The sequence below is a fragment of the Allobrachymonas chironomi DSM 19884 genome (assembly GCF_000374625.1).
Lineage (GTDB): Bacteria > Pseudomonadota > Gammaproteobacteria > Burkholderiales > Burkholderiaceae_C > Brachymonas > Brachymonas chironomi.
Genome location: NZ_KB894769.1, coordinates 57672 through 158164 on the forward strand (window position 1 = coordinate 57672; position 100493 = coordinate 158164).

Here is a 100493-nt window from a genome sequence, read left to right on the forward strand (position 1 = left end):
CAGCGTGCTCTTGCCACTGCCACTCGGGCCGGTAATGGCCACGTGGGCTCCGGCAGGAATCTGCAGATCCAGTCCGGGACGATCCTCGCTGGCGGCGGCATCCATGCGGCCGGCCGCCGGTACCGCCTGTCGCAGCTGCACCGACGGTGCCTGTGCCGCGACAGGCGCAACAGGCACGACAGCAGGTGCTGCCGCCTGCTGCGGCTGCATCACCAGCGGTGCCAGCCCGTCCAGCATCCCGTGCAGACCCTGCTGCGCGGCCTTGCCGTTGGCGCGGTCATGCCAGACGGCCGACAGCTCGCGCAGCGGATCAAAAAAGGTCGGAGCCAGCATCAGCACATACAGCGCCGCATGCAGGCCCAGCGGCTCGCCCCAGGTACCAAAGCGGATTTCGCCCAGCAGATGAAAGCCGATATACACCGCCACCAGCGCCACGCCCAGCGCCGAAAACAGTTCCAGCACCGCCGACGACAGCATCGCCACATGCAGCACGCGCATGGTCTTGCGCGCCACGCGGCTGCCCTGCTCGCTCAGGCGACGTGCCGCAGCATCCACGGCATGCAGGGCGCGCAGCGTCGGCAGGCCGCGCAGCCGCTCCAGCAGCTGGCCATGCAGGCTGCCAAGTGATTGCAGCTGCTCCTCGCTGATGGCCTGGGCGCGCCAGCCGATGATGGCCATGAACAACGGAATCAGGGGCGCGGCACACAACAGGATCAGCGCCGCCAGCCAGGAGTGCCAGGCCACCACGCTGGCGATCACCGGAGGCACCAGCAGCACACGCCATTGCGCGGCCTGGTAGCGCGCCAGCCAGGGCACGATCGCCTCGGCCTGCTCCATCCAGACCCGGGTGACCTGCCCGCTAGGGGCGCGCCGGGCATCCATCGGGGAACTGGCACGGAGGCGCTGCGCCAGCTCCAGACGCAAGCGCGTCAACGCGGCACGGGCATGCAGCCAGGTGATACGGCTACCGGCGTATTCGCACACGGCGCGCAGCACACCGGCAGCCGCCACGACCAGCGCGGTCTGCCACAGCAGCGCCGGCAGATCCGGCTGCGGCGAACTGCTGCCTGTGACATGCGCCATCAGCGCTGCCACTACGCGCGCCAACCACCACGCCTGCACCAGCCACAACAAGGCCCCCACCCCTTGCAACAGGTAGGGCCAGCGTTGCAGGTGCCCTGAGGCCGGCCATGTTTTTAGCATATGCCAATTATATGCAGTGGATTCACATTTTATGCAAAATCGTAAATTGTTGTGCAGCCAGCGCGTCCGATCTGGCTGGTGCATGCCGGCCTACCCTAACAGATGATGATGACCCCTGCAAAAACCACGCTACTGCCCGGCCTACCATGCCCCTGCTGCCGCACTGCTGACCGCACCATCAGAAACAGCTTGTATCCAGGCGCAACACTGTTATACTGAATACCTATACAGTAATCCACTTGCTACACTAGTCTACAGGTTGCTGCCATGGGTAGACCCTACAAATGCCGTCACGTCTCGTGTGATGTCTCTGCCAACTACTTCAAGCCACTCGGTATCCCGCTGGCCCACCTGGAAGAAACAGAGCTGCACATGGACGAACTGGAGGCCCTGCGCCTGGCCGACATGGAAGGCCTGTACCACGCCGATGCCGCCCTGCGCATGGGCATTTCGCGCCAGACCTTCGGCAACATCGTGGCGCGCGCACGCAAGAAGGTGGCCACCGCCATCCTGCAGGGCCAGGCCCTGAAAATCGGTGAAGATGCAACCAGCAACCAGCGTGTGCTGCGTCTGCGGCAAGAACCCCACCCCGACACCCGCAAGCCCTGAACGCAAAAAAAGCCTGCCGGTTTTCGCCAGCAGGCTTTCTGGGGGGTGACCAGGCCATCAGGCGGCCACAGTCACCACGGCATCACCGTCGGATTCAGCCAAACACGCGGAAGCGCTCGGCATCATCCATGAAGGTCTTCTCGCCAAAACCGCCTTCGTTGGAACCGAAAGGCATCATGGCGCGCAGCTTCCAGCTGGCCGGCACGTTCCACTCGGCTGCGGCAGCAGCGTCGGGCAGCGGGTTGTAGTGCTGCAGGCTGGCACCGATATTGGCTTCGGACAGGGCCACCCACACGGCAAACTGGGCGATACCGCTGGCCTGCTCGGACCAGACCGGGAAGTTTTCGGCGTAGGCGGCAAACTGCTGCTGCAGACCGGCAATCACGTCCTGGTCTTCGTAGAACAGCACGGTACCGGCACCGGCGGCAAAGCTGTTGATCTTGGCTTCGGTCGGGGCAAAGCTGTCAGCCGGCACGATCTTGCGCAGCGCTTCCATCACGAAGCCCCAGAACTTGTCGCTCTCGGCGCCAAACAGGATCACGGCGCGCGAGCTCTGGGAGTTAAAGGACGAGGGGGACAGCTTGATCGCTTCCTGGATCAGCTGGGACACTTCCTGCTGCGGCAGCGGCAGGTTCTTGCCCAGGGCGTACTGGGTGCGGCGCTTGGAAATGCTGTTGATGAAGGCGTTGCTCATGGTTGTTGCTCCTGTAGGAAAAAGGGGGCCGGCGAAACCGATTTCGTCCGGCGGGAGAAGAAGGCCTGCCATGCAGGCCGTTGGTTGAAATAATAAACAAGACTCATGCTTTCCAGAACCACTGAAATGGAAATTCATTCTTTCCATTTCTGGGGTCTGGCAGCCCGATGTCCCGACATCAGTCGATCGCCGGCGCATCCACCAGCACCAGCTCGGCATCCTCGCTGGCCGTGACGCGGATCACGGTCTCGCCCTGAATGGCAGCACCATCACGCGCCTGCAGCTCCACGCCGTTGACCTCGACCCGACCCTTGGCCGGTACCAGATAGCCATGGCGGCTGGCATCGGCAAAATGGTATTCGGCGCTCTCGCCGGCCTTGAGCGTGGCACCCACCACGCGGGCCGGTGCCCGGATCGGCAGTGCCTCGTCGTCACCGGGCAGGCCACTGGCCAGGGTCACGAACTTGCCGGAGCGGTCTTCCTTGGGGAAGGGACGCGTGCCCCAGGACGGCTGACCACCGCGCTGGTCCGGGAAAATCCAGATCTGGAAAATGCGCGTGGCTTCCGGCTCCAGGTTGTATTCGGAATGGCGGATGCCGCTGCCGGCACTCATCACCTGCACATCACCGGCCACGGTGCGGCCCTGGTTGCCCAGGTTGTCCTGGTGCGTGATGGCGCCTTCGCGCACATAGGTGATGATCTCCATGTCGGCGTGCGGATGCGGCGGAAAGCCGGTCTGCGGCGCAATCGTGTCATCGTTCCAGACCCGCAGCGCACCCCAGTGGACACGCTTGGGATCATGGTATTCGGCAAACGAGAAATGGTGCTTGGCATCCAGCCAACCGTGGTGGGCACCGCCCAGGCTGTCAAAGGATCGACGTTCAATCATGCTGTACTCCTGTGTGTTCAAGATCACTATGACGTCAGTTTAGGGAGTATCATTCAACTTTAGAATACGAAAGATGGAATTTTATTCTTTCCATTTTCGTCATAATGATCCGCCACATACCACAGCCGCATGTCCACACTGCCCGATCTCGAAGCCTGGGCCATTTTTGCCAAGGTGGCAGAAACCGGCTCCTTTGCCCGTACTGCCGGCGAGTTCTCGCTGTCGCAGGCCACCGTGTCCAAGGCCATCTCGCGGCTGGAGGCGCGCCTCAAGACCGTGCTGTTCCACCGCAGTTCGCGCCGCGTCACGCTGACGGAAAGCGGCCATGTGGCACTGGAACGCGCCACCCGCATCCTCGAAGACGGCCAGGCGGTCGAGGCTGAAATCGCCGAGCAATCCACCAGCCTGCGCGGCCTGATCCGCATCTCGGCTCCCATGTCCTTCGGCCTGACCCAGCTGGCACCACTGCTGCCCGATTTCATGCAGGCCCATCCGGATGTCTCGCTGGATGTCCAGTTCAATGACCAGCAGGTGGATCTGGTGGCCGACCGTTTCGATCTGGCACTGCGCATTGCCAACCTGCCCGATTCCAGCCTGCTGGCCCGCCAGCTCTGCCAGGTGCGCATTCTGCTGGTGGGCTCGCCAGACTATTTTGCCCGCCATGGCACGCCGCGCCATCCCAGCGATCTGGCCTGGGGCCACATGGCCCTGCAGTATTCACACAGCCGCCAACCCGTCAGCTGGCGCTTCCGCCACGCCCAGCAGGGCGAATTCACGCAGACCCTGCCCAACCAGCTGTCCACCAACAATGCCGATGGCCTGGCCCCGGCGCTGCGGGCCGGTCTGGGCCTGGCCCTGCAGCCCGAATTCATGGTCTGGGAAGACCTGCAGGCCGGCCTGCTGCAGACCGTCATGGACGACTGGCGCGCAGACCCAATCGGTCTGCACCTGGTCACCCCGCCCGGCCGCAGCCGGCCAGCCCGGGTCCAGGCTTTCATGGACTACCTGATCGAACGCCTGACTCGCGATCCGCGCTGGCTGCCGGCCAGAGCCTCCTGAAGCAAGCCGCCAGGCCATGCCTGGGCAATGTGTCGATCCCAACAGCAAGCCCGCCCAAAAAATGGGCGGGCTTGTCAAAAGCGGCAACACTGGCAGCCACGGCCACCAGTACCGTCAGATTCAGGTGCGCGGCTCGCTGGTCTCTGCCGGAGCAGCAGTTTCGGGCTGGCCGACATCAGGAGCATCCTGCGCCTGATCCGTCAGGCCAGGCATCGGCGCGCCCAGGGCAGCATCGGCGGAGGACGGCTGACCCGATACGGAACTGCCGCTGGCCGCAGCCGATGCGGTGGGTGCTACTGCGTCGGCAGCAGTGTCGGAAGTGGCGGCCATGACCGAGGTGCCGGCAAGCAGCAACAGGGAAGCGAGCAGAGAAGGGATACGTGTGTTTTTCAAAACAACTCCTTGGAGTGGAACAACACTGACCGTTGGCACCTGCGCTGCGTTTTGTCGGACAGCGCGTGCTGGTGCGTGCACGGCCAGCCCCTCGAACCTTAGTCATGACCAATAGGCTGCTTGTGCTGGAATGTGTCACCGGTAAGCTGATGCACGGCCGCCACGGAGCCGCCGGCAGCGCCTGTGCGAGCAGGCTGCTGGCCCATGTTTCCTCTGGCTGTGCGCCCATTTTCCGGGCTTGCAGGGCGTTCAAGCTGACACTTTTCTGTCAAATGTAATGACACAGGGACTTACCAAAACACGACCGATATGTGGAGCATCCATGGCCTGCTCCCCGCCCGATAACGCTACACGGCGCTCCCGCCCCATGCCACGTAAGGGAGACATCCAGTCGATCCATCCCCCTGTCGGCGAAAAATCCCGATGTCCCGGTCTGTAAACTACAAGGTATCCACCCCTTGAACCTGCCTGCAACGGCCGCATGCGCCCCTGCGCAAGCCAGAAGGAGCCTGACATGAGCACCGAACAAAAAACCGCACACCGCTACAGCCCCCACCCCATCGGGCACTACATCAGGAATATCAAAGGCGAGACTTCAGGCTATTTCAAGTACCCCGAGGCTTGGAATCTGGCCTGGCTGTCACATGACTGGGAAAAGGGCTACCCGGAGGATGCTGCTGGGTTGCACCAGAGGGTGATGGACACTGTGAATTTTGGACACGCCAAACTGGAGCCTTACGAACCCAACGGCGGAGAGAAGGAAAAGATTCCTCTGCCGGAGGATGTGGGGATGGAACGCAAAATGGGGGCACTCTTTTGGTGTCCCACCGTTGAAGGGTGTATGGCGTTCATGAGGCTCGTCATCAAGCAGTACCAGAAGTACCCCCTCCCCATCTACTCCGAAGAATGGGTGAAGACCATTGAACACCGCGCAAAGCACCACTGCCTGCAGGACGCCACCGCCCAGTCCCTGATGGACAGCGCCGACCAGCCCATCACCGGACAGGCCGAGAAACTGGCGCAGATGGCGCTGGACAAGATCATGGGCAAGCCGGCATGAGGGTTCCGCCCTGCAGCACAGGGCCTGGGAACCACGGCCGCCCGGGCTGAAAACCAGCAGTACTGGCAACAGGACACCTCTCCAGCACCCAGGCAAGAAAAAAGCACCTAGGGCAAACGCCGCCAAGTGCATGTTTCTCTTGTATATCGGGTGGTGGGTCGTGCGTGACTCGAACACGCGACCAACGGATTAAAAGTCCGCTGCTCTACCAACTGAGCTAACGACCCACTCGATTCTGTTCTCTTGTTGATCACAGAAGCTGAAATTATAGACTGGTTTTTTCTGTCTTGGCAAGACTTGTGGAAATTTTTTTCAACATCCAGCCCGCAGCCGCCATGCCAAAGCTCGCCGTAACAGCCACGGCAGAGCCGTAACCACTGCAGTTGAGACTGCCGTCAAGGCTGTCGGCTCCGGCTTCGCAGGCTTCGGGCATGCGCACCGGCTCGCGGCTGAACACGCAGGCCACGTCCATGCGTTTGCCGTCACGTGGCGCGTCATGCTGCTTGCGCAGGCGATAGCGCAGCTGCGCCAGCAACGGGTCGTGGGTCACGCGCGACAGGTCATCGATCTGCATCAGCTCGGCCTGCTGCTTGCCGCCGGCCGCCCCCACCGTGATGAAGGGCAGCTTGTGACGGCGCGCCCAGGCCGCCATGACAGTCTTGGCCGCCATCTGGTCACAGCAGTCGATCACGCCATCGACATCGGCCGGCACCAACCCCAGCCAGTTGTCGGGATCGACAAAATCATCGATCAGGCAAACCTGACAATCCGGGTGGTAGCCGGCAATGCGCTGCTGCATGGCCTCGATCTTGGCCTGGCCCAGCGTGCCATCGGCAGCGTGGATCTGGCGGTTGATATTGGATTCGGCCACATGGTCCATGTCCACCAGCGTCAGCCTGCCGATGCCGGTGCGCGCCAGCGCCTCGGCGGCCCAGGAACCGACGCCGCCAATACCGACGACCAGCACATGCGCCGCCGCGATGCGGGCCGCGCCCTCCTGGCCATACAGTCGCGCCACGCCGCCAAAACGGCGTTCGGCATGCACCTGCACGGGAAGCGCCATGGTGTCCATCACTTCAGGCGGGCCAGACGCTCGCGCCCCACGCCAGCCGCCTCGGAGGACGGATAGCGTGCAATCAGCTGCTGCAGCGTGCTGCGCGCACCTGCCGTGTTCTTCAGGCCGACCTGGCAGTTGGCGATGGACAACATGGCTTCGGGAGCACGCTCGTGGTTCGGTGCCTGACGCACCACCGCCTGGAAGTGCCCCATGGCCGACTGGTAATTGCGCAAGGCGTAATCGGAATTGCCCAGCCAGTAGCGCGCCGACAGCGCCTGCTCGCCACGCGGATAACGGCTCAGGTAGGCGTTGAAACCGGTCTGGGCACGTGCATAGTCGGCCTTGCGGAAATGTGCCAACGCGGCATCGAAGACGTCCTGGCCATCGTCCGCCTCGGCGGCGCTGGCAGCAGGCTTCTCTGCGGCAGGTCGCGTTGCGGCCGGCGTGGCGGTCTTCGGCGCGGCTGCCGGCTGCTCGCTCATGGCACGCGCCAGATCGGTGTGGCGCTCCTTCAGCTCACCCAGCTCGCGTGCCAGTTGCTCCTCGCGCCCGCGTGAGCGCGCCAGGTCCGTCTGCAGGGCATCGATCTGGCCCTGCATCTGCTGCACACTGCTGCGCATGCCGCCCATTTCCTGCTGCATGGACTGGTAGCGTTCACGCAGGTCCAGGATGGCGCGGCGCGCCTCGTTGTCGCCAAACAGCTGTGCCTGCACGGGTTGCAGCGCCGCCAGGGACAGCGCCGCCACCAGCACGGCGCGCGGTTTCATGTAAGTCGGGATCATTCCTTGTCCATTCCTCGATGGGGCCGGGTTCAGCGATAGCGGAACTCCACACGGCGGTTGCGCTCGTCATTGCCGGCACCCGGTACCGCCGGACGCTCCTTGCCGAAGCTCACCGCCTCGATCTGGCTGTCCTGCACGCCCTGCAGCACCAGGGCACGGCGTACCGCTTCGGCACGACGCTGGCCCAGCGCCAGATTGTATTCGCTGCCCCCGATCTCGTCGGTGTGGCCTTCCAGCACCACGCCGGTGCCGCGGTTGGCATTCAGCCAGCGCGCCTGGCCTTCCACCACCGGACGCGCGTCGGGGCGCACGCTGTAGCTGTCAAAGTCGAAAAACACGGTGCGCGCCACATCCTGCGGGCCACCACGGACGCCGTCGGTCGCGCCCACGCCTACCGGCGTGACGGTGCTCTGACCGGCACCGCTGCCAGCCTGGCTGCCATCGGCGTTGGCACCGGTCTTGGGTGCGGAAGAACAGGCTGCCAGTGCGGCCGTGAGAGCCAGGGTCAAGAGGGCACGTTGCATGGGTCGATCTCCTATCGATGAAGAGGTGGCACAAGGCCGGTCAAGGCAGCCTGCTGCCAGGCTGCCCGTGGTGATTACTGCAGCGGGGCCCAGGCGGGCTCCCGCAATTCTCCCTGACGACCGGCCAGACGGGTCTTGATGCTGCCGTCCACCGTGGTCGTCATCAGGGTCTTCTGGCCGCCAATGCGCGTGGCATACACCAGCATGCGGCCATTCGGGGCAAAGCTCGGGCGTTCATCGTGCACGGTATCGGTCACCAGTTGCACGCTGCCATCGCGCAAATCCATCACCGCCAGCTTGAAGCCGCCGCTGCGCGTGATGTAGGCCAGCATCTGGCCATCGGCGCTCAGCGTCGGCGAGATGTTGTAGCCGCCCTGCCAGGTCACGCGCTGGGGCTCGCCACCGCCTGCCGACATGCGGTAGATCTGGGGCGCACCGCCACGGTCGCTGACAAAATAGATGCTGCGGCCATCGGGACTGAAGCGGGCTTCCGTATTGATGCTGCTGCCGCTGGTCAGCTGGCGCGGCTGACCGCCAGTCGCCGGGATCAGGTACAGGTGCGAACCGCCATCACGCGTCAGCGTCACCAGCAGCTGGTTGCCGTCGGGCGACCAGGCCGGGGCGCTGTTCGACCCCTTGAAGTTGGCCACCTGCTGGCGCTGGCCGGTACGCACGTTGTGCACGAACACCACCGGCTTGCCCAGCTCGAAGGAGACATAGGCCAGGCGGCTGCCATCGGGCGACCAGCTCGGCGAGATGATCGGATGGTTGCTGGCCAGCGCCGGCTGCGCCCCTTCGCCATCGGCATCGGACACCCACAGCGTATGGCGGCCCCCTGCCCTGGTCACATAGGAGAGCCGGCTGGAAAACACGCCCTGCCTGCCGGTGATCTGCTGGTAAATCCAGTCGGCAGCCCGGTGCGCGGCCAGGCGCAGGTCCGCCGGCGCCACGGTATAGCTTTGCGATCCCATGTCGCGCTGTTCCACCACATCCCACAGGCGCACCTGCAGCTGCCAGCCAGCCCCCTGGCGCTGCAGATTGCCGGCCACCAGGTAATCCGATCCCGCTGCGCGGAACGGGGCCAGCGCCGGGCGGCTGGCAGCATCGAGCTGTTCGCTGTTCACCGGAACCGACTTGAACACGCCGCTGCGCAGCAAGTCCGCCAGGATGATGGCCGACGGCTGCTGCGGCGCAGCGGTTTCGCCGCGGAACGGTGACAGCGTGATCGGGTACTGGCTGATGCCGGCACCGGTGATTTCGACACGGAACTGGGCCTGCGCCGTCAGGGACAGCAGCAGGCCGGCCAGCAGCAGCCAGAACGAACGCCACAGCGGGCGCGACAAGGGAAAGCGCAACATCGTCATATGCAATCGGTCAGACACTGCCGACAACCGGCAGCGGATCAGGCCATGACCGGCTGGCAGCAGGCAGCCGCCAGCGGTCGGGATCGGAACATGGTAGGCCATGCCCATGACAGTCGGGCCGCTGCAGGGGTTACAAAGGGTAAGCAATCGCGACACCCTGCTGGCCGGCTCCGCTGGCAGCTGCGCACTACAATGCAGGCATCCCCTGTCACCGGACTGCCATGAACGACTCTCCCCAGGGTGCTGCCAGCGCCACCACGCATCGGGGCAGCACTGCCTCCGATTTTGTTCCCAGCCAGCATTCCCTGCTGGTGCGGCTGCGCCGTGTCGCCGCCTATTTCGGGGCCGATCCCAAGTGGTGGGTGATTGCCGTGCTGGCCACCGTGCTCAGCGCCCTGACCGAACCCGCCGTGCCGGCGCTGCTCAAGCCGCTGCTGGATCAGGGCTTCACCGACGGTTCGCTCAACATCTGGCTGGTGCCGGCGGCCGTGCTGTTCCTGTTCGTGGTGCGCGGGGTCGGCGGCTTTATCGCCCAGTACGCGCTGTCCCGCATCGCCAACGATGGCATGGTCAAGCTGCGCGGCGAGATGTTCGGCCGCCTGCTCGATGCCGATCTCGGCCTGTTTGCCCGCCAGTCGGCCAGCAGCCTGTCCAACACCGTGGTCTACGAGGTGCAGAACGGCGCCACCCAGCTGGTCCAGGCCCTGATGGGCATGACGCGCGACTTCTGCACGCTGGTGGCGCTGGTCGGCTATCTGCTGTACCTGAACTGGCAGCTCACCATGGTGATCGTGGTGCTGGTCCCCGGCATGTCCTGGGTCATGCGCAAGCTGTCACGCCGCCTCTACGGCCTGGCCAAGCAGAGTCAGAAGGCCACCGACGAGCTCGCCTACGTGGTCGAGGAAAACGTGCTGGCGCATCGCATGGTGCGGCTGCATGGCGCGCAGGAGCAACAGGCCGGCCGTTTCGGTGTGCTGAGTCGCAAGCTGCGCCAGCTGGCGCTCAAGTCCACCGTGGCCAGCGCCGCCATGACACCGCTCACCCAGTCGGTCGCCGCCATCGCCCTGTCCGGCGTGCTGACGATTGCGCTGTGGCAATCGCAAAGCCTGCAGGGCAGCGAGCGCGAAGTGACGGTAGGCGGCTTTGTCGCCTTCGTCACCGCCATGCTGCTGCTGGTCGCCCCGATCCGCCGTCTGGCCGATGTCGCCAGCCCGATCACGCGTGGCGTAGCGGCGCTGGAGCGTGGCCTGGCCATGGTCGAAACCGTGCAGCCCGAGCAACAAGCCGAAACCCCCGCCGGCCAGCCGCTGCCGGCCCAGGTGCGCGGCGAGATCCGCTTTGACCAGGTCACCGTGCGCTACCCCGCGCAGGCACCCGGCGTGGCGCCGCAGGATCTGCCCAATACCATCCCGGTGGAAACCGCCGAGCCCGACGACAGCCTGCAGGCACGCGAACAGCAAGCTGCCAGCGCCGGCATTCCGCCCGAACTGGCCGCCGACGCCGATCAGGGCGCGGCGCTGCAGCAAGTCAGCCTGGACATCCACCCCGGCGAAGTCGTGGCGCTGGTCGGCCCGTCAGGATCGGGCAAGACCACGCTGGTCAACCTGCTGCCGCGCTTTGTGCTGCCCACCGGCGGCCAGGTCCGGCTCGACGGCATCGCGCTGGAACAGTGGCCGCTGGAGCGGCTGCGCGAGCAAATCGCCATGGTCAGCCAGGATGTGGTGATGCTGAACCAGACGATTGCCGCCAACGTCGCGCTGGGCCAGGAGATCGACCGCAGCCGTGTCGAACAGGCCCTCGAAGCCGCCAATCTGGCAACGCATGTGGCCCGCCTGCCGCAGGGTATCGATACCGAAGTCGGCCACAATGCAACCCAGCTGTCGGGCGGCCAGCGCCAGCGCCTGGCGATTGCACGCGCCGTCTACAAGAACGCGCCCATCCTGATCCTCGACGAGGCCACCTCGGCGCTCGACAACGAATCGGAACGCCTGGTTCAGGAAGCGCTGCAGCGCCTGATGCAGGGCCGCACCACGCTGATCGTGGCGCACCGCCTCAGCACCATCGAGCACGCCGACCGCGTGGTGGTGATGGAGCAGGGCCGCATCGTGGAACAGGGTACGCACGCCGAACTGCTGGCGCTGGGCGGTGCCTACGCCCGCCTGCAACACCACGGCCTGCAGCACTGAGGATTCCTACATCAGCACCACGTCGTACTGTTCCTGCGAAAACAGGCCTTCGGCCTGCAGCGAAATCGGCTTGCCGATGAACTCGCTGAGCGAGGCCAGATGCTGGCTTTCCTCGTCCAGGAACAGATCAATCACCTGCGGCGCCGCCAGAATGCGGAACTCGGCCGGGTGGAACTGGCGCGCCTCGCGCAGCACCTCGCGCAGGATCTCGTAGGCCACGCTGCGCGGTGTCTTGACCGTGCCACGCCCCTGACAGGCCGGGCAGGGCTCGCACAGCATGCGCTCCAGCGATTCGCGCGTGCGCTTGCGCGTCATCTCCAGCAAGCCGAGCTGCGAAAAATCCCCCACCGTGGTCTTGATGCGGTCACGCTGCAGCTGCTTGCGCAGTTCGGCCAGCACGCCCTCGCGGTGCTCGGCGCGCTGCATGTCGATGAAGTCGGCGATGATGATGCCACCCAGGTTGCGCAGCCGCAGCTGGCGCGCAATCGCCTGCGCCGCTTCCAGATTGGTCTTGAAGATGGTTTCGTCGAAATTGCGCGTCCCGACAAAGCCGCCGGTGTTCACGTCGATCGTGGTCAGCGCCTCGGTCTGGTCCATCACCAGATAGCCGCCGGACTTCAGGTCCACCCGGCGTCCCATGGCCTGCGCCACTTCCTCGTCGATGTTGTACAGGTCAAAAATCGGCCGCTCGCCGCTGTACAGTGCCAGCTTCTGCACCGCATTCGGCATGAAGGCCTGGCCAAACGCCAGCAGCGCCGCATGCTGGGTACGCGAATCGATGCGCACGCTGGCGGTATGCTCGTCCACCATGTCGCGCAGCACGCGCTGCATCAGGTTCAGGTCCTGGTGCAGCAGCGTCGGGGCCGGCTGCGTGCGTGCCGCCTGGCGCACGCGTGCCGCCGCCTTGCGCAGGTACAGCATGTCCTCCTGCAGATCGGCATCGGGAGCATCTTCGGCATTGGTACGCACGATATAGCCGCCGGGACGGTCCAGCCCCGGCTCTGGCGGCAGCGTTTCCATCAGCTGCTGCACGCGCTGGCGCAAGGCATCGCGCTGCTCCAGCGGAATCTTCTGCGATACGCCAATGCTGCCGTCATCCCGCGGCAAGTGCACCATCAGGCGGCCGGCAATGCTGATATGGGTGGACAGTCGCGCACCCTTGCTGCCCAGCGGGTCCTTGATCACCTGTACCATCAGCGTCTGGCCCTCGAACACCAGCTTCTCGATCGGCTTGGGAGTCAGCTGGGCACGTTCGCCCTCCTCCTCGCGCCGCTCGCGGCCCTGGTCACGCTGCCAGACATCGGCCACGTGCAGAAACGCAGCGCGTTCCAGTCCGATATCGATGAACGCCGACTGCATGCCCGGCAGCACGCGCGCCACCTTGCCCAGGTAGATATTGCCCACCAGGCCACGCTGCAGCTCGCGCTCCACGTGCAGCTCCTGCACCACACCGTTCTCGACGATGGCAGCCCGGGTCTCCTGCGGAGACCAGTTGATCAGAATGTCTTGTTGCATGAATGAGAATCCAGTGCCTGCGACTGCCGCAGGCCGATCCTCATATTGTCCACCCGAAAGCACGCAGCAGCCGCGAGGTTTCCAGCAGGGGCAATCCCATGATGCCGGAGAAGCTGCCCTCGATGCGCGCAATCAGCGTCGCGGCATGGCCCTGCACGCCGTAGCCGCCGGCCTTGCCAAAAGGTTCACCGGTCTGCACATAGGCCGCCATGCGCGCCTCATCCAGCGTATCGAACACGACAGCGGATTCGGACAGCGCCTGCTCCGTGCGCACGCCATCGGCCTGCGGCAAGGCGATGGCAACTGCGGTCAGCACCTGATGCCGGCGGCCGGACAGGCAGCGCAGCATCTCCAGGGCCTGCCCGGCATCGGCCGGCTTGCCCAGGATGCGTTCATCGAGCGTGACCGTGGTATCGGCACACAGAATGGGCGCTGGCGGCAGGCCGCGCGCGCGCCAGCGCTGTACCGCCGCCGCCAGCTTGAGCCGCGTCACGCGCTGCACATAGGCATGCGCCAGCTCGCCCGGCAGCTCGGCTTCCAGGCTTTCGGCATCTTCTTCGGAGCCGGGCAGCAGCAGCTCATGCGCCACGCCGATCTGGTCCAGCAGCTGGCGGCGGCGCGGGCTTTGCGAGGCCAGATAGACAAATTCCTGTGCCATGCTCATTCGCGATGATAAGGGTGGCCGGCATTCACCGACCAGGCACGATACAGCTGCTCGACCAGCAGCACGCGCGCCATGGCATGCGGCAAGGTCAGATCGGACAGGCGGATGCGTTCATGCGCCTGCTGGCGCAGATCGGGGTGCAGGCCGTCCGGCCCGCCAATCAGCAGGGCCACGTCATCGCCCTCCTGCTGCCAGCCATGCAGGCGTTCCGCCAGCGCCCGGGTGGTGAGCGCCGTACCGCGTTCGTCCAGCACCACCACGCGGCGACCCTTGTGCGTGCCGCCGTCGATGGCGGCCTCGATGCGCTGCATCTCGGCCTGCATCATCTGCGCTGCCGTCTTGCCGCCAGTACGCGGCTCGGTCTTGACGGTGCGGCATTCCAGCCGCAGCTCGGGCGGAAAGCGCTTGGCGTAATCGTCAAACGCCGTTTGCGCCCAATCCGGCATTTTCTGGCCCACGGCCACGATGACCAGCTTCATGTCCGGCCTGTACGGTCGGGCCTGTCGCTCAGGCCTTGTTGACAGGCTTGCTGCCCACGGTCTTGCCGACAATCAGCCTGACTTCGGGCGCAGCGGCAGCGCTGGTCTTGCGGCGCGTGGCGGGTTTGGCCTCGGCGCTGTCGGCAGCGTCAGCAGCCGGCTTGGCCGCCGCGCGTGTCCTGGGTGCAGCGGGTTTGGCCGCTGCCGGCTTGCGGCGCGTGGCCGGCTTGGCCGCCGATTTGCCCAGGCGCATGCGCACCGGTTTCTCGCCCCAGATGTCTTCCAGCATGTAGTACTGGCGAATCGCCGGCTGCATCACGTGCACCACGGCGCTGCCGCAGTCCACGATGATCCACTCGCCGTTTTCCTCGCCTTCGCTGCGCGGCTTGGGAAAGCCGGCTTCACGCACGGCATCGCGCACGCTGGCCGCCAGCGCCTTGGTCTGGCGGTTGGAGGTGCCGGAGGCGATGATCACGCGCTCGAACAGCGGCGACAGGTGCGCCGTGTTGTAGACCAGGATGTTTTGTGCCTTGACATCTTCCAGGCCATCGACAATGGCGCGCTGCAGCTTCTGGATCATCTTGGCAGCCGCCGGGCTGTCTTCGGTGAAGTCCTCGTCGCGCACGGGCAGATCGGTTTCAGGAGTTGCCTCGCGGACGGGCGGCTTGGGGGGGGTCTTCTTGACTGCGGAACGTTCAGTGGCCATCAGGGTGTCTGGTGAAAGATAAAGTTTATGGTGTGCAATATACTGTGCTACGGCGGGAGGCACAAGCGTTTGCAGCCAGGCCTCCAGTTGTTCCGGGCTTTCGTGCTGGTGTTGCTGCACGCCGGCCCGGATCCGGGTGGAGCTGAAATCGCTCGACGGCAGCTGCAGCACGTCGGTACGCAAGGCCGGTAGTTGCTGGCGCAAGCGCTGCAGGTCCTGCTCCAGCCGGCCGCCCTGCCGCTGCTCGTCGGGGCGCGCCAGGACCGCTACCGTGACCTGGCCCAGCAGGTCTTCGGCGCGCTGCCATTGCGGCAACGTCAGCAGCAGGTCCTGCCCCATCAACAGAAACCACTCGACCTCCTGCTCGTGCCGCGCCGCATGGCGCTCCTGCAGCTCGCTCAGGGTATCGATGGTGTAGGTGGTGCCGCCACGCTGCACTTCGCAATCGTCCACCTGGACCTGCGGCAGGCTGGCAAAGGCCAGCTGTGCCATCACCATGCGATGGCGTGAGCTGCTCAGGCGGCGCTGCTTCATCCAGGGCTGACCGGTGGGAATCACATACAGCAGATCCAGCTGCAGCTGCGCCACGGCGGCTGCCGCCAGCCCCACATGGGCCAGGTGCGGCGGATCAAAGGCGCCGCCATAAATGCCGATACGCTTGGCCGGCATGTCAGGCTGCCAGCCAGTCCTGACGCGGCAGGAAATCGGTGTAGAGACGCGCCTCGGCGCTGCCCGGCTGCTCGCCACGGCGATAGGCCCAGCTGGCCTGCGGCGGCATCGACAGCAGGATCGATTCGGTACGGCCGCCGGATTGCAGGCCGAAGTGCGTGCCGCGATCCCAGACCAGGTTGAACTCGACGTAGCGGCCACGACGGTAGAGCTGGAAGCTGCGCTCGCGCTCACCCCAGGCCTGGTCCTTGCGACGCTGCACGATCGGGAGATAGGCCGGCAGGAAACCGTCACCCACCGCCTGCAGCATGGCAAAGTTGCGCGCGTGATCGAACTCGGAGAAATCGTCAAAGAAGATGCCACCGATGCCGCGCTGCTCGTGGCGGTGCTTCAGGTAGAAATAGTCGTCACACCACTGCTTGAAGCGCGGGTACTTGTCATCGCCAAAGGGCTGCAGCACATCGTGGCAGGTCTGGTGGAAATGCACGCAGTCCTCGCGCACGCCATAGTACGGCGTCAGGTCCATGCCGCCACCAAACCAGCACACCGCGCTATCGCCGGCCGGCAGTGCCGCCAGCATGCGCACATTCATGTGCACGGTCGGCACGTACGGGTTGCGCGGGTGGAACACCAGCGACACCCCCATGGCCTCGAACGGGGCACCGGCCAGCTCCGGGCGGTGCTGCGTGGCCGAAGGCGGCAGCTGCGGGCCACGCACGTGCGACAGGCCGACACCGGCACGCTCGAACACTGCACCACCTTCGAGGATCATGGTGCGGCCACGCCCCTGCAGCAGCTCGCCTGGCGGCTTCTGCCACTCGTCCACGACAAAGCGCGCCTCGGGTTCATGGGCCGCCACGGCATCGGTGATGCGCTGTTGCAGGCCGGTCAGATAGCTCAGCACGGCCTGGGTCTCGGCCGGTGCAGTCAGGGAATCAGTCATGCAGGTATCCGGAAAATGCAGAAGGCTCAGGGCTTGTTCCCGTCGCGCGGGGCCTGGCGCTCAAACGGGCGCACCGGGGCAGCGTTATCGTGGCGGTAACCGGTACGGTCGGCATAATAGTGTGCCAGTCCGGCAAAGTCGGCCTCCATGTCACCGCTGCAGCGCGCAAAATGCTGCACGCCGACTTCCTTCTTGCCGAAATCGATATAGGCCAGACCGAGCGGGCAATCCGAGGCGCGCCAGAGATGGTAGAAGCCGGTACGCCAGCCATTGGTCTTGCTGCGCGTGCCCTCGGGGGCCACCACCAGCCAGAAGAAATCGGCCTGGCGCATTTGCGCCACGGTTTCTTCCACCACGCCGTGCGCAGCGCGGCGGTTGATGGCCACGCCACCCACGGCCCGGATCCAGTTGCCCAGCACCGGCACCTTGACCACGCTGTCCTTGATCCAGAAGCGGAACGGCACCCCGGCCGCCCACTTGTAGAGCAGCCCGACCGGGAAATCCCAGTTGGAAGTGTGCGGATAGACCACCAGCAGGCCACGCATCTCGGGCAAGCCGTTGAAAAAAGGCTTCCAGCCGAGCCAGCGCAGGATGCTGCGGGCCAGCCTGCTGCCCTTGCCGGGATAGATCGGCTGGGCCGGCATCGGATAGACCTGCAGCCCCTGCATGCGTGCGTCTGCCGTTGCGGACGGCTCCAGCGCCTGCCCGGTCATGCCTGGGACGATGCCGGAGTCACGGCACGGAAACCGATGTCGGTACGGAACTGCATCTGCGGCAGCTGCACTTCCTGCATGGCGGCATAGGCCTTGGCCTGCGCCTGGCGCACACTGTCGGCCAGCGCCGTCACGCACAGCACGCGGCCACCGCTGCTGACCAGCGTTCCGTCTTCCTGCAGGCGGGTGCCGGCATGGAAGACCTTGAGCTCTTCCTCGATGTCCTTGGGCAACTGGGTGATGGCTTCACCGGTACGCGGGCTCATCGGGTAGCCGGGAGCGGCCACCACCACGCCCAGCGCGACACGACGGTCCCACTGCGGCTCGACATCCATCAGGCGCTTGCCCGTGCCACTGGCCGGCTCGGTCGCCGCCATCAGCAGTTCGACCAGATCCGACTTGAGGCGCATCAGGATCGGCTGGGTTTCCGGATCGCCCATGCGGCAGTTGAACTCCAGCGTCTTGAGCTTGCCCTCGGAATCGACCATCAGGCCGGCGTAGAGGAAGCCGGTGTAGGGAATGCCGTCCTTGGCCATGCCGCGCAGCGTCGGCAGGATCACCTCGCGCATGGCGCGTGCGTGCACGTCGGCGGTGACGATCGGGGCCGGGGAATAGGCCCCCATGCCGCCGGTATTGGGGCCCTGGTCGTTGTCCTGCAGGCGCTTGTGGTCCTGGCTGGTGGCCAGTGCCACCACTTCCAGGCCGTCACACACCACCATGAAGCTGGCTTCCTCGCCCTGCAGGAATTCCTCGATCACGACGCGGGCGCCGCCCTCGTTGTGCTGCACGCCCAGGGTGTTGTCCACCAGCATGAAATCGATGGCATCGTGCGCTTCCTGCAGCGTCATCGCCACGACCACGCCCTTGCCGGCGGCCAGGCCATCGGCCTTGATCACGATGGGCGCGCCCAGCTTGTCCACATAGGCGTGCGCTGCGGCGGCATCGGTGAAGGTGTCGAAAGCGGCCGTGGGAATGCCGTGGCGCTGCATGAAGCTCTTGCTGAAGGCCTTGGAGCTTTCCAGCTGCGCAGCAGCCTGCGTGGGGCCGAAGATGCGCAGGCCGGCGGCACGGAACTTGTCCACCACACCACCTGCCAGCGGCGCCTCGGGGCCCACCACGGTCAGATCGATCCGGTTGTCCAGCGCCCACTGGCACAGCGTGTCCAGATCCATGGGCGGCAGGTTTTCCAGCTTGTTTTCATGGGCCGTGCCACCGTTGCCGGGAGCCACGTAGACCTTGCTGACACGCTCGGACTGGGCCAGTTTCCAGGCCAGCGCATGTTCGCGGCCACCGCCGCCAATCACCAGTACTTGCATCGTTTACTCTCCCAGATCCAGTTCTGCGTTGTGGTAGACGTTCTGCACGTCATCCTGATCCTCGAGCATGTCGAGCAATTTTTGCATCTTGACGGCTTCTTCGCCACTGAGCGCGATGCTGTTTTCGGCGCGCATGGTGACTTCCGCCACCTCGGGAACCAGACCGGCAGCCTCGAGCGCGTTCCTGACCGCCTCGAAATCGGCGGGCGATGTCAGCACCTCGATGGCACCGTCGTCATCGGTGATGACGTCTTCGGCGCCGGCATCGAGCGCCACTTCCATGACCTGGTCTTCGTTGGTACCGGGCGCAAAGAACAGCTGGCCGCAGTGCTTGAACTGGAACACCACCGAACCTTCGGTGCCCAGATTGCCACCGTTCTTGCTCAGGATGTGGCGCACTTCGGCCACGGTGCGCACGCGGTTGTCGGTCATGGTGTCCACCATGATGGCGGCCCCGCCGATGCCGTAGCCCTCGTAGCGGATTTCCTCGTACTGCACGCCTTCGAGGTTGCCGGTGGCCTTGTCGATATTGCGCTTGATGTTGTCGGCCGGCATGTTGGCGGCCTTGGCCTTGTCCACCGCCAGACGCAGGCGCGGGTTGGCGTTCAGGTCGCCGCCGCCCTGACGCGCCGCGACAATGATTTCACGGATCAGTCGCGTCCAGATGCGGCCGCGCTTTTCGTCCTGACGACCTTTGCGATGCTGGATGTTGGCCCATTTGCTATGACCTGCCATGGTGGATAATCCTCGTATTCTTTCTGGGGGTTAGCCCTTGCTACAACACCCAGCATTCTACTTTTGATCCCGTTGTACGGAGTACCCATCATGGCCGAACCCCTGCTGATCGCCCAGAATTCGCACACCAGTTGCCAGTTGCTGCCCGGTCTGGCCAACCGCCACGGCCTGATTACCGGCGCCACCGGCACCGGCAAGACCGTCACGCTGCAAAAATTGGCCGAGTCCTTCTCGGACATCGGCGTGCCGGTTTTCATGACCGATATCAAGGGCGACCTGACCGGCATCAGCCAGCAGGGCAACATCGGCGCCAGTATGGCCAGCGTGCTGCAGGAGCGCGGCGTTGCGCTGCCCACGCCCGTGGCCTGCCCGACCACGCTGTGGGACGTGTTCGGAGAACAGGGCCATCCGGTGCGCACCACCATCAGCGACATGGGTCCGCTGCTGCTGTCGCGCATGCTGGACCTGAACGACACGCAAAGCGGCGTGCTGAACCTGGTGTTCAAGATCGCCGATGACAACGGCCTGCTGCTGCTGGACCTGAAGGACCTGCGCGCCATGCTGCAGCATGTGGGCGAAAACGCCAAGCAGTTCACCACCGAATACGGCAATATCAGCAGCGCCAGCGTGGGCGCCATCCAGCGCGGCCTGCTGCAGCTGGAAACCCAGGGCGCCGACCAGTTCTTTGGCGAACCCATGCTGAACATCGCCGACCTGATGCAGACCGTGGGCGGCAAGGGCGTCATCAACATCCTGGCCTCCGACCGGCTGCTGCACGCGCCGCGTCTGTATGGCAGCTTCCTGCTCTGGCTGCTGTCCGAGCTGTTCGAGCAGCTGCCCGAAATCGGCGACCCGGAAAAACCGAAGCTGGTCTTCTTCTTCGACGAGGCACACCTGCTGTTTGACGATGCCCCCAAGGTGTTGCTGGAACGCATCGAACTGGTGGTGCGCCTGGTGCGCTCCAAGGGCGTGGGCGTCTATTTCGTCACGCAGAACCCGATCGATGTGCCCGATACCGTGCTGGCCCAGCTGGGCAATCGCGTGCAACATGCGCTGCGCGCCTTCACCCCGCGTGACCAGAAGGCCGTCAAGGCCACGGCAGAGACCATGCGCAGCAACCCGGACATCAACATCGTCGAAGCGATTACCGAACTCGGCACCGGCGAGGCGCTGGTCAGTTTCCTGGACGAAAAAGGCCGGCCCGGTATCACGCAACGCGTGTTCGTCGTGCCGCCGGGCAGCCAGATCGGTCCGATCACGCCGCAGCAGCGCCAGGCGCTGATGGCCCACTCGCTGGTCGCCGGCAACTACGACAAAACCATCGATCGCGAATCGGCCTACGAGATGCTGCAGCAGCGTGCCAGCCCGGTCGCGGGCGGCAAGCCCGCTGCTGCTGGCAAGGACGCTGCCGCCGCCGACGGCATGCTGGGTGGCATGGGCACCATGGTCAAGGAAGCGCTGTTCGGCCGTACCGGCCCGCGTGGCGGCCAGTACGATGGCCTGGTGCAGTCGATGGCCAAGTCGGCGGTGCGCAGCGCCGGCCGTGAAATCATCCGTGGCGTGCTCGGAGGCATCCTTGGCCGCCGCCGTTAATCCGCAGGAACACCACCATGTCCGAAGTTCACCACATCATTCACCCGCTGATTCAGCACAAGCTCACGCTGATGCGCAACAGGCAGGCCAGCACCAGCTCCTTCCGCCGCCTGCTGAACGAGCTGAGCGCGCTGATGGCCTACGAAATCACGCGCGACATGCCGATGCAGGAAGTCGAGGTCGAAACGCCGCTGGAAACCACCACCGGCCAGATCATTGACGGCAAGAAGCTGGCGCTGGTCAGCATCCTGCGCGCCGGCAACGGCCTGCTGGACGGCATGCTGAGCATCGTGCCGGGCGCACGCGTCGGCCATATCGGCCTGTACCGCGACCCGAAGACGCTGCAGGCCGTGGAATACTATTTCAAGATGCCCAGCCACATGGAAGAGCGCGACGTCATCGTGGTCGATCCGATGCTGGCCACCGGCAACTCGGCGGTTGCCGCCCTCGACAAGATCCGTGCCCTGAACCCGCGCAGCATCAAGTTCATGTGCCTGCTGACCTGCCCGGAAGGCATTGCCACACTGCACAAGGCGCACCCGGACGTGCCGATCTTTACCGCGGCCATTGACCGTGGCCTGAACGAGAAGGGCTATATCGTGCCGGGATTGGGAGATGCGGGAGACCGCATCTTCGGCACGCTCTGACGCCTGCCGGCAACAGCCAGCAAAAAGGCCAGCCCCTTGCGGGACTGGCCTTGTCACAGGTGAAGGGTCAGGAGACTCAGTTCGCCTCGGCCGGCTCTGCCTTGCCCGCCTTGGGTTCCTTCTTCAGCAGCGGCTGGATGTCCAGCACGATGCCGTTGTTCTCTTCCTGCTTCTCGTCGTAGTCCACCGTCAGGCGACCGCCTTCGGTCAGGCGTCCGAACAGCAGCTCGTCGGCCAGCGCCTTGCGGATGGTGTCCTGAATCAGGCGCTGCATCGGGCGGGCACCCATCAGCGGATCAAAGCCCTTCTTGGCGAGGTGCTTGCGCAGCACATCGGTGAAGGTGGCCTCGACCTTCTTCTCCATCAGCTGCTGTTCCAGTTGCAACAGGAACTTGTCCACCACGCGCAGGATGACCTGCTCGTCCAGCGGCTTGAAGCTGACGATGCCGTCCAGGCGGTTGCGGAACTCGGGCGTGAACAGGCGCTTGATATCGGCCATTTCATCCCCGCTTTCGCGCTTGGTGGTAAAGCCGATGGTGCTCTTGTTCATGGTCTCGGCTCCGGCGTTGGTGGTCATGACGATCACCACGTTGCGGAAGTCGGCCTTGCGTCCGTTGTTGTCGGTCAGCGTGCCGTGGTCCATCACCTGCAGCAACACGTTGAAGATGTCCGGGTGCGCCTTCTCGATCTCGTCCAGCAGCAGCACGCAGTGCGGCTTCTTGCTGATCTGCTCGGTCAGCAGGCCCCCCTGGTCAAAGCCGACATAGCCCGGCGGCGCACCGATCAGGCGGCTCACCGCATGGCGCTCCATGTATTCGGACATGTCGAAACGCACCAGGTCCACGCCCATGATGTAGGCCAGCTGCCTGGCGGCTTCGGTCTTGCCGACACCGGTGGGGCCGCTGAACAGGAAGGCGCCAATCGGCTTGTCCTGCTTGCCCAGGCCGGAGCGCGCCATCTTGACGCTGGAAGCCAGCACCTCCAGTGCCTTGTCCTGGCCGAACACCACGCTCTTCAGGTCACGCTCCAGCGTGGCCAGCTTGCTGCGGTCGTCGCTGCTGACACTGGCCGGCGGAATGCGTGCGATCTTGGCCACAATGTCCTCGATCTCGTTCTTGCCGATGGTTTTCTTGCGCTTGCTGGCAACCAGCACGCGCTGGGCGGCACCGGCTTCATCGATCACGTCGATCGCCTTGTCAGGCAGCTGGCGGTCGTTGATGTACTTGGCCGACAGCTCGGCCGCAGCCTGCAGCGCCGCCTGCGCGTACTTGACGTTGTGGTGCTCCTCGAACCGGGACTTCAGGCCCTTGAGGATATCCACCGTCTGTTCCACCGTCGGCTCCACCACTTCCACTTTCTGGAAGCGGCGTGACAGGGCGGCATCCTTCTCGAAGATGCCACGGTACTCGGTAAAGGTCGTCGCGCCAATGCACTTGAGTTGGCCGCTGGACAACGCCGGCTTGAGCAGGTTGGACGCATCCATGGTGCCACCGGAAGCGGCACCGGCACCGATCAGGGTGTGGATCTCGTCGATGAACAGGATCGCGTCCGGCTTGTCCTTGAGCGCCTTGAGCACGCCCTTGAGGCGCTGCTCGAAATCACCGCGGTACTTGGTACCGGCCAGCAGCGCGCCCATGTCGAGTGCGTAGACTTCGCCCGTGGCCAGCACCTCGGGCACCGTGCCCTGGGTAATGCGCCAGGCCAGGCCTTCGGCGATGGCCGTCTTGCCGACACCGGCCTCGCCGACCAGCAGCGGGTTGTTCTTGCGGCGGCGGCACAAAATCTGGATCACGCGCTCGACTTCAAAGTCGCGGCCGATCAGCGGATCGATCTTGCCTTCCCTGGCCGCCTGGTTCAGGTTGTTGGTGAACTGGTCCAGCGGCGAGCCTTTCTCGCCACGCTCGCTGGAAACCTGTTCCTCGCCAGCGCCTTCGCCCTGGCCGCCCTCCTCGGGCTTGTGCGGCTCTTCGGACTCACCGCTCTTGCGGATGCCGTGGGCAATGTAGTTGACCACATCCAGGCGCGTCACGCCCTGCTGGTGCAGGTAGTACACGGCATGGGAATCCTTTTCACCAAAGATGGCGACCAGCACATTGGCCCCGGTGACTTCCTTCTTGCCATTGCCGGTGCTCTGCACATGCATGATGGCGCGCTGGATGACACGCTGGAAGCCCAGCGTCGGCTGGGTATCGACCTCATCGGTGCCCGGCAGTTGCGGGCTGTGGTCCTGGATAAAGTTGGCGAGCGACGTGCGCAGGTCGTCCACGTTGGCGGCGCAGGCGTGCAGCACTTCGGAGGCACTGGGGTTGTCCAGCAGCGCCAGCAGCAGATGTTCCACGGTGAGAAATTCATGCCGCTGTTGCCGGGCCTCGACAAACGCCATGTGCAGTGTCACTTCAAGTTCTTGAGCGATCATTTCGGGTTCCTTTCACACAGCATTCGGAAGCCCCATGTTAACCGGAATCTCCCATGCTGCCTTGGGCAGAACATGGGGCTTACCAGCAGTTATTCAACCGGTTCGCTCACACATTGCAACGGGTGTCCGGAGGAGCGCGCTGCCTCCATCACCTGCTCGACCTTGGTCTGGGCAATATCCCGCGTATAGACACCGCAGATGCCACGCCCTTCCATGTGCACCTTCAGCATGATGCTGGTAGCCGTCTCGCGATCCTTGTTGAAGAACTCCTGCAGCACCAGCACGACGAACTCCATCGGCGTGAAGTCGTCATTGAGCAGCACCACCTGGTGCATGGCAGGCGGTTTGGTCGGCTGCAGGCGTGGACGCGTGGCCACGACGGCATCGCCCTGGCGCTGCGGGTTGACGGGAGGCTGATGGGGTTGCTTGGGAGTCTTGCTGGCCATAATAGGAGGATTGTCGCCGAATCGCCGCCGACTTGCAGCAGCACGCACGCAGATGCCCTCACGCGCATGGCGTTGCCGGCCCGGCACACGGCCGCAGTTGCGCAGAGCGCACATTGGCAAAACAACCCATTGACACGCCTGGTTTTCCATTCGTAACATGCCGTTGCAAATATGGTATTCACTGCAACACAAGCAGCAATACAAGAACAGGATCCCGCACACGGAGACGACGTTATGGCAACAGGCACAGTCAAATGGTTCAGTGATGCCAAGGGCTACGGTTTTATCGAACCGGATGGTGAAGCCGGCAAGGATATTTTTGCCCACTTCTCCGCCATCCAGATGGATGGCTTCCGCACCCTGCGCATGGGGTCGCGCGTCAGCTACGAGCTACATGATGGGCCCAAGGGACTGCATGCACAGCAGATTGCCCCCCTGAACGGCACAGACAATCCCTGGGCCGCGTCCGAGCCGACAGCCTCCGCGCCGTCCACGGTACTGGATCCTGTGGACAGTCCTGCGCCGATCCGCGAATCCGGAGACCAAGCACCGGATACGCTGCAGTTCTGAAGCCCGGACGGTCATCCAGGCGAAGCCCGCATGAAAAAACCCTGGCACCGCAAGAGTGCCAGGGTCTGTACCATGCATGATCCGGCCAGGCCGGATCAGGAACCCGGTTGGGCTTACATGTTGTCGATCATCACCTGACCGAAACCGGAGCAGCTGACCTGGGTCGCACCTTCCATCAGGCGGGCGAAGTCATAGGTCACCTTCTTGCTCTTGATGGACTTGCCCATGCTGCTGATGATCAGGTCAGCGGCCTCGGTCCAGCCCATGTGGCGCAGCATCATTTCGGCAGACAGGATTTCGGAACCGGGGTTCACGTAGTCCTTGCCGGCGTACTTGGGAGCGGTACCGTGGGTAGCTTCGAACATGGCCACGCTGTCGGACAGGTTAGCACCCGGAGCGATACCGATACCGCCGACCTGGGCTGCCAGGGCGTCGGACACATAGTCACCGTTCAGGTTCAGGGTGGCGATCACGCTGTACTCGGCCGGGCGCAGCAGGATCTGCTGCAGGAAAGCGTCAGCGATGCTATCCTTGATGACGATCTCGTTGCCGGTCTTGGGGTTCTTGATCTTCATCCACGGACCGCCGTCGATCAGCTCGCCGCCAAATTCGGTCTGGGCCAGCTCGTAGGACCAGTCACGGAAGCCACCTTCGGTGAACTTCATGATGTTGCCCTTGTGCACGATGGTCACGCTCGGCTTGTCGTTGTCGATGGCGTACTGGATGGCCTTGCGCACCAGACGCTGCGTGCCTTCCTTGGACACCGGCTTGACGCCGATACCGGAAGTTTCGGGGAAGCGGATCTTGGTGACGCCGAACTCTTCCTGCAGAATCTTGATCAGCTTCTTGGCCTTGTCGGACTGGGCCTCGAACTCGATGCCGGCGTAGATGTCTTCGCTGTTTTCACGGAAGATCACCATGTTGGTCTTCTGCGGCTCCTTGACCGGAGACGGCACGCCTTCGAAGTACTGGATCGGGCGCAGGCAGACGTACAGGTCCAGCTCTTGGCGCAGGGCCACGTTCAGAGAACGGATGCCACCGCCCACGGGGGTGGTCAGCGGGCCCTTGATGGACACCACGTAGTCCTTGATGGCGTGCAGGGTTTCTTCCGGCAGCCAGACGTCGGGGCCGTACACCTTGGTGGACTTTTCACCGGCGTAGACTTCCATCCAGTGGATCTTGCGCTTGCCGCCGTAGGCCTTGGCCACGGCCGCATCGACCACCTTCAGCATCACGGGCGTGATGTCGAAACCAGTACCGTCGCCCTCGATGTAGGGAATGATGGGCTGATCCGGCACGTTCAGGGACATGTCGGCGTTGACGGTGATTTTCTCGCCCTCGGTGGGCACCTTGATATGCTGGTAAGACATAGTCGCTCCGTATTGGTTATTCGCACTGTGAGACACATGCCGGTTGGGCGGGGCATGCGTCATGCCACGCCTCTTCGGTGTGTGGGTCCATTTTAAGGCCAAATATCACACATTGCGCCCTGCGGGGTTTCCATGGGAACTTCGGCGCTGCCTACAATTCCAAACTGGGTCATACCGAGAAATTTCCCCATGAAACTGTCTTCCCTGCTGTTGTCCTGCGCCCTGTTGCTGCCCCTGTCCCTGCCGGTGGCACAGGCCCAGAGCCCCTTTCTGGCCCAGCCCCAGCTGGACCTGCCGCGTGCCACCCTGCAGGCCGGTCGCCAGCAGATCAGCGTCCAGCTGGCGGAAACGCCGCTGCAGCGCCAGATCGGCCTGATGCACCGTCGCCAGATGCCTGGCAACGAGGGCATGCTGTTCGTGTTCGAGCAGCCCGGCGTGCAGTGCTTCTGGATGAAGAACACGCTGCTGCCGCTGACTGCCGCCTTTCTCGATGATGCCGGCCGCATCGTGAACCTGGCCGACATGCAGCCGCAGTCCGAGCAGCAGCACTGTTCGGCCAAACCGGTGCGCTATGTGCTGGAGATGAACCAGGGCTGGTTCCGCCAGCATGGCCTGCGCGCCGGCATGCGGCTGAAGCATCCGGTGTTTGATGCCGCACTGGCACCCGCCGGGCGCTGAGTACCAGCTGTCCTGACGCCACAAAAAACGGCCTGCCGGAGTATCCGGTCAGGCCGTTGTGCCGTGCCCAGCCCGCCTTGCGGCAGGCTGTAGCGCGCATCAGGCGAAGTTGGCTTCGGCGAACTTCCAGTTGGCCAGCTTGTTCAGGAAGGCTTCCACGAACTTGGGGCGGGCATTGCGGTAGTCGATGTAGTAGGCGTGCTCCCAGACGTCAACCGTCAGCAGGGCCTTGTCTTCGGTCGTCAGCGGCGTGCCGGCGGGGCCGGTGTTGACGATGTCCACGCTGCCGTCGGCCTTCTTCACCAGCCAGGTCCAGCCGGAACCGAAGTTGCCCACGGCGGACTTGGTGAAGGCTTCCTTGAAGGCATCGAAGCTGCCCCACTTGGCGTTGATGGCATCGGCCAGGGCACCGGACGGCTGGCCGCCGCCGTTGGGCGTCAGGCAGTTCCAGAAGAAGGTGTGGTTCCAGATCTGGGCCGCGTTGTTGTAAATGCCGCCGGAAGATTTCTTCACGATCTCTTCCAGATCCATGTTCTCGAACTCGGTGCCCTTCTGCAGGTTGTTCAGGTTGTCCACATAGGCCTTGTGGTGCTTGCCGTGGTGGTATTCCAGCGTTTCCTTGGAGTAGTCGGGCTCCAGGGCGTCAATGGCAAACGGCAGGGCGGGCAGTTGGTGTTCCATGCTAGTGTCCTTGTCAAATGTGGTGTGGGTATTCGCTGTCTCCTGCCGCGCAGACGGGGCAGGAGCCGGCCAGCCGGACTGGCGGCCGGGTACCGCTGTCAGCCGCAGCGCGGCTTCCTAGTGGTCCGGATCATTGTCGCACAAAGGCCGGATTCCATTCCCGGCACAAGGGATATGCGGAAATGGCCTAGTCGGCAGCGGCCGGGCGCAGTGCGACCTGGCCGTCGTGCACGGTGGCACGGATGCGATCGGCCTGCTGCAGCTGCTGCACGCTGGACAGCACCTGGCCCGCCTCATCCTGCAACAGGGCGTAGCCGCGCTGCAGCACCAGCGCCGGGTCCAGCAGGCGCAAGGCCTGATCGGCACGGGCCAGCCGCATGGCAGATTGCTGCAGGGCCTGCTGCGCCTCCTGCTGCAGCCCTTGCTGCAAGCCCTGCAGCTGCCGGGCCGCATCGCGCAGATCCTGCTCCACCTGCAGCTGCAGGCGCTGTTGCAGGGCTTGCAGCCGGGCCGACTGCTCACCCACGGTGCCCTGGCGGTGAACCGCCAGGTGCAGGCGCTGCTGCAATTGCTGCAGCCGGCTCTGGCGCTGTTCCTGACCGCGCTGGCGCTGCTGCTGCAGGCGCAGGCCGAGGGCCTGCAGGTGCAGTTGCTGCGCATGCACGCGCTGGCCGCTGCGCGCCAGCCCCCAGCCGAGGCGATCCAGCCGCTGCGCTGCGCCATCGAGCTGGCGCTGGAGCAGTTGCTGCAGGCGCTGCTGGCGTGCCAGCGCGAGCTGCCAGGCATCCTCGGCCGGCAGCGCCGCCAGTTCGGCGGCAGCCGTCGGCGTGGGCGCGCGCAGGTCGGCGCAGAAATCGGCAATCGTGACATCGGTTTCATGGCCGATGCCGCTGATCAGCGGCACCGGGCTCTGCACGATGGTGTGCGCCAGCCGCTCGTCATTGAAGGCCCAGAGGTCTTCCAGCGAGCCGCCACCGCGCACCAGCAGAATGGTGTCGATCGGCGGTGCCTGCGTGGCCTCGCCGGCCTGCTGACGGCGCACGATGGCGTAGAGCGATTCCAGCGCGTCGACCAGTGTGGCCGGGGCGGCAGCGCCCTGCACCAGCGCCGGCACCAGTACCACCGGCACCTGCGGCGCACGCCGTTGCAGCGCCGTGGCCACGTCCCGCAGCGCGGCGGCACCCGACGACGTCACCAGACCGATACCGCGCGGAAACGCCGTGGGCGTGCGCTTGCGCGCCGGGTCGAACAGGCCCTGCGCCTCCAGCGCGGCCTTGCGCCGCAGGAAGTCCTCGTAGAGCGCGCCCTGGCCGGCACGCTGCATGCGTTCGACGATCAGTTGCAGATCACCACGGCCCTCGTAGACCGAGAGGCGCGCCTGCACCTCGACCAGCTCGCCGTCACGCGGCATCCAGCCCAGCTGGCTGGCAGCGCGCCGGAACAGCGCACAGCGCAGCTGGCCGGTGCTGTCCTTGAGGCTGAAATAGCAGTGGCCGCTGGCGGCACGGCTGAAGCCGCTGAGTTCGCCGCGCACCGTCACGTAGCCAAAGCGCGCCTCCAGCGTATCGGCCACGGCACGGCACAGCGCACCGACCTGCCAGACACGCTGGCGCGAGGCTTCAGCGCGCTCCATGACGCCCCCGCTGCCAGAGGTAGTCCACAGTGTTGCCTGCTGTCACAGCGCCTGAACATCCGCCCGCAAGTGCCAATGAGTTCGTCATAACTTGTTGATTTTCATGAAAATTAAACCTGCTGAAAATGTAGTCAACCTGTCACAAACACGATGGATCGCGGGTTTGGAGCATTTGTTGATGCACTATCCACAAAGTTATCCACAGCTTGCGTGGACAATTCCACAACCCCCGCAGCCTGGCTGCAAATGAAGCGTTTAGCCGGCAATGCTTCAGTGCTACACCCGTCCGCCATGCACAGATCGCTACAACCACGGATCATACCGATGCGCTTGCCGGCAGCCTGGCAGGTGATAATAGGCGTTGACCTGATTTCTGCTGTTGTACGCCTGCCCTCTCCCTGACCATGTGGCCTGATTCCGCCTTTCTGCACCGCACCCTGCCCCGCATCTGGCAGCAACGCGGTCTGGCCTCCACGCTGCTGCGCCCGCTGTCGGCGCTGTACGGCCTGGTCTGGCGCTGGCAGCGCGGGCGCGCCGTGCGCCGCAACCGCACGCGGCTGCCGGTACCGGTGCTGGTGATTGGCAACGTGGTGGCCGGCGGGGCCGGCAAGACCCCCACCACCATCGCCACGGTGCAGCATTTCCAGTCGCTCGGCATTCCGCTGGGGGTGATTTCACGCGGCTATGGCCGCAGTGCCTCGGCGCCGGACTGCGTCTGCATCACGCCCGATATCGATGCCGCCATTGGCGGTGACGAACCGGTGCTGATCCATCTGCGCACCGGCGTACCAGTCGTCGTCAGCGCCGATCGCACGCACGCGGCGCAACAGCTGCTCAAGCTCTACCCGCAGACCCGGCTGATCCTGTGCGATGACGGCCTGCAGCACCATGCGCTGCTGCGTGACGGCGAGATTTGCGTGCTGGACGAGCGCGGTATCGGCAACGGCCTGCTGCTGCCGGCCGGCCCGCTGCGCGAGCCCTGGCCGCGCCCGGTCGATATCGTGCTGCTGACCGGCCAGCCGGAACCGCCGCTGGTCATGCCGCCGGGGCAGGCGGCCTACCATGCCAGCCGCACGCTGCATGACCATGCCATGCGTGCCGACGGCCGCCAGCATGCGCTGGCCGAGTGGGTGCGCCTGCAGCAGCCGGTGATTGCGCTGGCCGGTATCGCCCAGCCGGAACGTTTTTTCAACATGCTGGAAAAGCTGGGCCTGACCCTGGCCGAACGCCATGCCCTGCCCGACCACGCCAACCACGACACACTGGCCGGTCTGGCACGCGAGCTGCTGTCGCGCCGCCTGCCGGTGCTGTGCACCGAAAAAGACGCCGTCAAGCTGTGGGACATGCTGCCGCAGGCCTGGGCGGTACCGCTGGTGCTGACGCCCGAACGCGCCTACTTTGCCGCGCTGTCGGCCTGGTGGCTGCATCAGGCACGCTTCAACGGCCATCCGGCCGCCATGCACCCGGCGCAATCCGCCGATGGCAACGCGCCGCCAGCTGCCTGAGACGGCAGCCGTACAATGGCTGCATTCCCACCCAGAAGAGAAACCCATGGATCCCAAAATGCTGGAACTGCTGGTCTGTCCCGTGACCAAAGGCCCCCTCACCTACCAGGCCGACACGCAAGAGCTGGTATCGCTCAGCGCGCGCCTGGCCTACCCGGTGCGTGACGGCATTCCGGTGCTGCTCGAAAACGAGGCGCGCCCCCTGACCGACGACGAGATCGACGCCGGCCGCAAGCCGCAGCCCGGCACGGCGGCATGAGCGTGCTGCCCTTCACCATCCTGATTCCGGCGCGCATGCAGAGCACGCGCCTGCCGGGCAAGCCGCTGGCCGATATTGCCGGCCTGCCGATGGTGGTGCGCGTGGCCCGGCGCGTGCAGGGCATCAGCGATCAGGTGCAAGTGGTGGTGGCTGCCGACGACCCGCGTGTGCTGCAGGCCTGCGAGGCGCATGGCGTGCAGGCCTTGCTGACGCGCGATGACCACCCGTCCGGCAGCGACCGTCTGGCCGAGGCCGTGACGCTGCTGGCGCTGCCCGACGACGCCATCGTCGTCAACGTGCAGGGCGATGAACCGCTGATCGATCCGGCCCTGCCCGCCGCGATTGCCGCACTGCTGGCGGCCTCGCCGCAGGCCAGCATGTCCACCGCCGCGCACCCGATCACGGACTGGGCCGACATGCGCAATCCGAATGTGGTGAAGGTGGTATGCGATGCCCGGCAGCTGGCGCTGTATTTCAGCCGCGCACCGATTCCCTGGTGGCGCGACGGCTATGCCGATGCCGATCCCGACACGCCGGCAGCCCTGTCCGCCGAGCCGCAGCCGCTGCGCCATATCGGCATCTACGCCTATCGCGCCGGTTTTCTGCGCCAGTTCCCGGCGCTGCCGCAGGCCCCGATCGAGACCTGCGAATCGCTGGAACAGCTGCGCGCCCTGTGGCATGGCCACCGCATTGCCGTGCACATCACGCCCGATGCGCCCGGTACCGGCGTGGACACACCGGAAGACCTGGAGCGCGTGCGCGCCCTGCTGGCAGGCTGACAGCGCGGCCCGCGGCAGCTCAGCGCTCGTCGCGCGCGCCCATGGCCATGCCCATTCCCATGCCGCCCCCGCCGGCAGCCCCTGCGCCACCTCCACCACCGCCGCCTCCGCCCGGACCAGCAGCTCCGCCACGGGCTGCCGCGCCGGCACGACCAGCACCGCCCGGGCCGCTGCCCGGACGCACCGGCCCTTGATCCGGCACCTGCACATCTGCCGGAATATCTTCCAGATAGAGCGCCGAACGGATGAAGGTGCGCAGCGAATGCACCAGCGGAGCCAGCAGCACCGGTCGGCCGGCCACCATGTCCTGTGCCGCGCTGGCGGCCAGCCGCACCTGTTCTTCCGTGCCCAGCAGGATGATGTCGGACAGCGCCGCTTCGACCGCATCGCGCGTGCGGCGACGGCGTTCGGCAATCGCGTCCGGTAGCGGCCCCCAGGCGTAGGCGTCCGGCTCCTCGTCCGGCACCAGGGCGCCGACATCCTCCGCCTGTCGCCGGGCCAGATCGCGCTTGTGACGTGGATCGACGGTCAGATCGCCGGTGAAGGAGCCTCCCAGCGTCTTGTAGGCGGTAATCAGGGTGCGCAGCCGTTCGTTGATCTGGCGGTTCTCGCGCTCGCGCTTGCGCTGGATGGTCTGCATGAACACCAGGCGGATGCCCACCATCAGCAACGTCATCACCAGCAAGCCGATGATGGTGCCCAGAAAGCCCTGCCAGGAGCTGAAGTCGAGGATGCTGCGCATGCCGGATTCCCGTAACCAGAACAGAAAAAGGCGACCGGAAACCGGTCGCCCCCGTGTGCAGGCATCATGCCATGCACGCGACTGTCAGGCTGTCAGACCAGGCCGCAGCCTGCGCCTGACACGGCCGCTCAGGTGCGTTCGCCGACCCAGCCCGCCACGCTCTCCAGCGCGGCCTGCAGGCCGGCCGGGTTGGTGCCACCGGCCATGGCCATGTCGGGCTTGCCGCCGCCCTTGCCGCCCACCTGGCTGGCGACAAAGTTGACCAGCTCGCCGGCCTTGACCTTGCCGATGCTGTCCTTGGTCACGCCGGCTGCCAGCTGCACCTTGTCGCCATCGACCGTGGCCAGCACGATGGCGGCCGTCTTCAGCTTGTCCTTCAGCTTGTCCATGGTCTCGCGCAGGGTCTTGGCATCGGCACCGTCCAGGCGTGCAGCCAGCACACGCATGCCGTTGACCTCGACTGCAGCGTTGACCAGCTCGTCGCCCTGGCTGGATGCCAGCTTGCCCTTGAGCGCCGCGATTTCCTTTTCGAGCGTCTTGACCTGCTCCTGCACCTGGCTGATGCGGCCGAGCAGCTCGGCTGGCGGCGTCTTGAGCGCGCCAGCGGCCTGATCGACGGTCTTTTCCAGATCCTGCAGATAGGCCAGCGCGTTCTGGCCGGTCACCGCCTCGACCCGGCGCACGCCGGAAGCAACGCCGCCCTCGGCGACGATCTTGAACAGGCCGATATCACCGGTGCGGTGCACATGCGTGCCGCCGCACAGCTCGGTGGAGCTGCCGATATCGAGCACGCGCACCACATCGCCGTACTTCTCGCCAAACAGCATCATGGCCCCGGTTTCGCGGGCAGCGTCCATGTCCATCAGGCGGGCCTGGGTATCGGTATTGGTCAGGATCTCGCTGTTGACCATGGCCTCGATGGCGGCGATCTGCTGCTCGGTCAGCGGCGCGTTGTGGGCAAAGTCGAAACGGGTGCGCTCGGCATTGACCAGCGAGCCCTTTTGCTGCACATGGCTGCCCAGTACTTCACGCAGCGCCTTGTGCATGATGTGGGTCACGCTGTGGTTGCGCATGGTGGCCTCGCGCAGTGCCGGGTTGACCGCGGCCAGCACCTGGTCGCCCACCTGCAGCACACCCTCACCCACCACGCCGTGGTGGCCGTGCACATCGGCCTTGATCCTGAGCGTATCCTCGACGCGGAAGCCGCCACGGAAATCCGGCTGGCCATCGGCACCCATGGTGACAATGCCGCCCTGGTCGCCCACCTGGCCACCGCTTTCGGCATAGAACGGGGTCACATCCAGCACCACCACGCCGGCCTGGCCTTCGGTCAGTTGCTGCACCGGTTCGCCATCGGCGTACAGCGCCAGAATCCGGGCCTGGCCCTTCAACGTGTCATAGCCGGTAAAGGTGTTGGCCGGGCCCTGGTAGTCCAGCAGCTTGTCCATCTTGAACTTGCCGGCGGCACGGGCCGTGTTCTTCTGCGCTTCCATCGCCTCGTTGAAGCCGGCCTCGTCCACCGTCACGCCGCGCTCACGGCAGACGTCCTGCGTCAGGTCCAGCGGGAAGCCGTAGGTATCGTGCAGCTTGAAGGCGACATGGCCGGGCAGTTCGCGGCGGCCGGCAATCAGGGCGTCGTCCAGAATCTCCATGCCCTTGTCCAGCGTCTCGAAGAAGCGCTCTTCCTCGGTGCGCAGGGCATCGGTGATGAGTTGCTGCTGTTCGCGCAGGCGCGGGTAGGCATCGCCCATCAGCTCCACCAGTACCGGCACCAGCTTGTGGAAGAACGGGGCCTTCTGGCCCAGCTTGTAGCCGTGGCGGATGGCGCGGCGGATGATGCGGCGCTGCACGTAGCTGCGGCCTTCATTGCCGGGCAGCACGCCATCGCTGACCAGAAAGGCCGTGGCGCGGATGTGGTCGGCAATCACCTTGAGCGAGGGATTGGCCAGATCGGCGCAGCCGGTTTCGCGGGCTGCGGCGCGGATCAGGGCCTCGAACAGATCGATCTCGTAGTTGCTGTGCACATGCTGCATGATGGCGGCAATGCGCTCCAGACCCATGCCGGTATCCACACAGGGCGCCGGCAGCGGCGTCAGGCTGCCGTCTTCGTGCATCTCGAACTGCATGAACACGTGGTTCCAGATTTCGATGAAACGGTCGCCATCTTCATCGGGACTGCCCGGAGGGCCGCCGGGGATGTGGTCGCCGTGGTCGTAGAAGATTTCGGAGCAGGGACCGCAGGGGCCGGTGTCGGCCATCATCCAGAAGTTGTCGGACTTGTACTTGCCACCCTTGTTGTCGCCGATACGGATGATGCGCTCGGCCGGCAGACCGATGATGTTCTTCCAGATATCGTAGGCCTCGTCGTCCTCGTGGTAGACGGTGGCCAGCAGGCGCTCGGCCGGCAGGCCGTAGACTTGGGTCAGCAGTTCCCAGCCCCACTGGATGCTTTCCTTCTTGAAATAGTCGCCAAACGACCAGTTGCCCAGCATCTCGAAGAAGGTGTGGTGGCGCGCGGTATAGCCGACGTTTTCCAGGTCATTGTGCTTGCCGCCGGCGCGCAGGCAGGCCTGCACGCTGGTCGCGCGCACGTAGGAGCGCTTGTCGGTCCCCAGGAACACGTCCTTGAACTGCACCATGCCGGAGTTGGTGAACATCAGCGTCGGGTCATTGGCCGGCACCAGCGGGCTGGACGGCACCACGGTGTGGCCCTTGCTGGCAAAAAAATCGAGAAAGCTCTTGCGGATCTCCGCAACCGTCATTTTCTGGGGGGAAGTCATGCTTGCGTGCCGCCCGGCAGGGGCAGCTGGTAAAGGTGAAAAAATCGCTGTCCAGATTATAGGTGTCGATGCATTCTGTTGCATCCCGCGCGGGCAGGCCTATAATGCAGCCACGCACAGGTGTCCTGCGGCTGCAATGCCCCAGGATGAAACGGGAAACTGGTACGGCCAAGGCCAAATCCAGTGCTGCCCCCGCAACGGTATGTCAGCCAAACCTGCCGCAACACGCCACTGGTCCTTGAACCGGGAAGGTGCTGCAGGCCGTCACACGACACTGACAAGCCCGGAGACCGGCCTGCGCAATCCAGGTTTGTCAGCGTTGCGGTGGGCGATGCGGGCGGCAGTGCACACGCGCGTCCCCGCGTCCATCGTGCCTACTCCCCCTCCTCCCCTCCCGACTGCGACAGACAGTCTGCCAGCCCGCTGGCAACTCTCGTCAAGGCGATGCATCAGGAGGAAACCATGCACATCGAACCCGGCATTCTTGCCGCCACCAAGCTCTCTTTTGCCACCATTGCCGCCAGCGGCATGCTGCTGGCCTACGCCCCGCGCCTGCTGAAGCAGCCCGCGCTGCTGCTGCGCACCCTGCTGGCAGCCACCTTCTTCTCGCTGTTCATGCAGTTGTTCCACATGCCGGTGGGAGCATCCGAGCTGCACTTTGTCGGGGCCATGCCAATCTACCTGCTGCTGGGCTTTGTACCGACGCTGTTCGGCTTTGCCCTGGGCCTGCTGCTGCAGGGCCTGCTGTTCGATCCGCAGGATCTGGTGCATCTGGCCGTGAACGCGCTGTCGCTGATGGTGCCGCTGGCCGTGGTGCATTACGGCATCGGCAAGCGCATCGGCCGCCAGTTCAGCGTGGCCAATATCGTCAAGCTGGATGCGCTGTTCTATTCCGGCGTGACGCTGATGGTGGGCTTCTGGCTGGCACTGGGCCAGGAAGCCACGCCGCTGGCGCAGTGGGTGCAGTTTGCCGCCTCCTACATGGCGCTGGTGCTGCTGGAGCCGCTGGTCACACTGGCCGTGCTGCGTCTGGCCAGCCTGTTGGGTGACCGCCGCTGGGCACGGCTGTGCCTGGACGAACGCGTGACCGCCGCCCCGGCCGCCGCCTGACTCCCTGATGACCCCATCCTGCCGGCCTGCTGACCCAGGCCGGGCCGCGGCATGCCCTGTTCACGGATATTTCCCATGCATACCCCCTCTTCCCCGGGCCAGGTCTGGTTTGTCGGTGCCGGCCCCGGCGACCCGGAACTGCTCACGCTCAAGGGCCGCGACCTGATCGCCCGCGCCGGAGCCATCCTCTACGCCGGCTCGCTGGTCAGCGAAGCCGCCATGCGCTGGGCCCCGCCCGGTTGCACCATTGCCGACAGCAAGCACATGACGCTGGAACAGATCTGCGCCTGGCTGATCGCCCAGGCGCAGCAGCACGCCACCGTGGTGCGGCTGCAGACCGGCGACCCGTCACTCTACGGCACGCTGATCGAGATGGTGCAGCCGCTGGATGCCGCCGGCATCCCGGTGGCGGTGGTACCGGGCGTGACCTCGGCCATGGCCAGCGCGGCGGCGGCGGTGGAAAGCTTCACCCTGCCCGAAGTCACGCAAACCGTGATCCTGACCCGCATTGCCGGCCGCACGCCGATGCCCGAGGGCGAAAGCCTGCGCGAGCTGGCAGCCCACCGCTGCACGCTGTGCATCTACCTGTCGATCACGCTGCTGCACCAGCTGCAGTCCGAGTTGCGCGCCGCCGGCTGGCCGGAAGACGCGCCGATGCTGGTGGTGCACAAGGCCAGCTGGCCGGGCGAGGAAAAAATCCTGCGCGGCACGCTGGCCACCATCAAGGAGATCTGCCGCGAGGCCGGTGTCGTCAGCCAGAGCATGATCATCGCCAGCCCGACACTGGGCGCGCGCCACTGGCCGGAACTGGCCAGATCCAGGCTGTACGACGCCGGCTTTACCCACCGTTTTCGCCGCGCCAGTGCGCCGGCTCCTGCTTCTCCGGAGACCCCGACATGACAACCACCCTGCTGCTGGTCGGCCACGGCTCGCGCGATGCCGATGGCAATGCCGAGATCGAACAATTCGTGCAACTGTGGCAGGCACGCCAGCCCGGCTGGCAGATCGAGCTGTGCTTTATCGAATTTGCCGAGGTGCTGCTGGACAGCGGGCTGGACTGTGCGGCCCGGCTAGCCCAGGCCGGCAACGGCAAGCTGCTGGTACTGCCGCTGATTCTCAACGCCGCCGGCCATGTCAAGGGCGATATTCCCTGGGCGGTTGAACAGGCACGCTTGCGTCATCCGCAGGTGCAGTTCGATATCGCGCCCCACCTGGGTGCCGGCGAGCCGGCGCTGGCGATGCTGCAACGCCAGCTGCGCCAGTGCCTGCAACGGCTGGATGTGCCGGATCCGCGCAGCACCGGCGTGATCCTGCTCGGCCGCGGCTCCAGCGACCGCCAGGCGAACGGCGAAGTGGCCAAGCTGGCGCGCTGGCTGTGGGAGGAGGCCCAGCACGAACTGGTGGATATCGCCTTTACCGGCATCACCCACCCGCGCCTGGAGCGCGTGGTGCAGCGCCAGGTGCTGCTGGGCATGACACAAATCGTGATCCTGCCCTACTACCTGTACACCGGCACGCTGGTCAAGCGCATCCAGCGCCAGCTGCAGCACCTGCGCCAGCAGTACCCGCAGATCCGCTTTGCGCTCGGGCACTACCTGGGCTTTGAACCGGAGGTGTTTGCGCTGCTGGAACAGCGCGTGGAACGCTGGCAGCGCGGTGCGCCCCATGCCACGGTGCGCCATGACGTCAGCGGCCATGTGCCGCACCACCATCACGCGCACGACCATGACCATGCGCACGAGCACCACGACCACGACCATCACCACCACACGCATGCGCCCGCCCATGCCGAAGCCGCGCACTGAACCATGAGTACCGTCAACACCATCACCGAACAGCTGACGCGCGCCGGCCAGGCGATCGAGCACGACAGCTTTGCCATCATCGACCAGGAAGTCGGCCCGCATGCCTATGCGCCGGAACAGTGGCCGGTCGTGCGGCGCATGATCCACGCCAACGCCGACTTCGATTTCAACGGCCTGACACGGTTTCATGCCGATGCGGTACACGCCGGCCTGCAGGCCATGCTGCGCGGCGGCACGCCGATCGTGGCCGATGTGGAAATGATCTGCGTCGGCCTGTCCAAACCGCGGCTGGCGCATTTCGGCATGACGACGCACCATTTCATCAGCGATGCCGACGTGATCGCCCAGGCGCGCGCCGAGGACACGACGCGCGCGGTGCAGGCGATGCGCAAGGCGCAGCAGCGCGGCCTGCTGGACGGCGCGATTGTCGCCATCGGCAATGCGCCGACGGCGCTGATCGAGCTGGTGCGGCTGATCCGCGAGGACGGCGTGCGTCCGGCGCTGGTGATCGGCATGCCGGTCGGCTTTGTCAGCGCCGCCGAAAGCAAGGCGCTGATGGCCGAAGTGGACTGTGTACCCTGGATCGTGATCGATGGCCGCAAGGGCGGATCGACGCTGGTGGTGGCCGCGTTGCATGCCCTGCTGGCATTGGCCGAAGCGCAACAGAAGCAGGGCTGAACCATGGCCATGGCCGACAAACCCGCCAGGGGCACCCGCACCGGCTTTACCACCGGGGCCTGCTCGGCTGCCGCGGCACGCGCCTGCGCCATGGGCCTGCTCGACGGCCAGGTGCCGGGCCAGGTCACCAGCCTGCTGCCGAATGGCGATCGCGTGCGCTTTGCCGTGGGTGACGGCCGGGTGACGGGACAGGGACTGGAGCGATCGGCACACGCCTGGGTCGAGAAGTTTGCCGGTGACGATCCGGACTGCACCGACCAGGCGCACCTGACGGTAGACCTGCGCATCCTGCCCGGCTGTGCCGGCGAAGTGCGTTTTCATGCCGGCGAGGGGGTCGGCACCGTCACCATGCCCGGCCTGGGCCTGGACGTGGGCGGCCCGGCGATCAATCCGGTGCCGCGCCAGAACATCGCCGACAACCTGCGCGAAGTGGCCGCGCCGCTGCTGGCGGAGCACGGGCTGGACGTGACGATCAGCGTGCCGGATGGCGAGCAGATGGCGAAAAAGACCACCAATGCGCGACTCGGCATCCTCGGCGGCATCAGCATTCTGGGCACGACCGGCATCGTGAAGCCCTACTCCACCAGCGCCTGGCGTGCCAGCGTGGTGCAGGGCATCCAGGTGGCAGCCACGCTGGACCACGGCGTGGTGGCACTGACCACCGGCGGCCGCACCGAGAGCTTTGCCATGCAGACCTTGCGTCAGGATCAGCCGGATCTGCCGGCGGCCTGTTTTGTGCAGATGGGCGACTTCCTGCGCTATGCACTCGATGAAGTGGTGGCGCAAGGCATTCCGCTGGTGGTACTGGGCGTGATGGTCGGCAAGCTGACCAAGATCGCGCAGGGCGAAACCATCACCCACGCCAATCGCAATGTGGTCGATACCGATCTGGTGGCCGAGATTGGCCGCCGCATCGGTGCCAGCGCCGCCGATTGTGCCGCGATGGCGGCATCGCCCACAGCGCGCTTTGGGGCCGAACTGATGGTGGAACGTGGCCTGGGCGATGCCTTCCACACCGCACTGGCCCAGGCCGCGATTGACACGCTGACCGCGCCGGAACGCTACGGCAATGCCTTCCAGCTGCGTGTACTGGTCTGCGACTTTGCCGGCCAGCAGGTCGCCGACGTGCTGTCGCCGCCCGGCCAGCCGCGCCCGACGGCACGCGGCCGCACCGGCATCGGCCATACCCATTCGGCAGATTTCGATACGGAGTGAGCATGAACAGCCAAGACCCCAACCCCTGCCGCATCATCGGCGTGCTGGATGATGGCGCAGCCAGCCTGAGCGCGACCGCGCTGGCCTATATCCGCAACGCCGATGTACTGATCGGCGGCACACGCACGCTGGCCCTGCTGGCGCATCACGCCAGGGACACGGCCGTGCAGCATGACCTGACTGGCGCACTGGCACAAGTGCCTGGCTGGATCGCGCAGGCACGCGAGGCCGACCAGAGCTGCGTGGTACTGGCCACCGGCGACCCGCTCTGCCACGGCATTGCGCCCTGGCTGGCGCAGCAGCTGTGCATCGAGTCGCTGGAGATCCTGCCCAACCTGAGCACGCTGCAACTGGCCTGCGCCCGCATCGGCCTGGCCTGGCAGGAGGCGAAAATCGTCTCGGTGCATGGCAAGGATGCCGGCGAATGGCAAGCCGGCAGTCTGCCGGGCCACGGCCTGTACGCACTGGCGCAAGCCGTGCGCACGCATGACCGCCTGCTGCTGCTGACCAGCCCGGCCAACACGCCGGCACGCATCGCCCGGCTGCTGCTGGCCGAAGGCCTGGGCGGGGATTTCCAGCTCGCCGTGGCAGAAAACCTGCTGCAACCCGGCGAGCGCGTGCATGCCCAGCTGACGCCGGTCGAGGCCGCAACAATGGTCTTTGCGCCGCTCAACGTGGTGCTGTTGTGGCGCAGCCGGCTGCGCCCGCAGCCGGTGCTGTTCGGCCTGTCCGATAGCGCCTACCGGCAGCGCCAGCCGGAAAAAGGCCTGATCACCAAACAGGAAGTGCGCGCCGTGTCGCTGGCGCGGCTGCAACTGCGTGCCGACAGCGTGGTCTGGGATATCGGTGCCGGCAGTGGCTCGGTCGGTCTGGAAGCGGCCCGGCTCTGTCCGCAGGGCCATGTCTGCGCCATCGAGAAAAACGAGGCCGATGTCGCCATCGCGCAGGCCAACCATGCCGCTGCCGGCATCAGCAACTACAGCCTGTTCCATGGCAAGGCCCCGGAGCAGCTGGCGCACTGGCCCGATCCCGATGCCGTGTTCATCGGCGGCAGCGGCGGCGAGTTGCAGGAGCTGATCCGCCTCGTGCTGCAACGGCTGCGCCCGGCTGGCCGGCTGGTGATGAATTTCGTCACGCTGGAAAACCTGGCCAGCGCCACCGCCACCCTGGACGAGCTGCAGGCCGACTGGGATGTGCTGCAACTGCAGGCGGCGCGCAGCAAGCCGATTCTGCACATGCACCGCATGGCAGCGGAAAACCCGGTCTGGCTGGTCTGCGCCCGCCAGCACGACAAGGAGATGACATGACGACCCGTACCGGACGCCTGATCGGCGTTTCCCTCGGCCCCGGCGATCCGGACCTGATCACGCGCGCCGCCTGGGACGCGCTGCAGCGCCGCGATGCGGTCTGGACCTATCCGGCACGCAGCGGCAAGACGCCCAGCTACGCGCTCGATATCGTCAGCCGCGCCGGCCTGACGCTGCCGGAGCAGCACGCGCTGCTGCTGTTCCCGATGACGCATGACGGCGACAAGCTGGCGCGCGCCTGGCTGAAGGCCGCAGACACCGTGCTGCCCTGGCTGCAGGCCGGCCAGGACGTACTGTTCCTGGTGGAAGGCGATGCCAGCACCTACGCCACCTTCGGCCACCTGGCGCGCACCGTGCGTCACCTGGATGCGCGCATCGCCACACCGGTGATTGCCGGCGTCAACTCCTTCAGCGCCGCCTGTGCCGATGTCGGCGTGCCGCTGTCCGAACAGGACGACACCATCGCCATCGTGCCCGCGGCCTATGGCGTCCATGCCCTGGAACGCCTGCTGCCCGATTTCGACACGCTGGTGCTGATGAAGATCAAGCCGATCCTCGACGATCTGCTGGACTGGCTGCAGCAGCGCGATCTGCTGTCCGACAGCCATTTCATCGAGCGCAGCGGTGCCGTGGATGAGCGCACGCTCAGCGGCAGCGCGCTGCTGCAGTTGCGCGGCAGCACGGTGAGCTACCTGTCGCTGCTGGTGGTGAAAAACCCGCTCCGCATCCGTGGTGAACGCATCCGCGGTTGCCTGAAAAAATCCCCCCAGGTCACGGAGGCGCATCATGTCTGAGGTCCAGCTCTCTGCCGCCGCCGTGCCCGACGAAGCGGTACGCGTCTGCCTGGTGGCCATCACCAAACACGGTGCCGCCCAGGCACGTGCGCTGGCCGCATGCTGGCCCGGCCACTTGCCGCCGCCGCAGATCTGCACCAGCCACAAGTTCGCCGCCGTGTTCGACGGCCTGCCGACGACCGTGCGCGTCTACCACGGCGCGCTCAAGGACGAGATCGGCCCGCTGTTCGCCGCTTTCGACCAGCTGGTCTGCCTGATCTCGCTCGGCGCCGTGGTGCGCCTGATCGCGCCACACCTCAAGGGCAAGGACGAAGACCCGGGCATCATCGTGGTGGACGATGCCGGCCAGTACGTGATTCCGGTGCTGTCCGGCCATGTCGGCGGTGCCAATGCCTGGAGCGAGCGCGTGGCGGATCTGCTCGGGGCCACGCCGGTGCTCACCACCGCCTCCGATGTGGGCCGCACGATTCCGGTCGATATCCTGGGCCGCCATCTCGGCTGGCGCGTGGAAGCGCCCAAGATCAACATCACCCGCGTCTCGGCCGATGTGGTGAATGGCGAACCGGTCGCGCTGGTGCAGGAAGCCGGTAGCCGCCACTGGTGGACGCGCAGCACGCCGCTGCCGGCGAATGTGGAGCTGCTGGAACGTTTCGATCAGGTGCAGCCGCAACGCCACCGCTCGGTGCTCTGGATCACGCACGCCGAGCTGGACGCCGACTTCTGGCAACAGTGGGCCGAGCGGCTGGTGGTCTACCGCCCGCCGGCAGGCCAGCTGCCGGACGAACGGGGCCAGCATGCCTGAGTGCCGCATCGCCCTCGGTCTGGGCTGCGACCGCCACACGCCGCTGGACACGCTGCAACAAGCCATCGCCCAGGCGCTGGCGCAATCCGGCCACACGCTGGCACAGGTCGCCACCGTGGCCAGCATCACGCTCAAGGCCGATGAACCCGCCATGCTGCAGCTGGCCGCGCTGCAGGCCTGGCCGATCCGCTTTTTCACGCCGCAGCAGCTGGCCGTGATCGAGGTGCCGAATCCGAGCAACACCGTGCGCAAGTACACGGGCACGCCCTCCGTCAGCGAGGCCGCGGCGCTGCTGGCTGGCGGCCAGCTACTGGGTCTGGACCAGCCCCTGCCCATGCACGCCCTGTGCGTGGAAAAACACAGGTATCGCGGCGCCGATGGCAAGAACGCCACGGTGTCGATCGCGCTGCTGCCTGGCAGCGATTAAGCCTTTTTCTGGAGATTTTTCATGGACATGCAGACTTCCCACACGGCCGGCAACGGCAAGATCATGCTGGTCGGCATCGGCCCTGGCGATGCCGGCAACATGACGGCACGTGCACGCGAGGCGATTCGGGAGGCCGACACCATCATCGGCTACGTCACCTACATCAAGCTGGTAGCCGACCTGATCGAGGGCAAGGAGATCGTGCGCAAGAGCATGACCGAGGAGCTGGACCGCGCCATCGAGGCACTGGAGCGCGCACGCCAGGGCAAGAAGGTGGCGCTGGTGTCGTCGGGCGATGCCGGCGTCTACGGCATGGCCGGTCCGACCTTTGAAGTGCTGCTGCAAGCCGGCTGGGTACCGCCGGCGCAGCGCGAAGACGGCAGCTACGAGGACGGCATCCAGGTCGAGATCATTCCCGGTGCTTCCGCCATCAACGCCTGCGCGGCGCTGGTCGGCGCGCCGTTGACACATGATTTCTGCGCGATCTCGCTGTCGGATCTGCTCACGCCCTGGCCGACGATTGCACGCCGGCTTGATGCCGCTGCTGCCGCCGATTTCGTCGTCGCGCTCTACAACCCCAAGAGCGGCCGCCGCACCCAGCAGATCCTGGAAGCGCAGCGCCTGTTCCTGCGCCACCGCGCACCGGAGACGCCGGTCGCCATCGTCAAGTCCGGCTACCGCCGCCGCCAGCAGATCACCCACACCACGCTGGCCGAGATGACCGATTGCGAGATCGGCATGCTCAGCACCGTGCTGATCGGCAACAGCAACACCTTTGTGCAACACGGCCTGATGGTGACGCCGCGCGGCTACGCCAACAAGTACGCGGTCGAAGGCAGCAAGCAGGCGCTGGCCGGCGAAAAAGCCGGCCGCTCGCTGAGCAGTGGCCTGAACGGCTGGCTGGACACGCTGCAACAGGCGCATGCCGCCGGCAGCAGCATCGAACAACTGACACAGGACTGGCGCCTGCCTGCCGACTACATCCGCCAGACGCTGGAGCAGCCGCTGCAGGCACCCGCCAGCACCACCCCCGAGGAGAGCGAAGCATGAGCGACATCATCCAGCCGAAAATCGGCAACTACCATCGCCACCTGCTGATCTGCACCGGTTCACGCTGCACCGCCGATGGCCAGTCACAGGCGCTGTACGACAGCCTGGGCGAGCGCTTCAAGGCCGCCGGCATCCAGGACGGCGCGCTGCGCGTCAAGCGCAGCCGCGTCAGCTGCTTTGCCGCCTGCAAGGGCGGTCCGATTGTCTGCGTGCAACCCGATGGCACCTGGTATTACAACGTCACCTCCGACAATATGGACCGCATCATCCAGCAGCATCTGGTCGGTGGCCAGGTAGTGCAGGATCTGGTCTTCCACCAGGGTCCGGGCACTGGCTGCGAGCTGGGTGAGGACGATCCGGCATGAGCCGCTGCGTCGCCCTGCTGGTCGCCGCGCCGGCATCGCGCCAGGGCAAGACCACGCTCACCGCCGCGCTGGCGCGGCTGCACCGGCGCCAGGGCCGGCACGTGCAGGTGTTCAAGTGCGGACCGGATTTTCTCGATCCGCACTGGCACCAGCTTGCCAGCGGCCAGCCGGTCTACCAGCTGGACCTGTGGATCAATGGCGAGCCCGATGTGCGCGCGCGCCTGCATCACGCCGCACAGCACAACGACATCCTGCTGATCGAAGGCGTGATGGGCCTGTACGACGGCCAGCCAAGTGCCGCCGATATCGCCCGCCTGCTCGGCATTCCGGTGCTGTGCATCGTCAGCGCCGCCGCCATGGCTGGCACCTTTGGCGCGCTGGCCCATGGCCTGCAGCACTATCCTGCTTCCGACGGCAGTGTGCTGCCCTGGGCCGGCGTCATCGCCAACCATGTCGGCAGCACACGCCACGCGCAAATGCTGGCCGATAGCGTGCCGGACGGCAGTTTCTGGGGCCACCTGCCGCGCGATGCCTGCTTTACCCTGCCGGAACGCCACCTGGGCCTGGTACCGGCGCAGGAACTGGCCGATGCCGACCAGCGCCTCGATGCCGTCGCCGATGCCCTGGCGCGCACGCGGCTCGGCCAGCTGCCCTGGTCAGCCGATGCCGGCTCGCCCAGCTGGCAGGATTGGGCCGTCGACTTTGCCGATCCGCAACTGCCTGCAGCGCCGCCCCTGCTGCAAGGCCAGACCATCGCCATCGCGCGCGATGCCGCGCTGTGCTTTGTCTACCAGGCCAATCTGGACACGCTGCAAGCGATGGGCGCAGAGCTGCGCTTCTTCAGCCCGCTGGCCGATGAGCCGCTGCCGGCATGCGATGCGCTCTGGCTGCCCGGCGGCTACCCGGAGCTGCATGCCGACACGCTGGCCCGCGCCACGCGCACGCGCGACAGCGTGGCCGCGCATATCGCCGCCGGCAAGCCGGTCTGGGCCGAATGCGGCGGCATGCTGCTGCTGATGGAATCGGTCACGCTGAAGGATGGCAGCCGGCACCCGCTCTGGGGCCTGCTGCCGGGATCGGTCGCCTTGCAGCCACGGCTGGTGGCACTGGGCAGCCAGCAGCTGGACTGGGGCCATGGGATATTGCGCGGCCACACCTTTCACTATTCGCGCTGCGACACGCCGCTGCCGGTGCTGGCGTACAGCACCCGGCCCGACAGCACCGAACCGGTCGAGGCGCTGTATGGCCAGGGCAGCGTACTGGCAAGTTACTACCACGCCTGGTTCGCGTCCTGCCCGCAAGCCACAGCAACCCTGTTCCAGGGTAAGGCATAGGACGGATTGGCGGCAAATTATCTTCATTTGCAACAAGTCATGCTAAAAAGCAGACTCCAGCCGGAACTATCGGCTTCATGCCTTGTCCAGCCCCACTTTTATCCGATACACCATGACTGCATCTCCCCTGGACCTGCTGAAAGACTCCTCCCTGCTCAAGACCCAAGGCCACATTGGCGGCCAATGGATAGAGACCAGCCACCACTTCGACGTGACCGATCCCGCTACCGGCGCCACCCTGGCGCGCGTGAGTGATCTTGGCACGGAGCACGCGCAGCAGGCGATTGCCGCCGCCGAAGCCGCCCTGCCCGGCTGGCGCAGCACCTCCGAGAAAAAACGTGCTCAATTGCTGCGCACCTGGTTCGAGCTGATCCTGGCCAACCAGGAAGATCTGGCCCGCATCATGACCGCCGAACAGGGCAAGCCGCTGGCCGAAGCGCGCGGCGAGGTCGCCTACGGGGCCAGCTTCATCGAATGGTATGCCGAAGAAGCCAAGCGCATCAACGGCGAACTGCTGGCCTCTTTCGACGCCAACAAGCGCATGGTCGTGATGCGCCAGCCAATCGGCGTCTGCGCGGCGATCACGCCCTGGAACTTCCCCAACGCCATGATCACGCGCAAGCTGGCTCCGGCGCTGGCCGCCGGCTGCACCGTGGTGCTCAAGCCGGCCGAGCTGACACCGCTGAGCGCGCTGGCCCTGGTCGAACTGGCGCAGCGTGCTGGCATCCCCGCCGGCGTGATCAACATCCTGCCCAGCTCCGACAGCAGCGCCATCGGCAAGGTGCTGTGCGAAAGCCCGGTGGTGCGCCATCTGAGCTTTACCGGTTCCACCGAGGTCGGCCGCATCCTGATGGAGCAGTGCGCCCCCACCATCAAGAAGCTGGCGCTGGAACTGGGTGGCAACGCCCCCTTCATCGTGTTTGACGATGCCGATCTGGGCAGTGCCGTCGATGGCGCCATGGCCAGCAAGTACCGCAACGCCGGCCAGACCTGCGTCTGCGCCAACCGCATCTACGTACAGTCCGGCATCTACGACAGCTTTGTCGAGCGTCTGGCAGAACGCGTCAAGGCGCTGCAGGTCGGCAACGGCTTCGACGAAGGCGTGCAACAGGGCCCGCTGATCGAGCCGGCTGCACTGGACAAGGTGCGCGAGCATATCGCCGATGCCGTCAGCAAGGGCGGCCGCATTGTGGTGGGCGGCGAAGCGCTGCAGGGCCAGTTCTTCCAGCCGACGCTGATCGCCGACGCCACGCACGACATGCTGTGCGCCCGCGAGGAAACCTTTGGCCCGCTGGCACCAGTGTTCCGCTTCGAGACTGAAGATGAAGTCATCCAGCTGGCCAACGCCACGGAGTTTGGCCTGGCCAGCTATTTCTACAGCCGTGACATCGGCCGCGTGTTCCGCGTCAGCGAGGCTCTGGAATACGGCATTGTCGGCGTCAACACCGGCATCATCAGCACTGAACAGGCACCGTTTGGCGGCGTCAAGCAATCCGGCCTCGGCCGCGAAGGCTCGCGCCATGGCCTGGACGAGTATCTGGAGCTGAAGTATGTCTGTCTGGGAGATGCGGATCGCTGAGGCAGGCGTACAATCCGCTTCCAGTGCGGGCGTCGTTCAATGGCAGGACCTGAGCTTCCCAAGCTCAAGACGTGGGTTCGATCCCCATCGCCCGCTCCAGCCTGCAAGCCGTTGATCAACAACGGCTTTTTCTTTTCCCAAGACCGCCTCAGCGCGCCCCCTGCCCCGCCAGAAAGGTCCAGCGCTGCCCCGGCACCGCTTCCACCAGCGTGCCCTCCTGCAGCCACTGCAAGGCCACCGGCCAGAGCGAATCGGCATAACGCGCATGGAAATAGGCAAAGTGGCCAATGCCCTGCCCGTCCAGCTGCGCCGGGTCCAGCCGCAGGTGCTGGCGATTGCTGCCGCGGTAATAGTCCAGCAGCCGGTGCGTGGCCACCTCGGTGCCAAAGGGATCATCGGTCACGGTGAACGCCAGCCAGTCGGCAGCAACACGCCCATACTGCGCCACCAGCGCCTGCTGCTGCTCCGGCGTGCGCAGGCGTGCATCGTTCTTCCAGGTCTGCTCCAGCCGCTCGGTGGCTGCATTCCAGTCCTGCACGATGCCCGTCGGCGTGTCTTCCAGCCAGCCGAGGCGTTTGCCCGGAAAATAGCCAAACAGCGCAGTGATGATCGGCATCACGATATGCCAGCGCAGGTACATCGGTACGCGCCGGTTGGCGGCATAGTCCGGCCAGTAGGCAAACTGCGAGCCCATGGCAAACACGCGCTCGATGCGGTGGCTGGACGGTGCCAGGCCCACCAGCAGGCCACCCACGCTGTGCGCCACCAGCTGGATCGGGCTGTCCGGAAACGCCCCGATCACGTAGCGCAGCACGCCTTCAAAATCCTGCCCGCCCCAATCCAGCCAGTTAGCCTGAAAGTGGCGCAACTGCTGCGGGCGCGAATCGCCAATGCCACGGTAGTCATAACAGACGACATGAAAGCCGTGGCCATGCAGATAGCTGGCAAAGCGGCTGTAATAGCGGCTCAGCACCGAGGTCGCCGGGTTGATGATCACCACCGGTGCTGCTGCCTCCGGCTGCCGCCAGATACGCGCATGCAGCGGATAGCCGTCCACCGCCGGGATCGTCAGGGTCTGGGAATCGGGGCGCTTGTCCTGGGTCATGCTGAAAAGCTCCTGTCTCAACGTGGCAACGCCCATGCGGACCAGCGGTGCCTGCATGGGCGTCTGGGTCCGGTGCAGGACCTGCCTGCACCGCAACCGGTTTCGTCTGCCGATTACATCACGGCATCATGGCGGCAGAGCGGCTCTTGTTGGTGAGCGCCAGGGCAATCGCACCAATCAGGCCGGCAGCGCCAATCACCAGGAAGTTCTGCTGCAGCGGCAGGTTCATGGACACGATCAGGCCGATCAGCAGCGGCGCGGCAATGGCACCCAGACGGCCGATACCGCCGGACATGCCGATACCGGTGGAGCGGATCGCCGCCGGGTAGTACTGGCCGCAGTAGGCGTAGGCCACGATCTGTGCACCCGTAGTACAGGCACCGACACCAGCCACCACCAGGTACAGCAGGTTGGTCGACAGCTTGAAGGTCATGGCGTACAGGAAGGCGGCACCCAGTGCATACATGATCACCAGCACCCACTTGATGTCGAACTTGTCCGCCAGGCGGCCACCACCCACGGCACCCACGATGGCACCCAGGTTCAGCGCCATGAAGAAGGTCAGCGCGGAACCCAGCGAATAACCGGACATGGCCATCAGCTTGGTCAGCCAGGTGCTCAGGGCATAGACCATGAACAGGCCGGTAAAGAAGGCGATCCAGAACATCACGGTGGTCAGGCCACGGCCGTCCTGGAACAGCTGGCCAACAGAGGCACCGGCCTGCTTCGCATGCTGCGGCACTACCAGCTCATCCTGATCCGTCAGCTTCAGGCTCGGATCCATCGCGCCAACCACCTTGCGCAGTTCCTTGTCCTTGTTCTGGTTGTGCAGCACGGCCATGGATTCCGGCATGAACTTCAGGATAAAGGGAATCAGCAACACCGGCACGCCAGCGGCAAAGAACACGATCTGCCAGCCAAAGTCGGCAATGAACTGCTTGCCGATCAGCGCCGCCAGAATGCCGCCAATGGCGTAGCCGGAGAACATGGCGGTGGTCATGAAGCTGCGGATGCGCTTGGGTGCAAACTCGGTCATCTGCGCCACGATGTTGGGCATCACGCCGCCAATGCCGAGGCCGGCAATGAAGCGCATCACGCTGAAGGAATACGGATCGTTGGTCAGGCCGGCAGCGGCAGTGAACACGCTGAACAGGAAAACGCACAGCGCAATCGTCCAGCGACGGCCAATGCGGTCAGCCAGCGCGCCCAGGAAAATGGCACCGAACATCATGCCGAACAAGGCCGAACTGGCCATGAAGCCAGCGGTGGTGGCATCCACGCCCATCTCGCTCATGATGGACGGCAGCGCGGCACCGGAAATAGCGATGTCATAGCCATCGATCACGATGACCAGAAAACACCAGAACAGCACGTTGGCATGGAAGCCGTTGAAGCGGGCGCTGTCCGCCACCTGGTTGATATGAATTTGTCGCACGGGAAGAGTCTCCTGATCAAGTTGTCTGTGACGGTTTGTCTTGCGGTCAACCCCCACAGGCCGATGCGGCAAGGGCAGCCTCCAGGCAGTTCCGGTCTGCTACTGGTGCCGTGATTTTTGATTACGTTAACGTCAACGTCAATGATTTGACGTGGGTCAAAATGCATTTCTAGGGATCACCCTGATATGTTGCATGGCTTATCAACCACACACCAGCCCTCAGCGCAGCTCACTTTATCTTCAGGCAAATCAATGACATGGCTGATTTATGCTGCGCCGCACACAAAAAAGCCCTGTCATTGCTGACAGGGCTGGCTGCTCCGGAAATGGATCAGGAATGCATCAGTTGGCGCTGCTGCCGGCCGGCGCCGCTACCGGCACCGAGCCACCGGTGGCCGTGGTCGACGGCACGCCGGTCTGCTCCAGCAGGCCGCCACCCAGCACCTTGTACAGGTCGATGCGGTTGTTCATCACCTGCTGCTGCACGTTGACTAGCTGCTGCTGCTGGGCATAGCTCTGGCGCTGCGCGTCCAGCAGGTCCAGCGAGCTGGAAATGCCGTTCTCGTAGCGCATCGTCACCAGGCGCAGGCGCTCGGATTCGGCACGGTAGCTGCGCTGTTGCGAGGCCAGCTGGTCGGCCAGCGTGCTGCGTGCCACCAGGCCATCGGCCACTTCGCGGAAGGCGTTCTGGATCGACTTTTCGTACTGTGACACGGAGATATGCTTGCGTGCCTCGGCCAGATCCAGGTTCGACTGGTTGCGGCCCCAGTCGAAGATCGGCAGGTAGATCTGCGGCAGGAAGCTCCAGGCGCGGTTCGGGCCATCAAACAGGTTGTCCACCTCGCGGCTGACGCCACCGATATTGCCAGTCAGCGTGATGCGCGGGAAGAACGCGGCACGCGCCGCACCGATGTTGGCGTTGGCGGCCAGTAGCTGGTACTCGCTCTGGCGGATATCCGGACGGCGCAGCAGCACCTCGGACGACAGGCCAACCGGCAGCGCATTGCGCGCCACCTGCTGGCCCAGCGGCAGCGCCTTGGGCAGGGTATCCGGAATCGGCTGGCCAATCAGCAGCGCCAGTGCATTGCCGGCCTGCTCGCGCAGGCGCGTCTGCAGCGCGTAATCGGCCTTGGCCGCCTCGATCAGGGTCTCGTTCTGGCGCAGGTCAATCGCCGAGGTAACGCCAGCACGGAAACGCAGTTGGGCCAGCTCGTAGGTCTTTTCGCGTGACTTCAGCGCCAGGCTGGAAATGCGCATTTGCTCGCTCGCCGCCTGCTGCGCCACATAGGCACGCGCCACTTCGGCCACCAGCGCGATATGCGCGGAATCGCGTGCTTCACGCGTGCCCAGGTAGTTGCTCAGCGCCGACGAGGTCAGGTTACGCACGCGACCGAAGAAGTCCAGCTCGTAGCTCGGGATGGTGAGCATGCCGCCGTAAACGCTGCCAGTCACCGCCGCGCCGGTCGGCGATACATCCGCCGAGGTGCGCGAGCGGTTCATTTCCGCACCGGCACCCACGCCAGGCAGCAGATCGGCCCGCTGCAGGCCATACTGCGCGCGCGCTGCCTCGATATTCATCGCCGCCACGCGCAGGTCGCGGTTGTTTTCCAGCGCGATGCCGATCAGTGCCTTCAGGCGCGGGTCGGCGTAGTAGTTCTGCCAGCCGACATCGGCAGCCGGGGTCTGGTCAATCGCCGCGGCGTTAGCGCTGGCCGCGCCCTGGATCGTCTGCGGCACCGGTGCCGCCGGACGCTCGTAGGTCGGCGCCAGGCTGCAGCCAGCCAGGGCCAGGGCGGCCGCGCCGGCCAGGGCGCTGCTGCGCAGCGCGGGGAAAGTCAGCTTAGTCATGCGAATCACCCTTCTTGTTCGGATTGTCCCTGGAGACGGAATGGGAGGCCGTCCAGGCTTCCTCCTGGGCATGCACGCGCTGGATTTCAGCTTCACCCACGGTGTGCAGCTTCTTCGCCGTCAGCGTTTCGCTACGCGAGGTGTCCTTGAACAGCTTGCGCACCACGATGAAGAAGATCGGCACCAGGAAGATCGACAGGAAGGTACCGATCAGCATGCCCCAGACCACGCCCGTGCCAATGGCACGCTGGCTGGCGGAGCTGGCGCCGGAAGCAAAGTACAGCGGCACCACGCCCAGGATAAAGGCCAGCGAGGTCATCAGGATCGGGCGGAAGCGCAGGCGCGCCGCCACCAGGGCCGATTGCACCACGTTCTTGCCAGACGCCTCCAGATCCTTGGCGAATTCCACGATCAGAATCGCGTTCTTCGCTGACAGGCCAATCACCGTGATCAGGCCGACCTGGAAGTAGATGTCGTTCGGCATGCCACGCATCCAGACACCGAACAGCGTACCCAGCACGCCCAGCGGCACCACCAGAATCACCGACAGCGGGATCGTCCAGCTCTCGTACAGCGCTGCCAGGCACAGGAACACCGCCAGGATCGAGAAGGCATACAGGATCATCGAGGAGGAACCGGCCTTCTGCTCGTCCAGCGACTGGCCGGTCCATTCAAAGCCGATACCCTGCTGCAGCTGGCCGGCCATCTTTTCCATTTCGGCCATGGCATCGCCCGAGCTGTAGCCCGGTGCCGCCATGCCGGTGATCTTCATCGCCGGATAGCCGTTGTAGCGCGTCACCTGCATCGGACCGGTAATCCACTCGGCATTCACCAGGTTGGACAGCGGCACCAGTTCACCCCGGTTGTTCGGCACCGTCAGGCGCAGCACGTCGTCGGTGGACATGCGCATGGCAGCATCGGCCTGGATCGTGATGCGCGACAGGAAACCCTTGTTCGGGAAGTCATTCACGTAGCTGGAACCCAGCGACGAGGACAACGTGCTGGCAATCGAGGCCACGCTCACGCCCTGGGCGTAGGCAGCGTCGCGGTCAATCGTCAGCTGCCACTGCGGTGCGTCTTCCACGCCTTCAGGGCGCACACCGGCCAGCATCGGGTTTTGTGCGGCCATGCCGAGCAGCTGGTTGCGCGCCTGCAGCAGGGCATCATGGCCCAGCGCGGCACGGTCCTGCAGACGGAACACGAAACCGTTCGACGAGCCCAGTTCGGGAATCGCCGGCGGCGTCACGGCAATCATGAAGCCATCGCGCACCGCGCTCAGCGCGCCTGTAATGCGACCCGACAGCGACATCGCATCTTCACCCTTGCCGGAGCGCTCGCCCCAGTCCTTCAGCGTGGCAAACGCCAGCGCCATGTTCTGGCCCTGTCCGGAGAAGCTGAAGCCCTGGATCGACACCAGGTCGCTCACTTCCGGCTGCTGCATCACGAACTCGCCCGCCTGGGCCATCACGGCCTGCGTGCGCTCCTGGGTCGCGCCCGGCGGCAGCTGCGTGTTCAGGATCACCACGCCCTGGTCTTCCACCGGCAGGAAGGAGGTCGGCAGGCGCATGAACAGCAGTGCCACGCAGGCAATCACCGCCACATAGACGCCGACCGAGGCACCGATCTTGCGCACCACGCGCAGCAGGCCCGATTCATAAACCTTGGTGGTCTTGCGGAAGTTGCGGTTGAACCAGTTGAAGAAGGGACCGAACAGGCCAGTCTTGGGCGTATGGCCATGGCCCTTGGGAATCGGCTTGAGCATGGTGCCGCACAAGGCCGGCGTCAGCGTCAGCGCAAAGAAGCCCGAGAACGCGATCGATACCGCCATCACGATGGAGAACTGGCGGTAGATGTTGCCAGTCGCACCACTGAAGAATGCCAGCGGGATGAACACCGACACCAGCACCACGGTAATGCCGACCACGGCACCGGAAATCTGGCTCATCGCCTTGATCGTGGCCTGCATCGGTGGCAAGCCCTCTTCAGCCATGATGCGCTCCACGTTCTCCACCACCACGATCGCGTCGTCCACCACGATACCGATCACCAGCACCATGGCAAACATGCTCAGGATGTTGATCGAGAAGCCGGCAGCCAGCATCACGGCAAAGGTGCCGAGCAGCGCCACCGGCACCACGATGGTCGGGATCAGCGTGTAGCGGAAGTTCTGCAGGAAGATGAACATCACCAGGAACACCAGGCCAATCGCCTCCAGCAGCGTCATCACCACCTTCTGGATGGAGATCTTGACGAAAGTCGAGGTGTCATACGGAATTTTCCACTCCACGCCTTGCGGGAAGAACGGCTGCATCTCGGCCATGCGTTCGCGCACCGCTGTCGCCGTCGCCAGCGCGTTGCCCGACGAGGTCAGCTGCACGCCGATCGCCACCGACGGCTTGCCGTTCATGTTGGAAGAGAAGCTGTAGGTCTCGATACCCACTTCGACGCGGCCGACATCCTTCATGCGCACGGTCGAGCCATCCGGATTGGCGCGCAGCACCATGTTCGCCAGTTCGTCGGCGTTCGTGATCTGGCCCGGCACCACGATGGTGGCGGTCATGGTCTGGCCCGGCGTCGCCGGCAGACCAGCCAGGTCACCACCGGAAATCTGGATGTTCTGGCTCTGGATCGCGTTGCTCACGTCCTGCATCGACAGGCCGTAGCCCTGCAGCTTGCCCGGATCGGTCCAGACGCGCAGCGCCCGGCCGGAGGCAAACAGCTGGGCGCTACCCACGCCCTCGATACGCTGCACTTCCGGCAGCACGTTGCGGTTCACGTAGTCGGCCACGTCGTCACGCGTCACGCTCTCCGAGGTCGACTGGAACGCCAGGATCATCAGGAAGTTGGAGCTTGCCTTGTCGACGCGTACGCCAATCTGCTTGACCACCGCCGGCAGCTTGGGCTCGACGCGCGCCAGGCGGTTCTGTACGTCCACCTGGGCCAGGTTCGGGTCAGTGCCCGGCTCGAAGGTGACGTTCAGCTCGCCAGGGCCGTTGGACTGGGCCGTGTACTCAGTGTACATCAGGCCTTCGGCACCGTTCATTTCGCGCTCGATCACGGCGAGCACGTTCTCGTCCAGCGTCTGCGCCGTGGCACCCGGATAGGTCGCGCTCACACGGATGGTGGGCGGTGCCACCGAGGGGTACTGCGAGATCGGCAGTTGCGTGATCGACACGATTCCCGCCAGCATCACGAAAATCGCGATCACCCACGCGAAAATCGGACGCTCGATAAAAAACTTGGGCATGGAGAGCGCTCCTTAGTTGGCCGATGCGGCAGAGGCGGGCTGGCTGGCTGCAGTGGCGGCCGGCGCTGCAGAAGCGCCAGAGGCGGCCGGCGCAGCGCCGGATGCGGCAGCAGCCGGAGCCGCACCCGGCCCGCTCTTCTCGGTATACGGCACGGCATTCACCTTGGTCACGCCCGGGCGCAGCTTCATCACGCCATCGACGATCACCTGGTCACCGGCATTCAGGCCGCCGGTAATGATCCAGTTGCTGCCCTGGCTCGGGCCAACCTGTACCGGACGCGGGGCAAAGCTGCCGTCAGCAGCCACCACCAGCACGGTATCGCCCTGGCTGTTGCGCGTCACCGCCTGTTGCGGCACCAGCAGCGCATGCTCGAAGCGCGCCTGTTCCAGCTGCACGCGCACGTACAGGCCCGGGAACAGCAGGCGCTCGGGGTTGGGCACTTCGGCGCGCAGCGTCACCTGGCCGGTACTCTCATCGACGCTGACATCGGCAAACATCAGGCGGCCGTTGTGCGCGTAGACGCTGCCATCTTCCAGGATCACCTTCACTTCCGGATTGGTCACGCCACCGGCGGTGCCTTCGCTGAAGGAGCGGCGCAGCTTCATGATCTCGGTCGCCGACTGGGTGAAGTTGACCTTCAGCGTATCCAGCTGCTGGATGGTGGCCAGCAGCGTGCCTTCGGCGGCACGCACCAGCGCACCTTCGGTCGGGTAGCTGCGGCCGATACGGCCGGAGATCGGCGCCGTCACGCGCGCATAACCGACATTGATCTGGGCGCTGCGCACCGCCGCCTGGCCGGCCAGCACCTCGGCACGGGCCGCCTGCTCCGCGGCCACGGCGTTATCGAATTCCTGCTTGCTGATGGCATTGGCCGCCACCAGCGGACGATAGCGCTTCACCGTGGAGCTGGTCTGGCTCAGGTTGGCCTGGGCACGTGCCAGGCTGGCCCTGGCGCTTTGCAACGCGGCCGCATACGGTGCGTTGTCGATCTGGAACAGCGGCTGGCCGGCACGCACGTCACTGCCTTCGGCAAAGTAGACCCGCTGCACCACGCCATCCACACGCGCACGCACTTCAGCCACGCGCATCGATTCCAGGCGACCCGGCAATTCCACCGTCTGCAGCACGGTGCTCGGCTGCACCGTGATCACGCCCACGGTGGGCGGCTGGTTCTGTGCCGCGCCCGCAGGACCACCTGCGCCCTCCTGCTTGTCGCCACAGGCGGTCAGGCTGAGCGCAGCTGCCACGGCAGCGGCCAGCGCCATGCCGCGCACGCGCTGGTTGGGATGGAAAGACATCATGCGGTTCTCCCTTTGGATCTTGGAATCGGGTTGTATGGGCGCCACGCGGCGCAAGGCTCTGAAAGACAACGGCAAAGCGGCTGCATGCAGCAGCCACTGGTCAAGAACAGGCCCGTGCCGGGCCGTGCGGACATTTTATGTTCCGTCGGCCAACCGATAAGGGCGTGGCGCAACAGGACATTCCGCTGGCAGATCCAACATACATTCAAGAATGTATGTATATTGGCGACATCGGGACAAGCGCAAAGTATCGCAAAAAACTGAAGCCCCGCCATTTTATATGTCTTTCCCAGCCTGAGGAATCGCCGTGAGAAGAACCAAGGAAGAAGCTGAACACACGCGGCAAAACCTGCTGAATGCCGCCATCACGGTATTCAACCAGCGCGGCGTGGCGCGTACCTCGCTGGACCAGATCGCGCGCGCCGCCGGCGTCACGCGCGGCGCCGTCTACTGGCACTTCCGCAACAAGGAACACCTGTTCGAGGCCTTGTGCGAGCGTCACCTGGACCGCATGCACGACGAGATGAACCAGGTGCTGCAGCATGACAGCCCACAGGCCTGGGACGAGCTGCTGGAAACCTATATCCGCTTCCTCGAACAGCTGGCGGTGGATGGGCCGGAGCGCCAGTTCCTGTCCATTCTGCACCTCAAGTGCGAAGACGCCAGCGACATGGAAGGCATCACGCTGATCCTGAAGCGCTACCAGTACCTCTGGCACCGGCAGACGCTCCAGGCGCTGCACCTGGGCCAGCGCCATGGCCAACTGCCGGCCACGCTGCAGGTGGAACAGGCCTGCATCCTGCAGATGGCGACGTTTCTCGGCCTGCTCACCAACTGGCTCGGCGCACCTGACAGCCACGACCTGCCCGGCATGGCGCGTGCCATGGTGCACGCCACCATCGACATGATGCGCAGTCCTGCCTTGCAATCGGCCTGATGCCCTCCATCTGGGGCAAATCTGCGCCATTCTGGTGCAGGCATCCTACAATGCGCGCACGTCCGAGAATGTTCGCAGCACCAGCCAAGGAGGCCCTGCATGAAAAAAACCATTTCCGTCCTGCAGAAAATGAAGCAGGAAGGCCAGAAGATGGCCATGCTCACCTGTTATGACGCCAGCTTCGCCAGCGCCATGTCCAGCGCCGGCGTGGACATCCTGCTGGTCGGCGATTCGCTCGGCATGGTCTGCCAGGGCCGCAACTCCACCCTGCCGGTCACGCTGGACGACATTGTCTACCACACGCGCTGCGTGGCGCGCGGCGCCGGCGATGCGCTGGTGCTGTCCGACCTGTCCTTTGGCAGCTACCAGCAGAGCAAGGAGCAGGCGTTTGACAGCGCTGTCGCCCTGATGCAGGCCGGCGCTGAAATGGTCAAGCTCGAAGGCGGCGCCTTCATGGCACCCACAGTCGAATTCCTGGTGGCGCGCGGCATCCCGGTCTGCGCCCACATCGGCCTGACGCCGCAATCGGTGCACACGCTGGGCGGCTACAAGGTTCAGGGCCGTGGCGACCAGGCCGAACGCCTGCTTCAGGACGCACGCGCCCTGTCCGATGCCGGCGCGCAAATGGTGCTGATGGAAATGGTGCCGGCCGAACTCGGCGCCAAGGTCACGCGCAGCATCCCGGCCATCACCATCGGCATTGGTGCCGGCAAGGACACCGACGGCCAGGTGCTGGTGATGCACGACATGCTCGACGTCTTCCCGGGCCGCAAGGCGCGTTTCGTACGCAACTTCATGCAGGACGCCAGTTCCATCCACGAGGCCTTTGCCAACTACGTGCAGGCCGTGCGTGATGGCAGCTACCCGGCACCCGAACACAGCTACTGATTCCCCGAGTTTCCTGATTCCATGCAGATCCTGACCACTGTCGAAGCCCTGCGCGCCTGGCGCAAGCAGGCTGGCACCCTTGCCTTCGTGCCCACCATGGGCAACCTGCACGCCGGCCATATCCAGCTCTGTCACACCGCCATAGAGCGCATGCGCGCCGTGGGCGGCAAGGTGATCGTCTCCATCTTCGTCAACCCGATCCAGTTCGGCCCCGGCGAGGACCTGGACAACTACCCGCGCACCTTCGAGGCCGATTGCGAAAAACTGCAGGCAGCCGGCGTGGACGCGGTGTTCCACCCGTCCGTGCCGGAGCTCTACCCGCAAGGCGAGCAGCAGTATTTCGTCGAACCGCCAGCGATCCAGAACCTGCTCTGCGGCGAGTTCCGTCCCGGCCATTTCCGTGGCGTCGCCACCGTCGTGACCAAGCTGTTCAACCTGGTGCAGCCCGATCTGGCCGTGTTCGGCAAGAAGGACTACCAGCAGCTCAAGGTCATCGAAGGCATGGTGCGCGAACTCAACATGCCGATCGAGATCCTCGGCGTGGACACGCAGCGTGCCGAGGATGGCCTGGCGCTGTCCTCGCGCAACGGCTACCTGAGCGATGCCGAACGCGCCGAAGCGATCCGCCTGCGCCGCACGCTGGAACAGCTGGCCGATGCGATCCGGCAAGGCCGCCGCGACTACCCTGCCCTGTCAGCCGAAGCCCAACAGCTGCTCGACCAGCATGGCTGGCAGACCGACTACATCGCCATCAGCCGCCAGCACGACCTGCAGCCGGCCACGGCCGATGACCGCTCGCTGGTGATCCTGGCCGCCTCGCGCCTGGGCAAGACGCGCCTGATCGACAACCTCGAACTCGACCTGGCCTGATGCCGGCCGCCCACAACGACAAAAGGCTACCTTGCGGTAGCCTTTGCCGGTGGGTGCGCGCGACCGGATAGGCCGACGCCACCATCAACCCTGGTGCGGACGCTTGCCGGGGCGCTTCTTGTTGCGGATGTGGGAGCCGCGCTCCTGGCTGCGACGCTGGCCGTCGCCCTGCTTGATGCGGGGGGCGCCCGGCAGGGGCGGAGTAGCCTTGCGATCGGCTTCGGTAACGATCTTGTTGCCCATTTCTGACTCCTGGTGCAATTGTGGAAAACCGTTGATATTACCGCATGCTGACCGTTCTTGCAGCAGATTCCGCATAAACCGGGGTTTATACGCCACGCTGCAGCACGACATCGGCCTTGTTGCAGCGCGCCGGCAGGTATTCCGATACCGGCTGCACGCCATGGCCAGCTTCCAGCCAGCCATCCAGCCCGCCCAGTAGCGGCCAGACCTGGCGGAAACCCAGGCCACGCAGCCGGCGTGCCGCCTGCGCCGCCGACACATCGCCCGGGCAGTTGCAATACACCACGATCGGGCGCTCGCGCTCCTCGTCGCTCATTTGTGTACGCAGCTGCGCCATGTCCACGCGCTGCGCACCCGGCAGGCCGTCCGGCTCCAGCGCCGTCATCTCCCGTGAGCGCACGTCCAGCACCAGCGGCTGCCAGCCCTGCTGCATGCGCTGCATCAGCTCCTCCGGCGCCATGCGCACGATGGACTGCACCTGCTTCAGGCGGTGCCGCTGCCAGATGCGATAGCCGCCAAACAGCACGACCAGCACGCCCACCAGGCCGAGTGCCAGCCAGGTGGCCTGTTCCATCGCTGCCAGCACCTGCTCGATCTGGTGGCGGAACACCAGCCCCAGCACCAGATAGGCCAGCGTCCAGACCAGCGCCGCCACGGCGTCGTACAGCACGAACTGCCAGAACGGCATGCGCATCGCACCCGTCATCGGCGGCGCCACCAGCGACACGCCCGGAATGAACTTGGCCAGCACCAGCGAGCCGCCGCCCCAGCGCGTCAGCATGCCTTCACTTTCCAGCACGCAGCTGTCCGGCGACTGCGACACCCGGCACACCAGACGCATGATGCGGCTGCCATAGTGGCGCCCCGCCGCATACCAGACCCAGTCGGCGATCACGTTGGCCAGTACCGATACCAGCAGCAAATCAATCAGCGCCATGCGTCCGGCCGCCACCAGGCCGCCGGCCACCACGATCAGTGGCGCCGCAGGCACCGGCAGGCCCACGCGTGAGGCCAGCGTGACCAGGAAAACCAGCAGCACGCCGTGCTGGTGCAGCAGATCGATCAGTTCTTGCATTCGGGGCAGTCTTGCAGGGAATTGCAGGGAGAAACAGTGGAATCAACAAAACCAGCCCCGCCTGCCGGAGCAGACGGGGCTGGTGCAGACGGAGGTGGTCTCCGTCAAGCTGATCTTACGGCATCAGGCCGGCAGTGCCACCAGCGGGTTGCCAAACATCGGGTCATCCTTCTTGGAGTCCAGGGCCTTCTGCAGGTCCAGACCCAGCGCCTTGGCGACACCAGCGCCGTAGGCCGGATCGGCCGCGTTGCAGTTGCGGATGTGGCGGAACTTGACGAATTCCGGCGCATCGCCCATGGCACGGGCGGTGTTGCCAAACAGCACTTCCTGCTGCTCGGGCGTCATCAGCTGGAACAGCTTGCGCGGCTGCTCGAAGTAGTTGCTGTCGTCCTCGTGGAAGCTCCAGTGCTTGGCGTCACCAGTGATCTTCAGCGGCGGCTCCTCGAACTCGGGCTGTGCCTGCCACTGGCCGAAGCTGTTCGGCTCGTAGTGCGGCAGGCCGCCGTAGTTGCCATCCACACGGCCGATACCGTCGCGGTGGTTGCTGTGCACCGGGCAGCGCGCGGCGTTGACCGGAATCTGCTGGTAGTTGGTGCCCAGGCGGTAGCGCTGTGCATCGGCGTAGTTGAACAGGCGAGACTGCAGCATGCGGTCCGGGCTGGCACCAATGCCGGGCACCAGGTTGCCCGGGGCAAACGCGCTCTGCTCGACGTCGGCAAAGAAGTTTTCCGGGTTGCGGTTGAGCTCGAACTCGCCCACTTCGATCAGCGGATAGTCGCCCTTGTACCAGACCTTGGTCAGGTCGAACGGGTGCAGCGGGTACTTCTCGGCATCGGCCTCGGGCATGATTTGCACGTACATGGTCCACTTCGGGAACTCGCCACGCTCGATCGCCTCGTACAGGTCCTTCTGATGGCTTTCACGGTCCTGGCCCACCAGTTCGGCGGCTTCGGCATCGGTCAGGTTCTTGATGCCCTGCTGGGTGCGGAAGTGCATCTTGACCCAGAAGCGCTCGCCGTCCTTGTTCCAGAAGCTGTAGGTGTGCGAGCTGAAGCCGTGCATGTGGCGGTAGCTGGCCGGAATGCCGCGGTCGCTCATCACGATAGTGACCTGGTGCAGCGCTTCCGGGTTGAGCGTCCACCAGTCCCAGTTGTTGGTGGCAGAGCGCATATTGGTGCGCGGGTCGCGCTTGACCGCCTTGTTCAGGTCGGGGAACTGGCGCGGGTCACGGATGAAGAACACCGGCGTGTTGTTGCCGACCATGTCCCAGTTGCCTTCTTCGGTGTAGAACTTCAGGGCAAAGCCACGGATATCGCGCTCGGCATCGGCCGCACCGCGCTCGCCGGCGACGGTGGTGAAGCGGGCAAACATCTCGGTCTTCTTGCCGACTTCGCTGAAGATGGCGGCGCGGGTGTACTTGGTGATGTCCTTGGTCACGGTAAAGGTACCGAAAGCACCCGAGCCCTTGGCGTGCATGCGGCGCTCCGGAATCACCTCACGCACGAAATTGGCCAGCTTTTCCTGCAGCCAGACATCCTGCGCCAGCAGCGGGCCGCGCGGACCGGCAGTCAGGCTGTCACGGTTGGTGGGAACGGGCGCACCGAAATCGGTGGTGAGATGGGTGACCGGACATTGGGGCTTGTTGTCTTTCATCGTGGTTCCTTGTGCTGTGGTGGGGGAAGAGGCTGTCGGGATATTGTGCGCCAGACAGTGGATTCCATGATGCCGCAAGGGATCGAAATGTCAAAGACAATTCAGATTAATAACACGATAGCCAAAAACTAAAGCTGGGCGCAAAAAAACCGCATGCGGGGCAGTCCTCGCATGCGGTTCGGTGCGGTGGCGTCTGCCCTTTACTGGATCAGCGGCACGCCCGTCTTGGACTGCACTTCCTCGAAGCTGACCTCAGGGGCCAGCTCCAGCACTTTCAGGCCTTCCGGCGTCACGTCAAACACGCCCAGGTCGGTGATGATCATGTCCACCACGCCCACCCCGGTCAGCGGCAGGGTGCATTCGGGCAGGATCTTCAGATCGGTGGTGCCATCCTTCTTGCGCGCCACGTGCTCCATCAGCACGATCACGCGCTTCACGCCGGCCACCAGGTCCATGGCGCCGCCCATGCCCTTGACCATCTTGCCCGGAATCATCCAGTTGGCCAGGTCACCCTTGGCGGTCACCTGCATGGCGCCCAGGATGGACAGATTGATCTTGCCGCCACGAATCATGGCAAAGGACTGGTCGCTGCCGAAGATGGACGAGCCCTTGATGGTCGTCACGGTCTGCTTGCCGGCGTTGATCAGGTCGGCATCCACTTCGTCTTCGGACGGGAACGGGCCGATGCCCAGCATGCCGTTCTCGCTCTGCAGCCAGACTTCCTTGTCGTTCGGCACGTGGTTGGCCACCAGCGTGGGAATGCCGATGCCGAGGTTGACGTAAAAGCCGTCCTGCAGCTCCTGGGCTGCGCGCGCAGCCATTTGGTCTTGGGTCCAAGCCATGGTGATGTCTCCTGATTCTGATTACTTGTGGTCGCGGATGGTGCGCTTCTCGATGCGCTTCTCGGGCATGGGGTTGTGCACGATGCGGTGCACGTAGATGCCGGGCAGGTGCACGTCATCCGGGGCGATTTCGCCGTTGGCCACGATGCGTTCCACTTCCACGATGCAGATCTTGCCGGCAGTGGCGGCTGCGGGGTTGAAGTTGCGCGCCGTCAGGTTGAAGCGCAGGTTGCCGCTGCGATCCGCCACATCGGCCTTGATCAGCGACACCTCGGGGAACAGGCCGTGCTCCATCACGTAGGTTTCGCCGTTGAATTCACGCAGTTCCTTGCCTTCGGCCACCAGCGTGCCCACGCCGGTCTTGGTGAAGAAGGCCGGAATGCCGGCGCCGCCGGCGCGCAGCTTCTCGGCCAGCGTGCCCTGGGGCGTGAATTCCAGCTCCAGCTCGCCTGCCAGGTACTGACGTTCGAACTCCTTGTTCTCGCCCACGTAGGAGGAGATCATCTTCTTGATCTGGCGCGTTTCCAGCAGCTTGCCCAGACCAAAACCGTCCACGCCGGCGTTGTTGGAAATGACCGTCAGGTCCTTCACGCCACTTTCGCACAGGGCGTCAATCAGCGCCTCGGGAATGCCGCACAGGCCAAAGCCACCCACGGCCAGCAGCTGACCATCCTTCACCACGCCCTTGAGCGCTTCAGTTGCGCTCGGATAAATCTTGTTCACGCTTGTCTCCTGATAATGTCAAAACAGTTCTACGATACTACGTATTCGTCTACGTAGTATTGCGTAATGGACAACACGCATATGCCATCCACCCCCATGGAATCGCCCTTTCCTGCCAGCGCCGACTACCGCTGGGCCTTTGACCTGGCGCCCATCGGCCTGATTCTGTCACGCCAGCGCATCATCGTCGATTGCAACCAGAAAGTCTGTGAGCTCTTTGCGGTCGAGCGCGAAGACCTGCTGCAGCAGAGCTTTGCCATCCTGTACCCGAGCCAGGACGAATTCCAGCGCACCGGCGAACGCATTGCCCAGCCGCTGATGCACCACGGCAGCTACCGTGACGAGCGCATCATGCGGCGTGTCGGAGGCCGTTTTGCCGGCGAGCTGTTCTGGTGCCGCGTCTCGGGCCGGGCGCTGGATCGCAGCGATCCGCACGCCGCCGGCATCTGGAGCTTCGAGGACATCGACAGCCGCCAGCCCCTCACGCCCGATCGCGCCACGCTCACCCCGCGTGAGCGCGAGGTGGCCAGCCAGCTGCTGACCGGCATGACCTCCAAGGAAATCGCCCGGGCGCTGGGCCTGAGCCACCGCACGGTGGAAGTTCACCGCGCCAGCCTGATGCGCAAGTACGGTACCGGCACGACCGCCACGCTGGTGCAAAAGCTGATGGCCGGGTCCCCCTGAAGCGCCAGCCAGATACCGTGAAAGACCCGATAGGCAGCCTGCCCGCTTCCGGCCTAGCATGAAAAGCTGTACCGACTTTTGACCCTTCACGCCATGACCGACACCCAGCAGCGCTACCCCTTTCCCGCCCTGGAGCATCTGCCTGACGATATCCGCGACACCATTCTGGCGGTGCAGGAAAAGAGCGGCTTCGTGCCCAACGTGTTCCTGCAACTGGCGCGCCGCCCGGCCGAATGGCGTGCCTTCTTTGCCTACCACGATGCGCTGATGCTGCGCGAGGACAGCTCGCTGAGCAAGGCCGAGCGCGAGATGATCATCACCGTCATCAGTGCACAAAACCAGTGTCTCTACTGCGTGATGGCGCATGGCGCCCTGCTGCGCATCTTCAAGCGCGATCCGCTGATCGCCGACCAGGTTGCCATCAACTACCGCAGCGCCGCGCTGAGCCCGCGCGAGCGCGCCATGCTGGATTTCGCCACCCGGGTAAATGAGGCCTCACACACCATCAGCGATACCGACTTCGAACACCTGCGTGCCCACGGCTTTGACGACGAGGACATCTGGGACATCGCCAGCATCACCGGCCTGTTCGGCCTGAGCAACCGCATCGTCGCCTTTACCGGCATGGAGCCGAACCCGGAGTTCTATCTGATGGGACGCCAGCCGCGCAAGAAGCCCGCCGAGGCCTGAGACCTACGGCTGCGGCGGCAGCACCGCCAGCACGCTGTCGCGCACCCAGTCGGGCAGCGCCACCGCCTTGCCGGCGGCGTAGTCCACCCACACCATGGTGCAGCCGCCATCGGCCACCACGATGTCAGGCTGGCCATCGTGCTCGATGGTCATCCACATGTCACAGGAGCTGCGCCCCACACCGTTGACGAACAGGCGCACGCGCAGCTGTGCCGGATACTCCAGCTGGCGGTAGAAGTTGGTGAACACATTCGCCACCACCGGGCCGGTACCGCCCTCCTGCATGCTGTTGCGCATCTCCACCAGCCAGCGCACGCGCGCCTCCTCGAAGTAGCGCACGTACAGGGTGTTGTTCAGGTGGGCAAAGGCGTCCATGTCGCCCCAGCGCATGGACAGCACGGTATCGTAGATCTGGTACTTGGTATCGGGCAGGGGCAGTTTCATGGGTCAGGACGCTGGAATCGGGATATAAACAGGCAATGCCTGCAGCACAAGCGGTCAATTTTGTCAGACTCTGGCCGGAGCAGCCGTCAATTGTCCCTACAATGAGGACAAACTGTCACAAAGTCGTCGCCCTGCGCAGCAGGCGGCCCCATTGCCACGGTCACATAGCCCAGAGGGAGACACCATGACCCCAGAACAAATCCTCGAACAATTCGGTCCGCGCGAGTCCATGGAATACGATGTGGTCATCGTTGGTGGCGGCCCCGCCGGCCTGTCCACCGCCATCCGCCTGAAGCAGCTGGCCGCCGAGAAGGACACCGAAATCAACGTCGTGGTACTGGAAAAAGGCTCCGAGCCCGGCTCCCACATCCTGTCCGGTGCCACGTTCGATCCGCGCGCGCTGACCGAGCTGATCCCCGACTGGAAGGAAAAAGGCGCACCGCTGAACCAACCGGTCAAGGAAGATGCCTTCCTGATGCTGAAGGAAAACTCCGCCAGGCGCATGCCCAACTTCCTGCTGCCCAAATGCTTCCACAACGAGGGCAACTACATCATCAGCCTGGCTGATCTCACCCGCTGGCTGGGCCAGCAGGCCGAAGAGCTGGGCGTGGAAATCTTCCCCGGTTTTGCTGCCGCCGAAGTGCTCTACAACGACGATGGCTCGGTCAAGGGGGTGGCGACCGGCAACATGGGTATCGGCAAGGACGGCGAGCCTACCGACGCTTTCCAGCTGGGCATGGAACTGCATGCCAAATACACCATCTTTGCCGAAGGCTGCCGCGGCCACCTGGGCCGCCAGCTGATTGCACGCTACAAGCTCGACGAGGGCAAGGATCCGCAAGCCTATGGCATCGGCATCAAGGAGCTGTGGGAAATCGATCCGTCCCGCCACGAACCCGGTCTGGTGTTGCACACCGCCGGCTGGCCGATGGACAACGACACCTACGGCGGCTCCTTCATGTACCACTACGACGACAACAAGGTGGTGGTCGGTTTCGTGATCGGCCTGGACTACCAGAACCCCTGGCTGAGCCCGTTCGAGGAGTTCCAGCGTTTCAAGACGCACCCCAACATCAAGTGGTATTTCACCGACAGCGAAGGCAACGTCAACGCCAAGCGCCTCAGCTACGGTGCCCGCGCCCTCACCGCTGGCGGCCTGCTGGCCCTGCCCAAGACCGTGTTCCCGGGTGGCGCACTGGTGGGCGACGATGCCGGCTACCTGAATGCCAGCCGCATCAAGGGCAGCCACGCCGCCATCAAGACCGGCATGCTGGCTGCCGAAGCCGCCTTCGAGGCCATTGCTGCCGGCCGCCAGTTCGACGAGCTCAGCGCCTACCCGGCGGCCTTCGAGACCAGCTGGCTGTACGACGAGCTGAACAAGGCACGCAACTACAAGTACTGGTTCGGCAAGGGTACCGAAACCGCCACGCTGATGACCGGTATCGAGCAGAAGCTGTTTGGCGGCAACATGCCCTGGACCAAGCACCGCACCAAGCCCGACCACGTCAAGCTCAAGCCGGCAGCCGAATGCCAGAAGATCGACTATCCCAAGCCCGACGGCAAGCTGACCTTTGACCGTCTGAGCAGCGTGTTCATTGCCAACGTGCACCACGAGGAAAACCAGCCGGCGCACCTGACGCTGAAGGATGCCAGCGTGCCGGTCAACGTCAACCTGGCCAAGTATGCCGGCCCCGAAGCCCGCTACTGTCCGGCCGCCGTGTACGAATTTGTCGCCAATGACGATGGCAGCCAGCGCCTGCAGATCAATGCCGCCAACTGCGTGCACTGCAAGACCTGCGACATCAAGGACCCGACCCAGAACATCGTCTGGGTGACGCCGGAAGGCGGCGGCGGGCCGAACTACGGCAGCATGTAAGCAGCCCGGCCCCTGAGGCCCATGCAGGCAGGCACCCTCCGGTTCCTGCCTGTTTTTTTGCTTTTGCCCCACGCCATGGGCCGCCGCTTGCAGCCGGCCTTGCCCCGCGGGAATGGCTTGCCCTTTATAATCGGAATTTCCCACCATGCGGGCACGCCCCGCTTCTGGCCATGACTACCAAATTTGTATTCGTCACCGGCGGTGTCGTCTCTTCCCTGGGCAAGGGCATTGCGGCAGCTTCGCTGGCTGCCATCCTGGAATCGCGCGGCCTCAAGGTCACCCTGGTCAAGCTGGATCCGTACATCAACGTCGATCCCGGCACCATGAGCCCCTTCCAGCACGGCGAGGTTTTTGTCACCGATGATGGTGCCGAAACCGACCTCGACCTGGGTCACTACGAGCGTTTCATCGAAACGCGCATGAAGAAGACCAACAACTTCACCACCGGCCGCATCTACCAGTCCGTGCTCGAGAAGGAGCGCCGTGGCGATTACCTCGGCAAGACGGTGCAGGTGATTCCCCACATCACCAACGAGATCCAGGAGTACATCCGGCGCGGGGCCGGTATCGGCACTCCGGATGCGGTCGATGTCGCCATCTGCGAAGTCGGCGGTACCGTGGGCGACATCGAATCCCTGCCCTTCCTGGAGGCAGTGCGCCAGCTCAGCCTGAAGCTGGGCCCCAACCACAGCGCCTTTGTCCACCTGACCTACCTGCCCTGGATTGCCGCCGCCGGCGAACTCAAGACCAAGCCGACCCAGCACACGGTGCAGAAGCTGCGCGAAATCGGCATCCAGCCCGATGCCCTGCTGTGCCGCGCCGATCGCGCCATTCCCAACGAGGAACGCGAGAAGATCAGCCTGTTCACCAACGTGCCCGAGTGGGGCGTGATCAGCATGTGGGACGTGGACACCATCTACAAGGTGCCGCGCATGCTGCACGAACAGGGCCTGGACGGCCTGATCTGCGACAAGCTGCGCCTGAACACGCCACCGGCCACGCTCAAGCGCTGGGACGATCTGGTCTATGCGCTGGAGCACCCGCAGCACACGCTGCGTGTCGCCATGGTCGGCAAGTACGTGGAGCTGTCCGACAGCTACAAGTCGATCAACGAGGCGCTGCGCCATGCCGGCATGAAGAACCAGAGCCGCGTGGACATCAGCTACATCGATTCCGAAACACTGACGCCCGACAACGTGGGGCAGGAACTGGCCGCCTACGACGCGATTCTGGTGCCTGGCGGTTTCGGCAAGCGCGGTGTGGAGGGCAAGATCGCTGCTGCCCGCCATGCACGTGAAAATGGCACGCCCTACCTGGGCATCTGCCTGGGCATGCAAGTTGCCACGATCGAATACGCGCGCAACATGGCTGGCTTGGCCAAGGCCAACAGCACCGAATTCGATCCCGAGACGCCCTACCCGGTGATCGCCCTGATCGACGAGTGGAAGGACGCCGATGGCAGCATCCAGACGCGCAGCGCCGATTCCGACCTGGGCGGCACCATGCGTCTGGGCGCACAAAGCTCCGACGTCAAGCCGGGCACGCTGGCCCACCAGATCTACGGCGATGTGGTGACCGAGCGCCACCGCCATCGCTACGAGGCCAACACCCAGTACCTGGATCGCCTGAGCGAAGCCGGCCTGGTGATCTCGGCCCGCACCCAGCGGGAGCACCTGACCGAAATCGTCGAGCTGCCGCAGGATGTGCACCCCTGGTACGTGGGCGTGCAATTCCACCCCGAGTTCAAGTCCACCCCGTGGGACGGCCATCCGCTGTTCAATTCCTATATCAAGGCAGCGCTGCAACGTCAGCAACAAGGCAAGGAGCAGGCATGAAACTGTGCGGATTCGATGTGGGTCTGGAGCACCCCTTTTTCCTGATTTCCGGCCCCTGTGTGGTCGAGAGCGAACAGCTGCAGCTGGATGTGGCCGGCCAACTCAAGGAAATCACCGGCAAGCTTGGCATTCCCTTCATCTTCAAGAGCAGCTACGACAAGGCCAACCGCTCCAGCGGCAGCAGTTTCCGTGGCCCCGGCATGCAAGCCGGCCTGGAGATCCTGGCCAAGGTCAAGCGTGAACTCAACGTGCCGATCCTGACCGATGTGCATACCGAAGCCGAAGTGCCGATGGTCGCCAGCGTGGTGGATGTGCTGCAGACCCCGGCCTTCCTGTGCCGTCAGACCGATTTCATCCGCACCGTGGCGCAATCCGGCAAGCCGGTGAACATCAAGAAGGGCCAGTTCCTGGCGCCGCACGACATGAAGAACGTGATCGACAAGGCGCGTGCCGCAGCGGTCGAGAAAGGGCTGGACCCGGACAGCTTCATGGCCTGCGAGCGTGGTGCCAGCTTTGGCTACAACAACCTGGTGAGCGACATGCGCTCGCTGGCCATCATGCGTGAAAGCGGTGCCCCGGTGGTGTATGACGCCACCCACAGCGTGCAACTGCCAGGCGGCCAGGGCACCAGCAGCGGCGGCATGCGCGAGATGGTGCCGGTGCTGTCCCGCGCGGCGGTGGCCGTGGGCGTGGCCGGCCTGTTCATGGAAACCCACCCCAATCCTGCCTGCGCCCTGAGCGACGGCCCCAATGCCGTGCCGCTGGAGCACATGCCCGAACTGCTGGAAACCCTGCTGGAGCTGGATCGCGTGACCAAGAAGACCATCGCCAGCCGTGGCCTGCTGGAAGAGCGCATCCAGCAGTTTGGCCAGTAAGTCCCGATTTTTGAAAACCCGAGAGAGAAAAGGAACCCCCATGAGTGCAATCGTTGATATCGTCGGCCGCGAAGTCCTGGACAGCCGTGGCAACCCCACGGTCGAATGCGACGTGCTGCTGGAAAGCGGCGTGATGGGCCGTGCCGCTGTTCCCAGCGGCGCTTCCACCGGCAGCCGCGAGGCGATCGAGCTGCGTGACGGCGACAAGAGCCGCTACCTGGGCAAGGGCGTGCTGAAGGCCGTCGAGCACATCAACACCGAAATCCTCGAAGCCGTGCTGGGCCTGGACGCCTCCGAACAGGCTTTCCTGGATCGCACCCTGATCGAGCTGGACGGTACCGAGAACAAGAGCCGCCTGGGCGCCAACGCCATGCTGGCCGTGTCCATGGCCGTGGCCCGTGCCGCCGCCGAGGAATCCGGCCTGCCGCTGTACCGCTACTTTGGCGGCATGGGTGGCTACCAGCTGCCGGTGCCGATGATGAACGTGATCAACGGCGGCGCCCACGCCAACAACAACCTGGACCTGCAGGAATTCATGATCATCCCGGTGGGTGCGCCCAGCTTCCGTGAAGCGCTGCGCTACGGCACCGAGGTGTTCCACGCGCTGAAGAAAATCATCCACGACAAGGGCATGAGCATTGCCGTGGGTGACGAAGGCGGTTTTGCCCCCAACGTGGACAGCCACGAGGCAGCCATCCAGCTGATCCTGCAGGCCATTACCGACGCCGGCTATACCCCGGGCCAGGAAGTGGTGCTGGGTCTGGACTGCGCCAGTTCCGAGTTCTACAAGGACGGCAAGTACGTGCTGGAAGGCGAAGGCGGCCTGCAGCTGAGCGCCGAGGAATGGGCCAACATGCTGGCGACCTGGTGCGACAAGTACCCGATCATCAGCATCGAGGACGGCATGGCCGAAGGCGACTGGGACGGCTGGAAGCTGCTGACCGAGAAGCTGGGCCAGAAGGTGCAGCTGGTGGGTGACGACCTGTTCGTGACCAACACCAAGATCCTGGCCGAAGGCATCGAGAAGGACATCGCCAACTCGATCCTGATCAAGATCAATCAGATCGGCACCCTGACCGAGACCTTCGAAGCGATCGAGATGGCCAAGCGCGCCGGCTATACCGCCGTGATCAGCCACCGTTCCGGCGAGACCGAGGACAGCACCATTGCCGATATCGCCGTGGGTACCAACGCCGGCCAGATCAAGACCGGTTCCCTGAGCCGCTCCGACCGCATGGCCAAGTACAACCAGCTGCTGCGCATCGAGGAAGATCTGGGCGACATCGCCGTGTACCCGGGCCGCAAAGCGTTCTACAATCTGCGCTGATCCTGCATCTCCTGATACCCGCCTGCCATGAACCTGTCCATCAACCGCATCGTCACAGCCGTGCTGATTGCCGTGCTGCTGCTGTTGCAATTCCAGATCTGGACTGGTCGTGGCAGCGTTCAGGAAGTCAGCCTGATGAAGCAGCAGCTGGAAAGCCAGCGCAATACCAACGCGCAGCTGGAACAGCAAATCGGTCGTATCGAATCGGAGATTGCCGACCTCAAGGAAGGTCTCTCCACGGTTGAAGAGAAGGCCCGCTACGAGATGGGCATGCTCAAGCCGAACGAAATCTTCGTGCAGATTGCACGCTGATCCGCCGAAGCGGTTGCTGCAGCCACAAACAATCCCGCCTCGGCGGGATTTTTTGCGTGTGCCAGAGACCGGCTTACTGCAGCTTGTCGCTGGCCGGCGGCTGCTGCGCGGCCGGCTTGAACAGTTGCGCTACCTCGACCTTGTCGAAGTGGTATTGCTGGCCGCAGAACTCGCAGCCGACCTCGATCTGGCCGTGGTCCTCCAGAATGCTCTCGGCCTCTTCCTGACCCAGCGTGCGCACCATGTTGGCGACGCGCTCGTGGCTGCAGGTGCAGGCAAAGTGCGGCACCGGATCGGTATCGGCCGGCACGAAACGCAGCAGTTTCTCGTTCCAGAACAGGCGATGCAGGATGGTGTCGATGTCCAGCTCCAGCAGTTCCTCTTCCTTCAGGCTTTGCGCCAGCGTGGCGATGTGCTGGTAGCTCTCGTCGGCTTCGGCGCGCGCCTCGTCGGTGGGAGCCGCCGTGCTGCCGGCGAGGTTGGCTTCGCCCTCCAGTGGCAGGCGCTGGATCAGCAGGCCGGCCGCGATCTGCTCGTTGGCGGCCAGCACCAGCGTGGTGTCGAGCTGTTCGCTCTGGCGCATGTAGTGGCGCAGCATGTCCGCGACACGCGCAAACGGCTGGCCGGCGCTGTCCTTGAGCGGCACCACACCCTGATAGGGCTGCTGACCCGGCAGGCGGTCACGCGGATCCAGCGTGATCGCGCACTGACCCTGGCCGTGCTGGTTGACCAGCTCGGTCATGTCTGCCGTGTCGGACACCTCGCCAACGATGCTGGCGGTGGCACGCAAGCCCAGGCTGGGCTGCACTTCGGCGACCGCCACCTTGACCGGGCCATCTCCCTGCACCTGCAGGATCAGCGCCCCGTTGAACTTGATATTGGACTGCATCAGCATGGCTGCTGCCGTCATTTCGCCGAGCAGGTGGTTGACGGAAGCCGGGTACGGGCCACTCTGGGTGTTGGCGGCACGGCGTTGCACCACCTCTTGCCAGGCATCGGTCAGACGCACGGCAACACCGCGCACCGGAATGCCGTCAAACAGGAATTTCTGGATCTGGGACATGAGTTGTTCTCGTGAAACGGCCCGGCGCAGCTGGCCGGACCCAGACAGTCCAGATGGGGTTCAAGCGATCTTCTTCAAGCCTTTGCGGTAGCGGTTGGCATTGTCGATGTAGTGCTGGGCGCTGTAGCGCAGGCCTTCGATCTGTTCGGGCGTGAGCTGGCGCACCACCTTGGCCGGGCTGCCCAGAATCATGCTGCCATCGGGAAATTCCTTGCCCTCGGTCACCAGCGCACCGGCGCCGACCAGGCAGTTCTTGCCGATTTTGGCGCCGTTGAGCACCACGGCACCAATGCCGATCAGGCTCTCGTCGCCAATCGTGCAGCCATGCAGCATCACCATGTGGCCCACGGTGACGCGCTTGCCGATGGTCAGCGGTATACCCTCGTCGGTGTGCAGCACGCTGCCGTCCTGGATGTTGCTGCCTTCGCCGATGGTGATCGGGTCGTTGTCGCCACGCAGCGTGCAGTTGAACCAGATGCTGACGTTCTCGTCCAGCTGCACATCACCCATGACCTGGGCGGAATCGGCTACCCAGGCGCTGTCGGCTACCTGCGGGGTCTTGTCGTCGAGTTGGTAAAGGGCCATGCTTGTCTGTCTCCGGTCAAAATCGTGGCGGCGGTGCGCGCCTACAATGGCTCCCATGAGTGTACGACAAGCTGCCCGCGCCGCCCTGAGCCTGACCGATCCTGCCGCCAAGGTCGCCGCCACCCACGTCCTGTGGCAGCAGGCCGGTGCGGCTGATCTGGCCAGTGAAGCCGCTGTCTCGGCCGCGGAGCTGATCGCGCGGGAGCCAGCCCCGATTCCCGGCCGGCCGGACCAGCCGGAGCTGGTGCATCCGAAAGAGGTGGCCCGGCGCAGCGTACACACGCCAGCCGGCCGCGCCGCCCTGCTGCATGCGGTGGTGCATATCGAATTCAATGCCATCAACCTGGCGCTGGATGCGGTCTGGCGCTTCAGCGACATGCCCGAAGGCTTTTACCTGGACTGGCTGCGCGTGGCACGCGAAGAAGCCGAACACTTCACCATGCTGCACGAGCACCTGCAGCAGATGGGCTGGCAATACGGCGATTTTGTTGCGCACGACGGCCTGTGGACCATGTGCGAGAAAACCGCCGATGACATCGTGGCCCGCATGGCGCTGGTGCCGCGCACGCTGGAGGCGCGCGGCCTGGATGCCACGCCGCTGATCCAGCAGCGCCTGCGTGCCATCCAGGCCGACGATGCGCAAGTCACCGCAAACCTGCTCGATACCATTCTGCGCGACGAGATCGGCCATGTGGCAATTGGCAACCACTGGTATCGCTGGCTGTGCGGACGTTACGGACTGGAGCCTGTGGCGCATTACGGCGCACTGGTGCAGCACTACGCCGCCCCCAGGCTCAAGCCGCCCTTCAACGAGGCGGCACGCAAGCAGGCCGGCTTCAGCCAGCAAGAGATCGACTACCTGCTGGGCATGGGTGTGTAGCCACCGCGCCAGCAGGCACAATGAACACAAATACGAACCCTGGAGGAGACACCCCATGAACAACGCCCTGCTCTACGACCAGGACGGTGCCATCGTCACGCTGACCATGAACCGCCCTGACCTGCGCAACCCGATTTCCGAACCGGACATGATCGATGCCTTCGAGGAGGCGGTGTTGCGCATCAACCGCGATGCCAGCGTACGCGTGGTGATCCTGACCGGGGCCGGCAGCGCATTTTCCTCGGGCGGCAATGTCAAGCACATGCGCGACCGTGAAGGCATGTTTGGCGGCAGCCCGGTGCAGATCCGCAACGGTTATCGCCACGGCATCCAGCGCATTCCGCGCGCCATGTGGGAGCTGGAAGTGCCGGCGATTGCCGCCGTCAACGGGCCGGCCATTGGGGCCGGCTGCGACCTGACCTGCATGTGCGATATCCGCATCGCCTCTACCAGGGCCCAGTTTGCCGAGAGCTTTGCCAAGATCGGCATCATTCCCGGCGACGGCGGTGCCTGGCTGCTGCCGCGCGTGGTCGGCATGTCGCGTGCCAGCGAGATGGCCTTTACCGGCGAGCCGATCGATGCGCAGACGGCGCTGGCCTGGGGACTGGTGTCGCGCGTGGTGGAACCGGAAGATCTGCTTGACAGCGCCCGTGCGCTGGCACAGCGCATCGCGGTCAACCCGCCGCAGGCCGTGCGCATGAGCAAGCGTCTGCTGCGCGAAGGCCAGCACATGCGGCTGGACAGCCTGCTGGAGCTGTCAGCCGCCATGCAGGCGCTGGCGCACCATACGCAGGACCATGCCGAAGCCGTCAACGCGCTGCTGGAAAAGCGCCCGGGCCACTATAGCGGCGCATAAGCCGGCCAGCCCTCCTCAGCCGCGCGGATGGTGCTGTGCCATCATCTGCTTCAGGCGTTCGCGTGCCACGTGGGTGTAGATCGTGGTGGTGCTGATATCGGCATGGCCCAGCAGCAGCTGTACCGAACGCAAGTCTGCGCCGTGGTTCAGCAAATGGGTGGCAAAGGCATGGCGCAGGGTATGCGGTGACAGCGGCGTGGCAATGCCGGCCTGCAGCGCATATTTCCGCACCAGATGCCAGAACATGGCACGCGTCATCGCTTCGCCGGGATGCGCGCCGCGAATCGTCACGAACACGGCATCGGTCTGGTGCCCCTTGAGCAGCGCCGGACGCGCCTGCTCCAGATAGCGCTGCAACCAATCGTGCGCCACATCGCCAAACGGCACCAGGCGCTCCTTGTCTCCCTTGCCGGTGATGCGCAGCACGCGCTCGCTCGGGCTGATGTGGAACAGGCGCAGGTCCACCAGCTCGCTTACGCGCAGGCCGCTGGCGTACATCAGTTCCAGCATGGCGCGATCGCGCAGGCCGAGTTCGGTATCCACATCGGGTGCGGCCAGCAGGGCCTCGACCTGGGCTTCGCCGAGTGTTCCGGGGACACGCGCCGGCTGGCGTGCCGCCTGCAGGCGCAGCGTCGGGTCTTCGGCCAGGCGCTGCTCACGCACCGCCCAGCGGTAGAAACGCTTGAGCACGGTCAGCTTGCGGTTGGCGCTGGTCGCCTTGCCGCCCTGGCCCTGCACGCCGCCACTGCTGAACAGATGGCCCTGGTAGAGCTGGATATCCGTTTCCTGTGCCTGCAGCAGCGCGCGCGCTGGCACCTGCTGCGCCAGCCAGCGCACGAACAGGTTCAGGTCGCTGCGGTAGGCGGCCAGGGTGTTGCGGCTCAGGCCGTCTTCGAGCCAGAGGGCATCGAGAAAGGCATCGACGGCATCAGGAGCGCTTGCAGCAGGCGTATCGGTCAGGGACATGCCGCCATTATCCGGGCAGCCGGCCTGCGCCGGTGCCGATTGCTGCCTTCGCCAGATACGTGCGCTGTCGTGGCCCGGCTGCCGTAAGCTGGCAGCTTCATCTTTCAGGATTCAGGAGCACGGCAACCATGCAGCAGACACCCGGCGATCACGACGATCTTGTGCAACAGCAGTACCAGCCGCGCGCGCAGGCCTATGCCAGCAGCGCCGTGCATGCCGCGGGGCCGGATCTGGCATGCGCCAGCGCGCTGGTGGCGGCGCTGGCCCCGGCCGATGCCGGCTGGCGCGCCCTGGATGCCGGATGCGGCGGCGGTCACCTCGGCTTTGCGCTGGCCGCCCTGCCCCAGGTTGCACAGCTCTGTGCGCTGGACCCGACGCCGGCCATGCTCGAGGTGGTGCAACAGGGCGCCCTGGACCGCGGTCTGGCAGCGCGCCTGCACACGGTACAGGGACAGGCCGGCAGCCTGCCGTTTGCCGATGCCAGCTTCGATCTGGTCGCCAGCCGCTACAGCGCGCACCACTGGCGTCATCTGGAAGCCGGCCTGGCCGATCTGGTGCGCGTGCTGCGCCCGGGCGGCTATCTGCTGCTGATCGACACGCTGGGACACGACGATGTGCTGTGCCAGACGCACATGCAGACCGTGGAACTGCTGCCCGATGCCTCGCATGTCTGCAACCGTCCGGTGCCGGAATGGCGTGCCCTGCTGCAAGCCACCGGGGTAGACATCCTGCATGAGCAAGCCTGGCCGCTGCGGCTGGAATTTGCCTCCTGGATTGCGCGCATGCAAACCCCGCCTCATCGCGCCCAGGCCGTACGCGCCGTGCTGCAGCAGGCCCCGGCCGAAGTGCACGAAGCCCTGCAGACCGAGGCCGATGGCAGTTTCACGCTGCAGACCGGCCTCTGGCTGGCGCGCAAGCCGGTCTAGCCCTGCGCCAGCGCCCACGCCACATGCTCGCGCACCAGCTCCTGCGGATGCCCGGCCTGCTGCTGCAGGGCAGCGCGGATGGCCTCGGCCTGCGCCGCATCAGCCACGCGCAGCGCATTGCCCAGCGCCACCGCCAGATTGCGCAGCCAGCGCAAATGACCGATACGGCGAATCGGGCTGCCTTCGGTGCAGCGCAAGAAAGTGGCTTCGTCCCACTGCCAGAGCTGCAACAGCTGTGCGCTGCCCAGACCATGGCGTTCATCAAAATCCGGTAGCGCCTGACGTCGGGCAAACTTGTTCCACGGGCAGACCAGCTGGCAGTCGTCGCAGCCGTAGATGCGGTTGCCCAGCAAGGGACGCAACTCGGGCGGAATCGGGCCATCGTGCTCGATCGTCAGATAGGAAATGCAGCGCCGCGCGTCGAGCCGGTACGGCGCGATGATGGCCCCGGTCGGGCAGATGTCCAGACAGGCCCGGCACTGGCCGCAGTGGCCGCTTTCGGCATCGGTCAGCGGCAGGGCCAGATCGATGTAGATCTCGCCCAGGAAGAACATGGAGCCGGCCTCGCGGCTCAGCGTCAGCGTGTGCTTGCCACGCCAGCCCTGGCCGCTGCGGCTGGCCAGTTCCACCTCCAGCACCGGTGCCGAATCGGTAAACACGCGATGGCCGAACGGGCCGAGGACGCGCGCCATGGCATCGGCCAGTTTCTGCAGGCGCTGGCGCAGCACCTTGTGGTAATCGCGGCCCCGCGCATAGAGCGATACCACGGCTTCGCCAGGCTGCTGCAGCCGCGCCAACTCGCGTTCGCGCCAGTTTTCCGGCGTGGCCGCGGGCAGGTAATCCATGCGCGCCGTGATCACGCGTACCGTGCCCGGCACCAGCTCTGCCGGACGCGCCCGCTTCAGGCCATGATGTGCCATGTACTGCATGCTGCCGTGAAAACCCTGTTCCAGCCAGGCCAGCAGCCCCGGCTCGGCGCTGGACAGATCGACATCGGCCACGCCCAGTCGGGAAAAGCCGAGTGCGGCCGCCTCCTGCTGCAGGATCGACCATAATGTTTCCGGGCTGGGAGGCGTCTGCTGTTCCACGATTCCTGTTTCCAACGTGCTGCCGGCGGCCTGTGACCAGACCGATGCAGCTGTGATGACACCGATGATTGTAAAAAACCTGAACTGGCCTGACGAATCGGCCACCCGGGAGTTTGCCAGCCGGCTGGCAGACTATTGGCAACAGCACCCGGACAGCGCCAACCTGCTGGTGCTGCTGCACGGCGACCTGGGAGCCGGCAAGACCACGCTGGTGCGGCATCTGCTGCGCGGTCTGGGCGTACAGGGCCGCATCAAGAGTCCGACCTATGCCCTGGTAGAACCTTATGTAACCCCATGTGTGCAAGTGTGGCATTTTGATTTTTACCGCTTTGCCGACCCGCAGGAATGGGAAGATGCAGGGTTACGCGATATCTTTGCCACGCCGGGTCTGAAACTGGTCGAATGGCCGGACAAGGCCGGAGACCTGCTGCCGCAGCCCGACTGGATCATCCGGCTCAGCTCCGATGTGGACGAGGTACGCCATATCACCCTGGAAGCCCTGACGCCACGTGGCGTCACCCTGATGCAGGAAGCGACATGATCCAACGCAGGCAGATCATCCAGACCGCCGGACTGGTGCTGGCAGGCATCTCCGGCAGCGTACGCGCCGCCAATATCGTGGCCGTACGTGCCTGGCCCGCCCCCGACTACAGCCGAATCACGCTGGAATCCGACCAGCCCCTGCGCTACACCCAGACCCTGATCCAGAATCCGCACCGGCTGGCCGTGGACATCTCCGGCGTGCCGCTGACACAGGAGCTGCGCAATCTGGTCAGCAAGGTGCCACCGGATGACCCGAATATCGCCGGCATCCGCGTCGGCCAGTACGATGCCCATACCGTGCGCATCGTCGTCGACCTGAAACAGCAGGTGAAGGCGCAGGTGTTCACGCTGGAGCCGGTCGCGGCCTACCAGAACCGTCTGGTGTTCGACCTCTATCCGGGCCAGGCCCGGGCGGTGGACCCGCTGGAGCAGCTGATTGCCGAATACACGCGCGATCCCGGTGCGCCCACGCCCGCCGTGCCCGCGCCCGCCGCACCGGCTGCGCCGCCACCGTTCCAGAGTGCCACCGCGGCCGCCAATGATCCGCTGGCCGACCTGATTGCGCGCCGCAGCAGCATGGTCGCCATGTCGCCGGCGCCGGAACAGACACCGCCACGCATTGTCATCACGCCCGAGCGCACGGTACCGGCACGCCCGATCCCGCGTGCAGCACCACCGACAGCCCCGGCCGTGCGCACGGCACGCCGCACCGACCGGCTGATCATCGTGGCGCTGGATCCCGGCCATGGTGGCGAGGATCCGGGCGCCATCGGTCCGGGCGGCACCTACGAGAAGACCATCGTGCTGGCCATTGCGCGCAAGCTGCGCGACCGCATCAACCGCAGCAGCGTCAACGGCAACCCGATGCGCGCCTTCCTGACACGTGATGGCGATTACTTCGTGCCGCTGAACACGCGCGTGCAAAAGGCACGCCAGGTACAGGCCGACCTGTTCATCAGCATCCATGCCGATGCCTTCATCACGCCGCAGGCGAATGGCTCCAGCGTCTACGCGCTGAGCACCACCGGCGCCAGCAGCACGGCCGCACGCTGGCTGGCAAACAAGGAAAACAATGCCGACCTGGTGGGCGGCCTGAATGTACGCAGCCACGATGCCACCGTACAACGCGCGCTGCTGGACATGAGTACCACGGCGCAGATCCGCGACAGCCTGTCGCTGGGCGGTGCGCTGCTGGGCGAAATCGGCAAGATCAACCGCCTGCACAAGCCCAGGGTGCAGCAAGCCGGTTTTGCCGTGCTCAAGGCACCCGATATCCCCAGCGTACTGGTGGAAACCGCCTTTATCAGCAACCCGGGCGAGGAGCGCAAGCTGGCCAACGGTGCGCATCAGAACATGCTGGCCGACTCGCTGATGCAAGGCATTCAGCGCTATTTCCAGCGCAACCCGCCGCTGGCCCGCAGCCGCTCGGTCTGAGCAGCCTGCAAACCGGCTTCAGTCGAGTATCAGCGCCAGTACCCAGAGCACGGTAAAGGCCAGCTGCAGGTGCGCCGTGCGCGCCAGCAGCCAGTTGTAGCGCTTGCTTGGCGGCCAGGTCGCCATGCGATACACCAGCAGCACGGCCAGCGGCAGCGTCAGGTGCGGCAGCACATGCGCCCAGTGGCGTGCCTGCGACAGCGCCAGCAGATAGGGAACAGCCAGCATGCCGGCATACAGCAGGCGGCAGGCCGGCAGACCGATGCGCACCGCCAGCGTGTACTTGCCGGCCAGCACATCGGATGCCGCATCACGCGTGTTGTTGACCAGCATCACGGCCGAGGCAAACGCGCCCATCATGTGGCCCAGAATCCAGATCTGGCGGCTCAGGGTGCCGGTCTGCAGATAGTAGGTGCCCAAGACCGCCGCCAGTCCGAAAAACACCCAGACAAAGATCTCGCCCAGCGGCCCGTGCGAAATCGGTGCCGGGCCCAGGGTATAGGCCCAGCCGCAGAACAGGGCCACCAGCCCCAGCAGCACAATCGGCCAGCCTCCCACCACCACCAGATACACGCCGAGTACAAAGGCCAGCGCCAGGCAACCCAGCCCGGCCTGCTTGACCTGGCGCGTACCCAGCCAGCCCTTGGCCACGGCCCGGTCCGGCCCCAGGCGTTCGCCCCGGTCGATGCCGCTTTCGTAGTCACCGGCATCGTTGAACAGGTTGGTGGCGATCTGGATCAGGATCGCGGCCAGAAAGGTCACGATGGCCACCGGCCAGTCCAGCCCCCCCTTCTGGTGCCAGGCCAGGGTACAGGCAGCCAGCACGCCGGAGAGCGTGACGCCCAGCGTATGCGGGCGTGCTGCCAGCAGCCAGGCCATGGACGGTGAGGATGAGGGTGGGGCGGCAACAGGCTTGCCCGCGTCGGTGCTGTCTGCGTTTTGCGTCATGCCCCGGATTGTAGGCAATCCCGTTCAGCGCATCGCGAACAGTTCCTGGTGGAATTGGTCAGCGGTCAATCCGTGCGCCATCAGATCCTGGCGCAGGGCCTCGGCAAAGCCCGTCGGGCCGCAGAACCAGACACTGGCGGTCTGCCAGTCCGGCACCTGCTGGCGCAGGCGTTCGCCGGTCAGATAACCATCGCGCCGGTCGACCAGCACCTGCAGGCGCACGCCGGCGGCTGCAGCCTGATCGTTCAGCAGTTGCAGCACGTCGGCATCTTCCTGCGCCGTGGTGTAGAACAGGTCAACTGCCTCATGGTGCACACCAGGCTCCTGCTGCATCTGCTGCATGCGCGCCAGGAACGGCGTGATGCCAATGCCGCCACCGATCCAGATCTGGCGACCACGCCCCTGGTTGAAAGTAAAGCGGCCATACGGGCCTTCCACCACCACCGGCAAATCCGGCTTGAGCACCTCGTGCAGCGTGCTGGTGTGATCGCCCAGCGCCTTGGTCACGAACAGGATGTCGCGCTTTTGCGGGTCCCAGCTGGATGCCATGGTGTACGGGTGGGGTCGCTCAGGGCTGCCCACCACATGGACAAAGGCAAACTGCCCGGCCTGGTGGCCCGGCCAGCCCGGTTCCAGGTGCACCGTCGTGGCCAGCACCTGCAGGCCGGGGAAATAGCGCATGCCGCCAATCACGCCTCCGGTCTTGCGGCCGGCCCCGACACGGCCCAGCAGCACCAGCACTGCCGCCACGACACCGCCCACCACCAGCACCGCCATGACCCAGCCCACCGGCTGCGTCCAGTAGGCGAACTTCGTCAACACCAGCGTATGCCAGGCCAGCACCAGATAGGTGATCGCCAGAATCTTGTGCGTCTGGATGAACAGACGATACGGAAAGCGCTTGACCAGCGCCAGCACCATCAGGATCAGCGCCGCATAAAAGGCCCACTCGCCCAGCGTTTCAGCCAGGCCACGCTGCGTGCGCAGCCAGGCTTCCAGCCCTTCGATCTGCTGGCCCTGCCCTGCTCCCCCGCTGCGTGCCGGCCGTTCCAGCCAGCCCCAGCCAACCATCCACTTGGTACCCTTGGCCCACCACCAGTGCAGCGCGCTGCTTACCAGCGCGGCAATTCCCAGCCACTTGTGCAGGCGGTACATCTTGTCCAGCCCGCCCAGCGCCGATTCCAGCCAGACCGGTCGCAGCGCCAGCAGCATGCAGGCCGCCATGCTGCCCATGGCGATCACGCCGCTGTACTGCACGAACACGCCACGAAACGGAAAATAGCCAAACGGCTGCGGCCAGAGGGTATCGGCCAGCAGCCACAAGCCGGTCAGACCGAGCAACAGGCCCCACAGGGCGATCCGGATTCTGCGCATGAAAACCTCACTTTCTACATGGATACCCCCATCCTAGCGCGCGAACCTGAAGGCTGGCTGATGAGCCGGCTGCGGCGACTCGGGAATGGAGCGCTGGACGGGCTCTTGTCAGAATGGTAAATTGCTTGCAAATCAGGAGCTTGCCATGCACATCACAGAACCCGCTGCAGATAGCGACGCCATGCTGCCGGCACGCCAGCGCCGGCAAGTGCTGGCCGCCCTGCCCCTGCTGGGATCTACCCTGCTGCTGGCCGGCTGCGGCTCCACTCTCCGCAGCAGCAAGCAGGCACAACGCCGACCGGCCCCGGCCGATGGCCAGTTGCGCACACGCTACCCGCAGCTGGCCGCACGCCAGCCGGTGCTGCTGGACAACCAACTGCGCGAAGCCGCCGTGGCCCGCGCCATGCTGGTCGTCAATACCCCCTACCGCTACGGCGGCAACACGCCCGAAGGCGGCTTTGACTGCAGCGGCCTGGTGCAGTACGTGTTCAGCGGCATTGCCGATCGCGGCCTGCCACGCAGCACGCGCCAGTGGGCCGAAGGCAGCACGCCGCTGGACCTGTCACGGCTGCAGCGTGGCGACCTGCTGTTCTTCAATACCAGCGGCACCCCGTTCTCGCACATGGGCATCCATATCGGCAACCACCAGTTCGTGCATGCGCCTTCCACCGGCGGCACGGTGCGCACCGACAGCCTGTACAACCGCTACTTTGCCCCGCGTTTCGACGGCGCACGCAGCGTGTTCCGGCGCGCCTGAGCACGGGTATCCCTGCAGCGCAGCAGAATTTTCCGGCCTGGCCCTTGAAATCCGGCCGGACACCCTTATCATTAGCACTCGCCAGGGTAGAGTGCTAACAACACCCTGCGTCAGCCCACTGCGGCTGGCCTGCCCCAGGCACCAGCCGGCGCATTCCGCATGCGCCGGCGCCACTTTTTCAATCTGAACGGACTAGCTCTCCAAGGAGATCCTCATGAAACTGCGTCCCATCGCCGATCGCGTGATCGTCAAGCGTCTGGAAAACGAAACCAAGACTGCCTCCGGCATCGTCATCCCCGACAACGCCGCCGAAAAGCCCGACCAGGGTGAAGTACTGGCCGTGGGCCCGGGCAAGAGCAACGACCAGGGCGAAGTCAAGGCCCTGACCGTGAAGGTCGGCGACCGCGTCCTGTTCGGCAAGTACAGCGGCCAGACCGTGAAGCTGAACGGCGAAGAACTGCTGGTCATGAAGGAAGACGACCTGTTCGCCGTGGTCGAACAGTAATCCGCGCCTTCCGCATCGCAAACATCCCCCAAGAATAGATAGCACACTGGAGAAATTCACATGGCAGCTAAAGACGTAGTATTTGGCAATGACGCCCGCGCCCGCATGGTTGAAGGCGTGAACATCCTGGCCAACGCGGTCAAGACCACCCTGGGCCCCAAGGGCCGCAACGTGGTGCTGGAGCGCTCCTTCGGCGCCCCCACCGTGACCAAGGACGGCGTGTCCGTGGCCAAGGAAATCGAGCTGAAGGACAAGCTGCAGAACATGGGCGCGCAGATGGTCAAGGAAGTGGCTTCCAAGACCTCCGACAACGCCGGTGACGGCACCACCACCGCTACCGTGCTGGCCCAGGCCATCGTGCGCGAAGGCATGAAGTACGTGGCCGCCGGCATGAACCCGATGGACCTGAAGCGCGGCATCGACAAGGCCGTGACGGCCCTGGTCGAGCAGCTGAAGGGCGCTTCCAAGCCCACCACCACGTCCAAGGAAATCGCCCAGGTGGGTTCCATTTCCGCCAACTCCGACGAATCCATCGGCCAGATCATCGCTGAAGCCATGGACAAGGTCGGCAAGGAAGGCGTGATCACCGTGGAAGACGGCAAGTCCCTGCAGAACGAGCTGGACGTGGTGGAAGGCATGCAGTTCGACCGCGGCTACCTGTCCCCCTACTTCATCAACAACCCGGAAAAGCAGATCGCGCTGCTGGAAAACCCCTTCGTGCTGCTGTTCGACAAGAAGATCAGCAACATCCGCGACCTGCTGCCCGTGCTGGAAGCCGTGGCCAAGGCCGGCCGTCCGCTGCTGATCATCGCTGAAGACGTTGATGGCGAAGCGCTGGCGACGCTGGTGGTCAACACCATCCGCGGCATCCTGAAGGTCGTGGCCGTCAAGGCTCCGGGCTTCGGCGACCGTCGCAAGGCCATGCTGGAAGACATCGCCATCCTGACCGGCGGCAAGGTGATCGCCGAGGAAGTGGGCCTGTCCCTGGAGAAAGTCACGCTGGCCGACCTGGGCCAGGCCAAGACGATCGAAGTGGGCAAGGAAAACACCACCATCATCGATGGCGCTGGCGCTGCTGCCGACATCGAGGCACGCGTCAAGCAGATCCGCATCCAGATCGAGGAAGCCACGTCTGACTACGACCGCGAGAAGCTGCAGGAACGCGTGGCCAAGCTGGCCGGCGGTGTGGCCGTGATCAAGGTCGGCGCAGCCACCGAGGTCGAAATGAAGGAAAAGAAGGCCCGCGTGGAAGACGCCCTGCACGCTACCCGCGCTGCCGTGGAAGAAGGCATCGTGGCCGGCGGTGGCGTGGCCCTGCTGCGCGCCCGTGGCGGTGTTGGCGAGATCAAGACCGACAACCTGGACCAGGAAGCCGGTGTCAAGCTGGTGTTCAAGGCCATCGAAGCCCCGCTGCGCGAAATCGTGGCCAACGCTGGTGACGAGCCGAGCGTGGTGGTGAACAAGGTGCTGGAAGGCTCCGGCAACTTCGGCTTCAACGCGGCCAACCACACCTATGGCGACATGATCGAAATGGGTATCCTGGACCCGACCAAGGTGACCCGCACCGCGCTGCAGAACGCCGCTTCCGTGGCCAGCCTGATGCTGACCACCGAGTGCATGGTGGCCGAGCTGCCGAAGGAAGATGCTCCGGCCATGCCGGACATGGGCGGCATGGGTGGCATGGGCGGCATGATGTAATCAGCCCCTTGCCTCCGGCGGCAGGCTCCGGCCTGCTGCCAGCAAGACCCGCAACCCGCAGTGGCACACGCCCTGCGGGTTTTTTCATGGGCGCTTCAGCTGCCGCCAAACACCTCGATCACCTGGCGCAGGTCGGACTGCGTGACCACGCTGGCCTGGCGCGTGGCAGGATCGACACAGCTCTGATGCAGCAGCTCGGGCGGCAGGCTGCCCAGGCCGCGGTAGCCGTGACGCATGCGCAATACCAGGCCCTGCTGCTCGCGATGTTGCTGCAGTTCACGTGCATGCGCGGGCGTATAGGCGTGGTGAAAGCTGATCTCGCCGCTATCGGCATCGAGCATTTCCAGCGACGCCATGGGCGCACGCACCATCCACACGCGCCCCTGCGTGAGCAGATCCGGCTGCCAGCGCCACAGGTAGAGCAGCAGCAAGGCACCAATGTGGATGCCATCGGCGTCGGGATCGAGCAGCAGCAGCAGGCGTTCGTAGCGCGCTGCTTCGCCCTGCTGCACGGCATCGGGCAGGCCTAGCGCATCGGCCAGTTGCTGGTAGAGCGGACTCGCCCGCACCCTCGCCTCGGAAGCCTGCCAGGCATTCAGCGGCTTGCCTTGCAAGGGCAGCACGCCCTGCGTCGGCACGTGGCGCACCGCCGCAACCGAACGGGCGGCCGATTCGCCCTCGACGATCAGCAGTTCGGTGCCGCTGCCGCGCTGTGTGCTGTCCTGCAGCCTGGCGCTGCTCTGGCCCTTGTAGTACATGGCAATCGTCCGCTGTAGGGATCTGTAGCAATATCCATACGATTCCTTACTTGCCTGCTGCATCCGGAACCGCATCTGTACAGCAAGGGCGCTGCAGGCGCAGCGCCATCCCCATTGTGACGCAGACAAGGAGCATCGCATGACTTCCCCCCTGACCCGTGGCAGCCTGCTGGACGAATTCTTCAAGGAAGTCGCCCCGGGCTTTTTCATCAAACCGCTGCATGGCGATCCGGTACCCGGCGCATCGCAAATCCGGATCGACGTGTCGGAAAACGACCAGGCCTTTACCGTGCGCGCCGAGATTCCCGGTGTCAACAAGCAGGACATCCATGTCTCGGTCGAGGGCAGCATTGTCACGCTGAGTGCAGAAATCCGCCAGCACGATGCCGAGCGCGAAGGCGAGAAGCTGCTGCGCAGCGAGCGCTATTACGGCTCGGTCTCGCGCAGCTTCCAGTTGCCGGCCGAGGTCGACGAGGCGCAATCGAAAGCCCGCTATGAAAATGGCATCCTGCTGCTGGACCTGCCGAAAAAGGTCAGCAACAGCCCGCAACGGCTGACGGTCGAGTAAGCGGCCACGGCAAGCGCTGCCGACCAGCCCCATCGCCCTGCGTGATGGGGCTTTGTCGTGCTCAGCGCAGGCGGCGCAACAGGTCGGCGGTGGACGGATCCAGCCGGTCCAGATCGCCACTGGCAAAGCGCGGCACGATGTCACGCGCCAACCGCTTGCCCAGTTCCACGCCAAACTGGTCGAAACTGTTGATGCCCCAGACGGCCCCGCAGACAAACACACGGTGCTCGTGCAGCGCCAGCAGCGCGCCCAGCGTACGCGGATCGAGTCGGTCCAGCAGATAGAAGCTGCTGGGACGGTTGCCCGGACAGTCGCGCTGCACATCGTTGCTGCTGCTGCCCTGCATCAGTGCCTGCGCCTGCGCCAGCGCATTCGCCAGCAGCAGCGTGTGGTGACCGTCCAGCGCATGCGCCGGCTCGCGCACCGCCAGAAATTCCACCGGCAACATGTGCGGCCCCTGGTGCAGCAGCTGGAAAAAGGCATGCTGTCCGTTCGATCCCGGCTCGCCCCAGACGGTGGGGGCCGTGAAATACTCCAGCCGTTCGCCATTGCGCGTCACGCCCTTGCCATTGCTCTCCATCTCCAGCTGCTGGATATAGGCCGGCAGGCGCTGCAATCCGCTGTGGTACGGCGCCATGCAGCGCGCCGAGTGCCCCAGAAAGCTGCAGTTCCAGACCACCAGCAAGCCCATCTTGAGCGGCAGGTTGTCGCGCGGGGCGGCATGCAGGAAATGCTGGTCCACCTCGTGTGCGCCATCGAGAAAGGCCCGGAAACCCGCGGCCCCGATGGCAATCGCCAGCGGCAGGCCAATCGCCGACCAGACCGAATAGCGGCCGCCCACCCAGTCCCAGAAACCGAACGTGGTCTCGATGCCGAGCGCCGCCGCTGCCTCCAGGTTGGTGGTAATGCCGACAAAGTGATCGCGTACCGCCAGCTGCCCGCCCGACTGCTGGCGGAACCAGTCCAGCGCGGTGCGCGCATTGGCCATGGTTTCCAGCGTGGTAAAGGTCTTGCTGGCGATGATGAACAAGGTGTTCTGCGGCCGCAGCTGGCGCAGCACGCGGTCCAGCTCATGGCCATCGACATTGCTGACAAAATGAAAGCGCCGTCCCGGCTGGCAACAGGGCTCCAGTGCCTCCACCGCCATGCGCGGGCCCAGATCCGAGCCGCCAATGCCGATATGCACCACATCGGTGATGTGCGCCTTGGCGCGTACCACCTCAGCGTAGTCCAGAAAGGCAGTACGCACGGCATCGACCTGCTGCCAGCTGGCCTGCAGATGGGCTGGCACGCTGGCCGCATCCGGGCTGCGCAGCAGCCAGTGCATCACGGCACGCTGCTCGGTGCTGTTGATCGGCTCGCCGTTGAACATGGCGTCCCGCAGCGCCAGCACCTGGCGCTGTTCGGCCAGCTGCATCAGCAGCCGCACCACGCGGCGATCGGCATGCACTTTGGAGGCATCGACATGCAGCAGCCGGCTGCCGTCACGCGCATGCAGCGTCTGGCTGAAGGTCTGCAACCGTTCCGGATCCCGGGCAAAGGCCTGACGCAGGTCGAACGCCCCCAGCGCCACGGCGGCCTCCCAGCCGTGCAGGCGGTTAACCGGGAAACGCTGCGATTCGGCCAGCAAGTCCTGCCAGGCCGGCGCCAGATTGGCCAGGCCGCAGGCGCTGCCCCAGCCGGCCGGGGAACCGGATACGCTCATGCAGCCAGCATCAGCTGTTCCAGCTTGACCGCATCGGCGGCAAAGGCGCGTATGCCCTCGGCCAGCTTTTCGGTCGCCATGGCATCTTCGTTGAGCGCGTAGCGGAAGCCGGCTTCATCGTAATGCACGGCCACCATCGGGTGCTGCTGCGCCATGTGCACGGACAACTCGGGCGTCATGCCGGCGGGCGCTTCGGCCGCGGCCAGCTGCGCCAGCAGATCCGGGCTGATGGTCAGCAGGTCACAGCCGGACAGGGCCATGATCTGGCCGGTGTTGCGGAAGCTGGCACCCATGATTTCGGTACTGATGCCATGCAGCTTGAAGTACTGGTAGATGCGGCGTACCGACTCCACGCCGGGATCGTTGACGCCGGCCATGGCCTGCTCGTCCCAGCTGGCACCGGCCTGCTTCTTGTACCAGTCATAAATGCGGCCGACAAACGGGGAAATCAGCTGCACGCCGGCATTGCCGCAGGCCACCGCCTGGCAGAAGGCGAACAGCAGCGTCAGGTTGGTGCGGATGCCTTGCGCCTCGAGCTGGCGTGCGGCCTCGATACCCTCCCAGGTGGCGGCAATCTTGATCAGCACGCGCTCGGGCACGACGCCCTGCTGGCGGTACAGGCCCATGATGCGTTCGGCACGCGCCACGGTGGCCGCCGTGTCAAACGACAGACGCGCATCGACCTCGGTGGAAACGCGGCCCGGAATGTGCCTGAGGATTTCGCAGCCAAAGCGCACCAGCAGCTGGTCCATGGTGAAACCCAGGTCGTCCTTGCCATAGTCGGCCACGGCAGCCGCCAGCAGCGGGGCATAGTCGGGCTTTTGCACGGCCTTCAGGATCAGCGAGGGGTTGGTGGTGGCATCCTGCGGCTGGAATTGCGCCAGTTGCATGAAGTCGCCGGTGTCGGCAACCACGGTAGTGGATTGTTTGAGTGCTTCGAGCTGATTCATGAAGCCGATTATGATGGATTTCAGTGCATTTACAATGACATGACAACCCTGCCCACGCCATGCGCCGCTACCTGATTTGCTCCCTGCTGCTGACCGCCCTGCCCGTATTGGCAGCCCCTGCCCTGCCCGCTGCCACGGCAGCCAGCGCTGCCGCCTCCGCTCCGGCCGAGGTCGCGGTCTGCGTGCATCCCGGCCCCTATGGCCAGCAGCACATGCTGGGCGAATGGTTCATCACGCTCCACCCGGCTGCCGCAGAGCTGTCGCCAGCACTGCCGCTGCAACTGGCCGCCCATCCCGAATATGCCGGCAGTCTGCGCGGCACGCTGCTGCGCAACAGACAGCAGGTACTGGTGGCCGGCGAAATGCGCGATGGCCGCATCGGCATGGAAGAATCGGTAGATGGCACGCGCACCAGCGGCCTCTGGCGCGGTGATGTGGTGCCGGGCAGCTGCGGCGAACTGATCGAGGGCGACTGGCTGGACCTGACGCAACCGACCGAAAGCTGGGTGCCGTTCCTGATGCAGCGCGCCAACCGGTGAGCGCAGCAGCTCAGATCGCGTCCGGGTTCTCGGCCACGCTTGGGCGCAGCTCATCCAGCAGTTGCTGGAAAGCCGCACGCACCTGCGCCTCGCTGCAGCCCAGCAGCAGCGCATCGTCCATGGCGTCCTGCAGCAGTTCGCGCAGTTCGCTGTAGTTTTCGTTCAGCACCTTGACCTTTTCAAAGCAGGACACGACGCTGCCATCCGGCTTGCGCCAGGTGATGGAAGGGGGGGAATCGGAAGCATGCATCGCGCGATTCTAGCGCCGCTGCATTTTCCGGTGGAAGCGTGCCTATTTTGTCGCATTGCACCATTTTTTCGCCCTCACTTTCAACGTACTGTAACTTCAGACTGTTAGGATAGGTCATACCCCATTTGACATCATGATTTCATACTTTTGAAACACACCATGCGCGATCCCAACACTCCACTCCCGCCCCAGGCCGGCCCGCTGGGCATCACCGAAGATGCCGCCAACCAGCTGGACCAGAAAGCCATTGCCGCCATCGCCCAGATGACCGGTGGCCAGTCCCCCACGCTCAACACCATGGCCCTGATGGACTGGGTCGCCCATCTCTCGGCCTCTCCCGGCAAGCAGTTGCTGCTGCTGCAGAAGGCCGTCGAAAACCTGCAGCAGCTGCAGCGCCTGGCCGCCGAAAGCACGGTCAACCAGGTGCAGAACAGCGTGCAGCAGGCAGCCCAGGGCACGCGCCTGACGGCCATGACGCCGCCGGCCGCCCTGCCCACCCCGATCACCGATCGCCGCTTCTCCGACCCGGCCTGGCAACAGTGGCCGTTCAACGTGATGCAACAGTCCTTCCTGATGCAGGAAGCCTGGTGGGACGACGCCACCTCCGGCGTGCGCGGCGTGGATCCGCACCATGCCGACTGGGTGTCGTTCACGGCACGCCAGTGGCTGGGCATGATGGCCCCGTCCAACTTCGCCCTGACCAACCCGGTGGTCCTCAAGCGCACCATCGAGGAAAACGGCGCCAACCTGACGCGTGGCGTGCGCTATGCGCTGGAAGACATGCAGCGCAAGATGCGCCACGAGCAGCCGCCGATCAGCGACGAGTTCGTGGTCGGCCGCGACGTGGCCACGGCCAAGGGCAAGGTGGTGCTGCGCACCCACCTGATGGAGCTGATCCAGTACAGCCCCACCACCAAGGAAGTGCACCCCGAGCCGGTGCTGATCGTGCCGGCCTGGATCATGAAGTACTACATCCTGGATCTCTCCCCCGAGAACTCCATGATCCAGTACCTGGTCAACCAGGGCCACACCGTGTTTGCCATTTCCTGGAAGAACCCGGGCAAGGCCGAGCACAACATGGGCATGGAAGACTACCTGAATGAAGGCTTCTTCGCCGCCATGGACGCCATCAGCGCCATCGTGCCGGACCAGAAGGTGCACGCCACCGGCTACTGCCTGGGCGGCACGCTGCTGTCCATCGGTGCCGCCACCATGGCGCGTGACAAGGACGAGCGCCTGGCCTCGATGACGCTGTTCGCGGCCCAGACCGACTTCTCCGAGCCGGGCGAACTGGCCCTGTTCATCGACGAAAGCCAGCTCAACCTGCTGCAGGCGCAGATGGCCGAACGCGGCTTCCTGGATGCCAGCCAGATGGCCGGGGCCTTCACCTGGCTGCGCTCCTACGATCTGCTGTGGCAGCGCATGGTGCAGGAATACCTGCTGGGCGAGCGTTCGCGCGCCATGGACCTGATGGCCTGGAACGCCGACTCCACCCGCATGCCGGCGCGCATGCACACCGAGTACCTGAGCCAGATGTTCCTGCACAACGACCTGGCCCGTGGCCGCTATCTGGTCAACGGCCGCCCGGTCGTGCTGAACGATATCCGGGTACCGGTCTACTGTGTCGGCACCGAATCCGACCACGTCGCTCCCTGGAAATCGGTCTACAAGATCCATCTGCTGACCGATGCCGAAGTCACCTTCGTGCTGACCAAGGGTGGCCATAACGCCGGCATCGTGAGCGAGCCCGGCCGCGCCCGCCGTCACTACCGTGTAGCCACGCGTCCGGCTTTCGGCAGCTTCCAGACCACCGAGGAATGGATGCAGAACGCCGAGCTGCACCAGGGCTCCTGGTGGGAAGACTGGCACGCCTGGCTGGGCAAGAACTCCGGTGCCCAGCAAACTCCCCCGTCCATGGGCGCCAAGGACTACCCCGCCCAGGAAGACGCCCCCGGCCTTTATGTATTGGAACGCTGATCATGACTGACAACCTGAATACCTCCACCTCCTCCCCTGCTGCCGACAGCAGCCGCGCCCCGATCCAGCTGGTCGCCGAACCGAACCCGCAGGGCAAGGTACGCAACTACACCTTCGCGGAACTGCAGATTGGCGACAACGCCACGCTGACGCACACCGTGACGCGCCAGGACGTGGAGCTGTTTGCCGTCGCCTCCGGCGACTACAACCCGCAGCACCTGGACGACGAATTCGCCTCGCGCAGCCTGTTCAAGAGCGTGATCGCGCACGGCATGTACGGCGGTTCGCTGATCTCCGCCCTGCTGGGCACGCGCTTCCCCGGTTCCGGCACCATCTACCTGAGCCAGTCGCTGCGCTTTACCGCGCCGGTGCGCATCGGTGACACCATCACCGTCAAGCTGACCGTCAGCGCACGCAACGAAGAGAAGAAGTGGATCACGCTGGAATCGGTCTGTACCAACCAGAAGGGCAAGACCGTGATCGCCGGCGAAGCCACGGTGATGCCGCCGGCCGAATCGGCCGAGATGCTGCCGCATCCGCTGCCCGAAGTGCGCATGTTCAAGGCGCAGAACGGCCCCGAGCGCCTGCTGGCCGAAGCGCAGCAGCGTGGCCGCATCAAGATGGCCGTGGTGCACCCCTGCGACCCGATCAGCCTGGAAGCGGCCCTCAAGGCGCGTGACCTGGGCCTGATCGAGCCGTTGCTGATCGCTCCGCGCGCCAAGCTCGAAGCCGTGGCTGCCGAAGCCGGCCTGAGCCTGGAAGGCGTGCATATCGAGGATGTGCCGCACAGCCACGCCGCAGCCATCACGGCCACCCAGCTGGCACGCGCCGGCATGGTCGAGGCGCTGATGAAGGGCAGCCTGCACACCGACGAACTGATGTCTGCCGTGGTCGACCGCGAGCACGGCCTGCGCACCAAGCGCCGCATCAGCCACTGCTTCCTGCTGGAAGCCCCGGCCTACCCGCGTCCGTTCATCATTACCGATGCCGCTGTCAACATCCAGCCGACGCTGGCCATCAAGGCCGACATCGTGCAAAACGCGATCAACCTGGCCCACGTGATTGGCGTAACCCAGCCCAAGGTCGCCCTGCTGGCCGCCGTGGAAACCGTCAACGCCGACATGGAAGCCACGCTGCATGCCGCCGCCCTGTGCAAGATGGCCGATCGCGGCCAGATCACCGGCGGCGTGCTGGACGGCCCGCTGGCCTTCGACAATGCCGTGTCTGCCGAAGCCGCGCGCATCAAGGGCATCACGTCCCCGGTGGCCGGCGAAGCCGACATCCTGGTGGTACCGGATCTGGAAAGCGGCAACATGCTGGCCAAGCAGCTCGAGTACCTGGCCGGTGCCCACATGGCCGGCATCGTGCTGGGTGCCAAGCTGCCGATCGTGCTGACCAGCCGTGCCGACAACGAGGCCGCTCGCATCTCTTCCTGCGCCCTGTCCGTGCTGCTGGCCCACCAGTATCGCCTGACGCCCCCCTGAAAGGCCTGGCATGAACCATCTGGTCCTGGTCCTCAACTGCGGCTCTTCCAGCATCAAGTTCGCGCTCTATGACAGCACATCCACGGGTGTGCCACGCCAGAAGATCTGGGGCGGCAAGGTCAACGGCATCACCAGTGGCCAGGCCACTTTTGATGCCAGCGACAGCCCGCGCATGCCGCTGCCCCTGAGCGCCGCCAAGCCCTACAACGATGCCCTGGAGTACATCCACCAGCAGGTGCTGCTGAAGCAGGGAGATCGCCGTATTTCCGCTGTGGCGCACCGCGTGGTGCACGGCGGCAGCAAGTACTTCGAGCCGGTCGTGCTGACACCCGAGGTGGTGGCCGACCTGCACAGCTACATCCCGCTGGCGCCGCTGCACCAGCCGTTTGCGCTGGAGGCCATCGCGGCCCTGCTCGAAATGTACCCGCGCATGCCGCAGGTCGCCTGTTTCGATACCGGCTTTCACCACACGCTGCCCGTGGTCGAAAAAATCCTGCCGCTCAACTGGGCGGCCTGGGAGCGCGGCCTGTGCCGTTATGGCTTCCATGGCCTGTCCTACGACTACCTGAGCCGCGCCCTGCCCGAGCGTCATGGCGAACTCGCCAGCGGCAAGGTGGTGGCCGCCCATATCGGCAGCGGTGCCAGCCTGTGCGCCATGCAGAACCTGCAAAGCGTGGCCACCACGCTGGGCTTCTCGGCACTCGACGGCCTGATGATGGGTTCGCGCTGCGGCGCACTCGACCCGGGTGCCGTGCTCTACCTGATGGAGATCGAGAAGCTGTCGCTGGAACAGGTGGGCCACATGCTGTACCACGAGTCCGGCCTGCGCGGCATTTCCGGAGTGTCCGATGACACCCAGGTGCTGCTGCCGCTGGAAGACAGCAACGAACAGGTGCGCATTGCGCTGCAGCTGTACGTGCGCCGCATGTCCAAGGAAATCGCGGCCATGGCCACCGCCATGAACGGCATCGACATGCTGGTGTTTACCGCCGGCGTGGGCGAAAACAACCCGGTAATCCGCCAGCGTGTCTGCGAGGAACTGGCCTGGCTGGGTGCGCGCCTGGACCCGGCGGCCAACCAGCAGAACGCCACCATCATCTCGGCTCCGGACAGTGCCTTCACCATGGCGATCGAACCGACCAATGAGGAATGGGTGGCGGCACAGCACGCCTGGGAACTGATCGGTCTGGGCTGGCGCTAAACCGCTTTCCTGTTGCCCGATAGCAGAATGGCCATCAGCTTGCGCTGATGGCCATTTTTTCTGGCGTGATGCGCGTCAGGCAGCGCTGATCTTCTTGCGCGGCTTGAACCAGCCGACCACGGTATAGACCAGAATGGCTGCGCCGATAAAGCCCAGACCGAACACCAGCGCGATCAGGAACCAGTCGGCCGGGCCACCGGCATCGGTAAAGCCCGAAGACGACACCATCACCATCAGCACCAGCGCCAGGATGCCGCCCAGAATGCCGGCGGCCTGCGAGCTGATCATGCGCCTGGCGACAATGCCGCCCTCCTTTGCCAGCAGGGCAAAGAAGGCGATGGTGCCGCCGACGATGATGGCCAGCAGGATCCACAGCAGCGGACCCATCATTTCCTGGAACACGGCCAGCAGGATCAGGGGATCAAGTTCTTTCATGTTGTGTACTCCTTAGGCGCGACCGCGCAGCATGCTGATATAGGTGGGCTTGAGGGCCATGGTCTTCATGACCCAGCTGATCCACAGCTCTTCCAGCGGCGCGATCATGCCGGGGAAGGAGGGCACCAGGTTGTTTTCGTAATCGAACTCGACCAGCATCGCCTGACCCAACCGCGTGATCAACGGGCAGGAGGTGTAGCCGGTGTACAGCGCATCGGACTCCTTGCCGGCAATCTCGGCCACCAGATGGTCCACCGCCACCGGCACCTGCCACTTGACGCTGGCCGCCGTCTTGCCCTTGGGCACGCCGGCGATATCGCCCACGCCAAACACGTTGCGGTAGCGCATGTGACGCAGCGTGCCCCTGTCCACTTCCATCCAGCCCTCGGACACCCAGGGGCCTTCCTTCCAGGACAGCGGACTGTTACGCACGGCATCGGGGGCGCGCATTGGCGGGATCACGTGCAGGAAATCGTAGTTCTCTTCGGCCGTGCCGCCATCCGGCGTGCTGAAGGTGGCGATGCGGCGACCCGGATCGATGCTCTTGAGCACGCGCTCGTAGTTGACCTTGATGCCGCGGTCCTTGAACAGCATGCGCACCTTTTCGGACACGATCGGCACGCTGAACAAGACCTTGTTGTTGGAGTTGTAGACAATTTCGGACTTGCTGCGCGTGCCCTTGCGCGTCAGGTGGTCTTCGCTCAGAAAGGTGTACTTCAGCGGAGCGCCGGCACACTTCATCTCGGTGGCGGGGCGCAGGAATACGCCACGGCCGCCCTTTTCGGCAAACGCCGACAGCGCCTGCCAGGTGGCGGCAGCGGCATCCGGGCCGTTGTAGATGCTGCCTATGCCTTCCTTGCCGATCAGGGCCGGATCCATGCCTTCGATCTCGGAGTAGTTCAGGCGCATGCCGGTGGCCACGATCAGGTAGTCGTAGGGGATGGCCTGGCCAGCATCGGTGACGACCTTGTTGCCGTCGGGATCGATCTCGGCCACGCTGGCCTGCACCCATTCCACGCCGGATGGCACGTATTCACCGGTGGTGCTGACCACGTAGTCACGCGGCTTGATGCCGGCTCCGACCAGGGTAAAGCCCGGCTGGTAATAGTGCTCCTTGCGGGCATCGATCATGATGATCCTGGCACCGTCCAGACTCTCCACCAGGCGGTTGGCCGCCGTCAGGCCTGCGGCACCACCGCCGGCTATGACGATACGCGCCTGGGTCTTGACCCTGCTCCTGGCCTGCGCCACCGCAGGCGCCAGACCGGCAGCCGCCGTGGCGGCAGCACCCAGCATCAACGCACGACGGCGGCTGATCTGCATCTCGGAAGCAGCGTCACCGCCGAGCGGCGACTTCTTGGAATCATGTGACTGCATGGAGGTCCCTTGAAAGCGTGTTCTGCATGGCCACGGCATGTCGCGCACCTTGCTGCAAGTTGGCGACAGTTGGCTACACTTATGAACACAAAACATAAAGATATAATTTTTTATTATATTCTATTGCGTATCGATATGTTTCCCGGTAAACCCTGATCTGCATGCCATGCCGCATCGCGCAGCAGGCTGGGGCTATCATGGTGAATCGTCCTCCAGCCCCGTATTGCCATGCCCCACCCTCTCTCCCTGGGCCAGGTCCGCAGTGTGTTGACCGGCAGCATCCGCCCGCTGGGAGCACGCCAGGTGCCCAGCGCCATCGACAAGCAGCCGGCCAAGGGCCCGCAGGCCGTCCACGAACTGGGCCTGGCGGGGGACCAGCAGGCCGACCGGCGCGTGCACGGCGGCATCGACAAGGCGGTGCACTGCTACGCCTGGAGCCATTACGCCTGGTGGCAGGCGTACTACCCGCAGCAGCCGCTGTTCGGCCAGCCCGGTGCCTTTGGGGAAAACCTCAGTCTGGACGGCATGACCGAGAACGATGTCTGCATCGGGGATGTGCTGCAGATCGGCTCAGCCCGCTTTGCCGTGAGCCAGGGCCGGCAGCCCTGCTTCAAGCTGAACCTGCGCTTTGAGCTGCCCGACATGGCCGCCCAGGTGCAGGACAGCCTGCGCGCCGGCTGGTATCTGCGCGTGCTGCAGGAAGGCACGCTGCAGGCGGGTGATAGCGTGACCCTGCTGGAGCGTCCGCATCCCGATTACTCCGTGGCGACACTGCTGGCGCTGATCCGCGACCGCGAAACCCGGCCTGCGCTGCTGGATCCGGTGCTGCAACTGCCACTGCCCGACAGCTGGCGCAAGCTGTTTGCACACCGCCGCGCGGCGGGAGAGGTAGAAGATTGGGCGCGGCGGATGCAGGGGACGGATTAAGCACAGAAAGTCGATGCAACCGCGTCTATTGGCCTATCCGTCAGGCAATACTTTCGACAATGCCGCCTTCCACGCGCAATGCGGCACCGGTAGTGGCACTGGCTTGCGGCGAAGCGGCATACACACAGAGATTCGCCACCTCTTCCGGGCTGGCAAAACGGTGCAGCAAGGTGGAGGGACGGTTTTCCTTGAGAAACAGGCCTTCCATTTCCTCTGCACTGACCCCACGCTCGACAGCCAAATCCGCCATCATCTGGATGGCGCCCTCGGTACGGGTCGGTCCGGGCAGAATGGTATTGACCGTCACGCCGGTACCTGCCAAGACCTTGGCCAAACCACGGGACAGTCCTTGCAAGGCACTCTTGCTCACGCCGTAATGCACCATCTCGGTGGGAATATTCAGCGCCGATTCGCTGGAAATGAACTGGATTCGGCCCCAGCCACGGGCACGCATGCCCTGGGCATAATGGCGGGACAGTCGCACGCCACTCATGATATTGACCTGGAAATAGGTTTCCCACAGGGCATCTTCAATATCAAAAAACTCCCGTGCGCCGTAAATGCCCAGGCCATTCACCAGAATATCGGTTTCGGGCTGCGCCGCAATCAGCGTGGCAATGCCTTCCGGGGTTCCGGGATCACAGGTGACACCACCGGCACTGTCCTGACCCGTCACGGCATGCACTTTGGCCACCGCAGCATTTACCCGCTCCTGATCACGGCCCACCATGGTGACCTGCGCACCGGCTGTGGCCAGACCCGTGGCAATGGCCAATCCGATACCACCGGTAGAACCGGTCACAATGGCTGTTTTTCCTGAAAGATCAATAATCATGATTTGACTCCTGTTGGTATGCGCCGGCTGGCGCCAAAGCAATTGACGGACATCGCGGGCTGCATGCCCGGTGTGTATCCATGGGGTGATCTGGTGCTGCATGAACAGCAGAAACCGGTACAACGCCCCTGCCCATGCAGTATCGGCGCTAACCCCTTGTATGAGAACCTGCTAATATCGTCCAACACTTCGTACTCATAGAAGGAAGTAGAGATGGACCGGATCACCAGCATGCGGGTGTATGTCCAGGCAGCGGCTACTGGCAGCCTGTCTGCCGCCGCCCGCCATCTGGGCATGTCCCCGGCCATGGCCACCAAGCACGTGAATGCCCTGGAGGCGCGGCTGGGCGTCAAGCTGTTTCACCGCACCACCCGGCGCTTGAGCCTGACCGAAGCCGGAGCCAATTACCTGGAGGCCTGCCAGCGTATCCTGCCGGAGATTGATGAAGCCGAAGCGGCCGCCACGTCGCAGCGCATCAAGGCGACCGGCCTGCTGCGCATGAATGTGCCGCTCTCCTTTGGCACCCGCTATGTGGCACCGCTGATGGCCGAGTTCAGTCGCCAGCATCCGGAAGTCGTGGTGGAGCTGGGCTTGAGCGATGCCCAGCTGGATCTGATTGCCGGCAGCTGGGATCTGGCCATTCGCATCGGGCGGCTGGCCAATAGCCCGCTGCAAACGCGGCAACTGGGCAATAGCGGCATGTGTATTTGTGCCGCGCCCGGGTATGTGGCACGCCATGGCGCGCCCCGCACTGTCAGCGAGTTGGCGCAGCACAACTGCCTGAGCTACACCCTGTCTGCCACGCAGCACAAACAGTGGGTTTTCGGCACCCAGGGGGAGATACGGGTGCCCGTGAGCGGCAACCTGCTGGCCAACAATGGCGACGCGCTACTCGCCGCCGCCATCGCCGGCCAGGGCCTGATCTACCAGCCGCACTTCATTGTCTGCGAGGCGGTCAAGCGGGGAGATTTGCTGGTGCTGGAGCTGGACCAGCCCATGGTGGATCTGGCTGGCATTCACGTCCTCTATCCCCCGGACCGCCGTCCGCCCGCCAAGGTGCGGGTCATGATCGATTATCTGGCCAAGACGTTTGAGCGGGTGCCGGCGTGAGGGATATGGTATTTGGGGTTGTGCCAGCTTATAGGCAGAATAACGTAGCCTCCGGCTCCTGTATGCCAAGTGCGACCAGCACTTACTTTGCCAGTTCCCGATACAGATCGTCGAATTCGTCAAGGCTTGCAGCAAAAGCCGTGAGCCTGTCATAAATTTTGTGTGTAAGGCATACCATGTGCAACAGGAGCATGTATGTCAAGCAAAACGAAGTTGAAGAACGCGGCGATTGCCGAGAAGTCTGCCTCGCTGCCAAGCATCCCCGAGGAGTTGCTGGACCAGCTGGTACAGCAAGGCCCAATGACGGCCGCATCGATCCAGGACATGACGATGGCGCTGAAGAAGGCGCTGATCGAACGTGCCTTGGGTGGAGAGCTCAGCCATCATCTGGGATATCCACCGGGGGGTGAGCGGCCAG

General features: G+C 64.8%; 96 protein-coding genes, 2 tRNA genes, 1 pseudogene and 1 riboswitch (1 of these 100 only partly in view). Of the genes and pseudogenes, 51 read left to right on the forward strand and 48 right to left on the reverse strand.

Going from position 1 to position 100493, the window contains the following annotated elements; all coding sequences use genetic code 11:
• Window positions 1-1203: the 5' portion of a thiol reductant ABC exporter subunit CydD gene (gene cydD, locus C513_RS12920; RefSeq protein ID WP_083927375.1), read on the reverse strand. 534 nt of this gene lie to the left of the window's left edge; the window shows 1203 of its 1737 coding nt (coding positions 1-1203); it begins with the start codon at window positions 1201-1203; the stop codon falls past the left edge of the window.
• 267 nt (window positions 1204-1470) lie between these two features.
• Here cydD and C513_RS12925 point away from each other — a divergent pair, with 267 nt between their 5' ends.
• Window positions 1471-1812 (forward strand): DUF134 domain-containing protein, encoded by a 342-nt coding sequence (locus C513_RS12925; RefSeq protein ID WP_076342716.1) that lies wholly within the window; start codon window positions 1471-1473, stop codon window positions 1810-1812.
• 94 nt (window positions 1813-1906) lie between these two features.
• Here C513_RS12925 and C513_RS0107065 read toward each other — a convergent pair whose 3' ends face one another.
• Both C513_RS0107065 and C513_RS0107070 read right to left on the reverse strand, forming a co-directional pair.
• Window positions 1907-2506 carry a nitroreductase family protein gene (locus C513_RS0107065; RefSeq protein ID WP_018715344.1) on the reverse strand — a complete coding sequence of 200 codons (600 nt, stop codon included), beginning with the start codon at window positions 2504-2506 and terminating at the stop codon, window positions 1907-1909.
• A 178-nt stretch (window positions 2507-2684) separates the two neighbouring features.
• Window positions 2685-3395 (reverse strand): pirin family protein, encoded by a 711-nt coding sequence (locus tag C513_RS0107070; RefSeq protein ID WP_018715345.1) that lies wholly within the window; start codon window positions 3393-3395, stop codon window positions 2685-2687.
• Window positions 3396-3524: 129 nt separating this feature from the next.
• Here C513_RS0107070 and C513_RS0107075 point away from each other — a divergent pair, with 129 nt between their 5' ends.
• The gene (locus C513_RS0107075) at window positions 3525-4454 is read left to right on the forward strand and encodes a LysR family transcriptional regulator (RefSeq protein ID WP_018715346.1); all 930 of its coding nucleotides are present in this window, start codon (window positions 3525-3527) and stop codon (window positions 4452-4454) included.
• A gap of 120 nt (window positions 4455-4574) precedes the next feature.
• On the opposite strand, the gene C513_RS0107080 is transcribed toward C513_RS0107075, so the two are convergent.
• Window positions 4575-4847 carry a hypothetical protein gene (locus C513_RS0107080; protein ID WP_018715347.1) on the reverse strand — a complete coding sequence of 91 codons (273 nt, stop codon included), beginning with the start codon at window positions 4845-4847 and terminating at the stop codon, window positions 4575-4577.
• A 514-nt stretch (window positions 4848-5361) separates the two neighbouring features.
• Here C513_RS0107080 and C513_RS0107085 point away from each other — a divergent pair.
• Window positions 5362-5907 carry a hypothetical protein gene (locus C513_RS0107085; protein ID WP_156816062.1) on the forward strand — a complete coding sequence of 182 codons (546 nt, stop codon included), beginning with the start codon at window positions 5362-5364 and terminating at the stop codon, window positions 5905-5907.
• A 151-nt stretch (window positions 5908-6058) separates the two neighbouring features.
• Here the strand turns inward: C513_RS0107085 and C513_RS0107090 are convergent.
• From C513_RS0107090 to tolB, 5 genes are all read right to left on the reverse strand, one after another.
• Window positions 6059-6134 (reverse strand) — tRNA-Lys (locus C513_RS0107090).
• Between the two features lie 38 nt (window positions 6135-6172).
• On the reverse strand, window positions 6173-6979 hold the full coding sequence (locus C513_RS12930) for a tRNA threonylcarbamoyladenosine dehydratase (protein WP_018715349.1): 807 nt from the start codon (window positions 6977-6979) through the stop codon (window positions 6173-6175).
• Window positions 6979-7746 carry a tol-pal system protein YbgF gene (gene ybgF, locus C513_RS0107100; protein ID WP_026320646.1) on the reverse strand — a complete coding sequence of 256 codons (768 nt, stop codon included), beginning with the start codon at window positions 7744-7746 and terminating at the stop codon, window positions 6979-6981. The genes C513_RS12930 and ybgF overlap by 1 nt, the downstream gene beginning before the upstream one ends.
• Window positions 7747-7775: 29 nt before the next feature.
• Window positions 7776-8270: an OmpA family protein gene (locus C513_RS0107105; protein WP_018715351.1), complete on the reverse strand. Its 495-nt coding sequence runs from the start codon at window positions 8268-8270 to the stop codon at window positions 7776-7778.
• Window positions 8271-8344: 74 nt separating this feature from the next.
• Complete coding sequence (gene tolB, locus C513_RS0107110) at window positions 8345-9634, reverse strand: Tol-Pal system beta propeller repeat protein TolB (protein ID WP_425386763.1); 1290 nt, start codon at window positions 9632-9634, stop codon at window positions 8345-8347.
• Window positions 9635-9855: 221 nt separating this feature from the next.
• Here tolB and C513_RS14130 point away from each other — a divergent pair, with 221 nt between their 5' ends.
• Entirely contained in the window at window positions 9856-11820 is a 1965-nt protein-coding gene (locus tag C513_RS14130; protein WP_018715353.1) for an ATP-binding cassette domain-containing protein, read from the forward strand.
• A 6-nt stretch (window positions 11821-11826) separates the two neighbouring features.
• Here the strand turns inward: C513_RS14130 and rng are convergent, their stop codons facing one another.
• The 8 genes from rng to C513_RS0107155 are packed head-to-tail and all read right to left on the reverse strand — an operon-like array spanning window position 11827 to window position 19560.
• The gene (gene rng / locus C513_RS0107120) at window positions 11827-13335 is read right to left on the reverse strand and encodes a ribonuclease G (RefSeq protein ID WP_018715354.1); all 1509 of its coding nucleotides are present in this window, start codon (window positions 13333-13335) and stop codon (window positions 11827-11829) included.
• A 40-nt stretch (window positions 13336-13375) separates the two neighbouring features.
• Entirely contained in the window at window positions 13376-13999 is a 624-nt protein-coding gene (locus C513_RS0107125) for a Maf family protein (protein ID WP_018715355.1), read from the reverse strand.
• On the reverse strand, window positions 13996-14478 hold the full coding sequence (gene rlmH, locus C513_RS0107130) for a 23S rRNA (pseudouridine(1915)-N(3))-methyltransferase RlmH (RefSeq protein WP_018715356.1): 483 nt from the start codon (window positions 14476-14478) through the stop codon (window positions 13996-13998). Before rlmH ends, C513_RS0107125 begins: the two co-directional genes overlap by 4 nt.
• Before the next feature lie 28 nt (window positions 14479-14506).
• Complete coding sequence (nadD, locus tag C513_RS14735) at window positions 14507-15853, reverse strand: nicotinate (nicotinamide) nucleotide adenylyltransferase (protein WP_018715357.1); 1347 nt, start codon at window positions 15851-15853, stop codon at window positions 14507-14509.
• Window position 15854: 1 nt separating this feature from the next.
• The gene (gene hemF / locus C513_RS0107140) at window positions 15855-16796 is read right to left on the reverse strand and encodes an oxygen-dependent coproporphyrinogen oxidase (protein ID WP_018715358.1); all 942 of its coding nucleotides are present in this window, start codon (window positions 16794-16796) and stop codon (window positions 15855-15857) included.
• Window positions 16797-16822: 26 nt separating this feature from the next.
• Window positions 16823-17509 (reverse strand): 1-acyl-sn-glycerol-3-phosphate acyltransferase, encoded by a 687-nt coding sequence (locus C513_RS0107145; protein ID WP_083927376.1) that lies wholly within the window; start codon window positions 17507-17509, stop codon window positions 16823-16825.
• Complete coding sequence (gene purD / locus C513_RS0107150; RefSeq protein ID WP_018715360.1) at window positions 17506-18825, reverse strand: phosphoribosylamine--glycine ligase; 1320 nt, start codon at window positions 18823-18825, stop codon at window positions 17506-17508. The genes C513_RS0107145 and purD overlap by 4 nt, the downstream gene beginning before the upstream one ends.
• Window positions 18826-18828: 3 nt before the next feature.
• Window positions 18829-19560 carry a YebC/PmpR family DNA-binding transcriptional regulator gene (locus C513_RS0107155; RefSeq protein WP_018715361.1) on the reverse strand — a complete coding sequence of 244 codons (732 nt, stop codon included), beginning with the start codon at window positions 19558-19560 and terminating at the stop codon, window positions 18829-18831.
• Between the two features lie 90 nt (window positions 19561-19650).
• Here C513_RS0107155 and C513_RS0107160 point away from each other — a divergent pair, with 90 nt between their 5' ends.
• Both C513_RS0107160 and upp read left to right on the forward strand, forming a co-directional pair.
• Window positions 19651-21153, forward strand: coding sequence for a helicase HerA-like domain-containing protein (locus C513_RS0107160; RefSeq protein WP_018715362.1), 1503 nt, complete (start codon window positions 19651-19653; stop codon window positions 21151-21153).
• 17 nt (window positions 21154-21170) lie between these two features.
• Window positions 21171-21800: a uracil phosphoribosyltransferase gene (gene upp / locus C513_RS0107165; RefSeq protein ID WP_018715363.1), complete on the forward strand. Its 630-nt coding sequence runs from the start codon at window positions 21171-21173 to the stop codon at window positions 21798-21800.
• Between the two features lie 76 nt (window positions 21801-21876).
• Here upp and clpA read toward each other — a convergent pair whose 3' ends face one another.
• The gene (gene clpA, locus C513_RS0107170; RefSeq protein ID WP_018715364.1) at window positions 21877-24216 is read right to left on the reverse strand and encodes an ATP-dependent Clp protease ATP-binding subunit ClpA; all 2340 of its coding nucleotides are present in this window, start codon (window positions 24214-24216) and stop codon (window positions 21877-21879) included.
• Window positions 24217-24305: 89 nt separating this feature from the next.
• Window positions 24306-24662, reverse strand: coding sequence for an ATP-dependent Clp protease adapter ClpS (gene clpS, locus C513_RS0107175; protein WP_018715365.1), 357 nt, complete (start codon window positions 24660-24662; stop codon window positions 24306-24308).
• A 171-nt stretch (window positions 24663-24833) separates the two neighbouring features.
• Here clpS and C513_RS14680 point away from each other — a divergent pair, with 171 nt between their 5' ends.
• Window positions 24834-25232: a cold-shock protein gene (locus tag C513_RS14680; protein ID WP_281167664.1), complete on the forward strand. Its 399-nt coding sequence runs from the start codon at window positions 24834-24836 to the stop codon at window positions 25230-25232.
• A 113-nt stretch (window positions 25233-25345) separates the two neighbouring features.
• Here the strand turns inward: C513_RS14680 and icd are convergent, their stop codons facing one another.
• Entirely contained in the window at window positions 25346-26602 is a 1257-nt protein-coding gene (gene icd, locus C513_RS0107185) for an NADP-dependent isocitrate dehydrogenase (RefSeq protein ID WP_018715367.1), read from the reverse strand.
• A gap of 189 nt (window positions 26603-26791) precedes the next feature.
• On the opposite strand from icd, the gene C513_RS12950 reads away from it, so the two are divergent.
• Window positions 26792-27280 (forward strand): DUF192 domain-containing protein, encoded by a 489-nt coding sequence (locus C513_RS12950; RefSeq protein ID WP_018715368.1) that lies wholly within the window; start codon window positions 26792-26794, stop codon window positions 27278-27280.
• Between the two features lie 99 nt (window positions 27281-27379).
• Here the strand turns inward: C513_RS12950 and C513_RS0107195 are convergent, their stop codons facing one another.
• The gene (locus C513_RS0107195; RefSeq protein WP_018715369.1) at window positions 27380-27961 is read right to left on the reverse strand and encodes a superoxide dismutase; all 582 of its coding nucleotides are present in this window, start codon (window positions 27959-27961) and stop codon (window positions 27380-27382) included.
• 187 nt (window positions 27962-28148) lie between these two features.
• Complete coding sequence (gene xseA, locus C513_RS0107200) at window positions 28149-29594, reverse strand: exodeoxyribonuclease VII large subunit (RefSeq protein WP_018715370.1); 1446 nt, start codon at window positions 29592-29594, stop codon at window positions 28149-28151.
• Window positions 29595-29998: 404 nt separating this feature from the next.
• Here xseA and lpxK point away from each other — a divergent pair, with 404 nt between their 5' ends.
• From lpxK to kdsB, 3 genes are read left to right on the forward strand one after another with little or no spacing between them, the layout of a single operon-like run.
• Complete coding sequence (gene lpxK / locus C513_RS12955; protein ID WP_018715371.1) at window positions 29999-31099, forward strand: tetraacyldisaccharide 4'-kinase; 1101 nt, start codon at window positions 29999-30001, stop codon at window positions 31097-31099.
• Window positions 31100-31145: 46 nt separating this feature from the next.
• Window positions 31146-31358: a Trm112 family protein gene (locus C513_RS0107210; protein WP_018715372.1), complete on the forward strand. Its 213-nt coding sequence runs from the start codon at window positions 31146-31148 to the stop codon at window positions 31356-31358.
• Window positions 31355-32137 carry a 3-deoxy-manno-octulosonate cytidylyltransferase gene (gene kdsB, locus C513_RS0107215; RefSeq protein WP_018715373.1) on the forward strand — a complete coding sequence of 261 codons (783 nt, stop codon included), beginning with the start codon at window positions 31355-31357 and terminating at the stop codon, window positions 32135-32137. Before C513_RS0107210 ends, kdsB begins: the two co-directional genes overlap by 4 nt.
• Window positions 32138-32156: 19 nt before the next feature.
• On the opposite strand, the gene C513_RS0107220 is transcribed toward kdsB, so the two are convergent.
• Window positions 32157-32879, reverse strand: a complete 723-nt coding sequence (locus C513_RS0107220; protein ID WP_018715374.1) for a hypothetical protein — start codon at window positions 32877-32879, stop codon at window positions 32157-32159.
• Between the two features lie 128 nt (window positions 32880-33007).
• Entirely contained in the window at window positions 33008-35659 is a 2652-nt protein-coding gene (gene alaS / locus C513_RS0107225; RefSeq protein WP_026320651.1) for an alanine--tRNA ligase, read from the reverse strand.
• Window positions 35660-35760: 101 nt separating this feature from the next.
• Window positions 35761-35972: riboswitch (cobalamin riboswitch) on the forward strand.
• Between the two features lie 149 nt (window positions 35973-36121).
• Here alaS and C513_RS0107230 point away from each other — a divergent pair.
• From C513_RS0107230 to C513_RS0107295, 14 genes are all read left to right on the forward strand, one after another.
• Window positions 36122-36769: an energy-coupling factor ABC transporter permease gene (locus C513_RS0107230; protein ID WP_026320652.1), complete on the forward strand. Its 648-nt coding sequence runs from the start codon at window positions 36122-36124 to the stop codon at window positions 36767-36769.
• A 75-nt stretch (window positions 36770-36844) separates the two neighbouring features.
• Complete coding sequence (cobM, locus tag C513_RS0107235) at window positions 36845-37669, forward strand: precorrin-4 C(11)-methyltransferase (protein WP_018715377.1); 825 nt, start codon at window positions 36845-36847, stop codon at window positions 37667-37669.
• A complete protein-coding gene (locus C513_RS0107240; RefSeq protein WP_018715378.1) occupies window positions 37666-38574 on the forward strand; it encodes a sirohydrochlorin chelatase in 909 nt (302 codons plus the stop codon). The genes cobM and C513_RS0107240 overlap by 4 nt, the downstream gene beginning before the upstream one ends.
• Window positions 38575-38577: 3 nt before the next feature.
• On the forward strand, window positions 38578-39252 hold the full coding sequence (locus C513_RS0107245; protein ID WP_018715379.1) for a precorrin-8X methylmutase: 675 nt from the start codon (window positions 38578-38580) through the stop codon (window positions 39250-39252).
• Window positions 39253-39255: 3 nt separating this feature from the next.
• The gene (locus C513_RS0107250) at window positions 39256-40467 is read left to right on the forward strand and encodes a cobalt-precorrin-5B (C(1))-methyltransferase (protein WP_018715380.1); all 1212 of its coding nucleotides are present in this window, start codon (window positions 39256-39258) and stop codon (window positions 40465-40467) included.
• A 2-nt stretch (window positions 40468-40469) separates the two neighbouring features.
• The gene (gene cbiE, locus C513_RS0107255) at window positions 40470-41774 is read left to right on the forward strand and encodes a precorrin-6y C5,15-methyltransferase (decarboxylating) subunit CbiE (protein WP_018715381.1); all 1305 of its coding nucleotides are present in this window, start codon (window positions 40470-40472) and stop codon (window positions 41772-41774) included.
• Window positions 41771-42568 carry a precorrin-2 C(20)-methyltransferase gene (cobI, locus tag C513_RS0107260; RefSeq protein ID WP_018715382.1) on the forward strand — a complete coding sequence of 266 codons (798 nt, stop codon included), beginning with the start codon at window positions 41771-41773 and terminating at the stop codon, window positions 42566-42568. Before cbiE ends, cobI begins: the two co-directional genes overlap by 4 nt.
• Entirely contained in the window at window positions 42561-43370 is an 810-nt protein-coding gene (locus C513_RS0107265) for a cobalamin biosynthesis central domain-containing protein (RefSeq protein ID WP_018715383.1), read from the forward strand. The genes cobI and C513_RS0107265 overlap by 8 nt, the downstream gene beginning before the upstream one ends.
• Window positions 43363-43797 carry a cobalamin biosynthesis protein gene (locus C513_RS0107270; protein ID WP_018715384.1) on the forward strand — a complete coding sequence of 145 codons (435 nt, stop codon included), beginning with the start codon at window positions 43363-43365 and terminating at the stop codon, window positions 43795-43797. Before C513_RS0107265 ends, C513_RS0107270 begins: the two co-directional genes overlap by 8 nt.
• A gap of 21 nt (window positions 43798-43818) precedes the next feature.
• On the forward strand, window positions 43819-44847 hold the full coding sequence (gene cobJ, locus C513_RS12960) for a precorrin-3B C(17)-methyltransferase (RefSeq protein ID WP_018715385.1): 1029 nt from the start codon (window positions 43819-43821) through the stop codon (window positions 44845-44847).
• A complete protein-coding gene (locus C513_RS0107280) occupies window positions 44844-45212 on the forward strand; it encodes a (2Fe-2S) ferredoxin domain-containing protein (protein ID WP_018715386.1) in 369 nt (122 codons plus the stop codon). The genes cobJ and C513_RS0107280 overlap by 4 nt, the downstream gene beginning before the upstream one ends.
• Entirely contained in the window at window positions 45209-46546 is a 1338-nt protein-coding gene (locus C513_RS0107285) for a cobyrinic acid a,c-diamide synthase CobB (protein WP_018715387.1), read from the forward strand. The genes C513_RS0107280 and C513_RS0107285 overlap by 4 nt, the downstream gene beginning before the upstream one ends.
• Before the next feature lie 112 nt (window positions 46547-46658).
• Window positions 46659-48125: an NAD-dependent succinate-semialdehyde dehydrogenase gene (locus tag C513_RS0107290; protein ID WP_018715388.1), complete on the forward strand. Its 1467-nt coding sequence runs from the start codon at window positions 46659-46661 to the stop codon at window positions 48123-48125.
• A gap of 25 nt (window positions 48126-48150) precedes the next feature.
• A tRNA-Gly gene (locus C513_RS0107295) sits at window positions 48151-48224 on the forward strand.
• A gap of 49 nt (window positions 48225-48273) precedes the next feature.
• Here the strand turns inward: C513_RS0107295 and C513_RS0107300 are convergent.
• The 5 genes from C513_RS0107300 to C513_RS0107320 form a co-directional block, all read right to left on the reverse strand.
• Window positions 48274-49230 carry an alpha/beta hydrolase family protein gene (locus C513_RS0107300; protein WP_051084415.1) on the reverse strand — a complete coding sequence of 319 codons (957 nt, stop codon included), beginning with the start codon at window positions 49228-49230 and terminating at the stop codon, window positions 48274-48276.
• Window positions 49231-49348: 118 nt separating this feature from the next.
• On the reverse strand, window positions 49349-50665 hold the full coding sequence (locus C513_RS0107305; RefSeq protein ID WP_018715390.1) for an MFS transporter: 1317 nt from the start codon (window positions 50663-50665) through the stop codon (window positions 49349-49351).
• Window positions 50666-51007: 342 nt separating this feature from the next.
• Complete coding sequence (locus C513_RS0107310; protein WP_018715391.1) at window positions 51008-52513, reverse strand: efflux transporter outer membrane subunit; 1506 nt, start codon at window positions 52511-52513, stop codon at window positions 51008-51010.
• The gene (locus tag C513_RS0107315) at window positions 52506-55760 is read right to left on the reverse strand and encodes an efflux RND transporter permease subunit (protein WP_018715392.1); all 3255 of its coding nucleotides are present in this window, start codon (window positions 55758-55760) and stop codon (window positions 52506-52508) included. The genes C513_RS0107310 and C513_RS0107315 overlap by 8 nt, the downstream gene beginning before the upstream one ends.
• Window positions 55761-55772: 12 nt before the next feature.
• Window positions 55773-57062, reverse strand: a complete 1290-nt coding sequence (locus tag C513_RS0107320) for an efflux RND transporter periplasmic adaptor subunit (protein WP_018715393.1) — start codon at window positions 57060-57062, stop codon at window positions 55773-55775.
• Window positions 57063-57369: 307 nt separating this feature from the next.
• Here C513_RS0107320 and C513_RS0107325 point away from each other — a divergent pair, with 307 nt between their 5' ends.
• The 3 genes from C513_RS0107325 (at window position 57370) to panC (ending at window position 59757) form a co-directional block, all read left to right on the forward strand.
• Window positions 57370-57999 carry a TetR family transcriptional regulator gene (locus tag C513_RS0107325; protein ID WP_018715394.1) on the forward strand — a complete coding sequence of 210 codons (630 nt, stop codon included), beginning with the start codon at window positions 57370-57372 and terminating at the stop codon, window positions 57997-57999.
• 99 nt (window positions 58000-58098) lie between these two features.
• Window positions 58099-58887 carry a 3-methyl-2-oxobutanoate hydroxymethyltransferase gene (gene panB / locus C513_RS0107330; protein ID WP_018715395.1) on the forward strand — a complete coding sequence of 263 codons (789 nt, stop codon included), beginning with the start codon at window positions 58099-58101 and terminating at the stop codon, window positions 58885-58887.
• A gap of 21 nt (window positions 58888-58908) precedes the next feature.
• Complete coding sequence (panC, locus tag C513_RS0107335; protein WP_018715396.1) at window positions 58909-59757, forward strand: pantoate--beta-alanine ligase; 849 nt, start codon at window positions 58909-58911, stop codon at window positions 59755-59757.
• A gap of 84 nt (window positions 59758-59841) precedes the next feature.
• Here the strand turns inward: panC and C513_RS14415 are convergent, their stop codons facing one another.
• The 5 genes from C513_RS14415 to C513_RS0107360 all read right to left on the reverse strand — a co-directional run bounded on the left by C513_RS14415 (window position 59842) and on the right by C513_RS0107360 (window position 64293).
• A complete protein-coding gene (locus C513_RS14415) occupies window positions 59842-60000 on the reverse strand; it encodes a hypothetical protein (RefSeq protein WP_018715397.1) in 159 nt (52 codons plus the stop codon).
• 85 nt (window positions 60001-60085) lie between these two features.
• Window positions 60086-61075: a DedA family protein/thiosulfate sulfurtransferase GlpE gene (locus C513_RS12965; protein WP_018715398.1), complete on the reverse strand. Its 990-nt coding sequence runs from the start codon at window positions 61073-61075 to the stop codon at window positions 60086-60088.
• A 123-nt stretch (window positions 61076-61198) separates the two neighbouring features.
• Entirely contained in the window at window positions 61199-62728 is a 1530-nt protein-coding gene (locus C513_RS0107350) for a catalase (protein ID WP_018715399.1), read from the reverse strand.
• Window positions 62729-62928: 200 nt separating this feature from the next.
• Window positions 62929-63570 carry a CoA transferase subunit B gene (locus C513_RS0107355; protein ID WP_026320654.1) on the reverse strand — a complete coding sequence of 214 codons (642 nt, stop codon included), beginning with the start codon at window positions 63568-63570 and terminating at the stop codon, window positions 62929-62931.
• 21 nt (window positions 63571-63591) lie between these two features.
• Window positions 63592-64293, reverse strand: coding sequence for a CoA transferase subunit A (locus C513_RS0107360; RefSeq protein WP_018715401.1), 702 nt, complete (start codon window positions 64291-64293; stop codon window positions 63592-63594).
• An 81-nt stretch (window positions 64294-64374) separates the two neighbouring features.
• Between C513_RS0107360 and C513_RS0107365 the strand changes: the two genes are divergently transcribed.
• A complete protein-coding gene (locus C513_RS0107365; RefSeq protein ID WP_245552820.1) occupies window positions 64375-64977 on the forward strand; it encodes a PAS and helix-turn-helix domain-containing protein in 603 nt (200 codons plus the stop codon).
• A 93-nt stretch (window positions 64978-65070) separates the two neighbouring features.
• Window positions 65071-65667 carry a peroxidase-related enzyme gene (locus tag C513_RS0107370; protein ID WP_018715403.1) on the forward strand — a complete coding sequence of 199 codons (597 nt, stop codon included), beginning with the start codon at window positions 65071-65073 and terminating at the stop codon, window positions 65665-65667.
• Window positions 65668-65670: 3 nt separating this feature from the next.
• On the opposite strand, the gene C513_RS0107375 is transcribed toward C513_RS0107370, so the two are convergent.
• Window positions 65671-66111 carry an acyl-CoA thioesterase gene (locus C513_RS0107375; protein WP_018715404.1) on the reverse strand — a complete coding sequence of 147 codons (441 nt, stop codon included), beginning with the start codon at window positions 66109-66111 and terminating at the stop codon, window positions 65671-65673.
• Window positions 66112-66295: 184 nt separating this feature from the next.
• Between C513_RS0107375 and C513_RS0107380 the strand changes: the two genes are divergently transcribed.
• From C513_RS0107380 to C513_RS0107400, 5 genes are all read left to right on the forward strand, one after another.
• A complete protein-coding gene (locus C513_RS0107380; protein WP_018715405.1) occupies window positions 66296-67987 on the forward strand; it encodes an electron transfer flavoprotein-ubiquinone oxidoreductase in 1692 nt (563 codons plus the stop codon).
• A 170-nt stretch (window positions 67988-68157) separates the two neighbouring features.
• Complete coding sequence (locus C513_RS0107385) at window positions 68158-69822, forward strand: CTP synthase (protein WP_018715406.1); 1665 nt, start codon at window positions 68158-68160, stop codon at window positions 69820-69822.
• Window positions 69819-70697, forward strand: a complete 879-nt coding sequence (gene kdsA, locus C513_RS0107390; RefSeq protein WP_018715407.1) for a 3-deoxy-8-phosphooctulonate synthase — start codon at window positions 69819-69821, stop codon at window positions 70695-70697. The genes C513_RS0107385 and kdsA overlap by 4 nt, the downstream gene beginning before the upstream one ends.
• Window positions 70698-70737: 40 nt before the next feature.
• Window positions 70738-72024: a phosphopyruvate hydratase gene (gene eno / locus C513_RS0107395; RefSeq protein ID WP_018715408.1), complete on the forward strand. Its 1287-nt coding sequence runs from the start codon at window positions 70738-70740 to the stop codon at window positions 72022-72024.
• A 27-nt stretch (window positions 72025-72051) separates the two neighbouring features.
• Window positions 72052-72336 carry a septum formation initiator family protein gene (locus tag C513_RS0107400; RefSeq protein ID WP_018715409.1) on the forward strand — a complete coding sequence of 95 codons (285 nt, stop codon included), beginning with the start codon at window positions 72052-72054 and terminating at the stop codon, window positions 72334-72336.
• A 73-nt stretch (window positions 72337-72409) separates the two neighbouring features.
• On the opposite strand, the gene hslO is transcribed toward C513_RS0107400, so the two are convergent.
• Both hslO and C513_RS0107410 read right to left on the reverse strand, forming a co-directional pair.
• On the reverse strand, window positions 72410-73399 hold the full coding sequence (gene hslO, locus C513_RS0107405) for an Hsp33 family molecular chaperone HslO (protein ID WP_018715410.1): 990 nt from the start codon (window positions 73397-73399) through the stop codon (window positions 72410-72412).
• A gap of 60 nt (window positions 73400-73459) precedes the next feature.
• Window positions 73460-73984: a gamma carbonic anhydrase family protein gene (locus tag C513_RS0107410; RefSeq protein ID WP_018715411.1), complete on the reverse strand. Its 525-nt coding sequence runs from the start codon at window positions 73982-73984 to the stop codon at window positions 73460-73462.
• Window positions 73985-74039: 55 nt separating this feature from the next.
• Between C513_RS0107410 and C513_RS0107415 the strand changes: the two genes are divergently transcribed.
• Both C513_RS0107415 and C513_RS0107420 read left to right on the forward strand, forming a co-directional pair.
• The gene (locus tag C513_RS0107415; protein ID WP_018715412.1) at window positions 74040-74864 is read left to right on the forward strand and encodes a ferritin-like domain-containing protein; all 825 of its coding nucleotides are present in this window, start codon (window positions 74040-74042) and stop codon (window positions 74862-74864) included.
• Window positions 74865-74919: 55 nt separating this feature from the next.
• Window positions 74920-75720, forward strand: coding sequence for a crotonase/enoyl-CoA hydratase family protein (locus tag C513_RS0107420; protein ID WP_018715413.1), 801 nt, complete (start codon window positions 74920-74922; stop codon window positions 75718-75720).
• Window positions 75721-75735: 15 nt separating this feature from the next.
• On the opposite strand, the gene xerD is transcribed toward C513_RS0107420, so the two are convergent.
• Window positions 75736-76686: a site-specific tyrosine recombinase XerD gene (gene xerD / locus C513_RS0107425; protein ID WP_018715414.1), complete on the reverse strand. Its 951-nt coding sequence runs from the start codon at window positions 76684-76686 to the stop codon at window positions 75736-75738.
• Between the two features lie 128 nt (window positions 76687-76814).
• On the opposite strand from xerD, the gene C513_RS0107430 reads away from it, so the two are divergent.
• Entirely contained in the window at window positions 76815-77612 is a 798-nt protein-coding gene (locus C513_RS0107430; protein WP_018715415.1) for a class I SAM-dependent methyltransferase, read from the forward strand.
• Here the strand turns inward: C513_RS0107430 and queG are convergent.
• Entirely contained in the window at window positions 77609-78700 is a 1092-nt protein-coding gene (gene queG, locus C513_RS0107435) for a tRNA epoxyqueuosine(34) reductase QueG (protein ID WP_018715416.1), read from the reverse strand. The two genes, C513_RS0107430 and queG, sit on opposite strands and share 4 nt — an antisense overlap.
• 55 nt (window positions 78701-78755) lie before the next feature.
• On the opposite strand from queG, the gene tsaE reads away from it, so the two are divergent.
• The gene (gene tsaE / locus C513_RS0107440) at window positions 78756-79241 is read left to right on the forward strand and encodes a tRNA (adenosine(37)-N6)-threonylcarbamoyltransferase complex ATPase subunit type 1 TsaE (protein ID WP_018715417.1); all 486 of its coding nucleotides are present in this window, start codon (window positions 78756-78758) and stop codon (window positions 79239-79241) included.
• Window positions 79238-80677, forward strand: coding sequence for an N-acetylmuramoyl-L-alanine amidase (locus C513_RS0107445; RefSeq protein WP_018715418.1), 1440 nt, complete (start codon window positions 79238-79240; stop codon window positions 80675-80677). The genes tsaE and C513_RS0107445 overlap by 4 nt, the downstream gene beginning before the upstream one ends.
• 18 nt (window positions 80678-80695) lie before the next feature.
• On the opposite strand, the gene menA is transcribed toward C513_RS0107445, so the two are convergent.
• Window positions 80696-81625 (reverse strand): 1,4-dihydroxy-2-naphthoate octaprenyltransferase, encoded by a 930-nt coding sequence (gene menA, locus C513_RS0107450; protein WP_211215731.1) that lies wholly within the window; start codon window positions 81623-81625, stop codon window positions 80696-80698.
• Window positions 81626-81649: 24 nt separating this feature from the next.
• Window positions 81650-82999: a ferredoxin reductase family protein gene (locus C513_RS0107455; protein ID WP_018715420.1), complete on the reverse strand. Its 1350-nt coding sequence runs from the start codon at window positions 82997-82999 to the stop codon at window positions 81650-81652.
• A gap of 145 nt (window positions 83000-83144) precedes the next feature.
• Here C513_RS0107455 and C513_RS0107460 point away from each other — a divergent pair, with 145 nt between their 5' ends.
• The 3 genes from C513_RS0107460 (at window position 83145) to groL (ending at window position 85959) form a co-directional block, all read left to right on the forward strand.
• A complete protein-coding gene (locus C513_RS0107460) occupies window positions 83145-83756 on the forward strand; it encodes a C40 family peptidase (RefSeq protein WP_018715421.1) in 612 nt (203 codons plus the stop codon).
• Between the two features lie 214 nt (window positions 83757-83970).
• A complete protein-coding gene (gene groES / locus C513_RS0107465) occupies window positions 83971-84261 on the forward strand; it encodes a co-chaperone GroES (protein ID WP_018715422.1) in 291 nt (96 codons plus the stop codon).
• A 60-nt stretch (window positions 84262-84321) separates the two neighbouring features.
• Entirely contained in the window at window positions 84322-85959 is a 1638-nt protein-coding gene (gene groL / locus C513_RS0107470; RefSeq protein WP_018715423.1) for a chaperonin GroEL, read from the forward strand.
• Window positions 85960-86054: 95 nt separating this feature from the next.
• Here groL and C513_RS0107475 read toward each other — a convergent pair whose 3' ends face one another.
• Entirely contained in the window at window positions 86055-86717 is a 663-nt protein-coding gene (locus C513_RS0107475; RefSeq protein WP_018715424.1) for a toprim domain-containing protein, read from the reverse strand.
• Between the two features lie 139 nt (window positions 86718-86856).
• Between C513_RS0107475 and C513_RS0107480 the strand changes: the two genes are divergently transcribed.
• A complete protein-coding gene (locus tag C513_RS0107480; RefSeq protein WP_018715425.1) occupies window positions 86857-87285 on the forward strand; it encodes an Hsp20/alpha crystallin family protein in 429 nt (142 codons plus the stop codon).
• Between the two features lie 61 nt (window positions 87286-87346).
• Here the strand turns inward: C513_RS0107480 and pgi are convergent, their stop codons facing one another.
• A complete protein-coding gene (pgi, locus tag C513_RS0107485; RefSeq protein WP_018715426.1) occupies window positions 87347-88990 on the reverse strand; it encodes a glucose-6-phosphate isomerase in 1644 nt (547 codons plus the stop codon).
• Entirely contained in the window at window positions 88987-89940 is a 954-nt protein-coding gene (tal, locus tag C513_RS0107490; RefSeq protein WP_018715427.1) for a transaldolase, read from the reverse strand. The genes pgi and tal overlap by 4 nt, the downstream gene beginning before the upstream one ends.
• A 59-nt stretch (window positions 89941-89999) precedes the next feature.
• On the opposite strand from tal, the gene C513_RS13685 reads away from it, so the two are divergent.
• On the forward strand, window positions 90000-90479 hold the full coding sequence (locus C513_RS13685) for a hypothetical protein (RefSeq protein WP_018715428.1): 480 nt from the start codon (window positions 90000-90002) through the stop codon (window positions 90477-90479).
• Between the two features lie 10 nt (window positions 90480-90489).
• Here C513_RS13685 and C513_RS0107500 read toward each other — a convergent pair whose 3' ends face one another.
• On the reverse strand, window positions 90490-90729 hold the full coding sequence (locus C513_RS0107500; RefSeq protein WP_018715429.1) for a hypothetical protein: 240 nt from the start codon (window positions 90727-90729) through the stop codon (window positions 90490-90492).
• A 159-nt stretch (window positions 90730-90888) separates the two neighbouring features.
• Here C513_RS0107500 and C513_RS0107505 point away from each other — a divergent pair, with 159 nt between their 5' ends.
• Genes C513_RS0107505 through C513_RS0107515 form a run of 3 tightly spaced genes read left to right on the forward strand, consistent with a single transcriptional unit; the run spans window position 90889 to window position 95391 of the window.
• The gene (locus C513_RS0107505) at window positions 90889-92706 is read left to right on the forward strand and encodes a PHA/PHB synthase family protein (RefSeq protein ID WP_018715430.1); all 1818 of its coding nucleotides are present in this window, start codon (window positions 90889-90891) and stop codon (window positions 92704-92706) included.
• A gap of 2 nt (window positions 92707-92708) precedes the next feature.
• A complete protein-coding gene (locus C513_RS0107510; RefSeq protein ID WP_018715431.1) occupies window positions 92709-94190 on the forward strand; it encodes a bifunctional enoyl-CoA hydratase/phosphate acetyltransferase in 1482 nt (493 codons plus the stop codon).
• A 10-nt stretch (window positions 94191-94200) separates the two neighbouring features.
• Window positions 94201-95391, forward strand: coding sequence for an acetate/propionate family kinase (locus C513_RS0107515; protein WP_018715432.1), 1191 nt, complete (start codon window positions 94201-94203; stop codon window positions 95389-95391).
• A 75-nt stretch (window positions 95392-95466) separates the two neighbouring features.
• Here C513_RS0107515 and C513_RS0107520 read toward each other — a convergent pair whose 3' ends face one another.
• Window positions 95467-95826, reverse strand: coding sequence for a DUF5368 domain-containing protein (locus C513_RS0107520; protein WP_018715433.1), 360 nt, complete (start codon window positions 95824-95826; stop codon window positions 95467-95469).
• Between the two features lie 12 nt (window positions 95827-95838).
• Complete coding sequence (locus tag C513_RS0107525; RefSeq protein ID WP_018715434.1) at window positions 95839-97203, reverse strand: NAD(P)/FAD-dependent oxidoreductase; 1365 nt, start codon at window positions 97201-97203, stop codon at window positions 95839-95841.
• A gap of 228 nt (window positions 97204-97431) precedes the next feature.
• On the opposite strand from C513_RS0107525, the gene C513_RS0107530 reads away from it, so the two are divergent.
• Entirely contained in the window at window positions 97432-98130 is a 699-nt protein-coding gene (locus C513_RS0107530) for an MOSC domain-containing protein (RefSeq protein ID WP_033394931.1), read from the forward strand.
• A gap of 40 nt (window positions 98131-98170) precedes the next feature.
• Here the strand turns inward: C513_RS0107530 and C513_RS0107535 are convergent, their stop codons facing one another.
• Window positions 98171-98965 carry an SDR family NAD(P)-dependent oxidoreductase gene (locus C513_RS0107535; RefSeq protein ID WP_026320659.1) on the reverse strand — a complete coding sequence of 265 codons (795 nt, stop codon included), beginning with the start codon at window positions 98963-98965 and terminating at the stop codon, window positions 98171-98173.
• 213 nt (window positions 98966-99178) lie between these two features.
• Here C513_RS0107535 and C513_RS0107540 point away from each other — a divergent pair, with 213 nt between their 5' ends.
• Both C513_RS0107540 and C513_RS0107545 read left to right on the forward strand, forming a co-directional pair.
• A complete protein-coding gene (locus C513_RS0107540; RefSeq protein WP_018715437.1) occupies window positions 99179-100075 on the forward strand; it encodes a LysR family transcriptional regulator in 897 nt (298 codons plus the stop codon).
• Window positions 100076-100270: 195 nt separating this feature from the next.
• Window positions 100271-100493 (forward strand): annotated as a pseudogene (locus C513_RS0107545) (IS256 family transposase); the annotation flags it as partial.

Excerpts from the sequence above, each read along its gene's own strand:
- C513_RS0107350 (WP_018715399.1), bottom strand. The coding sequence starts at position 62,728 with ATGAAAGACAACAAGCCCCAATGTCCGGTCACCCATCTCACCACCGAT.
- clpA (WP_018715364.1), bottom strand. The coding sequence starts at position 24,216 with ATGATCGCTCAAGAACTTGAAGTGACACTGCACATGGCGTTTGTCGAG.
- C513_RS0107145 (WP_083927376.1), bottom strand. The coding sequence starts at position 17,509 with ATGACCGGGCAGGCGCTGGAGCCGTCCGCAACGGCAGACGCACGCATG.
- C513_RS0107375 (WP_018715404.1), bottom strand. The coding sequence starts at position 66,111 with ATGAAACTGCCCCTGCCCGATACCAAGTACCAGATCTACGATACCGTG.
- upp (WP_018715363.1), top strand. The coding sequence starts at position 21,171 with ATGTCCGAAGTTCACCACATCATTCACCCGCTGATTCAGCACAAGCTC.
- C513_RS12930 (WP_018715349.1), bottom strand. The coding sequence starts at position 6,979 with ATGGACACCATGGCGCTTCCCGTGCAGGTGCATGCCGAACGCCGTTTT.
- C513_RS13685 (WP_018715428.1), top strand. The coding sequence starts at position 90,000 with ATGCGCCGCTACCTGATTTGCTCCCTGCTGCTGACCGCCCTGCCCGTA.
- C513_RS0107285 (WP_018715387.1), top strand. The coding sequence starts at position 45,209 with ATGAGCCGCTGCGTCGCCCTGCTGGTCGCCGCGCCGGCATCGCGCCAG.
- C513_RS0107245 (WP_018715379.1), top strand. The coding sequence starts at position 38,578 with ATGAGTACCGTCAACACCATCACCGAACAGCTGACGCGCGCCGGCCAG.
- eno (WP_018715408.1), top strand. The coding sequence starts at position 70,738 with ATGAGTGCAATCGTTGATATCGTCGGCCGCGAAGTCCTGGACAGCCGT.
- C513_RS14415 (WP_018715397.1), bottom strand. The coding sequence starts at position 60,000 with ATGGGCAACAAGATCGTTACCGAAGCCGATCGCAAGGCTACTCCGCCC.
- hemF (WP_018715358.1), bottom strand. The coding sequence starts at position 16,796 with ATGACTGATTCCCTGACTGCACCGGCCGAGACCCAGGCCGTGCTGAGC.
- C513_RS12965 (WP_018715398.1), bottom strand. The coding sequence starts at position 61,075 with ATGCAAGAACTGATCGATCTGCTGCACCAGCACGGCGTGCTGCTGGTT.
- rlmH (WP_018715356.1), bottom strand. The coding sequence starts at position 14,478 with ATGAAGCTGGTCATCGTGGCCGTGGGCCAGAAAATGCCGGATTGGGCG.
- C513_RS0107385 (WP_018715406.1), top strand. The coding sequence starts at position 68,158 with ATGACTACCAAATTTGTATTCGTCACCGGCGGTGTCGTCTCTTCCCTG.
- C513_RS0107125 (WP_018715355.1), bottom strand. The coding sequence starts at position 13,999 with ATGAGCATGGCACAGGAATTTGTCTATCTGGCCTCGCAAAGCCCGCGC.
- C513_RS0107420 (WP_018715413.1), top strand. The coding sequence starts at position 74,920 with ATGAACAACGCCCTGCTCTACGACCAGGACGGTGCCATCGTCACGCTG.
- C513_RS0107195 (WP_018715369.1), bottom strand. The coding sequence starts at position 27,961 with ATGGAACACCAACTGCCCGCCCTGCCGTTTGCCATTGACGCCCTGGAG.
- C513_RS0107460 (WP_018715421.1), top strand. The coding sequence starts at position 83,145 with ATGCACATCACAGAACCCGCTGCAGATAGCGACGCCATGCTGCCGGCA.
- kdsB (WP_018715373.1), top strand. The coding sequence starts at position 31,355 with ATGAGCGTGCTGCCCTTCACCATCCTGATTCCGGCGCGCATGCAGAGC.
- alaS (WP_026320651.1), bottom strand. The coding sequence starts at position 35,659 with ATGACTTCCCCCCAGAAAATGACGGTTGCGGAGATCCGCAAGAGCTTT.
- C513_RS0107520 (WP_018715433.1), bottom strand. The coding sequence starts at position 95,826 with ATGAAAGAACTTGATCCCCTGATCCTGCTGGCCGTGTTCCAGGAAATG.
- hslO (WP_018715410.1), bottom strand. The coding sequence starts at position 73,399 with ATGTCCCAGATCCAGAAATTCCTGTTTGACGGCATTCCGGTGCGCGGT.
- C513_RS0107500 (WP_018715429.1), bottom strand. The coding sequence starts at position 90,729 with ATGCATGCTTCCGATTCCCCCCCTTCCATCACCTGGCGCAAGCCGGAT.
- C513_RS0107510 (WP_018715431.1), top strand. The coding sequence starts at position 92,709 with ATGACTGACAACCTGAATACCTCCACCTCCTCCCCTGCTGCCGACAGC.
- C513_RS0107300 (WP_051084415.1), bottom strand. The coding sequence starts at position 49,230 with ATGACCCAGGACAAGCGCCCCGATTCCCAGACCCTGACGATCCCGGCG.
- C513_RS0107445 (WP_018715418.1), top strand. The coding sequence starts at position 79,238 with ATGATCCAACGCAGGCAGATCATCCAGACCGCCGGACTGGTGCTGGCA.
- C513_RS0107085 (WP_156816062.1), top strand. The coding sequence starts at position 5,362 with ATGAGCACCGAACAAAAAACCGCACACCGCTACAGCCCCCACCCCATC.
- C513_RS0107105 (WP_018715351.1), bottom strand. The coding sequence starts at position 8,270 with ATGCAACGTGCCCTCTTGACCCTGGCTCTCACGGCCGCACTGGCAGCC.
- C513_RS0107455 (WP_018715420.1), bottom strand. The coding sequence starts at position 82,999 with ATGCGCAGAATCCGGATCGCCCTGTGGGGCCTGTTGCTCGGTCTGACC.
- pgi (WP_018715426.1), bottom strand. The coding sequence starts at position 88,990 with ATGAGCGTATCCGGTTCCCCGGCCGGCTGGGGCAGCGCCTGCGGCCTG.
- cbiE (WP_018715381.1), top strand. The coding sequence starts at position 40,470 with ATGAACAGCCAAGACCCCAACCCCTGCCGCATCATCGGCGTGCTGGAT.
- lpxK (WP_018715371.1), top strand. The coding sequence starts at position 29,999 with ATGTGGCCTGATTCCGCCTTTCTGCACCGCACCCTGCCCCGCATCTGG.
- C513_RS14130 (WP_018715353.1), top strand. The coding sequence starts at position 9,856 with ATGAACGACTCTCCCCAGGGTGCTGCCAGCGCCACCACGCATCGGGGC.
- clpS (WP_018715365.1), bottom strand. The coding sequence starts at position 24,662 with ATGGCCAGCAAGACTCCCAAGCAACCCCATCAGCCTCCCGTCAACCCG.
- C513_RS0107380 (WP_018715405.1), top strand. The coding sequence starts at position 66,296 with ATGACCCCAGAACAAATCCTCGAACAATTCGGTCCGCGCGAGTCCATG.
- C513_RS0107210 (WP_018715372.1), top strand. The coding sequence starts at position 31,146 with ATGGATCCCAAAATGCTGGAACTGCTGGTCTGTCCCGTGACCAAAGGC.
- C513_RS0107160 (WP_018715362.1), top strand. The coding sequence starts at position 19,651 with ATGGCCGAACCCCTGCTGATCGCCCAGAATTCGCACACCAGTTGCCAG.
- C513_RS0107410 (WP_018715411.1), bottom strand. The coding sequence starts at position 73,984 with ATGGCCCTTTACCAACTCGACGACAAGACCCCGCAGGTAGCCGACAGC.
- C513_RS0107270 (WP_018715384.1), top strand. The coding sequence starts at position 43,363 with ATGCCTGAGTGCCGCATCGCCCTCGGTCTGGGCTGCGACCGCCACACG.
- rng (WP_018715354.1), bottom strand. The coding sequence starts at position 13,335 with ATGCAACAAGACATTCTGATCAACTGGTCTCCGCAGGAGACCCGGGCT.
- tsaE (WP_018715417.1), top strand. The coding sequence starts at position 78,756 with ATGACACCGATGATTGTAAAAAACCTGAACTGGCCTGACGAATCGGCC.
- C513_RS0107220 (WP_018715374.1), bottom strand. The coding sequence starts at position 32,879 with ATGCGCAGCATCCTCGACTTCAGCTCCTGGCAGGGCTTTCTGGGCACC.
- nadD (WP_018715357.1), bottom strand. The coding sequence starts at position 15,853 with ATGCCGGCCAAGCGTATCGGCATTTATGGCGGCGCCTTTGATCCGCCG.
- C513_RS0107475 (WP_018715424.1), bottom strand. The coding sequence starts at position 86,717 with ATGTACTACAAGGGCCAGAGCAGCGCCAGGCTGCAGGACAGCACACAG.
- C513_RS0107250 (WP_018715380.1), top strand. The coding sequence starts at position 39,256 with ATGGCCATGGCCGACAAACCCGCCAGGGGCACCCGCACCGGCTTTACC.
- C513_RS0107515 (WP_018715432.1), top strand. The coding sequence starts at position 94,201 with ATGAACCATCTGGTCCTGGTCCTCAACTGCGGCTCTTCCAGCATCAAG.
- cobJ (WP_018715385.1), top strand. The coding sequence starts at position 43,819 with ATGGACATGCAGACTTCCCACACGGCCGGCAACGGCAAGATCATGCTG.
- tolB (WP_425386763.1), bottom strand. The coding sequence starts at position 9,634 with ATGACGATGTTGCGCTTTCCCTTGTCGCGCCCGCTGTGGCGTTCGTTC.
- kdsA (WP_018715407.1), top strand. The coding sequence starts at position 69,819 with ATGAAACTGTGCGGATTCGATGTGGGTCTGGAGCACCCCTTTTTCCTG.
- C513_RS0107240 (WP_018715378.1), top strand. The coding sequence starts at position 37,666 with ATGACAACCACCCTGCTGCTGGTCGGCCACGGCTCGCGCGATGCCGAT.
- C513_RS0107065 (WP_018715344.1), bottom strand. The coding sequence starts at position 2,506 with ATGAGCAACGCCTTCATCAACAGCATTTCCAAGCGCCGCACCCAGTAC.
- cobM (WP_018715377.1), top strand. The coding sequence starts at position 36,845 with ATGCATACCCCCTCTTCCCCGGGCCAGGTCTGGTTTGTCGGTGCCGGC.
- C513_RS0107310 (WP_018715391.1), bottom strand. The coding sequence starts at position 52,513 with ATGACTAAGCTGACTTTCCCCGCGCTGCGCAGCAGCGCCCTGGCCGGC.
- panC (WP_018715396.1), top strand. The coding sequence starts at position 58,909 with ATGCAGATCCTGACCACTGTCGAAGCCCTGCGCGCCTGGCGCAAGCAG.
- C513_RS0107430 (WP_018715415.1), top strand. The coding sequence starts at position 76,815 with ATGCAGCAGACACCCGGCGATCACGACGATCTTGTGCAACAGCAGTAC.
- C513_RS0107155 (WP_018715361.1), bottom strand. The coding sequence starts at position 19,560 with ATGGCAGGTCATAGCAAATGGGCCAACATCCAGCATCGCAAAGGTCGT.
- purD (WP_018715360.1), bottom strand. The coding sequence starts at position 18,825 with ATGCAAGTACTGGTGATTGGCGGCGGTGGCCGCGAACATGCGCTGGCC.
- C513_RS0107320 (WP_018715393.1), bottom strand. The coding sequence starts at position 57,062 with ATGATGTCTTTCCATCCCAACCAGCGCGTGCGCGGCATGGCGCTGGCC.
- C513_RS0107530 (WP_033394931.1), top strand. The coding sequence starts at position 97,432 with ATGCCCCACCCTCTCTCCCTGGGCCAGGTCCGCAGTGTGTTGACCGGC.
- C513_RS0107540 (WP_018715437.1), top strand. The coding sequence starts at position 99,179 with ATGGACCGGATCACCAGCATGCGGGTGTATGTCCAGGCAGCGGCTACT.
- C513_RS0107355 (WP_026320654.1), bottom strand. The coding sequence starts at position 63,570 with ATGGCTTGGACCCAAGACCAAATGGCTGCGCGCGCAGCCCAGGAGCTG.
- cobI (WP_018715382.1), top strand. The coding sequence starts at position 41,771 with ATGACGACCCGTACCGGACGCCTGATCGGCGTTTCCCTCGGCCCCGGC.
- C513_RS0107480 (WP_018715425.1), top strand. The coding sequence starts at position 86,857 with ATGACTTCCCCCCTGACCCGTGGCAGCCTGCTGGACGAATTCTTCAAG.
- C513_RS0107365 (WP_245552820.1), top strand. The coding sequence starts at position 64,375 with ATGCCATCCACCCCCATGGAATCGCCCTTTCCTGCCAGCGCCGACTAC.
- C513_RS0107070 (WP_018715345.1), bottom strand. The coding sequence starts at position 3,395 with ATGATTGAACGTCGATCCTTTGACAGCCTGGGCGGTGCCCACCACGGT.
- C513_RS0107315 (WP_018715392.1), bottom strand. The coding sequence starts at position 55,760 with ATGCCCAAGTTTTTTATCGAGCGTCCGATTTTCGCGTGGGTGATCGCG.
- C513_RS0107535 (WP_026320659.1), bottom strand. The coding sequence starts at position 98,965 with ATGATTATTGATCTTTCAGGAAAAACAGCCATTGTGACCGGTTCTACC.
- xseA (WP_018715370.1), bottom strand. The coding sequence starts at position 29,594 with ATGGAGCGCGCTGAAGCCTCGCGCCAGCGTGTCTGGCAGGTCGGTGCG.
- groES (WP_018715422.1), top strand. The coding sequence starts at position 83,971 with ATGAAACTGCGTCCCATCGCCGATCGCGTGATCGTCAAGCGTCTGGAA.
- panB (WP_018715395.1), top strand. The coding sequence starts at position 58,099 with ATGAAAAAAACCATTTCCGTCCTGCAGAAAATGAAGCAGGAAGGCCAG.
- C513_RS0107280 (WP_018715386.1), top strand. The coding sequence starts at position 44,844 with ATGAGCGACATCATCCAGCCGAAAATCGGCAACTACCATCGCCACCTG.
- groL (WP_018715423.1), top strand. The coding sequence starts at position 84,322 with ATGGCAGCTAAAGACGTAGTATTTGGCAATGACGCCCGCGCCCGCATG.
- C513_RS0107525 (WP_018715434.1), bottom strand. The coding sequence starts at position 97,203 with ATGCAGTCACATGATTCCAAGAAGTCGCCGCTCGGCGGTGACGCTGCT.
- C513_RS0107075 (WP_018715346.1), top strand. The coding sequence starts at position 3,525 with ATGTCCACACTGCCCGATCTCGAAGCCTGGGCCATTTTTGCCAAGGTG.
- xerD (WP_018715414.1), bottom strand. The coding sequence starts at position 76,686 with ATGTCCCTGACCGATACGCCTGCTGCAAGCGCTCCTGATGCCGTCGAT.
- C513_RS12950 (WP_018715368.1), top strand. The coding sequence starts at position 26,792 with ATGAAACTGTCTTCCCTGCTGTTGTCCTGCGCCCTGTTGCTGCCCCTG.
- icd (WP_018715367.1), bottom strand. The coding sequence starts at position 26,602 with ATGTCTTACCAGCATATCAAGGTGCCCACCGAGGGCGAGAAAATCACC.
- C513_RS0107230 (WP_026320652.1), top strand. The coding sequence starts at position 36,122 with ATGCACATCGAACCCGGCATTCTTGCCGCCACCAAGCTCTCTTTTGCC.
- C513_RS0107505 (WP_018715430.1), top strand. The coding sequence starts at position 90,889 with ATGCGCGATCCCAACACTCCACTCCCGCCCCAGGCCGGCCCGCTGGGC.
- ybgF (WP_026320646.1), bottom strand. The coding sequence starts at position 7,746 with ATGATCCCGACTTACATGAAACCGCGCGCCGTGCTGGTGGCGGCGCTG.
- tal (WP_018715427.1), bottom strand. The coding sequence starts at position 89,940 with ATGAATCAGCTCGAAGCACTCAAACAATCCACTACCGTGGTTGCCGAC.
- C513_RS0107370 (WP_018715403.1), top strand. The coding sequence starts at position 65,071 with ATGACCGACACCCAGCAGCGCTACCCCTTTCCCGCCCTGGAGCATCTG.
- C513_RS0107400 (WP_018715409.1), top strand. The coding sequence starts at position 72,052 with ATGAACCTGTCCATCAACCGCATCGTCACAGCCGTGCTGATTGCCGTG.
- C513_RS0107415 (WP_018715412.1), top strand. The coding sequence starts at position 74,040 with ATGAGTGTACGACAAGCTGCCCGCGCCGCCCTGAGCCTGACCGATCCT.
- C513_RS12925 (WP_076342716.1), top strand. The coding sequence starts at position 1,471 with ATGGGTAGACCCTACAAATGCCGTCACGTCTCGTGTGATGTCTCTGCC.
- C513_RS14680 (WP_281167664.1), top strand. The coding sequence starts at position 24,834 with ATGGTATTCACTGCAACACAAGCAGCAATACAAGAACAGGATCCCGCA.
- menA (WP_211215731.1), bottom strand. The coding sequence starts at position 81,625 with ATGACGCAAAACGCAGACAGCACCGACGCGGGCAAGCCTGTTGCCGCC.
- C513_RS0107290 (WP_018715388.1), top strand. The coding sequence starts at position 46,659 with ATGACTGCATCTCCCCTGGACCTGCTGAAAGACTCCTCCCTGCTCAAG.
- C513_RS0107265 (WP_018715383.1), top strand. The coding sequence starts at position 42,561 with ATGTCTGAGGTCCAGCTCTCTGCCGCCGCCGTGCCCGACGAAGCGGTA.